Here is a 95,946-nt window from a genome sequence, read left to right on the forward strand (position 1 = left end):
TCTCGTTCTCAGCAGAGCCCATAGGGTCTGATGTCATCACTCACAGTGCCCATCCCGCCGGACGCTGAGGTCCGGCGTGTCGGGCCGGAACCACCGTTCGTTGCACAGGCCCGGGTCCGTGGGCACTGGCCGAGTACCGGCGGGTGGGCGGGCTCCCGCTCGCGACGGTCGGCACCTCGCTGCTGTCCGGGGTGTTCCTGGGTGCGGACTTCCTGCTCTGGACCCACGCGGTGCTCGACGCGGGCGCCGGGATCGCGAACGTCGTGCTCAACATCCAGGTGCTGGCGCTGCCGCTGATCGCCTGGATCGTCGCGGGCGAGCGGGTCCCGCGCAGGCTGGTGTACGCCGCGCCGCTACTGCTGGGCGGCATCGCCCTGGCCGGTGGGGTGCTCGGCGCCGGTGTCGGGGGGCCGGAACCGGTGCGTGGCGCGGTGCTCGGCACCCTCGCCGGCATCGCCTACGCCTGCTTCCTGCACCTGAACCGCTCGGTGTCGCGGCGCCGTCCGCGCCACCTGGTGACCCCGGTCGCGCTGGCGACCGTCGGGGCCGGGCTGACCTGCGGGCTCGTCGGCGTCGCCGGGGGCGGGATCGCGGTCGCACTGCCCGCGACGACATGGGCCTGGCTGATCGTGCTGGCCCTGACCGGGCAGGTCGTCTCCTGGGTGCTGATCGGCCGCGGCTCGGCCGGGCTGGCGCCGGGCACCGCGGGCGCGCTGCTGCTGGTGCACCCGGTGTTGTCGGTGGTGCTCGGCATGCTGGTGCTCGGGGAGACCCTCACCGGCTGGCAGGCCGCGGGCTGCGCGCTGGTCGTCGCCACCGTCGCCGCACTGGTCGGCCCGGCCGGGACCGCGGGGCGGCTGCGCCGGGTGGTGGACCGGCACGAGCGGGCCTGGGCCACGCTCACCCTACGCGTCTGACCACCGCCGGGCGCGGCGGCACTCACAGGTCGATGCGCTCGGCCCCGGTGTAGACGTTGCCGGTGTCGCCGCGCAGGAACCCGACCAGGGTCATCCCCGACTCCTCGGCCAGCTCCACCGCCAGCGACGACGGCGCCGACACGGCCGCGAGCATCGGCACCCCGGCCATCACGGCCTTCTGCACGAGCTCGAACGACGCCCGCCCGGACACCATCAGCACGGTGCCCGCGGCGGGCACCCGGCCGTCCATCACCATCCGGCCCAGCACCTTGTCCACCGCGTTGTGCCGGCCCACGTCCTCGCGGGCGGCGAGCAGGCCGCCGTCGGCGTCGAACAGGGCGGCGGCGTGCAGCCCACCGGTGGAGCCGAACACCTTCTGGTGCTCGCGCAACCGGTCGGGCAGCTCCAGCAGCAGCTCCCGGCCGATCCGCAGCGGGTCCGCGGCCGGGGAGTGCCGAGTCTTGAGCTTCACCGCGTCCAGCGACGCCTTCCCGCACACCCCGCACGACGAGGTCGTGTAGAAGTTGCGCTCCACCGACACGTCCGGCGGGGCGACGCCCTCGGCCAGGTCGACGTCGAGCACGTTGTAGGTGTTGCGGCCCTGCTCGTCGACGGAGTTGCAGTAGCGGGCCCCGGCCAGGTCCAGCCCGGAGCCGATCACACCCTCGGTCAGCAGGAACCCGTGCGCGAGCTCCACGTCGTGACCGGGGGTGCGCATCGTGACCGTCAGCGCCTTCCCCCCGACGCGCAGCTCCAGCGGCTCCTCGGCGACGAGGGTGTCCGGCCGCGAGCGGGTGCTGCCGTCCGCGTTCAGGTGCAGCACCGGGCGCCGCACGGTGAGCCGTCCCATTCCGATCCCCTCCCGCTGTCGACCCCCAGGGTAGGAGGAGGATCGGCGGCGTGCGCGGGTACGGGGGTCGGCGGCCGGGGGCGGGGATCGTGCCGGCGGGCGGTGCCTCGTCGCGGATGGGGACGGCGAAGGCGTCGCTGGACTGGCACGGGGCGGCGCTGCTGACCCGCACCGTCGCCGTCCTGGGCCGGGCGGTGGACGGGCCGCTGGTCGTGGTCCGCGCCGCCGGGCAGGACCTGCCGGAGCTCCCTCGGGGCACCGAGGTCGTCGACGACCCGGTGCCGGGCCTCGGCCCGCTGCCCGCGATCGGGGCCGGGCTCGCCGCCGTCTCGGGCCGGGCGCAGGTGGCGTTCGTCGCGTCGGTCGACCTGCCGCTGCTGCATCCCGCGTTCGTCGCACGGGTGCTGGACCTGCGCGGGGACCACGACGTCGCGCTGCCCGAGGCGTTCGGACACCACCAGCCGCTCGCCGCCGCCTACGCCACCACGCTCGCCCCGGTGATCGACGGGCTGACCGCGGCCGGGCAGGGACGCCCGCCGTCGCTGTTCGAGCGGGTCCCGGTCCGCCGGATCGGCGAGCAGACCCTGCGCAGCGACCCGGTGCTGGCCCGCCTCGACCCGGACCTGGCGTCGCTGACCAACGTCAACACCCCCGGCGAGCTCGCCGCGGCCCGGGCCCGGCCGCTGCCGGCGGTGCGGCTGCACGAGGGGGGCCGGGTCCGCACCGTCCGCGCCCGCACGGCGGGGGAGCTGGGACGCCCGGTGGCGATGACCGGCGGGACCGAGCCACTGCCGTCGTGGTTCCCACTGGTGACCGGCGACGAGCTCGACGGTGTCTGACGCGCCCTGGCCTCCGCAGGGTGCGGGGAGCCGGTGACACGCCCGCCGGTCAGGCCGGGCGCAGCACGGTCGTGACGAACGCCGTCAGCTCGCGCCGCACGTACTCGGTCACCGGGAGGACCGGGTCGAAGCTCCACCACAGCAACGTGCCCTGCCAGTAGGTCGCCAGCACCGCGCCCGCGCCCGGCGGGCCCTCCAGACTGGTGTCCAGGATCCGGGCCAGCGCCTCCTTCCACTCGCGGCCGCGTCGCCGCGACTCGGGGTCCAGCAGGTCCTCGCGCAGCACGAGCAGCGCGTCGGCGTAGCTGTCGATGCCCCCGTACTGGGCGGAGAGCCCGACCAGGAAGGCCACGGCCCCCTCCGGCCCGGGCGCGGCGGCCTCGCCGAGCTCGGCGGTCCGGCGCTCCAGCTGGTCCCAGGCGTGCATCAGCACCCGGTGCAGGAGCTCGGCCTTCCCGCCGAAGCGCTGCACCAGGGTGGCCGGGGCCAGGCCGCTGACCTCGGCGAGCGCCGCGAACGTCAGAGCCTGGGCGCCGCCGGTCTGCAGGACGCCGAGGGCGAGGTCGAGGACGTCCGCGTCGGGGACCTGCTTGCGCCGGGGCATGGCACCAGCTTATATGAACGAACACTCGTTTATATAAGGAGGACCATGGACCTCACCGGACGCATCGCCCTGGTGGCCGGCGCGACCCGCGGCGCGGGCCGCGGCATCGCCGTCGAGCTGGGCGCCGCGGGCGCGGTCGTCTACTGCACCGGGCGCACCACCCGCGACCGTCGGTCCGAGTACGACCGCCCGGAGACGATCGAGGACACCGCCGACCTGGTCACCGCCGCGGGCGGGACCGGCATCGCGGTGCCGACCGACCACCTCGACCCCGCGGCGGTCGACACGCTGGTGGCGCGCGTCGAGCGCGACCACGGCCGGCTCGACGTGCTGGTCAACGACATCTGGGGCGGCGAGACGATGGTCGAGTGGGACACCCCGGTCTGGGAGCACGACCTGGACAACGGGCTGCGTACCCTGCGCCTGGCGATCGACACCCACCTCGTCACCGCCCACCACGCCCTGCGGCTGCTCTCCCGGACCCCGGGTGGGCTCGTCGTGGAGGTCACCGACGGCACCGACGCCTACAACGCCGAGAACTACCGGCTCAACGTCTTCTACGACCTGGCCAAGATCGCACCGATCCGGCTGGCCCGGTCCTGGGCGCACGAGCTGCGCGGGCACGGCGGAACGGCCGTCGCGGTCACCCCGGGCTGGCTGCGCTCGGAGATCATGCTGGAGCACTTCGGGGTCACCGCCGACACCTGGCGCGACGCGTGCGCGGCCGAGCCGCACTTCGCGATCTCGGAGAGCCCGCGGTTTGTCGGCCGTGGGATCGCTGCCCTGGCCGCCGACCCCGACCGGCACCGCTGGAACGGCCGCTCCACCTCCTCGGGGGAGCTCGGCCGGGTCTACGGCGTCGACGACGTCGACGGGTCCCGCCCCGACGCCTGGCGCTACGTCACCGAGGTGCAGGACGCGGGTCTGCCCGCCGACACGACGGGCTACCGGTGACGGCTCACCCCGGGGTCCGGGCGTCACGACGGCCGAGCACCAGCAGCGCCGCCAGCGCCAGCAGCGCGAGCACCGCGACCGCCACGCAGAACACGATGCCCGCGGTCCGCAGCCCCCACGCCTGGCTCGCCGCCCCCAGCCCGACGACCGGCAGCGAGATCGCGACGTAGAGCACCACGAAGTACGACGACGTCGTCCCCGCCCGCTGGTGGGCCTCCACCCGCGCGTTCACCGCGGCCAGGCCCTTGGAGAACGTCATGCCCTGACCGACGCCCGCGACCACCGCGCCGGCGACCAGCTCCACCATCGATCCCCGCGCCACCGACACCGCGACGAGCGCCGCGCCCGCGGCCAGCAGCACACAGCCCAGGTCGAGGATCCGCCCGGTCGGCGCGGTGCGGACCGCGAGCTGGGCGAGCACCGAGGCGCCCAGCAACAGCAGCGACATCGCCCCGGCGACGGCGTGGCTCGGGTTCCCGATCAGCTCGGACACGATCCGCGGGGACAGCGCGGTGAACAGGCCCAGCACCGCGAACCCGGCGAACCCGGCCGTCGCGGCGACCCCGAACACCGCGCGCACCGCGGGCGGCACCTCGGGGCGCTGGGGCCGCAGCGTCGGGCGCGCAGGCCGGTCGGTCACGGTCTCCGGTGCGCCCAGCACGAGCAGCCCGCACAGCGCGACGGCGACGGCGTGCACCGCGAAGGACAGGTGCAGCGGCGCGGGCAGGTACTCCACGGCCACCCCGGCGAGCGCCGCGCCCAGCCCGAGCCCGCCGATGTTCGCGACGGTCGCGACCGCGGCCCCGCGTTCCCGCCAGGACTCCGGCGCGGCCTCGATGACCGCGGCGGTCGCCGCCCCGGCGAAGATGCCGGCGGAGAAGCCGGACAGCAGCCGTCCGACCAGCAGCACCCACACCGGGCCCGCCACCAGGAACACCAGGCTCGACGCCAGCGACAGCGCCACCCCCGCCAGCAGCATCGGCCGCCGCCCCAGCTGGTCCGACCACCGTCCGGTGACCAGCAGCGCGGCGAGCACCCCGACCGCGTAGACGGCGAAGATCACCGTCTGGACGGTGGCGGAGAACCCGAGCTCGCGCTGGTAGAGCGCATACATCGGGGTCGGCATCGTCGCCCCGAGCATGACCACGGCGAACGTCACGGCCAGGCCGGCGAAGGCGGCGGCCCGAGGCAGTCGGAGGATGGCGGAACCCCTTCCGGAGGTCGTTGCGCGGCGCACCGCTCATGATCGCAGCCGGTCGGTGCGCCGGCATCCGCAGCGCCCGGCGCACCCCGCCGCACGGTCAGGGCCGGCGCAGGACGTGCAGGGCCACCCCGCCCGGCAGCGGCCGGGTCGTGACCGTCCAGACCTCCCGGGCCGCGGCGAGCCAGCGCGGTGTCTCGGGCCGACCCGGGTCGGCCAGCCACACCTGCCCGCCCGGGGCGGTCACCCGCGGCAGCAGCGTACCGAGCGCGTCGGCGGCGGCCACGCCGTAGAGCACGTCGGCGGCCAGCACCAGGTCCCAGCGCGCGCCGCCGTCGCCCGCCCGGTCGAACGGGACCGCCGCGGTGCCCACCGTCAGCCCGCACCGGCGGGCCGACGCCGCGACCCAGGCGACGGCGGCGGCCGAACGGTCGGTGGCGAGCACCGTCCCGGCCCCGGTGCGGGCCGCGGCCAGCGACGGCAGCCCCAGCCCGCACCCCAGCTCCAGCACCCGACGCCCGGCGAGCCACCCCGGACCGGCCTCGTCGACCGCGTGCGCCAGCGCCCGGCCCGAGGGCCACGGCCGCGCCCAGTGGGGCGGGTGCAGCTCCTCGCTGCCACCGGGCCCCGGCACCGGCTCGAACGCGACGACGTCCGGGTCGGCCGGGCGCAGCACCGTCAACGGTCCGGACGGCAGCGCGACCTCTTCCAGCAGTCCCGGCCCGGTCGGCCCGGCGACCCGGCGGTGCACCCTCAGACCCCCGGAGCGGTGCGTCCAGCGCCCGCCGACCAGCGTCCCGGCCACCGGCATGGCGCGCAGCACCGCCGGGGCGCAGGTGGTGGGGTCGGCCTCGGTGAGCACGAGGTCGGCCCGGGCGCCGACGGTGACCGCCGCGGTCGCTCCGTCGACCACCCCGAACGACGCGCCGAGCGCGGTCGCCCGGTCGATCTCCTGCTCGGGGTGCCAGCGGTCCCGGTCGTCGGCGGTGCGGTGCACGGCCGCGGCGAGCGCGATCCACGGATCCAGCGGCGCGACCGGGGCGTCGGAGCCGAGCGCGAGGCGGGCTCCGGCGCGGTGCAGCGACGCGAACGCGAACGCCCGGTCGGTGCGGCCCGCCCAGAGCCGGTCGGCGACGTCGCGGTCGTCGAGGGCGTGCTCGGGCTGCACGCTCGCGACCAGGCCGAGACCGGCGAAGCGGGGGACGTCGTCGCCGGTCAGCAGCTGGGCGTGCTCGACCCGCCCGCGGGCCCCGGTCGCGGCGAACGCGTCGAGGACCAGGGTGTTGGCGTGGTCACCGATGGCGTGCAGGGCCGCGGTGAGCCCACCCGCGTGCGCCCGGGCCAGCAGTGGCGCCAGCCGGTCGGGCGGGACCAGCAGCAGCCCGCACGGGTGCTCCAGGGGGTTCTCCGGCGGCGCGGGGTAGGGGTCGTAGCAGTAGGCGGTGCGGGTGTTGAGCGACCCGTCGGTGATCACCTTCAGCGGCCCCGCGGTGAGCAGCCCGCCGGTGCCCTCGACGACGTCGCCGGTGCGCAGCCCCGTGGCCAGGGCGTCGTCGAGGTGGTCGGGCCACACCGACGCCTCGACCCGCAGCCCGGTCGTGCCGCCGGCGATCCGGCGTCGCCAGTCCGGCAGCGACCACGGCGCCTCGAAGTCGACGACGCCGACCACCCCGCGTGCCGAGGCCGCGGTCACGGCGTCGGCGACGAACCCGTCGATGGCCTCGGTCGGCGCGTCCTGCAGCGCGGGGGAGACGACGGCGAAGAACTCCGACTCCCGGATCCGGCCGGTCGGGTGCCCGTCGTGCCCGAAGCGGGCCAGCGCGGCGCCGTTGAGCCACCCCTGGTGGAGGTCCCCGGACACGAGCACGACGGGGGTGTCACCAGTGACCGGGTCGAGCAGCGAGCGGTGCGCCTCGTCGGGCCACAGCGCGTCGCGGAACCCGAACCCGACCAGCACCTCACCGGCGGCAGGTGGCGCGGTCGCCATCCGCCGCGCGACGAGCGCCACCGCGTCGGCCGCCGAGCGGGCGCCGGACACGTCCAGCCTGCGGCGGGCTAGCGCCCACTGGGCCATGTGCACGTGGTGGTCCCACAGCCCCGGCAGCAGCGCCCGCCCGTCGCACTCGACGACCTCGGCGCCGCCCGGGTCGAGCCCGGCGCCCACGGCGCGCACCCGGCCCCCGTCCAGGAGCACGTCGACCGGACCGCCCAGGCCGTCGCAGCCGGGCCGCAGCGGGCGGACCGTGCGCAGCAGCACGGGGCTCAGCCCTGGAACGGGCGGTCCCGCCCGGTCCAGCGCTCCTCGTCGCGGCGGTAGACCGGGATCGGCTTCTCGGCGACCCGGAAGGTGTAGCGACCGGCCTCCTCGACGACCTCGCCGTCGGTGGCCAGCATGCTCGGCTCCAGCAGCTCGACGTCGAGGCTGGGCACCTCCCGCTGGTGGTAGACCCGGCTGTGCCCCAGCGCACCCAGGATCAGCGCGATCACGACCCGCAGCCGGGAGAACCGGACGTCGGCGCGCAGCCAGCGCACGTCGAGCAGGCCCGAGTCCAGCGTCGGCCGCCACGCCGGGACCGCGCCGCGCGGGAAGTACGGGCCGTTCCCGACGAACAGGAACCACACCTTGTACCAGCGGTCCTCGATCTTCACGCTGATCTTCTCCGAGCGCTGCAGCACGGTGATCAGCGCCGCGGCGAACGCCGGCCACTTGCCGTAGCGCGGCTGCCACTGCTCGCGCAGCCGCACCAGCTCCGGGTAGGAGCCGATCGAGGCGGTGTTGATGAAGTAGCGGGTGCGGGTGACCGAGATGTCCTCGGGGTCGTCGAGCCGGCCCGGGTGGGCCTCGACCAGCGCCAGGTCGACCGCGACGGCCTCCCCGGCCTGGGTGGCGTCGACGGCCTCCTGGGTGTCGTAGACGCCGACGTCGCGTGCGAAGTGGTTCAGCGTCCCGCCCGGCACGACGACCAGCGGCAGCCCGTGCCGGTCGGCGACCGCGGCGGCGGTGGCGACGGTGCCGTCCCCGCCCGCGACACCCACGGCGCGCACCCACTGCCCGCGCTCGGCCAGCGCGTCCTCCAGCATGTCCTCGACCTTCACCCCGTCCCCGACCACCAGGTGGTGCGCCGCGGGCAGCCGCTCCCGGACCTCCTCGGACACGTCGGTGTCGGGCGGCCCGGAGAACGGGTTCGACACGATGACCAGGCCCTCGCCCTGCGGCAGCGCCGGCACGGTGTCGATCGGGCGGGCGCGGGCCTCGTCGCTGGGGCGCACCGGCCACCAGCGGTTCGTCAGCTTCGCCACGCCGGTGCCGATCGCCGCACCGACCAGCACGTCGGAGGTCCAGTGCACCCCCACGTGCACCCGTGACCAGCCCACCAGCGCCGCCAGCGGCACCGCGACCGGTGCGGCCCGGCGGTTCTCCATCACCACCGCCGTCGCGAACGCCGCGGCCGAGGCGGCGTGCCCCGACGGGAACGACGACGACGACGGCGGATCGGCCACCGTCCGGTAGGCCGGCAGCTCGGCCGCGGCCGGGCGCCGGCGCGGCAGCAACGGCTTGAGCAGCGCGTTCGCGGTGAAGCTGGTCAGCGCGATGGACGCGATCCCGCGCATCGCCGCCTTGCGCCCGGCTCCCCGCCGCACCGACAGCACCGCGGCGATCGCGAACCACAGCACGCTGTGGTCGGCGGTGCGGGTCAGCCGCCGCAGCGAGGTGTCCACCCGGCTCGGTGGGCGGCTCGAGATGAACTCGGTGACCGCCCGGTCGGCCCGGGACACCGAGTCCGCCCCGCGGTCCAGTCGACGGGACCTGCGGGCGACGCGTTCGAACCATCCACTCACAGTCGTGACAGTAGAGGGGGTCGGGCGCCTACCCTGAACGGCATGCAGCGTCGGATCTTCGGGGTCGAGACGGAGTTCGGTGTCACGTGCACCTTCCACGGGCAGCGCCGGCTGTCCCCGGACGAGGTGGCGCGCTACCTCTTCCGTCGGGTGGTGTCGTGGGGCCGGTCCTCCAACGTCTTCCTCCGCAACGGTGCCCGTCTCTACCTCGACGTCGGGTCGCACCCCGAGTACGCCACGGCGGAGTGCGACTCGCTGACCCAGCTGGTGTCCCACGACAAGGCCGGTGAACGGATCCTCGAGGACCTCCTCGTCGACGCGGAACGACGGCTGGTCGACGAGGGCATCGGCGGTGACATCTACCTGTTCAAGAACAACACCGACTCCGCGGGCAACTCCTACGGCTGCCACGAGAACTACCTCGTCGCGCGGCAGGGCGAGTTCTCCCGGATCGCCGACGTGCTCCTGCCGTTCCTGGTCACCCGCCAGCTCATCTGCGGTGCCGGGAAGGTCCTGCAGACCCCGCGCGGCGCGGTCTACTGCCTGTCCCAGCGCGCCGAGCACATCTGGGAGGGCGTCTCCTCCGCGACGACCCGGTCCCGGCCGATCATCAACACCCGCGACGAGCCGCACGCCGACGCCGAGCGCTACCGGCGGCTGCACGTGATCGTCGGGGACTCGAACATGTCCGAGGTGACGACCCTGCTCAAGGTCGGGTCGGCCACCCTGGTGCTGGAGATGATCGAGGCCGGCGTCCAGTTCCGGGACTTCACCCTGGACAACCCGATCCGCGCGATCCGCGAGATCAGCCACGACCTCACCGGGCGCCGTCCGGTGCGGATGGCCGGTGGCCGGGAGGCCTCGGCGCTGGACATCCAGCGCGAGTACCACGCCCGCGCCGTCGAGTACCTGGAGGCGACCGGGCACCCGGACCCGGCGATGGCGCGCGTCGTCGAGCTGTGGGGGCGCACGCTGGACGCCATCGAGTCCCAGGACCTGTCGAAGATCGACCGCGAGATCGACTGGGCGATCAAGCACCGGCTGGTGGAGCGGTACCGGGCCAAGCACGACCTGGACCTGTCCAGCGCCCGGGTCGCCCAGCTCGACCTGGCCTACCACGACGTCCGCCGGGGCCGCGGCCTGTTCGACATGCTGCAGCGCAAGGCGCTGGTCGACCGGGTCACCGACGACGGCGAGATCGAGGCCGCCAAGGACACCCCGCCGCAGTCGACCCGGGCGAAGCTGCGCGGTGACTTCATCGCCGCGGCCCAGGCCGCCGGGCGTGACTTCACCGTCGACTGGGTGCACCTGAAGCTGAACGACCAGGCCCAGCGCACCGTGCTGTGCAAGGACCCGTTCCGCGCCGTCGACGAGCGGGTGGACCGCCTGATCGCCTCGCTCTGACCGCTGCCCCCGGGGTGGGAATGCCCCCACCCCGGGGCCACGGCTCAGTCCGGCTGGGCGATCCGGCCGAAGCGCGACTCCTGCGGGTCGGCGAACACGTGCAGCCCGAACCGCGACGACAGCTCCCGGCAGACCGCGACCCCGCGCACCGAGTTGCCGTGCCGGTCCAGGCCGGGGGAGTACACCCCGAGCCCGAACCAGCGCGGCAGCACACCCATGATCCCGCCGGACACCCCGCTCTTGGCCGGGATGCCGACGTCGTGCGCCCACTCTCCCGCGGCGTCGTACATGCCGCACATGCTCATCACGCTGATCACCGTGCGCAGGTGCTCGCGGGACAGCGCCCGCTCACCGGTCAACGGGTTGACCCCGCCGTGTGCGAGCGTCGCGCCCATCACCGACAGCTCCGGCGCGGTGACCGTGATCGAGCAGGCGGCGAGGTAGACGTAGAGGGTGTCGTCGATGTCGCCGTGCAGCATCCCCAGGCTTCGCATGAGGTAGCTGAGCCCGAGGTTGCGGTCGTTGGAGACCAGCTGCTCGTCGAGGACGTCCTGGTCGATCTCCAGCGACGGGTTGCCGGTGTAGAGCCGGTTGCGCTCCAGGAGCCGCCCGGCCCGCTCCTCCTTCGTCGCCCCCCGCACCATGTTCGCCGCGACCAGCGCCCCGGCGTTGATCATCGGGTTGAACGGGCGGTGGTGCACCTGGTCGAAGGTGATGGAGTTGAACGGGTCCCCGGAGGGCTCCACGCCGATCCGGCGCAGCGTCTCGGCCAGGCCGTTGTCCTCCAGCGCGAGCCCGTAGGTGAAGACCTTCGAGATCGAGTGCAGCGGGAAGCGGACCTCGCAGTCCCCGACCTGCCACTGCGTGCCGTCGACGTTCGTGCCGGCCAGGCCGAACTCCTCGGCCCGGGCCTCCATCTCCGGCGGGTAGTAGCTGACGACCTCCTCGCCGGGCAGCAGGATGCCGCTCCCCTCGGTGCAGGTGCTGCGGAGCTCCTCGAACTGCTGCTGGACCAGTTCACGTTCGGCCTGCGCGACCATCGGTGTCCCTTTCGTCGGGGTGTCCGGGCGCACCGTACCGACGGCGACGGGCCGGGCCGCGGGCTCAGCCGTCGCGCCGGGTGGGCCAGGGGGCCCACCGACGGTCGTCCGGGCCTGCCGCGCCGATGTCCTCCTCGTCCTCCGTCGCGGCCCACGACTCGCCGGAGGACGACCCGCCCGCGTCCGGGCCGAGGGCGTGGCCGTGCCATGTGCCGTCGGCACGGCGGACCCGCCACTCGCGGAAGGCGCCCGCCGTGATCGACCCCACGATCCGCTCCAGTTCGTCGGCGAGCCGCTCGACGTCGTCGTCGCAGGCGTCGCAGCCGCACACGGGCAGCGACGACTGCGACCAGGCCCCGGCGGCGACGACGAGCCCGGGAAGCGCCGTCCACGTGACGTTCAGCGTGGCGGCCGCCGGATCGCGCGGACGCAGCGACGTCCTCCGCAGGACGGTGTCGGGCGGAAGCTCCGCGGCGTCCCCGGTGGTCGCCGGGTCCTCGGACACCTCGGACACCTCGACGTCGAACCGTGCCACCAGGTCCGCGACCAGCGCGTCGGCGACGGCGTGCAGCGGCCGGAACCGCTCCGGGTAGGTCACCACCGAGTAGCTGTCCTCGGGCGGGCTGTCGGAGTCCCACCGGTGGCCGTAGGGGATCACCGCGCCGTCGGCGTCGCGGAACGGCCCGGTCACGACGACCGGACGGCGGTAGCTGGACACCCCCGCAGGATGACCGCGCCGCGGACCCGTGGCATCCGGTTTCCGTCCGCCGGGGCGACGGCCCGGGCCCCGGTCACGGCGCCTCGCCGATCCCGTCGGGCAGCCAGCCGTCGCCGGAGGGGTACATCTCGGTGGTCTCCTCGCGCCGGCCCGGGCGCACGATCCGGCCCAGCCGCGACTCCGACGGGTCGGCGAACACGTGCAGCCCGAACCGGTCGGACAGCTCCCGGCACACCGCCACCCCGCGGACCGAGTTGCCGTGCCGGTCCAGCCCGGGGGAGTAGACGCCGACCCCGATCGCGTCCGGGATCGCCGCCAGGATCGCCCCGGACACGCTGGACTTGGCCGGGATGCCGACCTCGTAGGCCCACTGTCCGGCGGCGTCGTACATGCCGCACATGCTCATCACGCTCAGCACGTCCCGGGTGTAGGTGCGGGGCAGCGCAGGCACCCCGGTGAACGGGTTCGCCCCGCCCCGGGCCAGGGTCGCCGCCATCGTCGACAGCTCGCTCGCGGTGACCGTTACCGAGCAGGCCGCCAGGTAGACGTAGAGGTTGTCCTCGATGTTGCCGTGCAGCATCCCGAGGCTGCGCATCAGGTAGGACAGCGCGACGTTGCGGTCGTTGGAGACCAGCTGCTCGGCGAGGACGTCCCCGTCGACGGCCAGGTCGGGGTTGCCCGCGTAGATCCGCAGCCGGGTCAGCAGCCGCTCGACCTTCTCCTCTCGGGTCGCGCCGTGCACCAGGTTCACCGCGACCAGCGCCCCCGCGTTGATCATCGGGTTGAACGGGCGGTGGTTGACCTCGTCGAAGCTGATCGAGTTGAACGGGTCCCCGGACGGCTCGACCCCGACCCGCAGCAGGACCTCCTCGCGACCGTTGTCCTCCAGCGCCAGGCCGTAGGTGAACACCTTCGAGATGGAGTGCAGCGGGAAGCGGACCCCGGCGTCACCGACCTCCCACTGGGTGCCCTCGATGTCGGTGGCGGCCAGCCCGAACAGGTGCGCCCGCTCGGCCATCGCCGGCGGGTAGTAGGCGACGACCCGCCCGTCGGGCACCCCACCGGGGCTCCCGATCGCCGCGTGCAGCTCCTCGAGCTGCCGCTGCACGATCGCGCGCTCGGTCTGCTGCTCCATCGGCGCCCCTCCCCGCGGACCGGTCCGTCCGGTGCGGAGCGCAAACTAGATCACCGGTGTGCGGTCACTCGATCCCGGGCATGATCCGGCGCCGCAGCTCGGCCAGCTCGTCCTGGACCTCCGGGTCGGCCGGACCCGCCTTCTCCGGTGCCGGGGCGATCCCCATCGACCGCAGCAGCCCGGTCGCGGCCGCGGCCGGGTCCCCGGTTTCCCCGAGCACCGGGCGCAGGCCCTGGTCGGCCAGGTGGTGGAACACCAGGTTCACCACGGTCCACGGGTTGTACGTCTCCTGCTCGCCGGACATGCGCCACCTCCACGTGCCGGTGCGGCCGCGGCGCCGCACCCGGGGTCGAGCCTTTGCCGTGCGCGGGCCGTCGTCAACGACCCTGTCGCAGGATGAGACACCGATCAGCGGTGACCGGTACCCGGCGCGGTCCCGGGTGCCCGCGGCCCGGGGCGCCCGATCCGCCCCGTCCGGCCTGGCTACGATGCCCGTCGTGTCCTCCGCCCGCGCCGAGCGACTGGTCAACCTGGTGCTCTGCCTGATGTCGACGCGCCAGTACCTGTCCGCGGAACGGATCCGGTCCATCGTCCCCGGCTACGCCGACGGCGCCGGCGACGAGGCGTTCTTCCGGATGTTCGAGCGGGACAAGGCCGAGCTGCGCGAGCTGGGCGTGCCGCTGGAGACCGGCCACAACTCGGTGTTCGACACGGTCGAGGGCTACCGGATCGCCCGGGCCGACTACGAGCTCGGCGAGATCCACCTCGACCCGGACGAGGCGACCGTCGTCGCGCTGGCCGGGAACCTCTGGGACTCCCCGGAGCTGGCCGGGGCCGCGCACGGCGCGCTGGTGAAGCTGCGCGCCGCCGGGGTCGAGGTCGCCGAGACCCCGGCGGCGGCGATCCGCCCCGGTGCCGCCGCGGGCGAGCCGGCGCTCGCGCCGCTGCTGGGCGCGGTGCGCACCGGCCGCGTCGTCACCTTCGACCACCGCCGCGGGGGCCCCGCCGGGGAGCTGGTGCGGCGCACCGTCGAGCCCTGGGGCGTGATGTCGTTCCGGGGCCGCTGGTACCTGGTGGGCCACGACCGGGACCGCGACGACGTGCGCTGCTTCCGGCTCTCCCGCGTCGAGGGCCCGGTCCGCGCGGTCGGGCCGGAGGGCGCGGTCACCGTGCCCGACGGCGTCGACCTGCGGGCGCTGGTGCGCGCCTCGGCGGGCCCGCAGCCGGTGTCGGGCACCGCGCGGGTCTGGGTCGCGGCGGGACGCGCGGCCGGGCTGCGCCGCACCGGCCGCGAGCGCGGGCCGCTCGAGCACGCGGGCCGGCCGGGCGTGGAGATCGAGCTGGACCTGCGTGACCGGGGCACCGTCGCACGCTGGCTGGCCGGGCACGGCCCGGACGTCGCGGTCCTGGACCCGCCGGAGCTGGCCCATGCGGTCCGCGAGCTGTGGGAGGCCGCGCTCGGCGCCGGAGTCCGAGAGGCCCGCACGTGAGCCGTCAGGGCGTCGCCCAGCGCCTGCCCCGGCTGTTGTCGCTGGTGCCCTACCTGCGGGCGCACCCCGGGGTGCCGGTCGCCGAGGCCGCCGCGGACTTCGGCGTCGACGAGCGGCAGCTGCGCAAGGACCTGGAGCTGCTGTGGATGTGCGGCCTGCCCGGCTACGGGCCGGGTGACCTGGTCGACCTGTCCTTCGCCGGGGACACTGTCGACGTCGTCTTCGACGCCGGCCTGACCCGGCCGCTGCGCCTGACCACGACCGAGGCGACCGCGTTGCTCGTGGCGTTGCGCATGCTGCACCAGACCGCCGGGGTGGTCGACTCCGACGCCGTCGGGCGGGCCATCGCCAAGGTCGAGGCCGCGGTGGGCGAGGCTGCCGGTCCGGGCGGTCTGGTCACCGTCGAGTCCGGGATCGGTGAGCGCGACACCACCGCCGTCGTGCGCCGGGCCCTGGACCGCGGGCGCGCGCTGCGCATCGTCTACTTCACCGCGGGTCGCGACGCGGTGTCCCGCCGCGACGTCGACCCGATGCGGCTGGTCGTCAGCGGCGGGCGCGGCTACCTGGAGGCGTGGTGCCGCCGGGCCGAGGACGTGCGGATGTTCCGCCTGGACCGGGTCGAGCAGGCCGAGGAGCTCGACGAACCGGCCCGCGTGCACCCCGAGGCACGGCCCGTCGACGTCTCGCACGGGCTGTTCAGCCCGCGTGCCGAGCACCGGTACGCCATCCTGGAGCTCGATCCGGACGCCCACTGGGTCGCCGAGTACTACCCGGTCGACGAGGTGCGCACCGCCGCCGGCGAGCTGGTCGAGGGCGACCCGCCGCCCGGCGCGCCGGACCCGGTGCCCGCACCGGCGGGTGGCGACGACCGGCTGCGGGTGCTGCTCCGCTTCGCCGACGACGACTGGCTGGTCCGTCTCGTGCTCGGCCTCGGCGGCGCGGCCCGCATCCTCGAACCGCCCGAGCTGGCCGCGGCGGTGCGCGACCGGGCCCGCGAGGCCCTCCGGACCGCCGACGCGTCACCCGGGGTCGCCCCGCCCGTCACCGACGCGTGAATGCGACAGGATGACGACGACGGGATGAACACCGGGTGACCGTGGCCACGTCCGACGACGGGGGGACCGGGCGACCGATTCGCCCGTGTCTACACTCGGTCCTGACCCGGCCCGATCGACGCGAGGTGGACCCATGCCCGGTGGCTACGAGTGGCTGATCATCATCGCCGTTCTGCTCCTGCTGTTCGGTGCGAAGAAGCTGCCCGAGATGGCGCGTTCGGTCGGCCAGTCCGCCCGCGTGTTCAAGGGCGAGATGAAGGGCCTCAAGGACGACGACGCCCGCACCCGCCAGGGCGAGGAGCCCAAGCCCGCCCAGGAGCTGCCCGCGGCCGCCCCGGCGCCGCAGCAGGCCGCCCCGGCCCCGCAGCAGCAGGCGTCGCAGCAGGCACCGGCGCAGGCCACCGACCGGCCCGCCGGCCCGGCCGCCTGAGGCACCTCCTCCCGTGAAGGCACCGTTCCGTCGGAAGCGCAGGCTCAACCCCGACGGGACCATGACCCTGATCGAGCACCTCTACGAGCTGCGCAACCGGCTCGGCATCTCGCTCGCCGCGATCGTGGTGACGACGGTGTTCGGCTACATCTGGTTCGAGGTCTCGTTCTTCGGCTTCCCCAGCCTGGGGGAGCTGCTCAAGGAGCCCTACTGCTCCCTGCCGCCCTCGGCGCGCGCGTCGCTGACGGCGGACCCGAACGTCTGCACGCTGCTCGGCACCACCCCGTTCGACCAGTTCATGCTGCGCCTGAAGGTCGGGGCGACGGCCGGGGTGATCCTGGCCTGCCCGATCTGGCTCTACCAGCTGTGGGGGTTCATCACCCCGGGTCTGCTGCGCAAGGAGCGCCGCTACGCGCTGAGCTTCGTCTCGGTCGCTGCGGTGCTGTTCGTCGCCGGCGCGGTGCTGGCCTACCTGATCATCCCGCAGGCGCTCGGCTTCCTGCTCACCATCGGTAGCGAGATCCAGACGACGGCGCTGACCGGCACGTCGTACTTCTCCCTGGTCGTCAACCTGATCGTCATCTTCGGGGTCAGCTTCCTGATCCCGCTGCTGGTCGTCGCGCTCAATGCGGCCGGGGTCGTGTCCTACGACCTGCTGCGCCGCTCCCGGCGCGGGCTGATCTTCGGACTGTTCTGCTTCGCCGCGATCGCGACACCCGGCCAGGACCCCATCTCGATGCTGGCGCTGGCGTTCGCGCTGACCCTGCTGTTCGAGGCGGCCATCCAGGTCTGCCGGATCACCGACCGCCGCCGGGCCCGCCGGCGCGCCGCCGAGGGCTGGGACTCCCTGGACCCGGACGAGCCGTCGCCGCTGGACACCACGCCGTCGCCGATCGAGGGTCCGTCCGGACCGGTCGAGCCCTCCCGGATCGAGCCGCCCGCCCCGGTGTCCGCCCCGGTGTCCGCCACCTCGACGCACGTCGTTCCCCCGACCGGTGGCGCCACGGGCGCGGCGACCGGCCGCCCCGGTGCCGGAGCGAACGGGACCGCACCCGACCCGCCCCGCTACGACGACATCACCTGACCGGGCGGCGCCGCAGATCCCCCCGCGGCCCGGTCCAGCACGGCTCCGTAGGCTGGCTCCCCGGATCGGGTCGGGCGGCACTGAGGAGCGGGTCGGGACAGATGAAGTACAACCGGGTGGTCATCAAGCTCAGCGGACAGGCGATGGCCGGTGCCGACGGCTTCGGGTTCTCCGCGCAGGCCCTCGCCCACCTCGCCGACCAGATCCGGCAGATGCGCGCGCTCGGGGTGCAGGTCGCGGTCGTCGTCGGTGGCGGGAACGTGTTCCGCGGCAACCGATCCGAGACCTGGGGGATCGACCGCGTCGAGGCCGACAACATCGGCATGCTCGGCACCGTGATCAACGGCCTCCTGCTGCGCGGCAAGCTGTCCGCCGGCGGCGAGGAGAACGTCCGCGTCATGACCGCGATCCCGATCAACGCCGTCGCCGAGCCGTTCCTGCGGCTGCGCGCCAAGCGGCACCTGGAGAAGGACGCGATCCTGATCTTCTCCGGCGGCAACGGGCAGCCGTTCATCACCACCGACTACCCGAGCGTGCAGCGCGCCCTGGAGATCGGCGCGGACGCCCTGCTGGTGGCCAAGCACGGCACCGACGGCGTCTACGACACCGACCCGCGCACCAACCCCGACGCCCGCCGCTACGAGCGCCTGCCCTACGACGAGGTGCTGTCGCGCCGGCTGGCCGTGATGGACCAGACCGCGTTCATCCTGGCCCGCGACCACGGCCTGCCGCTGCACGTGTTCGACATCGAGAAGGACGGCCTGATGGCCGCCATCTGCCGTGGCGAGCACCACGGCACCGAGATCAACCCCGACATCGTCGAGGCGGAGTTCGCCCGGCCGGAGTAGGCCGGCGGTCACACGTGGCCCGGCTCACCCTGTGACGGAGCAGGGTGTCGGTGCCGTGTGACAGCCTGGGGCGGTGAATGGTTCCGCCGACCCGGCCGCCGCGTACGCGGCGGCGAAGGCCCGCGCCGCCTACCCGCGGCTGGCCGAGTTCACCGGTCTGATGCCCTTCGACCTGGACCTGTTCCAGCGCGAGGCGTGCGAGGCACTGGAGGACGGCCACGGTGTCCTGCTGTGTGCGCCCACCGGCGCCGGGAAGACCGTCGCGGGCGAGTTCGCCGTGCACCTGGCCCTGTCCGAGGGTCGCAAGTGCTTCTACACCACGCCGATCAAGGCGCTGTCGAACCAGAAGTACGCCGACCTGGTCGCCCGCTACGGCGCGGACGCGGTCGGCCTGCTCACCGGCGACACCGCGGTGAACGGCGACGCCCAGGTGGTCGTGATGACCACCGAGGTGCTCCGCAACATGATCTACGCCGACTCGGACAAGGCGGCGAACCGGCGGCTGGACCACCTCGGCTACGTGGTGATGGACGAGATCCACTACCTGGCCGACCGGTTCCGCGGCGCGGTCTGGGAGGAGGTCATCCTCCAGCTGCCCGAGCACGTCGCGGTGGTGGGGCTCTCGGCCACGGTCAGCAACGCCGAGGAGTTCGGCGACTGGCTGGTCGAGGTCCGTGGCGACACCCGCGTCGTGGTCGACGAGCACCGCCCGGTGCCGCTGTGGCAGCACATGATGGTCGGCAACCGGCTGTTCGACATGTTCGGCGAGCGGAGCACCCCCGGCGGGCCCGGGGAGGTCGTCGTCGACCCCGAGCTGGTCCGCTACACCCGCGAGATGGCGCGGCGGGACTTCACCACCTCGCGCGCCGCGGACCGCGATCGCCCGCCCGGTCCGCGCGGGCGGGGCGGCCCGCAGCGCGGGCCGTCGCGTGGGGGGTTCCGGCCGCCGTCGCGGGTGCAGGTGATCGACCGGCTCGACCGCGAGGGGCTCCTGCCCGCGATCACGTTCGTCTTCTCCCGGGCCGGCTGCGACGCCGCCGTCGGGCAGTGCGTGCGGGCCGGGGTGCGCCTGACCGTGCCCGAGGAGGTCGACGAGATCCGCCGGATCGTCGAGAAGCACACCGGTGACCTGCCGCAGGCGGACCTGGGGGTGCTCGGGTACTGGGAGTGGCGCGAGGCGCTGGAACGCGGTGTCGCCGCGCACCACGCCGGGCTGCTGCCGGCGTTCAAGGAGACCGTCGAGGAGCTGTTCGTCGCGGGCCTGGTGCGCTGTGTGTTCGCCACCGAGACCCTGGCGCTGGGGATCAACATGCCCGCCCGCACCGTCGTGCTGGAGCGGCTGGTCAAGTACAACGGCGAGGCCCACGTCGACCTCACCCCCGGCGAGTACACCCAGCTCACCGGGCGTGCCGGGCGGCGCGGGATCGACGTCGAGGGCCACGCCGTCGTGCTCTGGACCCCCGGCATGGACCCGGAGCAGGTCGGCGGGCTGGCCTCGACCCGCACCTACCCGCTGCGCAGCTCGTTCCGGCCCGTCTACAACATGTCGGTCAACCTGGTCGGGCGCCTCGGCACCGACGCCGCCCGCGAGCTGCTGGAACGCTCTTTCGGGCAGTTCCAGGCCGACCGGTCGGTGGTCGGGCTGGCCCGGCGGATCGACCGCAACAACGAGGCCCTGGAGGGCTACCTGGAGGCGATGACCTGCCACCTCGGCGACTTCGCCGAGTACGCCGACCTGCGCCGGCGCATCTCCGACCGGGAGAAGTCGCTGCGCCGCCAGAACACCGTCGCCGCCCGGGACGAGGCCACGGAGTCGCTGCGCGAGCTGCGCCCCGGCGACGTGATCGCGGTGCCCTCGGGCCGGCGAGCCGGGATCGCCGTGGTGCTCGACCCGGGGATCGGGGCGGTGTCGGCCGCGGGCCGTGACCCCGAGGTCCGGCCGCTGGTGTGCACCGAGGACCGGTGGGCGGGGCGGCTGTCGGCCGCGGACTTCCCGGACGCGGTGGAGGTGCTGGGGCGGATCAAGCTGCCCAAGCGGGTGGAGCACCGTTCCCCGCAGGTCCGCCGGGACCTGGCCGCCTCGTTGCGCGCCTCCCGGCTGGGGGAGGGTCGCGCCGTCGGGCGTCGTCGCCGGCCCGGGGTGCAGGACGACCCGGAGCTGTCCACGCTGCGCCGGGCCCTGCGGGCGCACCCCTGCCACGGCTGCGACGACCGGGAGGCGCACGCCCGCTGGGCCGAGCGGCACGCCCGCCTGGAGCGGGAGACCGAGTCGCTGCGGCAGAAGGTGCGGGCCACGACGCACTCGCTGGCCCGGGCGTTCGACCGGATCCGGGCGCTGCTCGCCGAGCGCGGCTATCTCGTCCCGGCCGGGGAGACCGAGCCCGGCGAGGAGGAGATCACCCCGCACGGCCGGATCCTGGCCCGGCTGTGGGGCGAGTCGGACCTGCTGGCCGCCGAGTGCCTGCGGCACGGCGCGTGGGACGGCCTGCAACCCGAGGAGCTGGCGGCGGTCGTCTCGGCGCTGGTCTACGAGTCCCGCCGCGACGACGCCCCGATGCCGCGGCTGCCCCCCGGACCGGTGTCCGAGGCGCTGGAGCGCACGGTGCGACTGTGGGAGGAGCTCGACGCCGACCAGCGCCGGCACAAGGCCGAACGCACCCGGGCACCCGACCTGGCCTTCGCCTGGCCGATGCACCGGTGGGCCCGCGGGGAGTCGCTGGCGCAGGTCCTGGAGGCCGCCGAGCGGAACGGGCACGAGCTGTCCGCGGGCGACTTCGTACGCTGGACCCGGCAGGTCCTCGACCTGCTCGACCAGATCGCCGGGGTCGCCGGGCGGTCGAGCCCGGTCGGGAAGGCGGCCCACCGGGCCTCCGGTGCCGTCCGGCGCGGTGTGGTCGCGGCCGGTATGCAGTAGCGGTCACCGGCACACGGCACGAACAGACGGTCACGAACAGACGGCCACGAACACGGCCACAGGCAGCAGGAACGACGAGAGAGACGGGCGGACGAGTAGGCGATGAGCAACCCGCAGGGACCGGACCGGCATCCCGAGGATGCCGCGGAGCGGACCGGGGAGATCCCCGCCTGGGGCACGCCACCGCCCGGCGGGTGGGGCGCGGACCCCGAGACCACCGGAGCCTGGTCCCCCGAGCGGGACGACCGTGACGGCTGGGCCACCCACGGCAGCACCGACGCGGGCTGGGACCCGGCCACGGCCCGCCGGGACGCCACCCACGACGCCGGCGGCGCGCCCGCGCAGGGCACCGGCGGCTGGGACGCCGTCCCGCCCGCCGGTGGACGTCACAGCGGCGACACCGGCGGCTGGGCCGCCCACGACGGATCGGCCCCCGGCGGCGACACCGGGGACCGGACCCGCGCCGAGCCGCTGTGGGGCGACGAGGCGGGCGCCGGCACCGACACCGACGGCGGGTGGGCCGTGCCGACCGGCCGCCGCGCCCGTCGCCGGGCCGCCGCGGCCCCCACGGACGCCGTGCCGACGTCCTCGCCGGGGTCGCCCTGGGCCGACGCGCAGTCCACCGCGGCGGTCCCCGCCGACGGCGGGTCCGGTGCGGGTGGGTGGCAGAACCCCGGCCCCGGCGAGGACGAGCCCTGGGTGTCGCGGGACGCGGTGCGTTCCCCGTCGAGGACCCGGTTGTGGATCCTGGCCGGGGTCGGCGCCGTGGTGGTGGCCGCGCTCGTCGTCGGGGCGCTGTTCTGGGCGGGCGTGCTCGGCAGCGACCGGCTCGACCGCACCGCGCTGCAGGCCGGGGTCACCCAGGTCCTCACCCGGGACTACGGCCTGCAGGTCGGTGCGATCGCCTGCCCGGAGGACGTCGAGGTGTCGGCCGGCACACGGTTCACCTGCCAGGCCGTCGTCGACGGCGAGCAGGTCGAGGTCCCCGTGGTCGTGACCAGCGACCAGGGCGACTACCAGGTCGGGCGGGTCTGACCGGGGCTGCGGTGACGGCCGGGTAATCGGCTGGCGCGGGGGGCGTGCGGGCGCGAGGCTCGTCGGATGTGAGCACCGATGCCCCGTTCGCCCCGTACCCCGCCCCGCCGACGGTCGCCCCGCACACGGTGCGCACCCTGACCGATCCCGCTGACCGGCGGTGTGCGTTCGACCTGTTCCTGGGAACCCTGCACCACGGCCCGATCACCGACGATGCGTGGGAGGCCCACGGCCAGGCCGCCGAGGAGCACTGGCTCGGGGTCACCGACCCCTCCGGCGCGATCGTCGGCTCCGCGTACTCCTTCCCGACCCGGCTGACCCTGCCCGGCGGGGCCCGGATCCCTGCGGCCGCGGTCAGCGGCGTGGGGGTGCGACCCGACCGGACCCGCGCCGGGCGGCTGACCGCGCTCATGCGCGCCCAGCTGAGGGCGGCCCGCGACCGCGGCGACGTCGCCGCCGTGCTCCGCGCGTCGGAGGCCACCATCTACGGCCGCTACGGCTACGGCGTCGCCTCCCGCGGCGACCACGTCCGCGTCACGACGGGCGCCACGTGGCGCCCGGAGGCCCCGGCCGGGGGCACGGTGCGGATGCTCGACCCCGACGAGGCGACCGCGCTGCTGGCCGACCTGCAGGACCGCCTCGCCGCGCACCGCCCGGGCGGGATGACCCGCTTCGCGCGCTGGTGGCGGCGGGCGCTGCGCCCCGCGGGCCCGTCCGCCGGGGAGTACAAGGGCGTGGCGGTGCACACCGGCACCGACGGCGTCGACGACGGGTTCGTGGTGTGGGGTGTCTCCGAGGGCGACCTGGCCACCGGCGCCACGGACGAGGTCCGGCTGCAGCAGCTCTGGGCCGCCGGGCCCGCCGCGACGGCCGGGCTGTGGCGGTTCCTGACCGGTCTCGACCTGGCCGGTGCGGTGATCGGCTGGGTACGCCCCCTCGACGAGGACCTCGACCTGGTGCTGACCGACTCCCGGGCCCACCGGGTCACCGGGCGCGGCGACGACCTGTGGCTGCGCCTGCTCGACCCGGGCGCAGCGCTGAGGGCCCGCGCCTGGGGGCCGGGCGACCCGGTCGTGCTGCGGGTGCACGACGCGTTCCTCGGCGACACCGGCACCTGGCGCCTCGCGGGCGGCGCCGCCGAGCCCGCCGCGGACGCCGATCCGGACCTGGAGTGCACCGTCGACGCGCTGTCGGCGGCGTTCCTCGGTGACCGGTCGCCGTCGTCGCTGGTGGCGGCGGGTCGCTGGAGCGAGCACACCCCTGGAACGGCGGTCCGCGCGGACGCGCTGTTCGCGGTGCCCGGCCCGGCCCCGTGGTGCGGCACGTTCTTCTGAGCGCGGCGGGCCACCCGGATCCGGCGCCTCCTGCCGCCGCCGGCGTCCCGACCCGTCCCGACCCGGCGGCCGAGGCGGGACGGACGGGGCGGGACGGACGGGGCGCTCAGGCCCGGCGGCGGGCGCGCACGACCGCGTCGTGCCCGGTCACCGTGCTCCCGTCGGGCAGCGTCACCGGCCGCGGACGGGCGTCGGCGACCAGCACCTCCCACCGGGCCGGGTCGAGCGCCTCGGCGAGCTCCTGCTCGTCGGGGAACAGCTCCGGCTCGGGCGGGCGCGGGATCCCCGCGGCCAGGTCGCGCGGGTGGTGGAGCACCAGCAGCAGCGTCCCGCCGGGCGCGACGGCGTCGGCGAGCGCGGCGTACAGCGGGCGGCGCACGTCCGGGGGCAGGTGCAGGAACTGGGCGGTCACCAGGTCGTAGACGCCCGCGGCGGGCGGGTCGGCGCGCAGGTCGGTCGCGATGAGGGTGACCGCGTCGGCGACCCCGGCCCGCGCCACGGCGGCCCGGGCCCGCTCCAGCGCGACGGGGGAGACGTCCACGGCGTCCACCCGCCACCCCCGCGCGGCGAGCCAGACCGTGTCGCCGCCCTCCCCGCAGCCGACGTCGAGGGCCCGCCCGGGCGGCAGGTCCGCGGCCTCGGCGACGAGGGCGGCGTTGGCGTCGCCGCTCCACAGCTGCGGGCGGGTGGCGTAGTGGGCGTCCCAGAACGCCGCGGACCAGCGGTCCTCGGTCACGGTGGCTCCTCGGGTGGGTGCAGAAGATGGAGTGGGTGTGCGGGGTGCAGCGGTGCCGGTGGTGAGCCCGTGCGGATCGCCGCCGACGAGCGCGGCGACCCGGCGCTCGGAGGCGGCGCCGAACGGGTCCGTGGGGGAGGGCGTCATGGCACCAGCGTGCGCGCCGCGACGCGGAACTGGCAAAGCTCGTTGCCGAAGTGGCAAGCTGCCGGGGTGGACGAGGCGATCGCGGACACCCTGGCAGGCGTCGGCCCCCGGCTGGCCGGGCTGCGCACCGCGCACGGCATGACCCTGGCCGACCTGTCGGAGGCCACCGGCATCTCGGTGAGCACGCTGTCACGGCTCGAGTCCGGCGGGCGCCGCCCGACCCTGGAGCTGCTGCTGCCGATCGCGGCCGCCCACCAGGTGCCGCTCGACGAGCTCGTCGCGGCCCCACCGGTCGGCGACCCGAGGGTGCGGCTGCGGCCGCGCCGCAGCCACGGGATGACGGTCGTGCCGCTGACCGAGCGGCCCGGTGGGCTGCAGGCGTTCAAGATGGTCATCCCGTTCCGCGGCGACGAGCCCGACCCGCGGGTGCACGAGGGCTACGAGTGGCTCTACGTCCTCGACGGCAGGCTGCGCCTGGTCCTCGGCGGGCACGACGTCGTGCTCGGCCCGGGGGAGGCCGCCGAGTTCGACACCCACGTCCCACACTGGTTCGGCTCCGCCGACCGCGACCGCGCCGTCGAGCTGCTCAGCCTGTTCGGCCCGCAGGGCGAGAAGATCCACACCCGCGCGGCGCCCCGCGACCGCCGCCCCGGCACCACCGGCGACTGAGCCCCGCCCGCGGACAACGGCCTCACTCGAAGAACGCGGGCACGTCCACCGGGCCGCCCGCCTCGGCGAACTCCGCCGCGACCGCCTCGCGCAGTGCCGCGTCGTGCAGCAGGTCGGCCACCACCGTCGCCAGCCCGGCGGCTCCGTCGAGGACCGCGCGGTCCCCGGCCGCGCCCGCCGCGGCCTCGGCGAACCCGGTGGTGTGCAGCGCGGTGCCCGGCTCGGCGATCGCGATCATCGGATGGATCGAGGGCACCCGCAGCGAGACGTTGCCCAGGTCGGTCGACCCGGTCTCGGACTCCGGCACCACCCCGCGCGGGTACACCGTGCGCCCCCGCCCGGCCTGGGCCACCGCCCAGCGCGCGGCGAGGGTCCGGTTGTGCCGGATCGGCAGGTACGGCGGACGCGGGTCCCAGTCCAGGGTGTGACCGCAGCCGGTCATCGCCGCCGCCGCGACCACGATCGCCTCCACCCGGGCGGTCAGGTCCCGCAGCGTCTCCGGGTGCTGCGAGCGCAGGTAGTAGCGCGCCGCCGCCCGCTCCGGGACGACGTTGGGTGCCTGCCCGCCGTCGACGACGACACCGTGCACCCGGTCCCCGTCGGGGATGTGCTGGCGCAGCATCGCGATCCCCTGGTACCCCATCACGACGGCGTCCAGGGCGTTGCGGCCGCGGTGCGGCTGGGCCGAGGCGTGCGCGGCCACCCCGTGGTAGGTCACCTCCAGCTGACGGCGCCCCAGGAACGGGTGGTCGGCGATGTCGTGGGCGAACGGGTGCAGCATCACCGCGGCGTCGACGCCGTCGAAGGCGCCGTCGCGGGCCATCGTCTCCTTCCCGCCGCCGCCCTCCTCGGCGGGCGTGCCGAGCAGCACCACGGTGCCGCCCACCGGGTGCACCGCGAGCACCCGCGCGAGCGTCAGGAACGCCCCCACCGCCGCCGCGCAGATCACGTTGTGCCCGCAGGCGTGCCCGATGCCGGGCAGCGCGTCGTACTCGGCGAGCACCGCGACCGTCGGACCCTCCCCGGAGCCGAGGGTCGCCCGCAGTGCCGTGTCCAGCCCGTGCACGCCGACGGCCGCGTCGATCCCGTGCCCGGCCAGCAGCGTGGCCACCGCGGCGACGGAGCGGTGCTCGGAGAACGCGGTCTCGGGGTGGGCGTGCAGGTCGTGCGACAGCGCCAGCAGCTCGTCCCGCAGCCCGTCGACCGCGGACGCCACCGCGTCGCGCACCGCGGCGGGGGCGCCGTCGTACGGGGAGGTGATCGGCTCGGCCGCCGCCGCGCGCACCGCGGTCTCCCGGGCCACCGCCTCGTCGTACGCCGACGACGGCGGGACCGGCAGGCAGTGGTCGTCGTCCTGACCGTGGCGGGTCACGACGACGCCACCGCGTCGAGGGCCTTCCGCAGCCGCCCCACCGAGGACTCCAGACCCCACCGCGCCGCCAGCTCGTCGAGCCGGTCCGGGTCGGCGAACGCCACCGGGAGCACGTCATCGCGGCTGAGGTCCACCTCGGCGTCGGTCCGCACCCGCACCACCGGCTCGACGACGTCGAGGTAGTCCCGCGCCGCGGCCAGCTTCGCCCGCGGCCCGGCGCCGATCCGGGGGTCGCCGTCGCCGACGGCGGCCAGCAGCTCCGACCACGAGCCGAACCGGCCCACCAGCGTCGCCGCGGTCTTCGCGCCGACCCCGGGCACGCCGGGCAGCCCGTCGGAGGGGTCCCCGCGCAGCATCGCCATCTCCGCGTAGGCGGCACCGGCCCGCTCCCGGGGCACCCCGAACTTCGCCGCGACGTCGTCCGGGCCCAGGTTCTCGGCCTTGTTCAGCCCGCGGCCGATGTAGAGCAGCCGGACCGGCGGGGCATCGCGCACGATCTGCATGAGGTCCCGGTCCCCGGACACCCCCAGCACCGGGTCGACGGCCTCGCGGTGGGCCAGGGTCCCGATCACGTCGTCGGCCTCGCAGCCCGCGGCCCCGCCGGTCGCGATTCCGGCGGCCGCCAGGACCTCCATGATCAGCGGCACCTGCGGGGCGAGCGTGTCCGGCACCTCCTCGGGCACCCCGGCCGGGACCTCGTCCCCGGCCCGGCCCGCCTCCACCCGGTGCGCCTTGTACGACGGCAGCGCCGACACCCGGAACGCCGGCCGCCAGTCCAGGTCCAGGCAGGCCACCAGCCGCGCCGGGCGGTGCTCGGTGACCAGCCGCGCGATCATGTCGGTGAACCCGCGCACCGCGTTCACCGGCGTCCCGTCCGGGGCGGTGACGCTCTCCGGGACGCCGAAGTAGGCACGGAAGTACATGCTCGCGGAGTCCAGCAGCATCAGCGGGCGCTCACTCATGCCGAGAGTCTGGCACCGTCGCCGTACCCGGGTGGGCGCCGGACCCGCGCGGACCGTGCAGAATGTGGTCGTGGAGAACAGCGGAACCACTACGAGCGGCGGACCTGCGGCGGCCGCCGCAGGAGACGAGGACTGGAGTGCCGAGCGCGCCCTCTTCGTGGCCGCCGAGCAGCGCGGCGGGCCCGCCGAGGCCGCCCTCGCCGAGACCGGTCCGCTCGCCCGCGAGTTCACCGCCCTCACCACCGCCCTGCTCGCCTCCGGCTCGGTCGCCGACGTCCTCGCCCGGATCGTCGCGGCGGTCCGCCGGGTCGTGCCCGGCGCGGACATGGTCAGCGTCACCCTCCGCGACGAGGGCGGTCGCTTCCACACCCCCGTCGAGACCGACCCCGCCGCCTCGTCGATCGACGAGGCCCAGTACGCCAGTGGCCGCGGACCCTGTGTCGAGGCCGCCCGCGCGGACGGCCCCGCGCTGGCCTTCTCCGACGACCTCACCGCCGAGACCCGCTGGACCGACTTCGCCCGTGCCGCCGTCGGGCACGGCTACCACTCGGTGCTGGCGGTCTCGCTCATCCCCAACGCCGAGCCGCCGCGGCTGCCCGGCGCGCTCAACGTCTACGCCACCGAGCGTGACGCGTTCACCGCCGAGGACCGCGACCGCCTCATGCTGCTCGCCACGCACGCGTCGCTGGCCCTGGCCACCTGCGTCGCCGTGTCCAGCTCCGCGCTCCAGGAGACCCAGCTGCGCCAGGCCATCGTCTCGCGCGACGTGATCGGCCAGGCCAAGGGCATCCTCATGGCGCGTCGCGGACTCACCGCCGACGAGGCCTTCGACGTGCTCCGCCGCACCTCCCAGGACCTCAACGTCAAGCTCGTCGAGCTCGCCGGGACCGTCACCGCGCACCCCACCGCGCTCGACACCGACTGACCTGCCGACCGGCTCCGCAGGCGTCCGGTCACGCAGCGCGTCCGGCCGCCCGCCGGCCGCCGCCCGGCCCACGCCGCGGTGCTCCGGGTGGCGGTCGTGCACCCCCCGTGCCCGCCTACGCTCACGGTCATGACCGATGCCGTCCCCACCGAGCTGTTCGCCGACCGGCTGCGCCGTGCCGGTGAGCACGCCGCCGAGCAGGGCACCGACGTGCTGTTCCTGACCCCGGGAAGCGACCTGCGCTACCTGACCGGGTTCGACGGGTCCTCGCACGAGCGCCTCACCTGTCTGATCGTCCCGGCCGCCGGGCACCGGGCGCCGCCCGCGCTCGTCGTCCCGTCGCTGGAGGCGCCCGGGTTCGCCGGTGTGCCGCTGGAGGCCCTCGGCATCGACCTGGTGACCTGGACCGACGGGGAGGACCCGTACCTGCTGGTCAGCGACCTCGCCGGCGGCCCCACCCGGATGTCGGTCGACGACGACATGCCAGCCCGCCACGTCCTCGGCCTGCGTCACGCCTTCCCCGACGTCCCGCAGTACCTCGGCGGCACCGTGCTGCGCGAGCTGCGCATGCGCAAGGACCCGGCCGAGATCGACCGCCTGCGCGAGGCCGGCGCCGCCATCGACCGGGTGCACCGGAGGATGGGCGAGTTCCTGCGCCCCGGCCGCACCGAGGCCGAGGTCGGCGCGGACATCTCCGCCGCGATCGTCGCCGAGGGCCACACCGAGGCCGCGTTCGTCATCGTCGGCTCCGGACCCAACGGCGCCAGCCCGCACCACGACGTGTCCGACCGCGTGATCGAGGCCGGCGACGTCGTCGTCATCGACATCGGTGGTCCGCTCCCCGGCGGCTACAACTCCGACTGCACCCGCACCTACGCCGTCGGCGGCGAGCCCGGCGCGGAGGTCAAGGAGACCTACGCGGTGCTGCAGGAGGCCCAGAAGCGCGCCGTCGCCGCCGTCCGGCCCGGCGCCACCGCCGCCGACATCGACCGCGCCGCCCGCGAGCACATCGCCGCCGCCGGGCACGGTGAGCACTTCATCCACCGCACCGGGCACGGCATCGGGCTCGACGTGCACGAGGAGCCCTACATCGTCGACGGGAACGACCTCGTCCTCGCCGAGGGCATGACCTTCTCCGTCGAGCCCGGCATCTACCAGGCCGGCAGGTGGGGCGCACGGATCGAGGACATCGTCGTCGTCACCGCCGACGGCGTGGAGCGGCTCAACACCACCGCCCGCGACCTCGTCGTCCTGTAGGGCCGTCCTGCAGGGTCTCCGGGTGCGTTCGGGGTCACCGTCGGGGTGTTCCCCGAGCGCGCCGGGGCCCGGTGGTGCCAAGGTGGGGGAAGTCCGATCCGCACCACCTAGGAGCACCTGTGAACATGCCCGTGTCCCAGCGCCTCGTCCGTCCCCGCAACGGGAAGGTGATCGCCGGGGTCTGCGCCGGGCTGGCCGACCGCTTCGGGATGGGCCGCAACACCGTGCGGTTCCTGTTCGTGTTGTCCTGCCTGCTGCCCGGCCCGCAGTTCGTCATCTACCTGGCGCTCTGGCTGATCATGCCGAAGAGCACGGTCTGACCGAGCGCCGATCGAGCGCTGTGAGCGCCGTCGCGGGGACCCGGTGTGGACCCGCGACGGCGGCCCTGCCATCATCTCCCGCGTGATCGACCCGACGACCGCCACCGCCGCCGCGCGCCCCGTGCGCGCCGCCGCGTGTCGCTGTCGTCGGGGTCCGTCCCCGCGCGGCTGACACCGCCGTCCCGGCTCACCGTCCGTGGACCGCACGCGCCGCCCGGGTACCGACCCGCTCCGGACCGACGTCCGTACCGGCCGCCCCGGCCCCGCACGCGAAGCGATCACCAGGTGCACACCCTCTCCGGCCAGACCGTCCTGGCCCTCCACGCCCACCCCGACGACGAGTCGATCTTCACCGGCCTGACCCTGCGCCGTCTCGCTGACGCCGGCGCCCGCGTCGTGCTCGTCATGGCCACCGGCGGTGACCTCGGTGGCTCCCGGCTGCCGCTGGAGCCCGGCGAGACCGTCCCCGACCGCCGTCGCCGTGAGCTCGCCGACGCCGCAGCCCTGCTCGGCGTGCACCGGCTGGTGCTGCTCGGGCACCGCGACTCCGGGCTGCCCGGCGGCGAGGGCCTGCGCCACCCGCAGGCCCTCGCCGGTGCCGACCCGGTCGCGCTCGGCCGCGCCGTCGCCGAGATCGTCGACGCCGAGGGCGCCGGAACCGTCCTGCACGACGACGACGCCGGCATCTACGGCCACCCCGACCACCGCGCCGCACACGCCGCGGGCGCCATCGCCTGCTCGCTCACCGGCGCCCACGGCTACCGGATGACCGTCGACCGCGAGCACCTGGCGCTGGCCGCGCGCGACCGGCACCTCGTCCACGGTGCCGCGCACGCCGCGGGCGTCGGCTACGGCCGGGTCACCGCCGAGATCGCCGTCGCCGTCGGGGGCGGACCGGCCGAGCTGGCCGTCAAGCGGGCCGCGATGCTCGCCCACGCGAGCCAGATCGCCCCCGACTCGGTCGACGAGGAGGGCTTCGCCGCCACCTACGGCTACGAGTGGTTCCTCCCCGGGGAGAACACCGGCGGCCGGGTCGGCGGCGGCGTCCTGGAGGCGCTGGGCAACGCCCACCTGCTCGCCGGGACCCGTTGACCGCCGCCCCCGTCCCGGGCCCGGCACCGACCGGGTCCGGGCCCGGGTGCGATCCCCTGTCCGGTTCCGTGTCAGAAGCCACCGCGTCGGGCGATCGCACCGCTCCACTACGCTGTCCGCACGACCGCGCTCGGCCACAGTACGACGAGCGGTGACCGAACAGGTGCGGTCCGTACGGGTAGGGTCGTCCGGTCGACACGGATCGGGCGGGGGAGAGGACGAGCATGGTCGAACCGCCGGGCCCGGTCCTGGTCGTGGTTCCCACCTACGACGAGCGGGAGAACCTCGGTCCCGCCGTCGCGCGGCTGCACGCCACGCTGCCCGACGCCGACGTCCTCGTCGTCGACGACGCTAGCCCCGACGGCACCGGCGAGCTCGCCGACTCCCTCGCCGCCGCCGACGAGCGGATCAGCGTCCTGCACCGCTCCGGCAAGGACGGCCTCGGCGCCGCCTACCTCGACGGCTTCCGGCACGCGCTGACCGGCGAGCACCAGGTCGTCGTCGAGATGGACGCCGACGGCTCGCACGCCCCCGAGGACCTCCCCGCGCTGCTCGCGGCCCTGGCCGACGCCGACGTCGTCCTCGGCTCCCGCTACGTGCCCGGCGGGCGCGTCGTGAACTGGCCCTGGCACCGCGAGGTCCTCTCCCGCGGCGGCAACCTCTACTCCCGCCTCGCGCTCGGCGTCCCGCTGCGCGACATCACCGGCGGCTACCGGGTCTACCGGCGCACGGTGCTCGAGCAGCTGCAGCTGGACTCGGTCGCCTCGCAGGGCTACTGCTTCCAGGTCGACATGGCCTGGCGGGCGCTGCAGGCCGGGTTCCGGGTCCGCGAGGTCCCGATCACCTTCACCGAGCGCGAGCGCGGCGCCTCCAAGATGAGCGGCGGCATCGTCGCCGAGGCGCTGTGGCGGGTCACCTGCTGGGGGCTGTCGCACCGGCTCGGCCGCGACATCCCCCAGCACCCCGCGGGCCCGGTCACCGAGGGCGCCACACACGGCTGAGCCGCGCGCGGCGCACCCCGGTGCGCCGTCAGGCCCGCGCTGCCGGCAGGGCAGCCAGCTCCGGCACCAGGTCGTCGAGACCCAGGGTGCCCTGCGCGAGCGCGGCGGCGTGCCACGCGGCCAGGTCGAACTCCTCGCCGCGCGCGGCGTGCGCGGCCCGCGCCCGCTCCCGCCCGGTCAGCCAGGCTCGCTCACCGAGCTTGTAGCCGATCGCCTGGGCCGGGCCGCCGAGGTAGCGCAGCAGCTCCGAGTCGGCCATCGCGTCCCCGCCGCCGACGTGCCGGCCGAAGAACTCCCGTCTCAGTTCCGGGGTCCAGCGCAGGCCGGGCCCGACCGGGGAGTCGTCGGGGATCGGCAACGACAGGTGCATCCCCAGGTCGATCACCACGCGCACCGCGCGCAGCATCTGCGCGTTGAGGTAGCCCAGCCGCGAGCCCGGGTCGGCGTGGTGGCCCAGCTCGTCCATCAGCAGCTCGGCGTAGAGCGCCCAGCCCTCCACGTCGGCGCTCACAGCGCCCACCAGCGACGTCTGGAACGTCGAGAGCTCCCGGCTGCGCACCGCCCAGGACGCCAGCTGCAGGTGGTGACCCGGGACGCCCTCGTGGTACCAGGTGCTGATCAGGTCCCACAGCGGGTAGCGGTCGTCCTCGTTCTCGGGCAGCCAGGTGCGGCCCGGACGGGAGAAGTCCAGCGCCGGCGGTGTGTAGTACGGCGCCGTCGCACTCCCCGCGGGCGCCAGCCGGGACTCGACCTCCCGCAGCCGGCCGGACAGGTCGAAGTGGACGCCGTCGAGCTCCGCGATCGTCTCGTCCATGATCTTCTGCAGGTGCGCCCGGGCAGCCTCCCCACCGACGACGACCCCGGTCGTGCCCCCGTCGGTCTCCAGGAGCTCCATCGCCTCGCGCACGCTGCCGCCGGGCACGATCCGCTCGGCCTCGACGGCCATCTCCGCGCGGATCCGGTGGAACTCCGACCAGCCCCACTCGTAGGCCTCGGTGGTGTCGATGTCGGCGCCGTTCCAGAACCGGTTCGCGATCCGGTACCGGTCGGGGCCCACGCCGTCCGGGGTCCCCGCCGCGGCGGGCAGGTACTCCGTGGCCAGCCAGTCCCGCAGCTCGCCCAGCGCGGTCGTCGCCTCCTGGGCACCCCGGTCCAGGTCGGCGCGCACGGCGTCACCGACGGAGGCGTCCGCGGCGAACGCGGCGAACCAGCCGCGGCCGCCCGCGTCGCGGTTCCAGGCGTCGATCTGCTCGGTCACCCGCACGACCTGGCGCGGCGCGGCGAACAGCCCGCGACGGCATCCCTCCGCCAGCGAGGCCCGGTACCCGGCGAGCGCCTCGGGGACCCGGGGCATCCGCGCGGCGACGGTGGCCCAGTCCTCGTCGCCGTCGACGGGCATGAGGGTGAACGCGGTCCGCAGGGTCGCCAGCGGGCCGAAGAGCTCTTGCACCGCGCGCAGTGGCTCCCCGGAGGTCAGGTGGTCGAGCTGGGCGCCGAGACGCTCGCCCAGCAGCCGCGCGCAGCGACGCTCGTCCGGGTCGGCCGGCTCCCGTGCGCCCGTGGTGGTGTCCAGCCGGTCCAGGGTCTCCCGGCAGACGGCGACGAGCGCGGCGGTGCCGTCGGGGGAGAGGTCGGGCAGCTCGTCCTGCCGCGCGGTACAGCCGAGCTCACCGGCGAGGATCGGGTCGAGCTCGGTGAGGCGCCGGACGTGGTCGTCGGCGAGGTCCCGGACCGCCCGGCTGGGGCGTGCGGTGCGGTCGGTCCCGGTCTGCGTGTCGTTCATCGACGGTCATCATGCCCGGACGCCATGGAGCCCGGACCCCCTGAGGGGCCCGGGCTCCATGGTCACCGTGGTCACCGGGCGACGGTCCGGTGTGTGCCTGTGGTGCGGCCGGGATCAGGCGATCTCGGCGCGCCGCTCGCGCAGCAGCTCCAGGCGCTCGTCGAGCAGCTCCTCGAGCTCGGCGATCGACCGGCGCTCGAGCAGCATGTCCCAGTGCGTACGCGGCGGCTTCTGCTTCTTCTGCTCCGGCTCGGTCCCGTCCACCCGACGACCGATGCCGCCCTGCGGGGACTCCCACGTCGCGGGAGCCTCGGCGTCGTTCGCGAACGGCACCTGGAACTCGTAGCCGGACTCGGACACATAACGGACCATCTGCCGCGGCGCCAGGTCGTGGTTGCGGTCCGTCTCGTAGCTGACAGCCCCGAGCCGGCTGCCACGCAGAACGCGGTCGGCCATGCGTCACCCTCCTGTAGCGCGATGTCGAGGGAGCACCTCGACGGTTACGTCTCCGCCACCGGGTGTAACGTGCGTAGAGCTAGGATATTCCGGCGGCAGGGCAGAACGGACCGCTCGAGTTACCTCGCGGTAACCCGCTCTGCGCCCGATTGACCAGTGTTCCCTATCGCCGCCATCTACACACTCTGATGTGACGTGTCAGCCATGTGTGATGGTGCTCACGTCCACGTCGACGAGTGTTCACACGGCGGACCGGACCGGTGCACGGTCGGGGGAGCGCACCGGCAGCAGCGCGACCAGTCCCGCCGCCAGGACCAGCACGATCCCGACCGTCCCGGCCCGGTCGGAGCCGAACGCGTAGGTGAACACCCCGATCAGCGCCGGCGCCAGGAACGACACCGCGCGCCCGGTCGTCGCGTACAGGCCGAACAGCTGACCCTCCTGCTGCGCCGGGCTGACCCGCAGCAGGTACGACCGCGAGGACGCCTGCGCCGGCCCCAGCACCAGCCCGAAGATCCAGAACATGGTCGGACCGGACACGAACAGCAGGACCACGCCCACCGCGACGCTGCCGGTCAGCGACCCCACGACGACGGCCTTGGGCCCCAGCCGGTCGTCCAGCCGGCCGCCCACCACGCAGCCCAGCGCCGCGACCACGTTGATCGCCACCCCGAAGATCAGCACCTGTCCCGGCTCCAGGCCGTACACGGTGACGGCGAGGACCCCGCCGAAGGCGAACACCGCGTTGAGGCCGTCCCGGTAGAGCGCGCTCGCCCCGAGGAAGTACACGGTGTGCGGGCTCGTCCGGTACAGCTCGCGCAGGTCGGCCACGAGCCTGCGGTACGAGCCGACGACGCCCAGCTTCGGCTCGTCCGGCGTCGCCGGCGGTGTCTCGGGGAGCAGGAGGAACATCGGTGCGGCGAACACCGCGAACCACACCGCCGCCACCAGCACCGCGATCCGCACGTCGAGGCCGTCGGTGGTGGGGACGCCGAGCAGCCCGCCGTCGCCGGACAGCAGGAACACGTACACCACGAGCAGCAGTACGATCCCGCCGATGTAGCCCAGCGACCAGCCGAATCCCGACACCCGCCCGACCGTCACCGGCGTCGACACCTGCGCCATCAGCGCGTAGTAGGACACGTACGCCAGCTCGACGAAGATCGACGCCAGGGCCAGCAGCAGCAGACCCAGCCACAGGTAGGACCAGTCGTCGCGGACGGCGAACATTCCGGCCATGCAGAGCACGACCAGTGCCGTCCACAGCCCGGTCGCGCGCACCCGCCGGCCCGTCCGGTCCGCGCTCTGCCCGATCACCGGCGCCATCAGCGCGATCAGCACCCCGGCCGCGGCCGTCGACCACGCCAGCCAGCTGTTCGCGCTGACCGGGCCGGGCAGGTCCGCCCCGACCGCGTCGGTCAGGTACACCGAGAACACGAAGGTCAGCGCGATGTGCTGGAACCCCGACGAACCCCAGTCCCACAGCCCCCAGGCCCACACCCGGGATCGGCGGGGCGGGGCCGGCTCAGCGGTCGGGACGGTCGAGGCGGTCACGGCGCGAGCGTATCGACGCCCGCGGGACCCGGCCTCCGATCATCTACGCAGACGCCCACCCGGTCAGCTCCCGACGACGTCGAGCAGCCGGTCCGGCCGGTCGGACAGCAGCCCGTCCACCCCGAGGGCCAGCAGCCGTCGCATCTCATCGGGCTCGTCCACCGTCCACACGTGCACCTCGTGCCCGGCCCGGTGCGCCGCCTCGACGAACCGGCGGTCCGAGGCCACCGGGATCGGCCCGAACACCGGCGGCACCTGCGCGAACACCCCTGCCGGCGACGGCAGCAGCCGGCCGGGGACACCCCACGCGCGGGCCCGCAGCGCGACCACCTCGGCCTGCCCCATCGACGTGCACAGCCTCGCCCCGGCCAGCGTCCGGGCGACGTTCAGCCACCGGGCGGAGAACGAGCCCAGGCACACCCGGTCCCAGGCGTCGGCGGCGTCGAGCACCGCCAGGGTCGGCGCGACGACCTCGGCCGACTTCAGCTCGATCGTCACCCGCACCCCCGGCAGCGCGGCGAGCACCTCGGCCAGCCGCGGCAGCGGCTCGGTGCGCTGTGCCCCGGTGACCCGCACGGTGTCGAGCTCCGCGGCGGGGCGCGCGTCGATCCGGCCGGTGCCGTCGGTGGTGCGGTCCAGCGTCGGGTCGTGGTGCACGAACGGCACGCCGTCGGCACTGGCGTGCACGTCCATCTCGACGTAGCGCAGACCGTGGTCGGCGGCGGCGGTGAACGCGGCGAGGGTGTTCTCGCGACCCGCGAGCTCCCCGACGTGCCAGCCGCGGTGGGCGTAGGCGCGCGGGTGCGGACCGTCGAGGTACGGGTGGTGCACGGCGGTCAGCCTGGCACCTGCCCGATCACCCCACCACGGGGGAGCACGAAACCCTGGGTGTCGATCAGGGGACGCATCAGGTCCCCGTGGGTGTCCAGCCGTGCCGGGAGGTCGTCGAGGGTGAACACCAGGTCGGCGGGCTCGCGGCAGCCCTCGACCTCGGCCCAGGTGAGCGGGGTCGCCACCGTGGGGCGCTCGCGCCCGCGCAGCGAGTACGAGGCGATCGTGGTCTTCGCGGTGGCGTTCTGGCTCCAGTCGACGAAGATCTTCCCGTGGCGACGCGCGCGGGTCATCACCGCGATCACCTCGCGTCGGTGCTCCTGCGCCAGCCGCTCGGCCACCTCACGGGCGAACCCGCTGGTCCGTTCCGGGTCGGTGACCCGCACCGGCAGGTAGAGCTGCATCCCCTTCCCGCCCGACGTCGACGGGTACACCGGCAGACCGTGATCGTCGAGCAGGTCCCGCAGCCACAGCGCCACCCGGGCGCAGTCCACGATCGTCGTGCCCTCGCCCGGGTCCAGGTCGAACACCACGCGATCCGGCGGCCGACGCCCGTCGCGCGGGCCGAGCCGCCACTGCGGCACGTGCAGCTCCAGTGCCGCCAGGTTCGCCGCCCAGGCCAGCCCCTCGGCGTCGGAGAGCACCGCGAAGTCGGCGGACTCCGACCGGCCGCCGGGCGTCCCCACGCGGGCGGTGCGCAGCCAGTCCGGGGGGTGCCGCGCCACGTTCTTCTCGAAGAACGACTGCCCCTCCACCCCGTCCGGCCAGCGCTTCAGTGTCGCCGGCCGGGCCTCGATGTGCGGCACCATCACCTCGGCGACGGCCAGGTAGTGCCCCAGCACGTCGGCCTTGGTCGTGCCGGTGGCGGGGTAGAGCACCTTGTCCGGGTTGGACAGCGCCGCCCGCCCGTACCCCGCGCGTCCGGCCGATCCCGTCCGGGTCGGTCCCTGCCGAGTCGATCCCCGCTGAGCCGATCCCCGTCCTGCCGTGCCGGGTCGTGTCGTCGTCCCACCCACCAGGACCTCCCGCCAGTCGTCGCCCGCGCCCTCGGGGTACCCGGAACCGGCCCGGACGGCGACCACCCCGGGCAGTCCCTGGTCCCGCACCGCGTCGAGCAGCCGGGCACCCGCGTTCGGGTACGACGGCACCGCGCGCCGGTGCGGCCCGTCCAGCGGCAGCTCCTCCAGCAGCGCCCGCCGCTGCTCGACCGGCAGCGCCCGGACGTCGCGGCCGCCGGTGTGCAGCACGTCGGCGACCCACAGCTCGCCCCGGTCGGTCAGCTCGGCGTCGAGCAGGTGCCCACCGGCGCCCAGCGCGGGCCCCAGGCCCCGCAGCGCGCCCGGCGGGTCGAACGGCTCCCCGGGGCGGCCCTCGTCGTCCACCGGGCGCAGGGTGAGCCAGCCGCCGTCGGACCGCACCAGCACCCGCCGGCCACCGAAGACCGGGCGGACCGTCCAGCCGTCCCCGGTGGGCAGGCGGTCGGCGGGCCGGGGCACGGCCAGGACGACGTCGTGGGGGAGCGGGTCGCCCCCGGCGCCCATGCCGTCGGGCTGGTCCCGGGTGCGGCGCAGCAGCCAGCCGTCCTTCCGGCCACCGGAACTCCGGTGCAGCAGCACGAACCGGCCGCGGACCCGCTCGCCGTGCAGGACGAACGCGATCTCGCGGTCGTCCCACTTCTCGGTGTCGTAGCGACCGTGGTCCCAGATCGCCATCCTGCCGCCGCCGTACTCGCCGCGCGGGATCTCCCCGGAGAACTCCAGGTACTCCAGGGGGTGGTCCTCGGTGCGCACCGCCATCCGGACGGTCTCGGAGTCCTCGGGCAGCCCCTTGGGCACCGCCCACGACGCCAGGACACCGTCACGTTCCAGTCGCAGGTCCCAGTGCAGCGCCGTCGCGTGGTGCTCCTGGACGACGAACCGGTCGCCGACGGCGCCCGGCGGGCCGGCGTCGTGCTCGGGCACCGGCTCCGGCGTGCGCCGCGGGTCGCGCCGGCGGCGGTACTCGTCCAGGGGCACGACGGCAGCGTAGTGACCGGCACCGACACCGGCGGGGCTGCCGTTATGACAGTTCCGGTGACGGCGGGACCGCTCGACGTGCGGGGAGTAGCGGTCGAAGATATGTTCGACCCATGACCAACGACCACAGCACCGACGCCGTCGACCCCGGTACGGCCGAGAAGGACCCCGCCGACTGGACGACCGGCGACGAGCCGATGACCGGCCCGCAGCGGTCGTACCTGGAGACGCTGCTGCAGCAGGCCGGGCAGGATGCCCCGGACGACCTCGACGGGCTCACCAAGGCCGAGGCCTCGAAGCGGATCGACGAGCTGCAGGACGCCACCGGCCGCGGGAACTGAACCCGTCGGCTCAGGGCGCGACGAGCTCCACCTCGAAGTCCTCGGCGTTCTCCAGGAACAGCGCGGTGTGGTCCGGGCCGCCGGCGTGCGGGTAGATCTCGCCGAACAGCTCGGACCACCCGTGCGCGGCGCAGTCCGCCCGCAGCGCGTCGAGCCGGGAGCGACCGGGCACGGTCAGGGCCAGATGGCGAGGTCCCGGGTCCAGAGTTCGAGATGATGGATGGCGGCAGTCACCGGTCCACCGTAGTACTGAGCCGATAATGCACGTTATGACAGTTCGAGCGTCAGAGAGGTGTCTCCCAGGCCTCCGGCCACCCCCGACATCACTCCGGAACTCCCCGCTCACCCGGCCCCGGTGCCCCCGCGCCCACCCGGCGTCCTAGGTTGGACACGTGAAGGTCCTGCTGCTGGAAAACATCCACCCCGGCGCCGCCGAGGCGTTCCGACGCGACGGCTTCGAGGTCGAGACCCGACCCGGGTCGCTCAGCGGCGACGAGCTGCGCGAGGCGCTCGACGGTGTGCAGCTGCTCGGCATCCGCTCCAACACCACGATCACCGCCGAGGTGCTCGACGCCGCGAAGGATCTGCTCGCCGTCGGCTGCTTCTGCATCGGCACCAACCAGGTCGACCTCACCGCGGCCGCCGAGCGCGGCATCGCGGTGTTCAACGCGCCCTACTCCAACACGCGCAGCGTCGTCGAGCTGGTCATCGGCGAGATCGTCGTCCTGGCGCGGCGGCTGACCGAGAAGACCCAGCGGATGCACGAGGGCGTCTGGGACAAGTCGGCCAAGGGTGCCCACGAGATCCGCGGCCGCACCCTGGGCATCGTCGGTTACGGCAACATCGGCACCCAGCTGTCCAACATGGCCGAGGCCATCGGGCTGCAGGTCGTGTTCTACGACACCGCCGACCGGCTCGCCCACGGCAACGCCCGGCGGATGCCGAGCCTGGACGCCCTGCTGGCCGAGTCCGACGTCGTGTCCATCCACGTCGACGGCCGCCCCGGCAACGCCGGCCTGTTCGGCGCCGAGCAGTTCGCCCGGATGAAGCCCCGCTCGATGTTCATCAACGCCTCGCGCGGCATGGTCATCGACGAGCTGGCGCTGCGGGAGAACGTCCTGTCCGGGCACATCGCCGGTGCCGCCGTCGACGTGTTCCCGGTCGAGCCCAAGGCCCAGGGTGACCAGTTCGACTCGCCGCTGCGCGGCCTGGACAACGTGATCCTGACCCCGCACATCGGCGGATCCACCCAGGAGGCGCAGGAGGGCATCGGGACGTTCGTCTCGCGCAAGCTGCTCGACTTCGTGCAGCTGGGCGCCACTCCCCTGTCGGTCAACCTGCCCAATGTCAGCGCCCCGAACCCGCCCGGGGTGTTCCGGACCGCCTACCTGCACACGAGCACCCCGGGCGTGCTCGCCGACATCAACCGGCTGCTGGCCGACGCCGGCGTCAACATCGTCGGGCAGGCGCTGTCCACGGGCGGCGACCTCGGCTACGTGCTGACCGACACCGACCAGGTCCTGCCCGAGGACGTGCTGTCGGCGCTCCGCCGGGCCGCGCAGACCGTCTGGCTGCGCTCCTTCCGGCTCTGAGACTCACGCACAGGCGTTCGCGCCGTACTCCTCGACGTCGGAGGGGTGCATCGGCCCGTGCACCCCGTGGAAGACGACGAACTCGACGCCGGTCGGGCGGTGGAACAACCCGCCCGACCGGCGTCGGTACACCAGCGGAGCGCAGCGGTACCCGAAGACGGCCCGTGCCCAGCCCTCGGCCTCACCGCGCGCCAGCGGCTCCGACCCGGTGACGGCGAGCTCCCAGATCCCCACACCGGTCGCCGGTGAGCTCGTGTCCGGCGCGGTCGAGGCCACGAGCGTCAGCTCGCCGGTTCCCCGCATCGCCGGGACGACGGTCCGCACGCGGTGCCAGCCGAGCACCGGCTGCGGGTAGGGGTAGGCCAGCAGTCCCGCGCGCAGCGCGGTGACCGGTCCCCCGTGTTGTTCGTGGATCAGCTGTGCCAGATCCACCGAACGCTTGCGGCGCAGGTCGGCGTTGACCAGACGCGCTTCGACCGTCATTCGCGTGGCCCTCATTCCCGTCCCCGCGCCCCGGGACGGACCTCCGGCGCTGAGGCGGCGCGGTGGGGCCCGACGCCCGGGTGGGAGGACCCTCGAACGGTCCGGCGTCGGCACCGTGTTCTACGGCTCGTAGAGCATTCTAGATCACATCTCGCAGCCGGGCGAGAGCGGGATCACATGACGGCCCGATCACACCTCGCGCCGGTAGTGCGCGCTCAACGGATCGACCGGGTAGTCGGCGAACGGCGGGCAGCGGACGAAGCCGAAACGCTCGTAGAGCCGCCGGGCCGGGGCCCAGTACTCTCCCGAGCCCGTCTCCAGGTACACCGCCCGGTGACCGCGTTCACGCGCCGCGTCGAGCAGCCGGGTCAGCACCGCGGCGCCCACACCGCGACCGCGGGCGTGCTCGGCCGTCCGCATGGACTTGATCTCCGCGGCCGGGTGCTCGGGCACTGCCCCGGCCGCCAACGTGCTCAGCGCGCCGCAGCCGAGCAGGGTGCCGTCGTCGTCACGCGCGACCCACAGGGTCACACGCGGCCCGCGGAGCCCGTCGAGGTCCAGGGCGTGCGTGCTCTCCGGCGATCCCTGGGCGTGCATGTCGGCGACGTGCGCGGCGAGGAACCCCTGGACCTCAGCCCCGGACAGGTCGTCGGTGTCGATCTCCATGTGTACCGTCCCCGTCCTCCCCCGGCCGACCCTGCTCAAGAATTGCTCAAATACCGCGCCGACCCATTCGGCACGCTCCTATCGTCGGTGCATCGCACTTTCACCGGCGGCGGGTGGCCGCGTACCGACCGGCGAGGAGAACATCGTGAGCGCAGTCGTCGCAGTAGTGCTGGTCATTGTCCTGATCGCCCTCGCCGTCCTGATCGGGATGCTCCGCGACGTGCGCCCGACCAGGCCGAGCGTGGTCCGGTCACGCGAGGTCCGCCGTTCCGCCCGACCGGGTGCCCACGGTTCCTGAAGCCTCGTCGTTATGCTTCCGGCGACCCCGGGTGAATCCGGGACGGCGAACCGGGAGGAACTGCAGTGGCGAAGGTCGAGACGATCCGGCTGGTCGACGACATCACCGGCGGCGACGCCGCCGAGACCGTCGATTTCGGGCTCGACGGTCGCCGGTTCGAGATCGACCTGACCGCGGACAACGCTGCGGCGCTGCGGGAGGCGCTCGCGCCGTTCCTCGGGGTCGCGCGCGCCGCGGGGTCCCCGCGCACCGGACGCAATGCGGGAGTGCCCGCGCCGACCGCCCGACGCAGCGGTGCGAGCGGCTCGGACACCGCGACCCGCGAGCACAACCGCGCGGTGCGCGCCTGGGCCCGGGAGAACGGCTGGACGCTGTCCGAGCGGGGCCGCATCCCGTCCGAGGTCGTCGAGGCCCACCGCCGGGCCCAGGACGGCGGCGCGGCGAGCACCGCCACGCCGGTACCCGCTGCCGAGGCCGTCCCGGAGGCGGCCCCCGAGGCCACGGCCGAGAACCGGGCCGAGGCGCCCGCGAAGCGCAGGAAGCCCTCCGCGGCGCCCGCGGTCGAGTTCAGCGGCTGATCCCGCTCCCCCGGGCCCCGTCACCGGCTCGGCGACGGGATGCCCGGCGGCGGCGCCGGCAGCGGACCGGAGCTGTAGAGCCCGGAGCGGTCCACATCGCGACGCTCCAGGGTCGGCGCGACCGCGTTCGGCCGGTACGGCTGGATCGCCTGCACCTTCCCCCAGTCCCGGCCGGGGTCGCCCTCGAGGTAGGTGGGCAGCTCGGTCTGCTTGCCGATCACGGTGATCCAGCCCAGCGGGCCGCCGGCCTGCGGGGACGACCAGCCCTCGCCGTCGCCGCGCATCTGGCTGCCGTCGGCCTGCAACCGGTAGGCCGGGACCTCGGCGATCCCGCCGGAGGTCCGGAACGGGCGCAGGCAGGGGCTGGCCAGCGACACCGGGTACTCCAGGAACATCGGCTGGTTGCCCACGACCTGCGGCAGCGGCGCCAGCTGCGGCGCGCGCAGCGGTGCGACCGCCAGCCACCCGTCCGCCCCGAGCGAGTTGTCCTGCACGACCATCCGGACCTCGGTCGCCGCGCGGGCGGTCTCGGGCAGGTCGAACCGCAGCTCGCGCCACGGCATCTCCTCCACCCGCCCGTCGTCGAGGGTGGTCTGCTCGACCACGCGGACCCGCCCGTCGGACAGCCGCGTCGCGTACTGGATGGTAAGCCGGTTCCCGTTGCCCAGGCGCCCGGCCGCGGTCACGACCAACGGCGTGCTGCCGGCGCGCTGTTCGGCGGTGAGCAGCACCCACGGGGTGCGCAGGGTGCCGGTGTTGCGGTCGCCGCGGGGCAGGTAGCTGCCGAACGCCGGCGCCGCGTCGCTGCCCAGGCCGCCGGACAGCACGTACTCGAACCCGGACGCCCCGGTCCCGCCGCCGGTCGGCGGGATGCCGTTGCGGACGAAGCCGCTGCCCCCGCTGTTCGGGTCGAGCAGCTGGGCGTCGGGGCTGTTCGCGGGGACGACACCCGGCGGCAGCGGCGCCGGGGTCGCGGTCGGCTCCCCCGGCGGGGGCGGCGGGGCGACGGTCGGCAGCAGCCCGGAGCGGGCCGGTGCGGCCATCCCGGTCGGTTCCGGGGCGGGGGGCAGCACGCCGTCGACGGGCCGGCGCTCGGCGAACACCTGGCTGGCGAGCCCGCAGGACCCGCCGAACGGGTGCGACAGCGCGTCGGCGCCCATCGTCCAGGTGCCGGAGCGGTCCTGGATCGCCGAGACCATCGACCACACGTTGAACGTGACGAGCAGCCCGCACAGCACCGCCAGCGGCGCGGAGGTGAGCCGCAGCCGCCGGGTCGCCCGCAGCGCCGAGGACGCGTCGCGGCGCCAGTCCCGGGCCCGGACCCAGCGGCCCACCAGCGGGATCCGGCCCAGCGTCCGTTCGACGCCGGCGAGCTGGTCAGGGTGGCGCTGCTCGCGGATGCCGCGCAGGTGCTCGACCCCGGCGCCCGCGGCCAGCAGCAGCGCGACGAGCAGCAGGATCGTGGAGAGCTCGTAGCCGGCGACCGTGACCTGCTCACCGGCCCACGGCACGCCCCAGTTGTTGGTGTACCACCACAGGTTCGGCCCGGCCGCGGACAGGGCCGCCACCAGGAACACCGCGGACAGGAACGCGAGCCGGTTGCGCAGCGAGCGCAGGACGTCCGAGCCGGTGGCGATCGCGGCCAGCGCCACCATGCCGGAGCCCAGGCCGACGAGGTCGCCGAAGTGGTGGGTCCACTTCGTCGGGGTCAACGCGAAGATCAGCAGCGCGATCACCGTGCTGCCGATCAGGCGCTGGGCGGGCCCGAGCGCGGCACCAGGGATGCGGTTGCGCCGGATCAGCACGACCACGCAGGCCAGCAGACACAGGATGACCAGCAGGATCGGGAACCGGCGGGCGATGGAACCGTCCGCGAGCCCCTCGAACAACGGCGCGTAGCGCTGGGCGATCTCGGTGTACCAGGGCCAGTCCGGCCCGATGTCGGACCGCAGCCGGGTGGAGTCGATCACCGCTGCCCAGCTCTGGTCGGCCCAGGCGATCATCAGGATGGCGGTGCCCGAGGCCAGCAGCGGCGCCAGCACCGGTACCGCGCCGACGGTCCGGATCCGGGCCGCGAGCAGGTGCCACAGCGGGCGCACACCGGCGATGAACGGCGCGATCGCGATCAGCCCTGCCGGGTTCGCCCCGACCGCCATCGAGGCCGCGAACAGGCCGAGCGCGATCGGGAGCAGCCGCTGCAGGGCCAGCGCTCGCTCCACGCAGACCAGCGCCAGCAGCGAGCACACGACGACGACCGGCTCGGGACGCAGCCCGGAGTTGTAGGCCATCCAGAACGCCAGGAACACCATCCCCGCGGCCCAGGTGGCGGCGCGGGAGCGGCGGGCCTGACGGCCGAGGCGCGGCAGCAGGCCGCGGGAGACCAGCCACCAGGCCATGATCCCCATCAGCACCGAGGGCAGCCGCAGCCAGAGCAGCGAGTCCGAGACCCGCACCCACAGCGCGTAGAGGTCGTAGAACCAGCCGAACGGCGCCTCCGCGGCGTCGTACCAGCGGTAGTAGTTGCCGACGTAGCCCGAGGTAGGGACGTCGCGCACGATGCCGAGGGTGAACCCGTCGTCGGAGGTCTGGCCCCCGATCGCGGCCCACCCGACCAGCACGACGGTGACGATCAGGTCGATCGGTCGCGGCCGGGCGCGGGACCACCAGCGACGCAGCCGCGGCGGCCACCGACCGGCGAGACCGCCGATGGCGTCGCGGCCCGCCCGGTGGGGGCTGCGCCCCAGGTGCCGGTCGACCCCGGCCAGCGCCAGCAGCGAGCCCAGCAACGCCACCGCGGCGACCGCGGTGGCGGCGGTCTTCCACACCGAGGGGCTGGTGTCGAAGCGGGTGTCCGGGGTGATCCGGACCACGGTGCCCGCGGTCGGGTCGAGCTCGGTGTCCAGGTCCGAGTAGATCCCCACGACCTGCGGACGCAGGTCTCCCTCGAACGTCTGCGCCCCGGCACCCAGATCGATCGTCGTCGACGTGCCCTCGGAGGTGATCCGGACCTCCGACGGGCCGGCCCGCAGCGGCGCCGTGGCGAGCTGCTGGCCGCGGTCGACCAGCGCGAGCTGGCCGTCGGCGACGGTCAGGACCATCCCGGAGCGGGCGCCCTCCGGCGACTCCGGCGGGACGGTGGACAGCACCGTGGCGGTGCCGTCGGTGCGGTCGTCGAGACTGCGGATCGTGTCGGCGGGGACGACCACCGACATCGTCTCCGGGCGCAGCGCGACCAGCGGCGAGTTGACGTCGGCGGTGCCGGTGGCGGCCGACGGCCAGACGATCGTGGTCGTGTGCTGCACCACGGGCAGGAAGGGCACCGCGACGGCGAGCACGAACGCCAGGAGGCCGAGCCGGCCCGCCCAGCGCAGGCGTCGACGGTCGCGGAGCGTGTCGACCGGAGCCGGCGCGGCGACCGTCGCTTCGGAGGTGAGCACCGAACGACGGTAGCGGCCTCGCTCCGCGTGATCCGGGGAGCCCCCAGGGGTGATCAGCCCACCGGGACGTGGTGCCGGTCGCGGAACCGACGGCCCTGCAGCCACCACCCCAGCACCGGGTGATCCAGGGCAGCATCACGTACACCATGATCGGGGTCAGGACGATCGTCGTCACCGCCAGCCGCGGTACGACGGGCCAGTCCGCGATCAGCGCGCCGAGGGTCACCGTGGCGAGCAGGTTCATCGGGAAGAAGACGAGCCAGATCGTCGTCGCCTGCTTCCAGCGCGGCGGGGTGATCTGGGGCGGGCCCGCGGTCTCCACCGCGGCGGGCTGGTCGAACCAGCCCTCGATGCCGGTGCGACGCTCGGCCCGGGTCATCTCGGCCAGGCCCTGGGCGGAGCCGAGCCACCAGCGACGCTCCGGGCTGGCCTCCCAGCGCCCGAGCGACTCCGGGGAGTCGAAGCGGGCCAGCATGTGCCACTCGTCGGAGCCGTCGCGGCTGCGGACCCAGCCGCCGCCGAGGAAGCCGGGGAACCCTTCGGCCATGAGCAGGCCGGCGCGGATCCAGGCCGTCATCTCCGCGGCGTGACCGGGGTCGGCGCGACGGGTGAACGAGACCGTGACGGGGTCGCCGCCGGTCGGTGCGGGAGCGGACGCGTCGGCGGGGGTGGTGCCGTCGGCCCGGTCGTGGGTGTCGGTGGACATGCCGGCCATGGTGACCGCTCCCCCGGCGGACGCCCAGTCCGGCCGCACGACATCACTCCGGGACACTCTCCGGGCAGGCTGCTCCCCGCAGCCCCGCTCTCCCGTCGTTCCGTGCCGTTCCGTGTCTTTCAGTGTCGTTCCGTGTCGAGAGGTCCCACCGTGCCCACACCCGTCTTTCGCCGGGCCACGGCCCGTGACGTCCCCGCCGTCGTCGCGCTGCTGGCCGACGACCCGCTCGGCGCCACCAGGGAGACCCCGGACGACCTGGCTCCCTACCTCGCCGCGTTCGCCGAGGTCGACGGCGACCCCCGGCACCTGCTCCTGGTCGCCGACGACGAGGGCACGGTGGTCGGGACCCTGCAGCTCACGCTGCTCCCGGGGCTGGCCCGCCGGGGTGCGCTGCGGGCCCGGATCGAGGCCGTCCGGGTGGCCGCGTCCCGGCGCGGCGACGGTCTCGGGGCGACCATGGTCCGGTACGCCGTCGACGAGGCCCGCCGTCGTGGCGCGGTGCTCGTCCAGCTCACCTCCGACCGGTCCCGGACCGACGCCCACCGGTTCTACGAGCGGCTCGGCTTCACCCGGACCCACGACGGGTTCAGCCTCTCCCTGATCTGACCGCTCCTCCCCCGTCGTGCGGGCCTCCTGGTCGTCGAGGCTGGTTCTGTGTCGTTGTTTCGCTGACGACAGGAACGCGTCAACGAACCATTGACTACAGAGGAGGAGGCCTGGTCCGGTGGAGCGAGCCGGGGCCGACAGCCGGGACTCGGTCACGTCACAGGACGACAACCGAAGTCTGGATGGGCTGGCTCCCCCTCGCGCCCGGCGGACGTTGTGGCGTACCGGTCTGTCCCACGGCGCATCCCGCCGGCAGCGAGGGATGAGGGAGCGCCGTGGGGGCTGCGGCAACGACAGTGCTCCTACGGCCCGGGGCCCGTACAGCGCCGTTCAGGGCGCCCTGAACGGCTCCTGGACCGTCCGGCACCACACGGCGGCACTCGGGCCACCGGGCGCGCCGAGCGCACCGCTACGGGCCTCCGGTGCCGGCGGGCCGGCCCCCGCTCCCCCGCCGACCGGCTCGGGTCCACCCGGCCCCATCACGGGCTCGGTCTCTCCTGGCCTGAGTACCGCCTCCCTGCCCTGGGCGTCGTCCTGGCAGGTCTGTGGTCGTTGTTTGGATGACCATCAGAAGGTGTCAACGCTACATTGACATAGAGAGGCAGAAGCTGCTCGGGCACCGTCCGGACACCCCACAGGAACGACGCCGGGACTGTGCCGGGGGCCAGCGCCGAGCGGGCGGCAACCGGCTCCGGCGGTGGTCCAGGATCGCGCCGGCTCCTCCGCGGCGGAGGTGCTACGACGGTCCGGGACCGCCGTCCTCGGCCGGCCCGGGGGACGTCCGCGGCGGTGCCGCCATCGCCGCACGCAGCTCGGCGGTGGCCTCGGCCATGAGCTCGGCGAGTGTGGCGTCTTCCTCGGCCAGCCAGCGGGAAACGGCTCGCCGGTGGATCGCCAGGACCACATCGACGAGGAAGCGCGCCGTGCCGGGGTCGACACCCCGGCGTTCGAGAGCCGGGGCCAGTGCCTCGGCGATGTCGGCGAGCTTGATCAGATCGCGCTCGGCCAGCGCCGGGTTGGCCGCGATCACCCTCCCGCGGCGCCGGAGGTACCCGCGCGGGCGGAGGAGGCCCTCGGCGCTCCCCAGCGCGGACAGGAGCACGTCGATCGGCGCCAGACCGGGGTCGGCCGCCTCCACCTGCTCGACGAGGTGCGCCTCGATCTCACCGCCGGCGAAGAGGACCTCCCGCTTGTCGGGGAAGTAGCGGTAGAACGAGCGCTCCTTGAGGCCTGCGGCGTCCGCGATCTGCGCGACCGAGGTGCGGTCGAACCCGTGGGTCTCGAACAGGTCCAGGGCCGCGCGTTCGAGCCGGCCCTGTGCGTCGGATTCCCAGCGCGGCATACCCATCAGGCTACGACGACAGGCCCTGTCGTCGCCTGCTAGCGTCGGTGACCACAGATGCTGTCATCAATGAGAGGCCGTCATGAGAGCTCTGCAGTTCCACAAGTTCGGCTCCCCGGACGTGATCGTGCTCGCGGAGGTCGCCCGGCCCGAGCCGGGCCCCGGCCGGATCCGGATCTCCGTGCAGGCCTGCGGGCTGACACCGGCCGACTGGCACCTGGCGGACGGTCTGCTCGCCGACGTCCTCCCGGTTCTGCCCCGTGGCCTCGGCCTGGAGGTGGCGGGCACCGTCGACGCGCTCGGCCCGGGAGTCCACGACGTCCGCATCGGAGACCGTGTGTTCGGCCCGGCCTGCTTCGACGGTCCGACGGCCGGCGCCGCCCAGTACGCGCTCATGCCGGCCTGGGCACCCGTTCCCGAGGGGGTCACCGCCGAGCAGGCCGCCGCGCTGCCGGTGGCTGCCGAGACCGCGTGGCGTGCGCTCGACGACCTCGGTGTCCGGACGGGCGAGCTGCTGCTCGTCCACGGCGCGGGCACCACCGTGGGTGAGACGGCCGTGCGCCTCGCACGGCACCGGGGTCTGCGAGTGGTCGCCACGGCCGGGCCGACCCGGACTGCAGCCCTGGAACAGGTCGGTGCCCGGGTCACGCCCTACGGGGAGGGAATGGTCGCGCGCGTCCGCCGGCTGGCCGGGGGGCCGGTGGACCGCGCGCTGGACGCCACTCCGACCGGGGGGCGGATAGACCGCGCCGACCGGCCCAGCCCGGCAGGCGGCTCGCTGCCGGCCCTGATCGAGCTGACCGGGGTCGCCGACCGCGTCCTCACCGTGTCGGACTTCGCCGCCGCATCCGAGCTGGGCGTCCGGACCAGTACCGCGATGCGCTACGACCGGATGGACGGGATCGCCCGGCTCGCGGGCGAGGGCGTCCTGGCCGTTCCGGTCGCCGGCACCTACACCTTCGACCGCGTCCAGGAGGCGGCCTCGCTCAGCCTGTCCCGCCGTACCGGCGGCAAGCTCGTGCTCGTCCCGTGAGCCCCGTCCACGCGCTAGGTCGCGACCACCCCGGCCGGCTCGGGCCCTCCGCCCGTGTCCTTCCGTGGGGCGGCTCCCCCGCCCCACGCCGTGCACGGAGCCGTACGGGGCGCCCTCAGGGCGATACAGAACGTCCCCGGCGGCGCCCGCCGGGTCTGGTGACCCCGGGTGTGGCCTCGCCGTGCCGGCGCCGGTCGTCCCCGCCCCCTCCCCTGTCGTCCGGCCCGGACCGTGTCCCGGCAACCCGCCGACCGTACGGCCGGGCGTGGCCGCGGTTCCCTCCACTGCCACGCCGGCCGGCCCCGAGGCGCTGGGGCGGCCGTGTCGCCGTGGCCGTCGGTTCCCCGGCGACACGCCGGGGTCGCCCAACGGTTGACCTCAGGTTGGCGTCAATGAAGCATTGACTTAATGAGGTACGAGGAAGCGCAGCGCTGGCTGGAACGGGCCGATCCGTCGATCGCGAAGAAGCGGGAGTCCATCACCCAGCAGCTGGACGGGATGAAGGAGCGCGCCGCCGACGGCGTCCTCACCCACGACGGGGCCGCCGCCTGGTACGCCCTGGTGCAGGAGATGCGCCGGCTGGCCGACTACTACGAGCGCGACCTGATCCGCACCCTGCGGGCCGGGGGGATGACGTGGAAGGAGGTCGCCGACGCCGTGCAGGCCCAGCTGTCGAGCCGCCAGGCGGCCCAGGCGAAGTGGAAACGCCTGGTGGATCCGACCCGGCGGACCACCAACGGCAACATGCGCCGCGGCGGACGCCCGCGCCAGGACCAGGTCCCCCGGCAGGACGCGACCGCGGAGCCGAACGGGCGTGGCGACCAGGATCGGACGGAGTAGCCGCCCCTCCCCCGGACGGCCCTGTCGGGTGACGGACAGCAACCTCCCCCCGGCGCCGTCGTTGTTCCGGTGACGGCGGCACCCGAGGAGGCGGCTCGTGGCTGGACAGCGCATCGACCGGCGCAGGTGGGCGGCGGTCGTCTCGATCGCGGCCGCGGTGTGCACGGTCGGCCTCGCGCTGGTGCCCCCGGCCCAGGCGGCGCCGGAACCCGCACCGGTCGCCTCGGTGGCGGACCTGCTCGACCCGCCTCCGCCCGGGTCGAACGACTGGGGCTGCCGGCCGTCGGCGGCGCACCCGAACCCGGTCGTGCTCGTGCACGGCCTACTGGCCAACCAGGTCGACAACTGGAGCTACATGGCCCCCCGGTTGGCGGAGCGCGGCTACTGCGTGTTCTCGCTGACCTATGGCCGCACTCCCCTCGCACCGCCGCCGCTGACCCAGGTCGGGGGCCTGGCACCGATGGAGGACAGCGCCGCCGAGCTCGCCGCGTTCGTCGACCGGGTCCGCGGCGCCACCGGAGCGGCGAAGGTCGACATCGTCGGGCACTCCGAGGGCTCGCTGATGCCGAACTACTACGTCCGCTTCCTCGGCGGTGCCGACAAGGTCGAGCGCTACATCGGCCTCACCCCGCTGTGGGACGGCACGACCGTCGCAGGCCTGGACTTCCTCAACCGCACCGGGCAGCAGCTGGGCCTCGGCCCGGCCGTCGGCCTCGTCCTGGACCCGCTGTGTGTGTCCTGCCGGCAGTTCCTGCGCGGCTCGGACTTCCTGGAGCAGATGAACGCCGACGGCGGGCCGCGCGCCGACGGCGTCGACTACACCATGGTCCTCACCCGCCACGACGAGCTGGTCGTGCCCTACACCTCGGGCCTGATGGACGGGGCACACAACATCGTCCTGCAGGACGGCTGCCCGGCCGACCTCGCCGAGCACGGCGCCGTCGCGTTCGACCCGGTCGCTCTCCAGCACGTGTTCAACGCCCTGGATCCGGAGCACCCGCGCCCGGTGCAGTGCCTTCCGGTGGGCCCGGACGCCCCCACCGCACGCTGACCTGCCAGGCTGTCGCCGTGGTGGCGGTGACGACGGAGGCCGAGCTCGTCGCGGCGGCTCGTGGCGGTGGCGAGGTGGACGCGCCGCGCCTGGACGAGGCAGACCTGCGCGAGACCGACCTCGCCGGGCTGGTCCTGCGGGGCGGCTCGCTCGCCGGCGCCGACCTGCGCGGTGTGCGGCTGGACCGGGCACGGATCTCCGGCACCTCGCTGGCGGGCGCCGACCTGCGCGAGGCGGACCTGACCGACGCCGTGCTGAGCGGGGTGGACCTGTCCGGGGCCCGGCTGGCCGGTGCCACCCTCGGCGACACCCGGTTCACCGGCTGCCGGATGATCGGCACGGTCCTGCGCGGTCTGCGGGGGCTGACGGCCTCGTTCGTGCTGGACGACTGCTCGCTGCAGCTGGCCGACGTGCGCGACGTCGCGATGCGCGGGCTGCGGATCGCCGACTGCGACCTCTCCGAGGCCGACCTGTCGGGTGCCGACCTGCGCGACGTCCGGTTCGAGCGGTGCCGACTGCGGGGCACGGTGCTGCGTTCGACCCGCCTCGACGGTGCCGACCTACGAGGCTGCGACCTCGGCGAGGTCACCCCGGACACCCCCCGCGAGCTGCGCGGGGCGATCGTCTCCCCCACCCAGGCCAGCGCGATCTGCACGGCGCTGGGGCTGACGGTCCTCGAGCCGTAGAACGGGTCAGCCGACGGAACGGTCGACGCCGCCGCGGCGCATCGCGTCGTCGATCTGCCCGGCGATCCACGGGTCGTCGTCGCACTCCGGCCCGGCGGCGGTGAGCGGGCCGAGCCGGACGACGTCCGCCGCGCGGCAGAGCGGTGAGCTGTCGACGCCGGCGGAGATCTGGTCGTCGGGGAGCACCGGGCGCGACGAGTCCGCGAGCCGGTCCTGGCGGGCCGCCTCCTCACGGTGGTAGGCGGCGAGTTCGGCGTCCCCTGCGGCGCGGGCCGCCTCGGCCCGGGCCCGTGCCTGGTCGCGGAGCTCCGCGGCCACGGTGCTGATCCGGGCCGAGGTCTGTGCATCGGCTGCGCGGGTGGCGGCGTCGCGGGCACCGCCGACGGCGTCCAGCACGATCTCGCCGCGTCCGGGGACCGCGACCGGCTCGGCCGCATCGGTGGCTCTGCCGTTCGCGCCGTTCGCGCCGTTCGTGACGGCGGCCGTGGCGGCGGTGGGTGTGGGGGTGACGTCCCGGGCCGGGCCCGTGCCGTCGGCGCCGACGAGGGCGGCAGCCAGACCGGCGCCGCCGACCAGCGGGACCGTGCCGAACAGGGCCAGGCGGCCGGGCGTGGTGCGTGGACGTCGATGCCGTCCGCTCATCGTGATCGCCTCCTGCCCTGTCGTTAGCCGGAGCCGGCGGGGCTCAAACCTCCCTCGCCCCGCCGGGTGTCAGCGGGGCCGGGTGTCAGCGAAGCACGGTCACGAACCGGACGACACGGCAGACGACGCCTCGGTGCGCGGGACGGCCCCGGTCGGTGCCGGGGTACCGGTCGGCGCGGGGGTACCGGTCGGCGCGGGGGTACCGGTCGGCGCGGGGGTCGCGCTCCCGGACTCGTCGGGCCCGGAGCTGCTGGGCGGGGCCGGCTCGGTGCTCGGGGCGGGCGGGATCGTGGGGGCCTCGGTCGGGGGCACGGCGGCGCGGCGGCGCACGTCGGCCTGTTCCCGGGCCCGCTGCTCCTCCGCACGCCGCTCCGCGGCCCGGCGCTGCTGCGCGGCGACCTCGGCAGCGTGGCGCTCCTGCGCGGCGATCTCCGCGGCCCGGCGCTCGTCGGCGAGCCTCCGCTCCTCCGCGATGCGGGCCGTCGCCGCCCGTACCGCCCCGTCGGCCACGGCGGCCACGCGCGTCTCGCGGGCCGCGACCGGCACCGTGGTGGACGTCCCGGTGGGCGCCGCGGTGGGCACCGTGGTGGACGTGAGCCCGGTGCCGGAGCCGTACCAGCGCGACGGCATCGGCAGCGACGAGGCGTCGTCGGCGGTCGGGCCGGCGGCGAAGGTCGGCACCGGGACGTGGTCGTCGACCCGCTGGTCCGCGGGGGCGACCCCGCCGAGCACCCCGGTAGCGAGGAGTCCGGCGACGGTGACCGCGGCGACCAGCACCGCCGGCACGACACCCGCCAGGGTGACGCGGAGCCGACGACGGCCCCGCGTCGGCCGGGCACGGTCCTCGACCGCTCGTGGCGCGTCGCGCGGGTGGGTGGGGGCCGTCGCGCCCCGGGAGCGGGCCGCTGCGTGCGGCCACGCCGCGGGCCCGACCGCGGCCGGGCCCGTCGGGCCGGCCGAGCCGGGGTGCCGGTGCCGGCCGGTCACGGGGTGGAGCCGCTCGCCGTGCGCATGGGGTGATGGTGACCGGCGGACGGAGGAACGGCCATGCACCGAACGGGTGCGTCGCGGGTTCGTGGCGTCCCGGTGGGGTGGTCTTTGCGCCACCTGCACGGAGCGGTCGGACTCAGCCGCCGAGCAGCGACAGCGCGGGGCCGGGCACCCGGACGTCGACGGGCGGGGTCTCGGCGATCCGCAGGCGCAGCCGGAGCAGTGCTCCGTCCGCGGCGCCGGTGCCCGGGTCGGCCGTGACCGCGCCCGGGGAGACGCCGGAGGAACCGCCGCCGGCCGGGTCGTCGCCGTTGGGATCGTCGCCCTCCGGATCGTCGCCGCGCGGGGTCGGCGTGACGGTCTGCGCCTGCGGGGGCGTCGGCCGGGTCGGGGCGGAGAACCCGGTGTCGCGGTCCCGCCCGGAGAGGTCGCCGGGTGCGGTGTCGTCGACCGGTGCGGTGTCGTCGACCGGAGCCGGGTCACCGGGTGTGGTGTCGCCGGGACGTGTGGTGTGGTCGGACGGGGAGGTGACGTCGGAGGGCGTGGTGCCGGCCGGAGGGACGTCCCGGCCGGGGCCCGGCGTGGTCCCCGCGCCGGGCTCGGCGAGCGGATCGGGCGCGGTGCGGTCACCGGCCGTGCCGCGGGTCGCGCCGCCGGTGGCCGCCGGGCCGGGACCGGCTGTGCCACCGGTCGTGGAGCGCGGCTCGACGGCCCGCTGTGCCCCGCCCCCGCCGGACCGGGTCGGACCGACCCCACCTGTGGACGTGGTCGGCGATCCGGGCCCCCCGGACCGTCCCTGCTCCCGGGACCACCCCGGCGGCGGGGACACCCCGGGCACGGTGGCGGGGGGTGCGGCGGCTGCGGCGTCGGCGGCCGCCCGTGCCGGTGCCTGCGCGAGCGGAGCCGGGTCGGCCATCCGTGCCGGTGCGCCCCCGCCTGCCGCCGTGGGACCGGCGGCGAGCGGCGTGGCCGGGCCGGGGTCGGTCTGCTCCGCCTGCCCCGCGACCGGCTGCTCGGTCGGCGTCACGGTGACGACGACCGCCGCGGCGAGTGCGACCGCGCCGACCGCGGAGACCGTCACGGCCAGGACCCGCCTGACCAGCCCGGTGCCCGCCGTCCTCCGGTGCCTGCCGCTCATCGCTCGGTCCTCTCCCGCGTCCGGTACCGCCCCGCGTCACCGAGCGTCGAGTCTGGACCAGACGGGGCCGCGGGGCCAGCCCGAACGGGTGAGCGGTCGCGGTGTCACCGCTCCAGCGCGCTGTGCATCCGCCCGAGCCGGTCCTTCCGCTCGGCCCGCAGCGACAGCGCGGTCTCCAGATCGACCGCCACGAACCGGGTGCGGGTGCGCGGTGCCGACTGGGCGACGACGTCGAGGTCCCCGGAGATCACCGTCGCCACCATCATGTAGCCGCCGCCGGACACCGCGTCACGGTGCAGCACGATCGGCTCGACGCCGCCCGGGACCTGGATGGAGCCGATCGGGTAGGGCGAGTCGACGATGTTCGACGGGTCCTGGCCCGCCCCGAACGGCGGCTCCCGGTCGACGGTCTCCAGCTCGCCGCCGGTGTAGCGGAACCCGATCCGGTCCGCGACCGGGGTCAGCGTCCACGTGGTGTCGAGGAAGGTGGCGCGGCCGCGGTCGGTCAGCCGGTGGTCGTAGAGACCCATCACGACCCGGACCTCGACGTCCTTGGCGAGAGTGGGGCGCAGGTCCTCGGGCACCACGAGCCCCGCGCGGCCGGTACCGGTCCCGAGGGGCAGGACGTCGCCCTCGGCCAGCGGCCGGCCGTCGAGCCCACCCAGGGCACCGAGGGCGTAGGTGGCGCGGCTGCCGAGCTTCTCCGGCACGTCGATCCCGCCGGCGACGGCGAGGTAGGCCCGTGCGCCCGCCGTCAGGTAGTCGAAGGCCAGCACGTCCCCCTCGGCGACGTCGAAGGACTCCCACACCGGACGGGCCTCGCCGTTGACCTTCGGGGCGATCGTCGCGCCGGCCACCGCGACCGTCGCCGGGCCGGTGAACGCCAGCTCCGGGCCCATGTAGACGATCTCCAGGGCGGCGGCGCCGTCCGGGTTCCCGACCAGGGCGTTGGCGCAGGTCAGCGAGTACTGGTCGAGCGCGCCCGACGGCGGGATGCCCAGGTGGTAGTAGCCGGAGCGGCCACCGTCCTGCACGGTCGTGGACAGACCCGGCTTGCGGACCTCGATGCGTGTCACGCGAGCACCTCCAGCAGGCGGGTGTTGTAGCCGTCGGGGTCGTCGAGGAAGGGCTGCAGGTCGAACGCGACCGGGCGGGCGGTGATCCGGTACTCCCCCGCCTGGGCCTGCGCCTCCAGCTGGTCGTACTCGTCGCGGTCGATCCCGCGGAACTTGACCATGTCCCCGGGCCGCATGAAGACCATGTGCTCGGCGAAGTCCGGCTTGGTCTGGGCCGGGTCGTAGATCGGGGCCGGGGTGATCCCGAACATCTGGTAGCCCCCGGCACCCCGCACCGAGTAGATGCAGGAGAAGCAGCCGCCGTAGCCGACCGTCTGCTTCGGGGTGTCGGTCCGCGGGCGCAGGTACTTCGGCACGATGATCTGCCGCTCCCGGGGCACCATCTGGTACTTGAACGGCAGCCCGGCCACGAACCCGACCATCGAGGTGAACCACGGCGAGCCCGAGTGCGCGGCGATGAACTCCTCCACACCCGAGTAGCCGTTGATCCGGGCCGCGTACTCGATGTCGGTGGCCTCCGGGTCCTGGTGCCGGTCCCGGAACCGCAGCAGCGTCTCGGTCGTCCACGGGTCCTGGTAGAGCACCGGGATCTCCACGACCCGGCAGTCCAGGGTGACCCCGAGCGCGTCGCCGACCCGGGCCTCCAGCTCCCTCAGCTGCTCCAGCAGCACGTGCGGGTCGAGCACGTCGGGGTCGTAGCGCACCTGGTAGGACGCGTTCGCCGGGCAGATCTCCAGGATCCCGTCCGGTCGCTCCTCGCGGAGCAGGTTCGTGATCGCGACGGCCTTGAAGTTGGCCTGCAGGCTCATGTCCTCGGCCAGCTCGACGAACACGAACTCGTCGCCGCCCCAGCTGTAGCGGGCACTCATGAGGTCCCCTTCCCTTCGGCCAGCCACTGTTCGAGGGTCCCGGTGTGGAAGTCCGCGGCGGCGACCCACGGCTCACCCGCCAGGGTGCGGAGCAGCCCGGCGGTGGTCGGGATCCCGGCGACGGAGAACTCGTCGAGCGCGCGCCGGGACCGGGCCAGCGCCTCGGTCCGATCGGCGCCCCACACCACGACCTTCGCCAGCAGCGAGTCGTAGAACGGCGGGACGGTCCCGTCGGGCTCCAGCCAGGTGTCGCAGCGCACCCACGGCCCGGACGGCAGCGTGACCCGCCCGACGCCGCCGGGCTGGGGTAGGAAGTCCCGCTCCGGGTCCTCCGCGCAGACCCGGAACTCGATCGCGTGCCCGCGCCGCTCGACGGCGTCCTGGGTGAACCGCAGCGGCTCCCCCGCGGCGACGCGCAGCTGCTCGGCGACCAGGTCGATGCCGGTGACGAGCTCGGTGGTGGGGTGCTCGACCTGGATGCGGGTGTTCATCTCGATGAAGAAGAACTCGCCCGTGCGGTCGTCGACGAGGAACTCCACGGTGCCGGCCGAGGTGTAGCCGACCTCGCGGCACAGGGCGACCGCCGCGGCGGTCATGGCGTCCCGGGTCGCCTCGGTGATGCCCGGCGACACGGCCTCCTCGACGACCTTCTGCCTGCGCCGCTGCAGCGAGCACTCCCGCTCGAACAGGTGGACGGCGTCCCGGCCGTCGCCGAGGACCTGCACCTCGACGTGCCGGGCGCGCTCGACGAACCGCTCCAGGTACATGGTGCCGTCGCCGAACGCCTTCTCCGCCTCGGTCGAGGCCTGCCCGAAGGCGGTGCGCAGCGCGTCGGCGTCGGCGACGACCCGGATGCCCCGGCCCCCGCCGCCGGCGGCGGCCTTGAGCATCACCGGGTAGCCGACCTCCTCGGCGGCGGCGACCGCGGCGTCGGCGTCGGCGACCCCGCCGGGGGTGCCGGGCACGGTCGGGACCCCCGCGGCGCGGGCGACCTCCCGGGCGGCGACCTTGTCGCCCATCCGCTCGATCGTCGCCGCGTCCGGGCCGACGAAGGTCAGCCCCGCACCGGCGACGGCGGCGGCGAACGACGCCCGCTCGGACAGGAACCCGTAGCCGGGGTGGACCGCGTCCGCGCCGGTCTCCTTCGCCGCGGCGAGGATCGCGTCGGCCACCAGGTAGGACTTCGACGCGGGCGAGGGCCCGATCGCGACGGCGGTGTCGGCCAGGCGCACGTGCAGGGCGTCGGCGTCGGCCTTCGAGTGCACGGCGACGGTGCCGATGCCCAGGTCCCGGGCTGCCCGGATGATCCGGACGGCGATCTCGCCGCGGTTCGCGACGAGCAGCCTCATGCCGTCTCCACCACCGCCACGGGCTGGCCGGCGTCCACCTCGTCCTCGTCGCCGACCAGGAACTCGACGACGGTGCCGGTGGCGCCCGCCGGGATCTGGTGGAAGGACTTCATGACCTCGACCAGGCCGATCGCCTGGTCGTCGGTGACGGCGGCGCCGTCCTCGGCGAACGGCGGGCTGCCGGGGTCGGGGCGGCGGTAGAACACGCCGGGGATCGGGGAGACGACCTCGTGTCGGGGCACTGCGGGTACTCCTTCTCAGCTGCTCAGGTGGGGCTTCAACGCGTCGTGCACGGCCTTGGCGAGCTCGACGGCGTTCGGGGTGTCGGAGTGCACGCAGACCGAGTCCGCGCGCACGGTGAGCTCCTTGCCGTTCTCCGAGGTGGCCTTCCCCTCGGTGACCGCAGGCAGGGCGCGTTCCGCGGAACGCACCGGGTCGAACGCCTCGTGCTCCCGGGTGATGATCAGCGAGCCGTCGTCGCGGTAGTCGAGGTCGGCGTAGTACTCGGCGACGAATCTGGCCGGCCGGTCGCCCCACACGTGCTCGTGCGCGGTGCCGACCATGCCGACCAGCGGGGCGCCGAAGACGTCGGCGGCGTCGGCGATCGCGGCGGCCACCTCCGGGTCGCGGGCCGACATGCCGTAGAGCGAGCCGTGCACCTTGACGTGGTTGAGCTCCATGTCGTGGGCACGCAGGAACCCCGCCAGCGCACCGATCTGGTAGACGACGCCCGCGGTCAGCTCCTCCCGGTCGAGCCTCATCTCACGGCGGCCGAAGCCCTCCCGGTCGGGCAGCGACGGGTGCGCCCCGACCTTCACCCCGTGCCGCTTGGCCAGCGCGACGGTGCGGGTCATGACCCGCGGGTCGGAGGCGTGGAAGCCGCAGGCCACGTTGGCGACGGTCACCCAGGGCATCAGGCCCTCGTCGTCGCCGCAGTGGTAGATCGAGTACGACTCGCCCATGTCGCAGTTGATGTCCACCATGTGCCGGTCTCCCTCCCCTGGTCTCAGGCAGTGTGGTCGGACGCCTGCGTGATCGCCCGCCAGACGGCCTGTGGCGTCGCGGGCATGTCCACGTGGGTCACCCCGAGGTGGGCGACGGCGTCGATCACCGCGTTCACCACGGCGGGCGAGGACCCGATCGCGCCGGACTCGCCGATCCCCTTGACCCCCATCGGGTTCGTCGGCGACGGGGTGACCAGCTGCTCCAGCTCGACGTGCGGCAGGTCGGTCGCGGCGGGCACGGCGTAGGACGCCAGGTTGGCCGCCGTCGGGTTGCCGGCGTCGTCGAAGGTGGCGTGCTCGTAGAGGGCCTGCCCGATGCCCTGGGCGATGCCGCCGTGCAGCTGACCCTCGACGATCGTCGGGTTGACCACTACCCCGCAGTCGTCGACGGCCACGTAGCGGCGGATCCGGGTGAACCCGGTCTCGGTGTCGACCTCGGTGACGCACACGTGGGTGCCGAACGGCCAGGTGAAGTTCGGCGGGTCGAAGGCCGAGTCCGCGGTCAGGTTCGGCTCCATGCCCTCGGGCAGGTCGTTGGCCAGCGACGCCGCACCCGCCACCTCCTGGATGGTCACCGACGGCCCGGCCGTGCCCGCCACCGAGAACCGGCCCCCGGTGAACTCCAGGTCGGACTCGTCGGCCTCCAGCAGGTGCGCGGCGATCTGCATCGCCTTGTCCAGGACCTTGCCGGCGGCCAGGTGCACCGCAGTGCCGCCGACGGCGAGGCTGCGCGAGCCGTAGGTGTCGCGGCCGAACGGGGCGACCAGGGTGTCGCCGTGCAGGACCTCGACGTCGTCGGGGTGCACGCCGAGGCGGTCGGCGACGATCTGGGACCAGGCCGTCTCGTGGCCCTGCCCGTGCGGGGAGGTGCCGGTGACGACCTCGACCTTGCCGCTGGTCGTCATCCGGACCGTCGCCTGCTCCCAGCCGCCGGACTGCAGCCGGACCCCGGCCGCGACCTTCGACGGCGACAGCCCGCCGGACTCGGTGAAGTTGCCGAACCCGATCCCGAGCTGCACCGGGTCGCCGGACTCGCGGCGGCGGGCCTGCTCGGCGCGCAGGGCGTCGTAGCCGACCAGCTCCATCGCCCGGCGCATGCAGGTCTCGTAGTCCCCGGAGTCGTACTGCACGCCCGAGGGGACGGTGCGCGGCTCGAGGAACTTCGGGTGCAGGTTGCGCAGCCGCACCTCGGCGGCGTCCATGCCGAGCTCGCGGGCGAGGTCGTCCATGATCCGCTCGTGGCCGTAGGCGGCCTCGGAGCGGCCGGCACCGCGGTAGGCGTCGGTCGGGGTGAGGTTGGTGAACACGCCCTTCGCGGTGAAGGAGTAGTGCCCGAAGTCGTAGAGCCCGCAGAAGGTGAAGGCGCCGAACACGGCGATGCCCGGGGTGAGCAGCTGCAGGTAGGCACCCATGTCGGCGAGCAGCTCGACCTTCATCCCGAGGATCTTGCCGTCGCGGGTGGCGGCGACCGAGACGTCCTGGATCTGGCCGCGGCCGTGCGTGGTGGCCAGGTGGTGCTCCGAGCGGGTCTCGGTCCACTTCACCGGGGCGCGCAGCCGGCGGGCGAGCACGAGGGCGAGGAACTCCTCGGCGTAGACGTTGAGCTTCGCGCCGAAGCCGCCGCCGACGTCCGGGGCGACGACCCGGATGCGGGTGTCGGGGATGCCGGTGACCGCGGCGAGGATGTCACGCACGAAGTGCGGCACCTGGGTGGCGGTGTAGACGGTGAACCCGGCGCCGACCTGGTCCGGCACGCACACCACCGCGCGCGGCTCCATCGGCGAGGGGATCACGCGCTGCTGCAGGTAGCGCCCGGACACGACGACCTCGGCGGCGGCGAACGCGGCGTCGACGTCGCCGGTGGCCAGCGGCCAGGTGTAGCAGTGGTTGGTGCCCATCTCCTCGTGGACGACGGGGGCCCCGTCGGCGAGGGCGTCGGCCATGTCGACCACGGCGGGCAGCTCGGCGTACTCGACGTCGACGAGGTCGGCTCCGTCGCGTGCGGCCGCGGCGCTGGTGGCGAGCACGACCGCGACGCCGTCGCCGACGTGGTTGACCTCGTCGCGGGCGAGTGGGCGGTGGTCCGGGACGCGGATGTCCTCGGTGACCGGCCAGCCGCACGGGATGCCGGCGAGGAACTCGTCGTCGACGTCGGCGGCGGTGAGGACCGCGCGGACCCCGGGGACGGCGGCCGCGGCGTTGGTGTCGATCGCGACGATCCGGGCGTGCGGCAGCGGGCTGCGCACGACGACCATGTGCAGGGTCCCGGGTGGCGCGATGTCGTCGGTCCAGGTGGCCCGGCCGGTGAGCAGCGCCCGGTCCTCCTTGCGCTGCATGCGGGCCCCCACCCACGGTGCCGCAGCGGTACCCGTCTCCTGCGTGGCGGTCACGGCGCTCCTTCCGACGACGACTGCGGTCCGTGCGGGACATCGTGATCGGGAACACCCGCACGCGGTAGTGTCCGAACCGTCCAGTTCCAGGTCCGTGACACACCGTTCCGGCAGGGGTTTCGATGGCGCTGACGCTGCGCACGCTGTGCGCGAGCCGCACTCTCGGACTGCGGCTCGCGTGTCCGTCCGCGGATCAGGATCGACCGCTCACGTGGGTGCATTCGAGCGAACTGTCCGATCCGACGCCCTACCTCGACGGCGACGAACTGCTGCTGACCACCGGCCTCGGACCGGCCCCCGACCCGGCCGGCTACGTGGCCCGGCTCGTCGCGCACGGGCTCGCCGGGCTCGGGTTCGGCTGCGGGCTGGGGCACGACGACCTGCTCCCCGCGCTGCGCGAGGCCTGCGAGCGGGCCGGGCTGGCGCTGCTGGAGGTCCCCGAGCGAACCCCGTTCCTGGCGCTGACCAAGGCCGTCGCGGAGGCGCGCGCCGCCGACCGGTACGCCGAGGTGGTCCGCACCGACGAGGCGCAGCGGGCGCTCACCTCGGCCGCCCTGGGTGAGGACGACCCGGACACCGGCACCGCCCGGGTGCTGGACCGGCTCACCGAACGCCTCGACGCCTGGGCGCTGATCTCCGGGGCCGACGGCCGGGTCCGCCGGTCCGCGCCCGCCGGCGCGGACCGGCGGGCGGTGCTGCTGCGGTCGGAGATCGACCGGGTGCGCGAGCACCCCGGGCCGTCCAGCGTGACCGTCGCCGCCGGGGACGGGCAGGTCGTGCTCCAGCCGGTACGGCTGATCGGGCCCGCGGTGCTCGTCGTCGGGCGGGACCGGCGCTTCACCCCGGTCGACCGGCAGCTCATCGGGTCCGCGGTGTCGGTGCTGACCCTGGCCCACGCCCGGAGCGCCGCGGCGGGGCGGGCCGAGCGCCGGGTGCGGACCGCGGTGCTCCGCGCGCTGGCCACGCTGCCCGGCTGCGGCGCCGAGGACGTGCTCGCCGAGACGTGGGGTCCGCTGCCCGCGGGGGACCTGGTCGCGGTCGCGCTGGGCGGGCGGGCCACCGGTGCGCCGCCGGACGTGCTGCTCGACGCCCTGGAACGCGATCCCGGGGTCGCCTTCCACGCCGAGCTCGACGGACAGGTGGCGGCGGTCGTCGGCGCGGGGTCGGTGCCCGCGGTGCTCGATGTCGCCGGTCGGGTGCGCGGGGTCCGGGCCGGGGTGTCCACCCCGGCGCCGGTCGGTGACCTGGGCCGTGCGCTGCGCGAGGCGGGCCGGGCGCTCGACGCCGCCGAACGCCGCGACCGGACGGTGCTGCGCTTCGCCGACCTCGCCGGCAGCGGGCTCGCCGCGCTGGTGCGCCCCGAGGACGCGGGCGCCTTCGCCGACGCGGTGCTGGCCCCGCTGGTCCGCCACGACGCCGAGCGGCGCGGCGACCTGGTCGCCTCGCTGCGGGAGTGGCTGGCCCAGCACGGGCAGTGGGACCCGGCCGCGTCCCGGCTCGGGGTGCACCGCCACACCCTGCGGGCCCGCATCACCCGGGCCGCGGCACTGCTGGGGCGCGATCTCGACTCCCCCGGCGTCCGGGCCGAGCTGTGGTTCGCCCTGCACGTCGCCGAGACCGCCTGAGCCGCCGAGCTGCCGGGACACGCCCCGGGGACAGCGCTCCCACCGACCGGGCCGCGGCCTACCGGGCCTCGACCGACCCCACCGTGGCCTGCGGCGGCGTCGGGTCGGCGGAGCACACCGGGCCGGGGCGCGGCACGAACCTCCCACCGCTGCCGCCGGGCGGGGTGACCCGCAGCCCGCGCGCCTGCTCCGGGACGCAGTCGGCCTCCGGGTACGAGGCGGTGGCCCGCACCCGCAGCGGCGCCGTCGCGGCGGCGCCCGGAGCCAGCCGTACCCGCGCCCGGGGGCCGTCGATCGTGGCCCGCGGCCCGACCCGGGTCCCTTCGTTGCCCGCCACGAACGCCACCCCCGGGTAGCCGTCGAGCACGCACGCGCCGTCGCCGGTGTTGCGGAACACCAGGTACGAGACCTCGGCCGGGCCGTCGGTGCGGGGCGCGGTGGCGGACACGTCGAGGGTGTCACCGGTGCACGGCCCGGCCGGGCCTTCGTCGGCCGGGTCGGGCAGGGTGCGCGGCGGGACCGGGCTGGCCGGGGCGGGAGTTGCCGGGGCCGGGATGGCCGGGGCGGCGGGTGACGAGGTGGCCGGGTCGAGGACGGGGCCGGCGGTGCCGCAGCCCACGAGCAGGAGCAGCAGGGCGCCACCCAACCCGGCCTCGCGCGGACCCACGACCATCCCCCGTTCCGACGCAGGTCGCTGCGCCGATCGGCGCCATTGTGGCGTGTTCGTGCCCCTCACGGGGCGGCGGGTAGGGTCCTGTGCATCCACAACGAGATGCTCCGCCGGTGACCCCATGACCCCGTGGCAGCTGGTCACGCTCCTCGGTGCCGGCGTCGCGGCCGGCCTCATCGGCTCGGTCGCCGGGCTCGCCTCGCTGTTCTCCTACCCCGCGCTGCTCGCCGTCGGGCTGCCCCCGACGACGGCGAACGTCACCAACACCGTCTGCATGCTGTTCCAGGGGGCCGGAGCGGTCGCCGGGTCCCGTCCGGAGCTGCGCGGCGCCGGGCCACAGCTGCGGCGCTGGCTCGGCCCGGCGGTGCTCGGCGGCGCGGCCAGGGCCGGGCTGCTGCTGCTCACCCCTGCCGGGGGGTTCGAGCGGATCGTGCCGTTCCTCGTCGCGGCCGCGGCCCTGCTGCTCCTGCGCCCGCCCGCGGCGGGCGCGCCCCGTCCGCCCGGGCCGGGTGTCGCGCTGGCGGTGTTCGGGGTCGCCGTCTACGCCGGGTACTTCGGCGCGGCGGCCGGGGTGATGATGCTGGCGCTCACGCTGTCGCTGCCGGGCGCGACCCTGCTGCGGGCCAACGCGCTGAAGAACGTGCTGACCTGGGCCGCGAACACGGTCGCCGCGGTCGGCTTCGCGGTGTTCGGCGACGTCGCGTGGGCGGCGGTGCCCCCGCTGGCACTGGGCCTGCTCGTCGGCGGGCGGCTCGGCCCGGTCGTCGCGCGCAGGCTGCCCGCCCGGTTCGTACGGATCGCGATCGCGGTCGCCGGACTCGGCCTGGCGGTGCGGCTGTTCGTCCAGGCCTGGCTCTGAGCGGCCCGGCGCGGCGTGGGCGGACGGCGGTCAGCCGCGGCGGTACTCCAGCATCGCGGTGACCGGGCCGTCGGTGCGGTGCCCGTGGCGACGCAGCCAGCCGTCGAGCTTGGCCTGCACCGTGGGCAGGTCCGGGCGCCGGTGCGGCTCGGTGCGCATCGCCTGCTTGAGCAGCGTCAGGTGCGCCGTGCGGCTCGGCAGGTGGGTGAGCTTGGCCCCGGCGGCGGCCGCCCGCAGCCCGGCGACGGCGTCGGCGGACTCCCCGCGCGGCGGGTGCCCGCTCAGCGCGAACGACACCGCCGCGGCGAGCTGCCAGGCGTCGGAGGCGGGCGACGCGGGCTTGCCGGCCGCGGCCTCCGGCGCCAGGTAGTCGGGGGTGCCCAGGACGTAGCCGGTCTGGGTCAGCGTGGAGTCACCCTGCTTGCGCGCGATCCCGAAGTCGATCAGGTGCGGGTGCCCCTGCGGGTCGACGACGATGTTGCCCGGCTTGATGTCGCGGTGCAGCACCCCGGCGCGGTGCGCGGTGTGCAACGCCCCCGCGATGCCGGTCCAGATGCGGGCCGCGGAGATGTCGTCGACCGGGCCCTGCTCGCCGACGAGCTGCCCCAGGGACATGCCCTCGACGTACTGCATGACGATGACCAGGCCGTCCATGCCCTGCAGGCCCGGGTCGGAGGAGGCGTGCAGCAGGTCGTGGATCTGCACGCAGCAGGGGTGGCGCAGCGCCCCGAGCGCGGCGGCCTCGCGGCGGATGCGCTCCTCGGTCTCGGGGTCCGCGGCATGCGCGGACTTGACCGCGACGGTGTGGCCGAGCTTCGCGTCGTGGGCCAGCCAGACCCCGCCGAAGCCACCGGCGCCGAGGCGGCGCAGCAGCCGGAACCGGGGGGCACGGGGCGGCCCGCCCGGCACCGGCGCGACGAGCGTGGGCCGGCGCGGCGGACCCGCCGGGGGCCGTCCCGCGCCGGAGACGGGGCCACGGGCCGCTCCCGACACCGGGCCGCGCAGCGGTCCCGCCGCCGGGTGGGCGGCCGGGCCGGTGAACGGCGGCGGTCCGGCGGGCGGGCGCCCGGCCGGGCCGGGCGCGTAGGCCACGGGGGGCGGTGCGCCGTACCCGGCCGGCGGGCGGGGGGCGGCGGCGAACCCGACGTAGGGGGCGGACTGCTCGACCGACGACGGCCCGCGGGCGCCGCCGGTCCCGGGGCTGCCCGGGTTCTCACGAGCGGAGAAGCGCTGCGCGAGGCGCTCGGCGACGCTGGGCGTCGCGGCGGCGCCGGACTGCAGGGCGAGCCCGTCGCCCCCGCCGCGGCCGGCCCGGGACGACCCGGTTCCGATGCGGCCCGCCGCGGACGGCTCGGCACGTCGGGCCGGCACGTCGCGCCCGGCGCGGATCCGCTCGATCCTCGCCCGGGACGGCACCGGGAACAGCGGGACGACCAGCACCCCGACCAGGCTGGCGGCGAGGACGCCGACCCACAGGTGCTCGGCGGTGCCCGCCGGGACCCCGCCGGTCAGCACGATCAGCGAGAACAGCGGGAGCCAGAAGAACTTGGCGGGCCAGCGGGGCCCGCGACGCAGTGCGGTGCGCGCCTGGACCGCGACCAGCACCGTCGCGAGCAGCGGCACGACACCGAGCAGGGCGACCGAGGTGACCGAGGTGACGACGTCACCGCCGATGGACCCGGCCACGGTGCCCCGGCCCAGGTAGCTGCTCTGCGTCCCGACGACGCTGCAGGTCTCGACCCGGATCGACGACGTCGCCGACTGGCTCAGGCCGGGCACGGCCGGCACGCCCGCGGTCGCGCGGCTGAACACCCCGCCCGCTCCGACGAACACGGCCAGCGGGAGCAGACCCGCCGCCAGCACCCCGATCCCGGCCAGCAGCACGGACTCGGCCGAGCCGTAGCCCGAGGAGGATCCGGAGCCGATCCCGCGGCGCAGCAGCGCGACCAGCGCCGCGCCCGCGGTGGGCAGCAGCCCGGTGAGCACGCCGAGCGCGGTGACCGACCAGGCCCAGTCCCCCGGACACACGTCCGGAACGCCGAGCCCGCGGATGCCGTCCAGCACTCCGGCGACGAGCGCCACCAGTGCGTCCACGCCCGTCCTCACCCCCGAACTCGCTCCGGGTGCGGCCACCCGGACTGCCCACTATCGCATCACCCGGCCAGGGCCCGGCGGAGCAGCGGGTGCCCGGGTGGGTCCGGGGCGGGTGGAGCGGGGTCAGCGCACGAAGAGGTCCAGGTCGGTGTTGAACCGGTCGAGCAGCTCGGCGAGGGAGTCGCGGTCGTGGGTCGGCCAGTGCGCGATGACCTCGCGCAGCGGGGCCAGGCGGGCCTCGCGGACCTGCTCGCGGGCCGCCAACCCGGCCGGGGTGAGGGTGACGCTGACCGAGCGGGGGTCGCGCTCGTGCGGGGAGACGTCGACCAGGCCGGCCCGCGACAGCCGGGACACCTGACGGCTGGCGGTGGGCTTGGAGACCCCCAGCTTGCCGGTCAGCGCGGTCAGCGAGAGGGGGCCCTCGTCGTCGAGGAGCATGAGCACCGGGTAGGTGTAGCGGTCCACGGCGTCGTTCGTGCCGTACCCGTGGGACCACACCGACTCCATGGTGCGGCGGACCAGCAGGGTGATCTGCTTCTCCAGCGAGTGCAGCGGGTCCTGCGTCGCCGTGGCGACGCCGCCGGTCGCCACCGCGGCGTCGTCGTCAATCGGGCCAATCGGACGTTCGGTCATGTTTCGCATGCTACACACGTTGCGGGCCGCAACATTGACGATCGCAATCACGTAAGCCGATCGAAAGGTTCGTGCGCCTTCACGCAACGGTACTGCTCCGAACGGGTGTGATCGGCGACGCGCGTCGCCGAAACCGCGGGACGAACCGCCCAGCACCGGACAGAATCCGCACCGCGCGTTTCCTCCATGTTGCGTTACGCAATCATTAGCGTTGCAATCGATCCACCGGACGACGTGGTCCGGGCACGAGATCGAGGAGGCGCTCAACCGTGTGCGGAATCTGCGGCTGGATCGACTACCGACACGACCTGGGGGCGGACGAGCACGCCCGCACCCTCGCGGCGATGAACGACACGATGTCCTGCCGCGGACCGGACCAGCAGGGTGTGTGGGCCCAGGGCCCCGCGGCGCTGTGCCACCGCAGGCTCGCGGTCATCGACATCGAGGGCGGCCGCCAGCCGATGACCCTCGACGAGGGCGGGCTGCCCGCCCTGCACATGGTCTACTCCGGGGAGACCTACAACTTCCGTGAGCTGCGCGAGCAGCTCGCCGCGGCGGGGCACCGGTTCCGCACCTCCAGCGACACCGAGGTCGTGCTGCGGGCGCACCGCGAGTGGGGCGCGAAGGACCCGCGTGAGGTCGCCCGGCGGCTCAACGGCATGTTCGCCTACGCCCTGTGGGACTCCGGCACGAGCGAGCTGGTGCTGGTGCGCGACCGGCTGGGCATCAAGCCGCTCTACTACTACCCCACCCCGCACGGGGTGCTGTTCGGCTCCGAGCCCAAGGCGATCCTGGCCAACCCCGAGGCCGAGCGGGTGGTCGACGCCGAGGGGCTGCGCCGGGCGCTGGCGTTCGTCTCCGACATGTCCAACGCGGTGTTCCGCGGCATGCGCGAGGTCCCGCCCGGCTGCGTCGTCCGGGTCTCCCGCGACGGCGGGGTCCGCGAGGAGCGCTACTGGCAGCTCACCGACACCGGGCACACCGACGACGTCGACACCACCGTGCACCACGTCCGCGAGCTGCTGGAGGACACCGCGCAGCGCCAGCTCTACGCCGACGTGCCGCTCTGCACCCTGCTGTCGGGCGGTCTGGACTCCTCGGCGCTCACCGCGCTGGCCGCGAAGCACGTCGACGGCACCGTCCGGTCGTTCGCGGTGGACTTCGTGGGCTACGCCGACAACTTCGTCGCCGACGACGCCCGCAGCACCCCGGACACCCCCTACGTGCACGAGGTCGCCGAGTACGTCGGCACCTCCCACCGCGACATCGTGCTGCGCACCGAGGACATGATGGACCCCGCCGTGCGCCGGGCCACGGTGCACGCCCGCGACCTGCCGGCCGGCATCGGCGACATGGACTCCTCGCTGTACCTGCTCTTCTCCGCGATCCGCAAGGAGTCGACGGTCGCACTGTCCGGGGAGTCCGCCGACGAGGTCTTCGGCGGCTACCGCGACTTCCACGACCCGGAGACCGTCGCGGCGGACACCTTCCCGTGGCTCGCCGGGCGGATGATGAACCACGACCCAGCCGACCCCGGCCTGTTCGACCGCGCGCTGTGGGCCAAGCTCGACGTGGCCGGCTACGTCGAGGACCAGTACCGGACGGCGCTGTCCGAGGTGCCCGAGCTGACCGGCCCGGCCGCCGACGACCCGCACGAGCGGCGGATGCGCGAGATCTGCTACCTCTACCTGACCCGCTGGCTGCCGGTGCTGCTCGACCGCAAGGACCGGATGAGCATGGCCGTCGGGCTCGAGGTGCGGGTGCCGTTCTGCGACCACCGCCTCGTCGAGTACGTCTTCGGCACCCCGTGGGCGCACAAGAACTTCGACGGCCGCGAGAAGTCGCTGCTGCGGCACGCCACCTCCGACCTGCTGCCGGAGTCGGTGGTGCAGCGGGTCAAGAGCCCGTACCCCTCCACCCAGGACGACGGCTACGAGAAGTCGCTGCGCGAGCAGGTCGCCGAGATCCTCTCCCACGGCGACGACGCCCCCGTCGCGCCGCTGGTGGACCGCGCGGCCGTGCGACGACGGCTCGACGCGGGCGGCGGGCACGAGGCCAACTCGATGGGCCGCCGGATGCAGCTGGAGCGGATCATCGACCTCAACACCTGGATCGGCGACTACGACGTGCAGCTCTCGCTGTAGCCCGTGGCGGGTTCGCCCCGTGGGTGGTTGTGTGGGTACCGACCCGCACGACCACCCACGAGGTGAGGCCACATGGGACTGACCCGCACCGACGGCCCGCTGTCGTCCTCCGCGCCGACGACGGTGAACTACGCGATCGAGGGCCCGCCGCACAAGCTGCTGATGCACCCGTTCCCCAGGCGGGTGCGGGCGGAGTTCGCCGGGCGCACCGTGCTCGACACCCGCGGCGGGTTCCTGCTGCACGAGTCGAACCTGCTGCCCGTGCTCTACGTCCCCGAGGCCGACCTCGACCAGGACGTGCTGGTCGCGACCGACCACACCACGCACTGCCCGTTCAAGGGCGACGCGTCCTACCGCTCTCTGGTCGTCGGCGACCGCACCGCGGAGAACGCGGTCTGGCACTACCCGGAGCCGGCCGCGGCCGCGCCCTGGCTGCGCGGGCTCGCCGCGCTGTACTGGAACGCCGCCGACGCCTGGTACGACGAGGACGAGCAGGTCTTCGCCCACCTCACCGATCCCTACACCCGGGTCGACGTCCGTCCGACCCACCGCGAGGTCGTCGTCACCCACGTCGCGACCGACGGGGTGGAGACGGTCCTGGCCCGCTCGCAGCGCCCGTGGGTGCTGTCGGAGACCGGGCTGCCGAACCGCTGGTACCTCCCCGCCGCCGACGTCGCCGTCCCGACCTCGCCGAGCGACCTCCGGACGCGCTGCCCCTACAAGGGCGAGGCGCACTACGAGCACGCCGACCTGCCCGGCGGGACCCGGCTGGCCGACGTGTTCTGGCACTACCCCGACCCGCTGCCCGAGTCCTCCCGGGTCGCGGGGCTGCGCGCCGTCGCGGGCGGCAGCCGCGACGACGGGTCCCGGGTCGTGGTCACCGTCGACGGCGCCGAGACCTGAGCCCGGCCGGGGCGGCCGGCACCGCCGGGCGGCCCACCGGGGCGGTTCCGGTCGGCCGCCCCACCGGGCAGTGCCGGTCGGTCGCTGCCCCAGGGGGCGCGCCGGTCAGTCGTCGGCGACGAGCAGGGCCTCCAGCGCGGGCAGCGCGGCCTCCAGCGCCGCGCGTTGAGCGGCGTCGAGCCGGTCGAGCCGGCGCGCGACCAGGGCGGTGCGCTGGCTGCGGATCTCGCGCAGCCGGGCCAGTCCGTCGGCGGAGACCGAGACGAGCACGCCGCGGGCGTCGCCCGGGTCCGCGGCACGCTCGACCATGCCCTGCTCGTCCAGCGCGGACAGCACCCGCGACATCGTCGGTGCGGTCACACCCTCACGGCGGGCCAGCTCCGACAGGCGCAGCGGGCCGTGCTGCTCGACGGTGACCAGGGTCGACAGCTGCAACGGCGGCAGCGACTCGGAGCCGTCGATGCGGATCCGGCGGTTCAGCCGTCCCACCGCCAGCCGCAGCCGGGAGGCCACCTCGTCGTCGCTCGTCTCGAAACGGCCGGTCACCACGGTGCCACCGGACTCGCCGCCCGATCCCTCACTCATCGCCCCATTCTGCCAAAGAAGTGCTGAGCAATGGCATCGGCCCTCGGAGGCGGCAGGGTCCGGCAGGGTCGTGGCAGGGTCGCGGAGATGGAGATCCCCGACCCCGTCGCGCTCGCCGGCTCGCTGATCGCCCTCGACCCCCGCAGCGGCGGTGAGCGCGCGGCCGCCGACGCCCTCGCCGGCCTGCTCGACGACGGCGGATTCACCGTGCGGACCGAGCCCGACCCGGCCGACCCGGCGCGGGCGAACCTGGTGGCCCGCCGCGGCGACGGCCGCCCACCCGTCACCCTCACCGGGCATCTCGACACCGTCCCGGCCGACCCGGCCGACTGGTCGTTCGACCCGCATGCCGGTGACGTCGTCGACGGGCGGCTGCGCGGGCGCGGCAGCACCGACATGAAGGCCGGGGTGGCCGCGCTCGTCGTCGCGGCACTGCGCAGCACCCCGGCGACCCCGCTGCAGCTGGTGTTCACCTTCGGCGAGGAGACCGGCGGCGACGGCGCCCGGCTGCTCACCGGCCTGGAGCCGTCGCCGCTGCTGGTGGTGGCCGAGCCGACCGCGAACCGGGTGCTGCACGGCCACAAGGGCGTGCTGTGGCTGCGGCTGGTGCAGCACGGGGTGAGCGCCCACGGGTCGCGCCCGGAGCTGGGCGACAACGCACTCGTCGCACTCGGGCGGGTGGCCGCGGCGCTGCACGACCACACCTGGCCCGTCAGCGCGACGCACGGCGCTGCCACCGCCAACCCCGGGACCCTGCACGCCGGACTGCAGCCCAACCTGGTGCCCGACCGCGCCGAGCTGGAGGTCGACCTGCGTCTGGTGCCCGGCCTCGACGCCGCCGCGGCCCGCGACGAGGTGGCCGCGATCGCCCGCGCCACGCTCGCCGGGACGCCCCACGGCGGCGTCCCGCAGGTCGAGGTGCGCCTGGACCTGCCCGCCGTCGGCACCGATCCGGCCGACCCGCGGGCCAGGGCCGCCGCCACCGCGCTCGGCCACGACGGACCGGCGGCGTTCGCGTCCTACTTCACCGACGCGTCGGTGCTGGTCCCCGCGCTCGGGGACCCGGCGGTGCTGGTGTACGGCCCCGGTGACCCCGAGCTGGCCCACGTCACCGACGAGACCTGCTCCGCGGCCCGGGTCGGCGAGGCGGCCGAGGCCCTGACCACGGCCCTGGTCAGAGCTTGCGCAGCCGCACCCGCGTGACGTCGTGGTTCGGGCCCTTGGTCAGTACCGCGCTGGCCCGCGAGCGGGTGGGCAGCACGTTCTGTTCCAGGTTCGGCTGGTTGATCGTCGCCCAGATGTGCTCGGCCCGGGCGACGGCCGCGTCGTGGTCGAGCTCGGCGTAGCGGCGGAAGAACGACTGCGGGTCCCGGAACGCGGTCTGGCGCAGCCGCAGGAACCGCTCCACGTACCAGCGGCGCACGTCGGCGGTGGCGGCGTCGACGTAGACCGAGAAGTCGATGAAGTCCGACACGGTCAGCGCGCCCGCGACCGCGGGCTGGAGCACGTTGAGCCCCTCGACGATGAGGATGTCGGGGCTGCGGACCACGAGCTGCTCGTCGGGGACGATGTCGTAGACCAGGTGCGAGTAGACCGGGGCGGTGACCTCGGGGCGGCCGCCCTTGATCTCGGAGACGAACCGCAGCAGCTTGCGGCGGTCGTAGGACTCCGGGAAGCCCTTGCGCTCCATCAGCCCGCGGGCCTGGAGCTCGGCGTTGGGGTAGAGGAACCCGTCGGTGGTGACCAGCTGCACGTCGGGGTGCTCCGGGGAGCGGGCGAGCAGCAGGCGCAGCAGCCGCGCGGTGGTCGACTTCCCGACCGCGACCGAGCCCGCGATCCCGATCACGAACGGGGTCCGGGCCCCGCCCGAGCCGAGGAAGCGCCGGTAGGCCCGGTAGAGCCGCCCGCCCTCCTCGACGTGCAGGTTCAGCAGCCGCGACAGCGGCAGGTAGACCTCGCGGACCTCGTCGAGGTCGACGAAGTCGCCGTAGCTGCGCAGCTGGTCGAGCTCCTGGGCCGACAGCGGCACCGTGGTCGACGACGCGAGCTGCGACCAGGAGCGGCGGTCGAAGTCGACGAACGGTGAGGCGCTCCCCCGGGCCAGGCCCGAGCTGCGCCGGCCGCCGTACTGCGGGTGCGTCGCGGCCGCGGGGGACGCGCGCTCCGACGGGGGCGTCGGCTGCGGTGCGCTCACCGGTGCGCTGCGGTCGGGGCCCCGCTCACCGGCACCCGACCGCCGTCCGGGGAGCCCGGTGGCGCGGGGGACGGTGCGGAGGGCGACGTCGCCGTGGTCATGGCTGACCAACCTAGACCCCGGTCACGGCCGGGATCACCGGCGGGACGCCGTGACATCACTCGCAGCTTCCCGACTCGCAGCTCCCGTCGCGCGGTCCCGGCGCGGCCGCCGTATCGTCGTGCACCGTTTCTCCCCGATGGAGGCCATGAGCTCCGTGTCCGTCCTGCTCTCCGTCCTCGGGCTGCTCGCGGTCGCCGCGCTCACCCTGGGAACCGCCGTGTCCGTCGCCTCGGAGTTCTCCCTCACCGCACTCGAACGCAGCCGCATCGACGCCGCCGTCGCCCGCCGGGACGACCGCCGCACCCGCGCGGTGCAGCGGGCGCACGCCGGGCTGTCGTTCCAGCTGTCGGGCTGCCAGCTCGGGATCACCGCCACCACCCTGGCCACCGGCTACATCGCCGAACCCGCCGTCGCCGAGCTGATCCGGCCGGTCCTGGAGGCCGTCGGTCTGCCCGCCGGGATCGCCTCGGGCACCGCGACCGTGCTGTCGCTGGTCCTCGCGACGGTGCTGTCGATGGTCTTCGGCGAGCTGGTCCCGAAGAACCTCGCGATCGCCCACCCGATGGAGGTGGCGCGCTCGGTGGTGTGGCTGCAGGCCGGGTTCGCCTCGGCGTTCCGCTGGCTCATCACCGGCCTGAACAGCGCGGCCAACGCCATCGTGCGCCGGCTCGGCATCGAACCGGCCGAGGAGCTGCGCTCGGCCCGCTCCCCCGGTGAGCTGAGCTCGCTGGTGCGGGCCAGCGCCGAGAGCGGCAGCATCGACCCGGGCACCGCGGTGCTGCTGGAGCGCTCGCTGCGCTTCACCGACCGCGTCGCCGAGGACCTGATGACCCCGCGGGTGCGGGTGGAGACCATCGACGCCACCGACACCGTCACCGACCTGGTCGCGCTGGCCCGCCGCTCCGGGTTCTCCCGGTTCCCGGTCGTGGACGGCGACCCGGACGTCCCGCTGGGCCTGGTGCACGTCAAGCAGGCGTTCTCGGTGCCGCCGGCCCGCCGCGCCGACACCGCCGTGCGGGACCTGGCCCGGCCGGTCGAGACCGTGCCGTCGTCGCTGGACGGCGACGAGCTGATGACCCGGCTGCGGGCAGCGGGGCTGCAGACCGCCGTCGTCGTCGACGAGTACGGCGGCACCGCCGGTCTGGTGACCATGGAGGACCTGGTGGAGGAGATCCTCGGCGACGTCCGCGACGAGCACGACCGCGGCGAGCAGAACCGGGTACGCCGCCTCGGCGACGGGGTCTGGGCGCTGTCCGGGCTGATGCGCGACGACGAGGTGGACGAGGTGACCGGGTTCCGGATGCCGCACGGGGACTACGAGACCCTCGCCAGGCTGGTCGTCGCCCGGCTGGGCCGCATCCCCGACGTCGGCGACACCGTCGAGGTCGACGGGTGGACGCTGGAGGTCCTGCGCCGCGACCGCAACCGCGTCGCCGAGATCCGTGTGCAGCGCAGCACCGCCCACACCACCGACCACGACCCCGGCCACGACACGGGGCGCAGCGCCGACCGCACCGCCGGGCACGGGACGGTGCCGGCGTGAACGACCTGCTCGCACTGCTCGCCGCCGTCGCCCTGCTCGGGGTGAACGCCTTCTTCGTCGCCGCGGAGTTCGCGCTGATCTCCGGCCGCAAGGACCGCCTGGAGGCCATGGCCGACGCCGGGTCCGCCGGGGCGCAGCGGGTCCTCGACGCCTCGCACGACCTGTCCCGGATGCTCGCGGCCTCCCAGCTGGGCATCACCATCGCGTCGCTGCTGCTCGGCCGGCTCGGCGAGCCGGCCGTCGCGCACCTCATCGACGGGCCGCTCGAGGCGGTCGGTGTGCCGGACGCGTTCGCCTACCCGGTCGAGTTCGCGGTGTCGCTGATGATCGTCGTCGTCGCGCACATGATGCTCGGCGAGATGGTGCCGAAGAACATCTCGATCGCGGGCCCGGAGCGCGCGGCGATCCTGCTGGTCCCCCCGTTCCTGGTGTGGACCCGGGTCACCCGCCCGTTCATCGACCTGTTCAACGCGATGGCCAACGCCACCCTCCGACTGCTCGGGGTGACCCCGCGCGACGAGCTGGAGACCGCGTTCACCACCGGCGAGCTCGCCGAGATGCTGGGCGACTCGCGCCGCGAGGGCCTGCTCGACGACTCGGAGAGCTCGCGGATCGAGCGGACCCTGTCCTCGGCGGAGGCGACCGTCTCCGACGTCGTCGTCGCGCTGGAGGACCTGGTGTGCCTCGACGCCGGCCCCGGCGGGACGACGACGGTCTCCGCGCTCACCGAGGCCGTCGAGCGGACCGGGTACTCCCGGTTCCCGATCCGCGGCGCACAGGGCAGGCTGACCGGGTACCTGCACGTCAAGGACGTGCTGGATCTCGCCGACTCCGAGTCCGCGACGATCCCGCCGCAGCGGGTCCGCAGCCTGCCGTCGGTCCCGGCCTCGGCCCGCCTCGACGAGGCCCTCGCCACGCTGCGGACCGCCCGGGCACACCTGGCCCGCGCCGTCGACGAGCACGACACCACCGTCGGCGTGGTCACCATGGAGGACCTCACCGAGGCGTTCGTGGGCAGCGCCCGCGACGCCACCCACGCCCCCGGCACCCCGGCCTGAGCCGCGCGCGTCGTACCGTCGGACACCGTGCCGACCCCGCCCGGGCCGACCCCGCCCGTCGCCGCCCCGGGCGCCACCGTGCCCGTCCTCGACGGCGCGACCTGGCGGGCACGGGCGGCGGCCCACCGCGAGCGGGTCGCGGCCTGGACCGGGCCGCACCGCGAGCGGCGACGGCGCGGCGAGCCGCACCCGGTGTGGGACTTCCTGTTCACCTACTACTCCCACCGCCCCGCCCAGCTGGAGCGCTGGGACCCGGGCCCCGGCGTCGCGCTCGCCGACGCCGCGGAACTCGCCGACCGCCCCGGCCACCTCACCCGCCCCGACGGCACGGTGCTGTTCGACCCCGCGGCGGCGCCGCAGCGGCTGCGGACGACCGCGGCGTTCGTGTACCGGCTGCTGGTCGCGACCCGGTCCAGGGCGCCCCGGCTGGGCTGCTTCGGCCTGCACGAGTGGGCGATGGTCTACCGCACCGACGACGCCCGGCACCGGGACACGGTGCCGCTGCGTCTCGGGCGGGCGGGCACCGACGCCGTCGTCGAGTCGGCGCGGATCAGCTGCACCCACTACGACGCCTACCGGTTCTTCACCGACGCCGCGGCCCCGCGCAACGAGCTCGTCCCCACCCGCGAGCGGCAGGTCGAGATGGAGCAGCCGGGCTGCCTGCACGCGACGATGGACCTCTACAAGTGGGCCTACAAGCTCGCCCCGGCGGTGCCGTCGGAGCTGGTCGCCGACTGCTTCGCCCTCGCCGCGGACGTCCGCGAGCTGGACATGCGTGCCTCCCCCTACGACCTGTCCGGCCACGGGTTCGACCCGGTGCGGATCGAGACACCCGCCGGACGCGCCGAGTACGCCCGCGCCCAGGCCGGGTTCAGCGAGCGCGCCGCGCCGCTGCGCGACGCGCTGGCCGACCTCGCGGGCCGGCTCGCCGGCGCCCCCGACCACCCGGCCGACCACCCCGCCGAGAGCCCCCTCGACGGTCCTCTCCACGACGACGGGGCCGCCGGGACGGTTCCCGGCGGCCCCGCGACCGCGTAGCGGCTCAGCCCGCGACGAGCTCGTCCAGCACGCCGTTGCGCGCCGAGGCGACGAGGTCGGCGAACTGGTCGACGCTCATCTGCACGCGCTGGCCGAAGTCGTCGGTGATCACGATCCGCTTCTCCGGGACGGCGGCGTCGTCGACGAACAGCTCGGGGCATCCGCAGTTGCAGCTGCCGCAGAAGGTGGCGATGTGTCGCACTCGGGTGCTCCTCGTCGTCGGTCCGGGTGTCGCGGGCGGGGTGCCCGCGCCGTCGGGAGAGGTCGCCCGCGGGTTCCCGGCGGTTCCCGATGTCACCCGATGGGGTCAACCGGTCACCGTGGGGAGCCGCACGGGACTCACACCCAGAACCGGGCGGTCAGCGGCGACGCGCCGTCGCCGGTGACGTTGGGCTGGTCGGTCGCGGCCCGCTTCGACCGGACCCGCGTCCGCAGGACGGGGGCGGGGACCCGGAGGCGCTCACTCGGTCGGCGTGACACCCCTCCATGATCCCCGACCTGTCCGGACACCCTCCCGACGGGTGGGCGGCACTCAGGCGAAGGCCTCCGGCGGCGGGCAGGAGCAGACCAGGTTGCGGTCGCCGTGGGCGCCGTCGATCCGGCGCACCGGCGGCCACACCTTCCGGTCGTGCACCCCCGGGGTGACCCCGGTCGGGTACGCGGCCAGCTCCCGCGGGTACGGGTGGTCCCACTTGTCGTCGGCCAGGCAGGCCGCGGTGTGCGGGGCGTTGCGCAGCGGGTTGTCCTCGGCGGGCCACTCCCCCGCGGCGACCCGGTCGATCTCGCCGCGGATCGACACCATCGCGGCGACGAACCGCTCGATCTCGGCCAGGTCCTCGGACTCGGTCGGCTCGACCATCAGCGTCCCGGCCACCGGGAAGGACATGGTCGGGGCGTGGATGCCGTGGTCGATCAGCCGCTTGGCGACGTCGTCGACGGTCACCCCGGTCTCCTTGGTCAGGGTCCGCAGGTCGAGGATGCACTCGTGGGCGACCGCGCCGTCGGCGCCCGAGTAGAGCACCGGGAAGTGCTCCCGCAGCCGGGTGGCGACGTAGTTGGCGGCGGCCACCGCGGTGAGCGTGGCGCGGCGCATCCCGTCGGTGCCCATCATCCGCAGGTAGGCCCAGGAGATCGGCAGGACGCCGGGCGAGCCGTACCGGGCGGCCGAGACCGCGCCGACCCCGCCGTCGGACACGGGGGTGCGACCGGGCAGGAACGGCACCAGGTGCTCGGCCACCGCGACCGGGCCGACGCCGGGCCCGCCGCCGCCGTGCGGGATGCAGAAGGTCTTGTGCAGGTTGAGGTGGCTGACGTCGCCGCCGAAGGCACCCGGGCGGGCCACCCCGACCAGGGCGTTCAGGTTTGCGCCGTCGACGTAGACCTGGCCGCCCGCGTCGTGGACCGCGGCGCAGACGTCGCGGACCCCGGCCTCGTAGACGCCGTGCGTCGACGGGTAGGTGATCATCAGCGCGGCGAGCCGGTCACCGTGCTCGGCGATCTTCGCGTGCAGGTCGTCGAGGTCGACGTCGCCGCCCGGCGCGGTCCCGACGACGACCACCCGCATCCCGGCCATGACCGCCGAGGCGGCGTTCGTGCCGTGCGCCGAGGCGGGGATCAGGCAGACGTCGCGGTCGGCCGCCCCGCGGCTGCGGTGGTAGGCGGCGATGGCGAGCAGCCCGGCGAGCTCGCCCTGGCTGCCCGCGTTGGGCTGCAGCGACACCGCGGCGTAGCCGGTGAGGTCGGCCAGCCAGGTCTCCAGCTGCTCGATCATCTCCCGGGTGCCGACGGTGTCGGACTCGGGCGCGAGCGGGTGCAGGTCGGCGAACTGGGGCCAGGTCACCGCCTCCATCTCGGCGGCGGCGTTGAGCTTCATGGTGCACGAGCCCAGCGGGATCATCGTGCGGTCCAGCGCGAGGTCGGCGTCGGCGAGGCGACGCAGCCAGCGCATCAGCGCGGTCTCGGACCGGTGGTCGTGGAACGTCGGGTGCGTGAGGTACTCGCCGGTGCGGCGCAGACCGGCGGGCAGCGCGTCGGCGGTCTCCCCGTCGAGGGCGTCGGCGTCCACCCCGGCGATGCCGAACGCCGACCACACCGCGTGCAGGTGCGCCACGGTGGTGATCTCCGAGGTGGCGACGCCGACCTCGTCGTCCGAGGCCCGGCGGAGCGCGATCCCGGCCTCGTGCGCGGCGGCGACCACGGCGTCGGCCCGGCCGGGGACACGAGCGAGCACCGAGTCGAAGAACGCGTCGTGCACGATCTCCACCCCGCCCGACCGCAGGCCGGCGGCGAGGACCGCGGCCATCCGGTGGGTGCGGGTGGCGATGTCGCGCAGCCCGTCCGGGCCGTGGTAGACGCCGTAGCAGGCGGCCATGACCGCGAGCAGGACCTGTGCCGTGCAGATGTTCGAGGTGGCCTTCTCCCGGCGGATGTGCTGCTCACGGGTCTGCAGCGCCAGACGCAGGGCGTAGTGGCCGTCGGCGTCGCGGGAGACCCCGACGAGCCGGCCGGGCAGCTGCCGGGCGTGGCGCTGCCCCACCGACAGGTAGCCGGCGTGCGGGCCGCCGAAGCCGAGCGGCACCCCGAAGCGCTGGGTGGAGCCGATCGCGGCGTCCGCGCCGAGCTCCCCGGGCGGGGTGAGCAGGGTCAGGGCCAGCAGGTCCGCCGCGACGGCGACGAGCGCCCCGCGGCCGTGCGCGGCCTCGATGAGCCCCGACGGGTCGGCGACCCGGCCCGAGGCGCCCGGGTAGGACAGCAGGACGCCGAAGAACTCGCCCTCGGGCAGCACGCCGTCGGCGAGGTCGGCGACGACCAGCTCGATGCCGAGCGGCTCCGCGCGGGTGCGCAGCACGTCCACGGTCTGCGGCAGCGTGTCGGCGTCGACGACGAACCGCGGGCTGGTCGAGCGGTTGGCCCGGCGCAGCAGGGTCATCGCCTCGGCGGCGGCGGTGGCCTCGTCGAGCAGCGACGCGCCGGCGACCGGCAGCCCGGTCAGGTCGGACACCATCGTCTGGAAGGCCAGCAGCGCCTCGAGCCTGCCCTGGCTGATCTCGGGCTGGTACGGCGTGTACGCGGTGTACCAGGCCGGGTTCTCCAGCACGTTCCGGCGGATCACCGACGGGGTGCGGGTCCCGTGGTAGCCGTAGCCGATCATCGGGACGGTCACGGTGTTGCGTCCGGCCATGGCGCGGAGCTCGGCCAGCATCTCGGCCTCGCCGACCGGCGCGGGCAGCGAGGCCCCGACCGGCTCGGCGTCGCGGATGGTGTCGGGCAGCGCACGGGCGGCGAGCGCGTCGAGCGAGTCGACGCCCAGCACCTCGAGCATCCGGGCCAGGTCAGCGGGGCGGGGCCCGATGTGGCGCTCGGCGAACGGGAGCCCCCGCTCCAGCTCGGCGAGGGTGGGACGGTGCTCGGACGTCGGGCTCACGGCGCCTCCGGAGGTCGTCGGGCGGATCGGGGCAGGGCAACTCGCCCTCCCCTCTGTCCGTACCCGGAGACCGGGCGCCTGAGAGATTCACCGGAGGTTTCCGGCTTTCCCCGTCGGCGGACGGCTCCCCGCGTGCGCGGGCGACCCGTCGCTTTCCAGAGGCGTCTCGACCGCGCGGTCCGTGTGCCTGAGAGATTCCGGGAAGGGGTTGCTCCTTCGGCGCCCGGGCTCGTTCCCCGGGGCTCTCCCGCGCGGCGTCGACGACTACCGGGTCAGCCTACCTGCGTAGTTCTGCGGCGTCGCCGCCTGCGCCGTCTCGTCACACTCGTGTCATGTCGAACACCAGCGCTCCGAACACCACCCCGGCCACCACCGCCGCGTTCCACACGCAGGCGATGCTGTCCTTCGGTGTGTCCCTCGCCGCCGTCGTCGTCGGGACCGTCTACCTGCCCGTCGACGGGTGGGTGAAGGCGTTCCTGGCGATCGCCGTGCTGTACGCGATCACCTCGGCCTTCACCCTGGCGAAGTGCGTGCGGGACCGGCAGGACTCCCTGACCGTGGTCAACCGGGTCGACCAGGCGCGGATGGAGAAGCTGCTCGCCGAGCACGACCCGTTCCGCTCGGTGGCGTGAGCGGACCCGCCTCAGGAGATGGCGCGGCGCGCACGCCGGCGCGCCAGCTCGTCCTCGGGTGCCTCGTCGACGGTGCCGCCGTCGGCCCGCTCGGCCGGGAAGTCCTTGATCACGCCGGAGATCTCGCGCATCGCGCCGGAGACGGCGATGCCGAACACGCCCTGCCCGCCCTGCAGCAGGTCGACCACCTCCTCCGGGGAGGTGCACTCGTAGACGGTGGTGCCGTCGGAGAACAGGGTGATGCCGGCGAGGTCACGGATCCCGCGCCGACGGAGGTGCTCGACGGCGATCCGGATGTTCTGCAGCGAGACACCGGCGTCGAGCAGCCGCTTCACGATCTTGAGGACGAGGACGTCCTTGAAGGAGTACAGCCGTTGGCTGCCCGACCCGGCGGCGCCGCGGATGGACGGCACGACGAGCCCGGTGCGGGCCCAGTAGTCCAGCTGTCGGTAGGTGATGCCGACGACCTGGCACGCGGTCGGGCCGCGGAAGCCGACCAGGCGGTCGGTCACCCCGTCGAGCCCCGCACCGACGAGCGGGTCCGGGAACAGCTCTCCCTGACCCGGCCCCTCGGGTGGTGGCGTCTGCACCGCGCGGTCTCCCTCGTTCGGGACCGTGGACCGTCCTCTACCATGTGACTCTGGGTAGTGGGTGAGTTCCACGGATGTCATCAGTCGAGATGACGGTAGGCCCAGCGGCCGAGGTGGTCAACGCGGCTCGCCGACCTGGGCGTACCGGACACCCGGCCGGGTCGCCGGGCACACAGGGCGCACGGCCGCCGAACGGTCGGTGACGTCGGTGAACGGTCGGACCGGGGTCCGTGCGTTCCCACTGCCGGGTGACGGCGGTGGTGACCCGCACGGATCAGCCCGGCTGGGCCCCGCGGAAGTCCTCCGGCGACACGGAGTCGAGGAACTCGCGGAACTTCTCGACCTCGTCCTCCTGCTCGTCGGGGATGACCAGTCCCGCCTCGGCGAGGACGCTCTCGTCGGCGTGCACCGGAACACCGATCCGGAGCGCCAGCGCGATCGAGTCGCTCGGCCGTGCGGACACCGTGACACCTCCGTCGAAGATCAGCTCCGCGTAGAAGGTGCCCTCCTGCAGGTCGGTCACCCGCACCTGCTCGAGCCGTCGCCCGAGTGCTCCGATCACGTCCTTGAGCAGATCGTGGGTCAACGGCCGCGCGGGCTTGACCCCCTGCTGCTCCAGGGCGATCGCCGTCGCCTCCACCGATCCGATCCAGATCGGGAGGTATCGGTCGCCGTTCGTCTCCCGCAGCAGCAGGATCGGCTGGTTCGCCGGAAGTTCGACCCGGACGCCCACGACGCGCATCTCGCTCATCAGCCCGCCTCCCCGGCCCTGTCGGGCCTGTCGGACCACCCGGGTGGACACGCCACCCCGGCCGCCCTGATCGCCTTGCTCGCCCTGACCCGCGCGGTGGACCCGACGGCTCCGTGTCGTCACCGTCGTCGTTGCCACCGCACTGCCACCGACACCTGATGACGCTACACGGCGGCCCGCCCGGACGCGCGCCTCCGGACGGGGAGTGACGGGGTCCGTTCGACGATCGTCACACGCCCGTCGCGCACGGCGTGTCGGCTCGACACCCGCCGGTCCCCGTCCACGCCGAAGGCCCGCCGCACCAGGGGGTACCGGAGCACCCCCGGCCGCGACGGGCCGGTCACACGCGGGGTGCCGTGAACGGCGCCCACGGCACCGCCGTCAGAGAGGGCGGCAGAGACGGCGGCAGGGACGGCGCGGACGGCGCCACCGCACGGACCCGGGTCAGCCCTGGGCGCCGGGCTCGCGGGGCCCGGTCAGGAACACCAGGCGGAACTTGCCGATCTGCACCTCGTCGCCGTTGGCGAGCACGGCCGTGTCGACCGGCTCGCGGTTGACGTAGGTGCCGTTGAGGCTGCCGACGTCGACCACGACGAACTCACCGGCGTCGCGGCGGAACTCCGCGTGCCGCCGGGAGACGGTGACGTCGTCGAGGAAGATGTCGCTGTCGGGGTGCCGGCCGGCGCTGGTGGTCGGCACGTCCAGCAGGAAGCGCGAGCCGGCGTTCGGACCGCGCCGGACGACGAGCAGCGCCGACCCGGCGGGAAGCCCGTCGACACCCGAGACGGCGGGCTCGGCGGCCGGCTGCTCGACGTCGGCGAGGAAGTCCGCCCGGAAGACCGACGTGGTCTCCGGTGCGCGCTCCGGTGGCACGTCGCGCGGGTCGTTCGTGGTCACCTCGGGGACTCCTCCTCGCGGATGCGGTACCCGGACGGCGTCCGGGCGGTCAGGTCTGTTCGGGGCCGGGTGTCCCGGCCCCTTCCGGACGACACGTCCAGGGGATGTGAACCTACCGGTCGGAGCGGCCGGGGCGATACGGAGGTCCGCGTGCCGTGCCGCGTGGTGCGGCGGGCGGCCGGCTCAGTCGCCGTCGGCCAGCTGGCGGTAGGCGTCGGCGTCGAGCAGGCCGTCGAGCGAGGTCCCGTCGGCCAGGCGGATCTCGACGATCCACCCGTCGCCGTAGGGGGCGGAGTTCACCAGCTCCGGGGCGGCGTCCAGCCCGTCGTTCACGGCGACGACCTCGCCGCCGACCGGGGCGTAGATGTCCGACACCGACTTGGTCGACTCGACCTCGCCCATGGCGTCGCCCGCGGCGAGGGTGTCACCGACGGTCGGCAGCTGCACGAACACGACGTCCCCGAGCTGCGACTGGGCGTGGTCGGTGATCCCGACCCGGACCACCCCGTCCCCGCTGCGGCGCACCCACTCGTGGGCCTCGGTGTAGGACAGGTCCGACGGAATCTCCGAGCTCACGCCGGGGAGCCTATCCCCCGGCGCGGTCGTGATCGAACCGGGTCGCCGGGGCCGGGACACCCGGCGCCGGGCGGCGCAGCGCCAGCCGGAACTGGGCCAGGTAGAGCAGCCCCGACCACAGGTAGAGGGCCACGCCCCAGATGGCGAAGGCGTTCGCGACGACACCGACCACGGCCTCGGCGGGCGTGGGGCCGTCGCCGAGCAGGAGCAGCGGGAAGGCGTAGAGCAGCACGAAGGTGGCGGCCTTGCCGAGGTAGACGACCTCGAAGGGGCCGTAGCCGCGGTGGCGCAGCACGAACACGCAGCCGGCGAGGACGACGTCGCGGGCGACCAGGGCGACCACCGCCCACCAGGGGACGATGTCGCGCGCGGCCAGCCCGACCAGCGCGGCCAGGATGTAGAGGCGGTCCACGGCCGGGTCGAGCATGGCGCCGAACCGGCTGAACTGGTCCAGGACACGGGCGAGCTTGCCGTCGAGCCAGTCGGTGAACCCGCCGATCGCCAGCACCGCGACGGCCCAGCCGTCGGCCTCCGGGCCGAGCATCAGCCACAGGAACAGCGGCACCCCGGCCAGGCGCAGCATGCTGAGCGCGTTCGGGACGGTCCAGAGCCGGTCGTCGTCGGTGGGCGGGCCCACGGTGTCGTGCACCGAGTCCCGGACCGTGTCGCGCACCGTGTCCCGGACGGTGTCGCGGGCCTCGCGGACCGAGTCGGCGGCCTCGCGGGCGCTGCGGCGCACCGCGGCCGCCCGTCCGGTGTCGCTCTCCCTGCCCACACCGGGCACCCTAGTCGTCGGGTCGGGGTGTGCGGGGCGCCCCGTCGGGGTGAGGATGGGGACATGACCGACACCAACGTCTCCCTCCGTGACATCCAGGCCCCGCTCAAGCAGCAGTACCGCGACGATCCGGAGTCGGCGGTCATCACCCTCAAGGCCGACGGCGAGCTCGGCTCCGGTGTGGCGTGCAAGGTCTCCACCGGCCAGGCGATGGCCGAGGCGGGCCTGCACCCGGCCACCGGCGGCGACGGCACCCAGCTGTGCTCGGGCGACATGCTGCTGGAGGCCCTGGTGGCCTGTGCCGGGGTGACCCTGCGCGCGGTGGCGACCGCGCTGGAGCTCGAGGTGCACGGCGCCGTGCGGGCCGAGGGCGACCTCGACTTCCGCGGCACCCTCGGCGTCGCGAAGGACGCCCCGGTCGGGTTCCGGGAGATCCGGCTGTCGTTCGACGTCGACATCCGCGACGGCGACGCACCGGCCGCGCAGGACAAGGTCGCGACCCTGGTGAAGCTGACCGAGCGGTACTGCGTCGTCCTGCAGACCATCCAGGGCAGCGCGACCACCTCGGTCGCGGTCAACCCGGCCGCCTGACCTCGCCACGCCACCACCACGCCGCCACGGACGGTGAACCCCCGGACGCCGGGAGCCACCGCCGTCCGGCGGACACCGGACAGCGCCGAACGGCCGTACGTCCTGGTCGGACCGGGTCTGCGCACCACCGTCGCCCGCCGGTGACGTTCCGTTCGTCGCGCGTCACCGTCGGTTCGGCGCCTCGCACGTTCCGAGGTCTCGGGCCTCCGCCGAGGGCCTCCGTACGGTTGATCCGTCCAGGAGTTCGTGACGGGGTGTGCCCGGCGCCGCGAGGAGCGGCGGCGGGGCGGGCGCGGCAGGTGAGACGTGATCAAGCTGGCGGACGCGCTGACGTCCGGGGATCACGTGTGCGCGGTCCCGGACAGCACCGAGCACCTCGGGGAGCTCGCCGCCGCCTACGTCGGGCACGGTCTCGACCGGGGCGAGCGCATCCTCTACTTCGACGACGACGGCGCCGCCGACGTCCTGCTCCGCCGTCTCGCCGAGGACGGCGTCGAGGTCGACGACCCGCTGCGCCGCGGCCAGCTGGAGATCCTGCCCGCCGAGCGGACCCGGCAGACCTTCCGCACCCCGCTCGCCGACGTCTACGCCGGGATGGCCGACGAGATCGTCCGCTCCCGCGAGCTCGGCTGGAACGGCACCCGGATGACCGGCCAGATGCACTCCGTGCTCGACGCGGGCGCCGCCGGCACCCTGCCCGAGTACGACGGCCTGCTGGCCCGGCTGGTCCGCGAGAGCGCGGGCGGGCTGACCGCGCTGTGCACCTACGACGACCACTTCCCCGCCGAGCAGGTCGACATCATGCGTGCGCTACACCGCGACCACGTCCCGTGCTCCACCGCCTACGACGACGGCCTGCTCCGGATCGTCCGGCTCGGCACCGGTCACGCACGGCTGGCCGGCGAGGTCGACCACAGCAACCGCTCGAAGATCACCTCGCTGCTGCACTCCGCGCTGGACTCCGCACTGCGCTCCGCCGACGCATCCCCCGACATCGGCCTGGACATGGCCTCGGTGCGGTTCATCGACGTCGCCACCGCGGTCGCGCTGGTGCACGCCGCGGAGGGGTTCCCGGCCACCCACCGCCTGGTGCTGCACCGGGTCCGGCCGCGGGTGCTGCGGGTGCTCGAACGCTGCGGTGCCGCGTTCTCCCCCAGCTCGTGTTCGACGACCGTCCGCCGGCCCCCGAGGTCGTGCACCCGGGAGGACGGGTCCGGTGAAGGTCAACGCCGCTCCCCGCCCGCCCGGCTTCCGGCACGCCCTGGTGCACGCCGACGACCCGGTGGAGCTGCTCGCCGCCGTCGTTCCGGCGGCCCGGGCAGCGGCGCGGGACACCGGTGCCCGGGTCGCGCTCGACCTGCCGACACCGCTGGAGGAGGCGCTGCACGACGAGCTCGGCGACGAGGTCGAGCTCGGCAGGCTGACGTCGTTGACCAGCTCGGCCCGGGAGTCCGGACAGACCGTCGCCGCCTGGCGGGCCCGGGAGCTGCGTGCGCTGACCTCGTCGGGCCGCCCGGTGCTGGTGGTGGGCGCGCACGACCCGGACCTCGACGGGGTCGACGGCGGGTTCTGGGTCGAGCTGGAGGCCGCGCTCAACATCTCCCTGGCAGGGCTGCCGGTGCTGCAGGTGTGCGCCTACCCACGGCTGCCGCTGCACGGCGCGGTCGGCGAGTCCGCCGAGGTCAACCACCCGCTGCGGCTGCACGCGTCCGGGCTCGCCGCGAACCCGCGGTACCGCCCGCCCGCCGAGGCGGTCGCGGCCCTGCCGATCGCGCCGCCGCACCTGCTCGGGCCACCAGACGTCACGCTGTCCTACAACACCTTCGAGCTGTCCCGGGTGCGCGACGCCGTGACCGAGGCCGCCCGGGCCTGCCGGTTCGACACCACCCGCGGCGAGGACATGGTGCAGGCGGTCAACGAGATCGCCACCAACGCCGTCGAGCACGGGTCCCCACAGGCAGAGCTGTCGGTCTGGGCACGCGACGGCGAGCTGGTCTGCAAGGTCCAGGACAGCGGGGTGATCGCGCTGCCGCTGATCGGGCTCGCGCCGCCGCACCCGTCGCAGGCGCGGGGGCGCGGGACCTGGATCGCCCGGCAGCTCTGCGACAGCCTGCACGTGTGGCGGGCACCGGACGGCACCCACGTCCGGCTGCTCTCCCGGGCCTGAGGCAGATCTCACGATCCGCCCCCACCCGGATCTCACACCGTGGGCACTGCTGGGCTATCCTCGCAAGCGACGACACCACACGGAGACGCCGCCCGCCGTCCGTGTCGGTGCGGTTCCGTCGTGCCCGCTCCGCGATCCGAGGCCTCCCGCCCGGCGCGCCCCGGCTCCGTGCGGAGCCGACCGCGGGCCGAACGCCACGACCGATCCGGGGAAACGGCCATGTCCGACGACGATCACTGTCGATCCAGTGAGCAGATCACTCCCACCTCCGCCCCGCACGTGCGAGTGCTGGGCTCGTTCGGGCTACGCGCGGATGACCGCGCCGTCCCGCTGCCGGTCGACTCCCGTCGCCTGGTCGCCTACCTCGCCGTGCACCGGCGCCCGCAGCCGACGGCGGCGCTCGCGGCGACGCTGTGGCCCGGGGTCGGCCCGGTCCCCGCGGCCCGGCTGCTGGACGAGGCCGTCGCCGGCGTCGACGTACCGGGGCTGCTCGACGCCGACCACCTCGGGCGGCTGCAGCTCGCCGACGACGTGGTCGTCGACCTCACCGAGGCCATGCTCCTGATCCGCGGGCTGTCCGCGCCCAGCATGCTGCGCACGGTGCGCGAGATCGGCGCCCCGGAGACCACGCTGCTGGAGTCCGACATCCTCCCGTCGTGGACCGCGCCGTGGATCGCCGTGGAGCGCGAGCGGTTCCGCCAGCTGCGCCTGTCCGCCCTCGAGGGGCTGGCCGGCACGCTCACCGCCGCCGACCGGCACGACGACGCCGTCGCCGTCGCGCGCCGGGCCGTCGCCACCGCCCCGAGCCGCGAGCGGTCGCGTCGCGCGCTGGTCGAGGCGCTGCTCGCCGGCGGGCACGTCGCCGACGCCCTCGCCGAGTACGAGGAGTTCCAGCGGCTGCTGCGCAACAGCGTCGGCGCCACTCCGGACTCCGAGCTCGACCGCCTGCTCGCCCCGCTCGACGCGGGCTGGCCGCTCGGCCCGGGTCTGCACCGCCCGACGCAGCGCCTCACCGTGGGCATGCCCGGCATCTCCCGCGGCCCGCAGCGGTCGCGCCGGGTCGTCGCGGGGAGCCCGGCCAGCGCGCGCTGAGCGACCGCACCGCGACACACGCCAGGACACACGTCGGACACACTCGGAGGGGGCGCGACCGGTCGGTCGCGCCCCCTCCGTCGTGTCCGGGTGCCGTGTCCGGGTGCGTTGTGGACGAGGTTGCCGGCAGGGTCGGCTCAGTGGAACTGCGGGCGACGCTTCTCGCCGAACGCCGCGAGCCCCTCGGCACCCTCCGGGCCCGCGGCGCAGGTCGCGATGGAGTCCGCCTCCGCCGCCAGCTGTTCGGTGAGCCCCCGGTCCCAGCCGTCGGTCAGCAGCCCACGGATGCGGCCCAGCGCGGCCGTCGGGCCCTGGGCGAGCCGGTGCGCGACCGCGGCGGCCTCGTCGGCGACCCGGTCGTCGTCGACGACCGAGGCGAGCAGCCCCACCTCGGCCAGCGTCTCCGCCTCCAGGACCTCGTCGGTGAGCAGGACCCGTCGCGCCCGCGCGGCGCCGATCAGCCGCGGCAGCGTCCAGGTCATCCCGCCGTCCGGGGAGAACCCGATGCCCGGGTAGGCCGGACGCATCCGGGTCGAGGTCCCGCCCACGGCGAGGTCGCACGCCAGCGCGATGCTCATGCCCGCACCGGCCGCCCAGCCGGCGACCGCGGCGACCGTCGGCACCGGGCTCGCCGCCAGCGGGCGCAGCATCGAGTGGAAGGTGTCGGCGAGGGAGTGCACGTAGGCGTAGCGGTCCTCGGCGCCGGCGAAGGCACGCACGTCACCCCCGGTGCAGAAGTTCTCGCCGTCGCCGTGCACCAGGACCGCACCGGTCTCGGCCGGGTCGAGCGCCAGCAGCGCCTCGGCGACCTCGGCCACCGCGGGGCCGTCGAGGGTGCCGTGCCGGCCGGTGGAGATGCGGCAGCGCAGCACCCGCCCCTCGCGGGTGAGCGCCGGGGCGCTCGTCGCGGCGCTCACGCGAGCGCCCGCAGCTTCGGCGCGACGTCGGTCGTGAACTGCTCCAGGAACCGGCGCTGGTCGTGGCCGGGGCCGTGCACGACCAGGTGGTTCAGGCCCGCGTCGAGGTAGGGCTTGATCTGCGCGACGGCCTCGTCCGGGTCGGAGGCGACGATCCAGCGCTTCACGACCTGCTCGATCGGCAGCTCGTCGGCGAGGCGCTCCATCTCCCGCGAGGAGTCCACCGAGTTCTTCTGCTCCGGGGTGAGCGACAGCGGCGCCCAGAACCGGGTGTTCTCCCGGGCGGCGTCGGGGTCGCGGTCGTAGCTGATCTTGATCTCGATCATCCGGTCGATGCCCGCGGCGTCGCGGTCGGCCTTCTCCGCGCCCTCCTCGACGGCCGGGATCAGCTTGTCGGTGTAGAGCTCCATGCCCTTGCCCGAGGTGCAGATGAACCCGTCGCCGAAGCGGCCGGCGAAGCGCGCCACCATCGGGCCGCCCGCGGCCACGTAGATCGGCACCGGCTGCTCGGGCCGGTCGTAGATCATGGCGTCGACGACGGTGTAGTACTCCCCCTCGGTGCTGACCGACTCCTCGGTCCACAGCGCGCGCATCATCTTCACGGCCTCGCGCAGCCGGGCGAAGCGCTCCTTGAACTCCGGCCACTCGCGCCCGGAGACGGCGATCTCGTTGAGCGCCTCACCGGTGCCGACGCCGAGCGCGACCCGGTTGCCGGTGAGCAGCGCCATCGTCGCGAACTCCTGGGCGAGCACCGCGGGGTTGTAGCGGAACGTGGGGGTCAGCACCGAGGTGCCGATCTGCACCCGCTTCGTGCGCTCTCCCACCGCCGCCATCCAGGGCAGCGCGGCCGGGGCGTGGCCGCCCTCGTGCCGCCAGGGCAGGAAGTGGTCCGACGCCCAGACGCTGTCGAGCCCCAGCTCCTCGGCGAGCACCGCGTACTCGACGAGGTCGCGGGGGCCGAACTGCTCGGCCGACGCCTTGTACCCGATCTTCAGATCCACGGGTCCGTCCTTCTCACGTGATCGCCCGGCGTCCGGTCTGCGGGGCGCCGTTGGTCCTGCAGGTCTTGCTACACCCCGGGAGCGTCCGGCGCAGCACCGCGGCGCCCACGACACACGGGCGGTGACCGGGACCACGCGTCGGACGCGGTGCTCGGTGCCGCGAGACGAGTGCCGGGCGGGGCGCGGCGGGCGGGGCTCGTACGATCGACGACGTGTTCGACGCCTCCGCCCCGGACGAGATCCCGCTCCCGCCCGAGCCCGAGGAGGAGTACGGGTACGAGCCCCCACCGGAGGACGCCTGGGCCGCCGCACCCGCACCGGACCGTGAGCTGCCCGTCCCCGAGCGGGTGCACAGCAGCGACCCGCACGAGATCCTGCGCCGGGTCTTCGGCTACGACGCGTTCCGCGGCGAGCAGCAGGCGATCGTGGAGCAGGTCGTCGGCGGCGGCGACGCGCTGGTGCTCATGCCGACCGGTGGCGGCAAGTCGCTGTGCTACCAGGTCCCGGCGCTGGCCCGGCCCGGGACCGGCGTCGTCGTCTCCCCGCTGATCGCGCTGATGCAGGACCAGGTCGACGCGCTGCGCGCGCTGGGGGTGCGGGCCGGGTTCCTGAACTCCACCCAGGACGCCGACGAGCGCCGCCTCACCGAGCAGGAGTTCCTCGCCGGGGAGCTGGACCTGCTCTACCTCGCCCCCGAGCGGCTGCGGGTCGAGTCCACCGTCCGGCTCCTGGAGCGGGGCCGCATCGCGCTGTTCGCGATCGACGAGGCGCACTGCGTCGCGCAGTGGGGGCACGACTTCCGGCCGGACTACCTGCTGCTCTCCGAGCTGCCGAAGCGCTGGCCGGACGTCCCGCGGATCGCGCTGACCGCGACCGCGACCGACGCGACGCGCACCGAGATCGCCCAGCGCCTGGAGCTGACCGATGCGCGCCACTTCGTGGCGAGCTTCGACCGGCCCAACATCCAGTACCGGATCGTCGCGAAGAACGAGCCACGCCGCCAGCTGCTGGAGCTGCTGCGCGCCGAGCACGCCGGGGACGCGGGCATCGTCTACTGCCTCTCGCGGCGCAAGGTCGAGGAGACCGCGGAGTTCCTCACCGCGCAGGGCATCCGGGCGCTGCCCTACCACGCGGGGCTCGACGCGTCGGTGCGCCGGGAGAACCAGTCCCGGTTCCTGCGCGAGGACGGCCTGGTCATGTGCGCGACGATCGCGTTCGGGATGGGCATCGACAAGCCCGACGTGCGGTTCGTCGCGCACCTGGACCTGCCCAAGTCCGTGGAGGGCTACTACCAGGAGACCGGCCGCGCCGGGCGCGACGGCGAGCCGTCCACGGCCTGGCTTGCCTACGGGCTCGCCGACGTCGTCCAGCAGCGGAAGATGATCGACGACGGCGAGGGCGACGCCGCGCACAAGCGGCGCCTCGCCCAGCATCTCGACGCGATGCTCGCGCTGTGCGAGACGACCGAGTGCCGCCGGGCCCAGCTGCTGCGCTACTTCGGGCAGAAGCCGGAGTCGGAGCGGTGCGGGAACTGCGACACCTGCCTGACACCGGTGTCCTCGTGGGACGGCACGGTCGCGGCGCAGAAGGTGCTGTCGACGGTGTGGCGGCTGAAGAAGGAGCGCAACCAGGAGTTCGGTGCCGGACAGGTCGTCGACATCCTGCTGGGCAAGCACACCCCGAAGGTCGACCAGCACCGCCACGACGAGCTGTCGGTGTTCGGGATCGGGACCGAGCTGAGCGACGTCGCCTGGCGCAACGTGCTGCGCCAGCTGGTCGCGCGGGGACTGCTGACCGTCGGTGGGAACTACTCCACCCTGCGGTTCACCGACGAGTCCCCGGCCGCGATGCGCGGTGAGCAGAAGGTCATGCTGCGCACCGAGCCGGAGCGCACCGCACGGCCGTCGCGGTCCCGGGGCGGCGGGTCGAAGCCGGCCGTGGAGATGCCGGCCGAGGTCGCGCCGGTGTTCGAGCGGCTGCGGGCCTGGCGGGCGGCGACGGCGAAGGAGCAGGGCGTCCCCGCCTACGTGATCTTCCACGACGCGACGCTGCGCGAGATCGCCACACGGTCCCCCGCCGACCGGGCCGCGCTCGGCACGATCTCCGGGATCGGCGAGGGCAAGCTCGCCCGCTACGGCGACCAGGTGATCGACGTGCTGCACGGGGCCGGCTCGTGACGCGCCCGCTGATCGGCATCAGCTGCTACAGCGAGCGGGCCGACTACTGGATCATGCGCGACGACGACGTCGTGCTGGTCCCCCGCACCTACGTCGACATGGTGCTGGCCGCGGGCGGGGTCCCGGTGCTGCTCGCCCCGGTGAACGGCGCCGAGGAGGCCGTGGACGCCCTCGACGGGCTGCTCCTCACCGGCGATCAGGACGTCGACCCGGCCCGCTACGGGCAGGTGGCCGGCGCGCACACCGACACACCGCGCACCGGGCGCGACGCCGCCGACGTGGCGGCGCTGCACCGGGCGCTCGGCCGCGGGATCCCGGTGCTGGGGGTGTGCCGCGGGCTGCAGCTGCTCAACGTGGCGCTCGGCGGGACGCTGCACCAGCACCTGCCCGACGTGGTCGGTGCACAGGTCGCCGGAGCGCACTCGGCCGGGCCCGGCGTGTACGCGCCGGTGCCGGTGCTGACCGAACCGGGGACCCGGGCCGCGGAGATCCTGGGTCCGGGCCCGGTGACGGTGCGCTGTCACCACCACCAGGGCGTGGACCGGGTCGCCCCCGGGCTGCGGGTGTCCGCCCGCGCCGGGGACGTCGTCGAGGCGCTGGAGTGGAGCGACCCGGCCGGCCCCGGCGGCACGGACGCGCCCTGGGTGGTCGGTGTCCAGTCCCATCCCGAGCGCGACGCCGAGGACCTGCGTCTTGCCCGCGCCCTGGTCGCCGTCGCCACCCGGGCCCGCAGCCGCGCCTTCCGCCCGGTCCGCCTCGCCGGCTGAGCCGGATCCACACCCCCTGCCGGGTGTCCACACCCGCCACGACGGGTGTGCCTACCGGACAGGGGGTGTGGACGCGGGCAGCGGGTGTCCGCGATCGAGGACAGGCTGTGGGGTCATGACGGAGATGGGGACGACGACGGGTGTCGACTGGAACTCCGAGCTGCTCGCTCAGCTGACGTTCCACTGGGAGACCGCACTGCGCCCGCGGCTGGCCGGGCTCACCGACGACGAGTACCACTGGGAGCCGGTACCCGGCTGCTGGGGCGTGCGCCGCCGCGGGGAGTCGGTGACCCCGCCGGGGGCCGGACCGGGCGACTGGGTGATCGACTTCGCCTTCCCGGCGCCGGAGCCGCCCCCGGTCACGACGATCGCCTGGCGGATCGCGCACGTCGTCGTGGGGGTGTTCGCGTTGCGGTCGCACTCCCACTTCGGCGGACCGGCGGTCGACTTCGACTCCTACGACTACCCCGGCACCGCGGCCGCGGCCCTGGACGCCCTGGACACCGAGTACGCGCGGTGGACCGCCGGGGTCGCCGCGCTCGGCTCCGACGGCCTGGCCCGGCCGTGCGGACCGGCCGAGGGGCCCTACGCCGACGCGCCGCTCGCGACGCTGGTGCTGCACATCCACCGCGAGGTCCTCCACCACGGGGCCGAGATCGCGCTGCTGCGGGACCTCTACCGCGCCCGCGCCTGAGCAGCCCGCCGAGCGGAGCGCCTACTCTGTTGCACAACGACATCCGACGGTGCGACGGACGACGGGGGCCCGCAGTGGGACAGGACACGGACACGGGGCGGACGGCGGCGGGGCCGGTCACACGATCGGGTCCTCGACGCGCGGGGGCGGTGCTGCTCGCCTCCCTGCTCGGCCTGCTGGCCGTCCTCGTGCTGGTCTGGACCGTCCTCGCCCAGGCGCTCGCGCTGGCCCCGGTCGGCTGGTGGGGGCCGCTGCTGCAGGACGTGACGTCGCAGGGGCTGGTGCTCGTGCTGGGGTCGCTGCGCGACGGCCTCGGCGTGTGGAACGTCGTCCTCGCCCTGGTCGGCGTGGCGGCCGCCGCCGGGATGCGGGCGCTGTCGCGGCGCCGCCGGGCCGGCTCGGTGCTGATCGGCCTCACCGTGGCCGCCACGCTGGTGGCCGCGGGCACCTACACGGCGCTCGTGGTGAGCGTCGCCCGCGACGGCGGCGGGCTGCACCTGTTCTCCCCGGTCTCCCCGGTGCCGGTCGCCGCGCCCGGGCCGGACCGCACCGTCGAGTTCGGTGCTCCGGGCGGGACCCCGCTGCTCGCGGACCTCTACCTGCCCCGGCCCGGCGGCGGTCCCGCGCCGGTGCTGGTGCGGGTGCACGGCGGCGGCTTCGTGCAGGGTTCGCGCGGGCCGTCGTCGTACAACCGGTTCCTCGCCGACAACGGGTACGCCGTCGTCGACGTCGACTACCGGCTCGCGACCGAGGAGCTGCACAACTGGGACACCCAGGTCGGCGACGTCGGCTGCGCGCTCACCTGGGTCGGCACCGCCGGCCCGGGGCTCGGGCTGGACACCTCGCGGGTCGGGATCTTCGGCGAGTCGGCGGGCGGCAACCTCGCGGTCAACGCCGCCTACCTCGACAGCGCCGGCACCCTGGCCCCGACCTGCGGTGACCGCGCCGCGCTGCCCCGGGTGCGGGCGGTCGCCGGGATGTACCCGGCGGTCGACCTGACCGCCACCGAGCCGTTCTCCGCGATCGGGCGCCAGGTCGGGGCGGCCTACATCGACGGGTCGCCGGAGCAGTTCCCGCAGCGCTACGCGTTCACCGACTCGATCACCCATGCCCGGTCCGACTCGCCGCCGACGCTGGTCGTGCAGGGCTCGGCGGACCACCTCGTCCCGGCGGCGCCGGTGGCGCGCTTCACCGCCGCGATCGCCGATCTCGGCATCCCGACCCGTTACCTGCAGCTGCCCGGCCTCGAGCACGGCGCCGGGGACGGGCTCGGCACCGTCACCCCGGGCACCGAGCTGCAGCGCGCGGCGCTGCTGTCCTGGTTCGACCGCTGGGTGCGCTAGGTGTGATGTCCAGGGAGGTTGGTCAGCCTGGTGACTGGTGGCTGGCCGCCGATGGCGGAGTGAGCGCGGTGGTGATTGTAGAAGTGCAGCCAGCCGGGTAGGGCGTCGTTGCGTTGGCGGGTCGACTCATAGAGTCGGGCGTAGGCCCAGCCGTCGGCCAGGGTCC

Annotated in this window: 91 protein-coding genes, 2 pseudogenes and 1 riboswitch; of the genes and pseudogenes, 45 read left to right on the plus strand and 48 right to left on the minus strand. The window is 74.8% G+C overall.

What is annotated here, in order from left to right; translation table 11 throughout:
* The first annotated feature begins 143 nt into the window (after positions 1-143).
* On the plus strand, positions 144-917 hold the full coding sequence (locus FVA95_RS02740; protein ID WP_161992170.1) for a DMT family transporter: 774 nt from the start codon (positions 144-146) through the stop codon (positions 915-917).
* A 22-nt stretch (positions 918-939) separates the two neighbouring features.
* Here the strand turns inward: FVA95_RS02740 and fdhD are convergent, their stop codons facing one another.
* On the minus strand, positions 940-1,767 hold the full coding sequence (gene fdhD / locus FVA95_RS02745; RefSeq protein WP_149662793.1) for a formate dehydrogenase accessory sulfurtransferase FdhD: 828 nt from the start codon (positions 1,765-1,767) through the stop codon (positions 940-942).
* 50 nt (positions 1,768-1,817) lie between these two features.
* Between fdhD and FVA95_RS02750 the strand changes: the two genes are divergently transcribed.
* The gene (locus FVA95_RS02750) at positions 1,818-2,606 is read left to right on the plus strand and encodes a molybdenum cofactor guanylyltransferase (protein WP_205015747.1); all 789 of its coding nucleotides are present in this window, start codon (positions 1,818-1,820) and stop codon (positions 2,604-2,606) included.
* Between the two features lie 49 nt (positions 2,607-2,655).
* Here FVA95_RS02750 and FVA95_RS02755 read toward each other — a convergent pair whose 3' ends face one another.
* On the minus strand, positions 2,656-3,210 hold the full coding sequence (locus FVA95_RS02755) for a helix-turn-helix domain-containing protein (RefSeq protein ID WP_149662794.1): 555 nt from the start codon (positions 3,208-3,210) through the stop codon (positions 2,656-2,658).
* A 45-nt stretch (positions 3,211-3,255) separates the two neighbouring features.
* On the opposite strand from FVA95_RS02755, the gene FVA95_RS02760 reads away from it, so the two are divergent.
* Positions 3,256-4,164: an SDR family oxidoreductase gene (locus FVA95_RS02760; RefSeq protein WP_149662795.1), complete on the plus strand. Its 909-nt coding sequence runs from the start codon at positions 3,256-3,258 to the stop codon at positions 4,162-4,164.
* Positions 4,165-4,168: 4 nt separating this feature from the next.
* On the opposite strand, the gene FVA95_RS02765 is transcribed toward FVA95_RS02760, so the two are convergent.
* The 3 genes from FVA95_RS02765 to FVA95_RS02775 form a co-directional block, all read right to left on the minus strand.
* Entirely contained in the window at positions 4,169-5,401 is a 1,233-nt protein-coding gene (locus FVA95_RS02765) for an MFS transporter (RefSeq protein ID WP_368667293.1), read from the minus strand.
* A 64-nt stretch (positions 5,402-5,465) separates the two neighbouring features.
* On the minus strand, positions 5,466-7,622 hold the full coding sequence (locus FVA95_RS33795; RefSeq protein ID WP_368667294.1) for an amidohydrolase family protein: 2,157 nt from the start codon (positions 7,620-7,622) through the stop codon (positions 5,466-5,468).
* 5 nt (positions 7,623-7,627) lie between these two features.
* Positions 7,628-9,205, minus strand: a complete 1,578-nt coding sequence (locus tag FVA95_RS02775; protein WP_240051225.1) for a phosphatase PAP2 family protein — start codon at positions 9,203-9,205, stop codon at positions 7,628-7,630.
* Positions 9,206-9,247: 42 nt separating this feature from the next.
* Between FVA95_RS02775 and pafA the strand changes: the two genes are divergently transcribed.
* Positions 9,248-10,609, plus strand: a complete 1,362-nt coding sequence (gene pafA / locus FVA95_RS02780) for a Pup--protein ligase (RefSeq protein WP_075306313.1) — start codon at positions 9,248-9,250, stop codon at positions 10,607-10,609.
* 44 nt (positions 10,610-10,653) lie between these two features.
* Here pafA and glsA (FVA95_RS02785) read toward each other — a convergent pair whose 3' ends face one another.
* The 4 genes from glsA (FVA95_RS02785) to FVA95_RS02800 all read right to left on the minus strand — a co-directional run bounded on the left by glsA (FVA95_RS02785) (position 10,654) and on the right by FVA95_RS02800 (position 13,806).
* Complete coding sequence (glsA, locus tag FVA95_RS02785; RefSeq protein ID WP_149662797.1) at positions 10,654-11,649, minus strand: glutaminase A; 996 nt, start codon at positions 11,647-11,649, stop codon at positions 10,654-10,656.
* A 64-nt stretch (positions 11,650-11,713) separates the two neighbouring features.
* Positions 11,714-12,367: a DUF6226 family protein gene (locus FVA95_RS02790; RefSeq protein WP_149662798.1), complete on the minus strand. Its 654-nt coding sequence runs from the start codon at positions 12,365-12,367 to the stop codon at positions 11,714-11,716.
* 73 nt (positions 12,368-12,440) lie between these two features.
* Entirely contained in the window at positions 12,441-13,502 is a 1,062-nt protein-coding gene (glsA, locus tag FVA95_RS02795; RefSeq protein ID WP_149662799.1) for a glutaminase A, read from the minus strand.
* 64 nt (positions 13,503-13,566) lie between these two features.
* A complete protein-coding gene (locus tag FVA95_RS02800; protein WP_060711863.1) occupies positions 13,567-13,806 on the minus strand; it encodes a hypothetical protein in 240 nt (79 codons plus the stop codon).
* Between the two features lie 193 nt (positions 13,807-13,999).
* On the opposite strand from FVA95_RS02800, the gene FVA95_RS02805 reads away from it, so the two are divergent.
* The 8 genes from FVA95_RS02805 (at position 14,000) to FVA95_RS02840 (ending at position 23,692) form a co-directional block, all read left to right on the plus strand.
* Positions 14,000-14,992 carry a YafY family protein gene (locus tag FVA95_RS02805; protein WP_149662800.1) on the plus strand — a complete coding sequence of 331 codons (993 nt, stop codon included), beginning with the start codon at positions 14,000-14,002 and terminating at the stop codon, positions 14,990-14,992.
* The gene (locus FVA95_RS02810) at positions 14,989-16,047 is read left to right on the plus strand and encodes a YafY family protein (protein ID WP_149662801.1); all 1,059 of its coding nucleotides are present in this window, start codon (positions 14,989-14,991) and stop codon (positions 16,045-16,047) included. Before FVA95_RS02805 ends, FVA95_RS02810 begins: the two co-directional genes overlap by 4 nt.
* A 133-nt stretch (positions 16,048-16,180) precedes the next feature.
* Complete coding sequence (gene tatA, locus FVA95_RS02815; protein ID WP_149662802.1) at positions 16,181-16,477, plus strand: Sec-independent protein translocase subunit TatA; 297 nt, start codon at positions 16,181-16,183, stop codon at positions 16,475-16,477.
* Between the two features lie 61 nt (positions 16,478-16,538).
* Positions 16,539-17,561 carry a twin-arginine translocase subunit TatC gene (gene tatC, locus FVA95_RS02820; RefSeq protein ID WP_149662850.1) on the plus strand — a complete coding sequence of 341 codons (1,023 nt, stop codon included), beginning with the start codon at positions 16,539-16,541 and terminating at the stop codon, positions 17,559-17,561.
* 101 nt (positions 17,562-17,662) lie between these two features.
* Positions 17,663-18,409: a UMP kinase gene (pyrH, locus tag FVA95_RS02825; protein ID WP_020625403.1), complete on the plus strand. Its 747-nt coding sequence runs from the start codon at positions 17,663-17,665 to the stop codon at positions 18,407-18,409.
* A 73-nt stretch (positions 18,410-18,482) separates the two neighbouring features.
* Positions 18,483-21,323 carry an RNA helicase gene (locus tag FVA95_RS02830; protein ID WP_240051227.1) on the plus strand — a complete coding sequence of 947 codons (2,841 nt, stop codon included), beginning with the start codon at positions 18,483-18,485 and terminating at the stop codon, positions 21,321-21,323.
* Positions 21,324-21,425: 102 nt separating this feature from the next.
* Positions 21,426-22,358 carry a DUF4333 domain-containing protein gene (locus FVA95_RS02835; RefSeq protein WP_149662803.1) on the plus strand — a complete coding sequence of 311 codons (933 nt, stop codon included), beginning with the start codon at positions 21,426-21,428 and terminating at the stop codon, positions 22,356-22,358.
* 68 nt (positions 22,359-22,426) lie between these two features.
* Positions 22,427-23,692 (plus strand): GNAT family N-acetyltransferase, encoded by a 1,266-nt coding sequence (locus FVA95_RS02840; protein ID WP_240051228.1) that lies wholly within the window; start codon positions 22,427-22,429, stop codon positions 23,690-23,692.
* A gap of 106 nt (positions 23,693-23,798) precedes the next feature.
* On the opposite strand, the gene FVA95_RS02845 is transcribed toward FVA95_RS02840, so the two are convergent.
* Positions 23,799-24,575 (minus strand): bifunctional 2-polyprenyl-6-hydroxyphenol methylase/3-demethylubiquinol 3-O-methyltransferase UbiG, encoded by a 777-nt coding sequence (locus tag FVA95_RS02845; protein ID WP_149662804.1) that lies wholly within the window; start codon positions 24,573-24,575, stop codon positions 23,799-23,801.
* Positions 24,576-24,641: 66 nt separating this feature from the next.
* On the opposite strand from FVA95_RS02845, the gene FVA95_RS02850 reads away from it, so the two are divergent.
* Positions 24,642-25,244 (plus strand): helix-turn-helix domain-containing protein, encoded by a 603-nt coding sequence (locus FVA95_RS02850; protein ID WP_240051229.1) that lies wholly within the window; start codon positions 24,642-24,644, stop codon positions 25,242-25,244.
* Between the two features lie 22 nt (positions 25,245-25,266).
* Here FVA95_RS02850 and FVA95_RS02855 read toward each other — a convergent pair whose 3' ends face one another.
* Together FVA95_RS02855 and FVA95_RS02860 are read right to left on the minus strand one after the other, a co-directional pair.
* Complete coding sequence (locus FVA95_RS02855) at positions 25,267-26,616, minus strand: M20 family metallopeptidase (protein ID WP_193564282.1); 1,350 nt, start codon at positions 26,614-26,616, stop codon at positions 25,267-25,269.
* Positions 26,613-27,578: a 5'-3' exonuclease gene (locus FVA95_RS02860; protein WP_240051230.1), complete on the minus strand. Its 966-nt coding sequence runs from the start codon at positions 27,576-27,578 to the stop codon at positions 26,613-26,615. The genes FVA95_RS02855 and FVA95_RS02860 overlap by 4 nt, the downstream gene beginning before the upstream one ends.
* 70 nt (positions 27,579-27,648) lie before the next feature.
* Here FVA95_RS02860 and FVA95_RS02865 point away from each other — a divergent pair, with 70 nt between their 5' ends.
* From FVA95_RS02865 to FVA95_RS02885, 5 genes are all read left to right on the plus strand, one after another.
* The gene (locus tag FVA95_RS02865) at positions 27,649-28,503 is read left to right on the plus strand and encodes a GAF and ANTAR domain-containing protein (RefSeq protein WP_255474606.1); all 855 of its coding nucleotides are present in this window, start codon (positions 27,649-27,651) and stop codon (positions 28,501-28,503) included.
* Positions 28,504-28,632: 129 nt separating this feature from the next.
* Positions 28,633-29,760, plus strand: a complete 1,128-nt coding sequence (locus FVA95_RS02870) for a Xaa-Pro peptidase family protein (RefSeq protein ID WP_149662806.1) — start codon at positions 28,633-28,635, stop codon at positions 29,758-29,760.
* Positions 29,761-29,885: 125 nt separating this feature from the next.
* Positions 29,886-30,080 (plus strand): PspC domain-containing protein, encoded by a 195-nt coding sequence (locus FVA95_RS02875; protein ID WP_149662807.1) that lies wholly within the window; start codon positions 29,886-29,888, stop codon positions 30,078-30,080.
* A gap of 285 nt (positions 30,081-30,365) precedes the next feature.
* Positions 30,366-31,172, plus strand: a complete 807-nt coding sequence (locus FVA95_RS02880) for a PIG-L deacetylase family protein (protein WP_161992171.1) — start codon at positions 30,366-30,368, stop codon at positions 31,170-31,172.
* A gap of 224 nt (positions 31,173-31,396) precedes the next feature.
* Positions 31,397-32,173 carry a polyprenol monophosphomannose synthase gene (locus tag FVA95_RS02885; protein ID WP_075333439.1) on the plus strand — a complete coding sequence of 259 codons (777 nt, stop codon included), beginning with the start codon at positions 31,397-31,399 and terminating at the stop codon, positions 32,171-32,173.
* 28 nt (positions 32,174-32,201) lie between these two features.
* On the opposite strand, the gene FVA95_RS02890 is transcribed toward FVA95_RS02885, so the two are convergent.
* From FVA95_RS02890 to ligD, 5 genes are all read right to left on the minus strand, one after another.
* Positions 32,202-33,956, minus strand: a complete 1,755-nt coding sequence (locus FVA95_RS02890) for a DUF885 domain-containing protein (protein WP_149662809.1) — start codon at positions 33,954-33,956, stop codon at positions 32,202-32,204.
* Between the two features lie 114 nt (positions 33,957-34,070).
* Positions 34,071-34,412: an RNA polymerase-binding protein RbpA gene (locus FVA95_RS02895; RefSeq protein WP_149662810.1), complete on the minus strand. Its 342-nt coding sequence runs from the start codon at positions 34,410-34,412 to the stop codon at positions 34,071-34,073.
* A gap of 240 nt (positions 34,413-34,652) precedes the next feature.
* Positions 34,653-35,966: an MFS transporter gene (locus tag FVA95_RS02900; protein ID WP_240051231.1), complete on the minus strand. Its 1,314-nt coding sequence runs from the start codon at positions 35,964-35,966 to the stop codon at positions 34,653-34,655.
* Between the two features lie 63 nt (positions 35,967-36,029).
* Complete coding sequence (locus tag FVA95_RS02905; protein ID WP_149662811.1) at positions 36,030-36,797, minus strand: glycerophosphodiester phosphodiesterase; 768 nt, start codon at positions 36,795-36,797, stop codon at positions 36,030-36,032.
* A 5-nt stretch (positions 36,798-36,802) separates the two neighbouring features.
* Complete coding sequence (ligD, locus tag FVA95_RS33800; protein ID WP_149662812.1) at positions 36,803-38,812, minus strand: non-homologous end-joining DNA ligase; 2,010 nt, start codon at positions 38,810-38,812, stop codon at positions 36,803-36,805.
* Positions 38,813-38,925: 113 nt separating this feature from the next.
* Here ligD and FVA95_RS02915 point away from each other — a divergent pair, with 113 nt between their 5' ends.
* The gene (locus FVA95_RS02915; protein WP_149662813.1) at positions 38,926-39,153 is read left to right on the plus strand and encodes a DUF3072 domain-containing protein; all 228 of its coding nucleotides are present in this window, start codon (positions 38,926-38,928) and stop codon (positions 39,151-39,153) included.
* A gap of 10 nt (positions 39,154-39,163) precedes the next feature.
* Here FVA95_RS02915 and FVA95_RS02920 read toward each other — a convergent pair whose 3' ends face one another.
* On the minus strand, positions 39,164-39,325 hold the full coding sequence (locus FVA95_RS02920) for a hypothetical protein (RefSeq protein WP_193564283.1): 162 nt from the start codon (positions 39,323-39,325) through the stop codon (positions 39,164-39,166).
* Positions 39,326-39,545: 220 nt separating this feature from the next.
* On the opposite strand from FVA95_RS02920, the gene serA reads away from it, so the two are divergent.
* Positions 39,546-40,745, plus strand: a complete 1,200-nt coding sequence (gene serA, locus FVA95_RS02925; protein ID WP_149662814.1) for a phosphoglycerate dehydrogenase — start codon at positions 39,546-39,548, stop codon at positions 40,743-40,745.
* A 3-nt stretch (positions 40,746-40,748) separates the two neighbouring features.
* Here serA and FVA95_RS02930 read toward each other — a convergent pair whose 3' ends face one another.
* Together FVA95_RS02930 and FVA95_RS02935 are read right to left on the minus strand one after the other, a co-directional pair.
* A complete protein-coding gene (locus FVA95_RS02930; protein ID WP_149662815.1) occupies positions 40,749-41,228 on the minus strand; it encodes a hypothetical protein in 480 nt (159 codons plus the stop codon).
* A 189-nt stretch (positions 41,229-41,417) separates the two neighbouring features.
* Positions 41,418-41,894 (minus strand): GNAT family N-acetyltransferase, encoded by a 477-nt coding sequence (locus FVA95_RS02935; RefSeq protein ID WP_149662816.1) that lies wholly within the window; start codon positions 41,892-41,894, stop codon positions 41,418-41,420.
* Positions 41,895-42,039: 145 nt separating this feature from the next.
* Here FVA95_RS02935 and FVA95_RS30685 point away from each other — a divergent pair, with 145 nt between their 5' ends.
* Together FVA95_RS30685 and FVA95_RS02940 are read left to right on the plus strand one after the other, a co-directional pair.
* A complete protein-coding gene (locus FVA95_RS30685) occupies positions 42,040-42,192 on the plus strand; it encodes a hypothetical protein (RefSeq protein ID WP_161992172.1) in 153 nt (50 codons plus the stop codon).
* A 65-nt stretch (positions 42,193-42,257) separates the two neighbouring features.
* Positions 42,258-42,770, plus strand: coding sequence for an Lsr2 family protein (locus FVA95_RS02940; protein ID WP_149662817.1), 513 nt, complete (start codon positions 42,258-42,260; stop codon positions 42,768-42,770).
* A 20-nt stretch (positions 42,771-42,790) separates the two neighbouring features.
* Here FVA95_RS02940 and FVA95_RS02945 read toward each other — a convergent pair whose 3' ends face one another.
* Positions 42,791-46,207 (minus strand): arabinosyltransferase domain-containing protein, encoded by a 3,417-nt coding sequence (locus FVA95_RS02945; protein WP_161992173.1) that lies wholly within the window; start codon positions 46,205-46,207, stop codon positions 42,791-42,793.
* Between the two features lie 71 nt (positions 46,208-46,278).
* On the opposite strand from FVA95_RS02945, the gene FVA95_RS32605 reads away from it, so the two are divergent.
* Entirely contained in the window at positions 46,279-46,797 is a 519-nt protein-coding gene (locus tag FVA95_RS32605; RefSeq protein WP_240051232.1) for a hypothetical protein, read from the plus strand.
* Here the strand turns inward: FVA95_RS32605 and FVA95_RS33805 are convergent.
* A pseudogene (locus tag FVA95_RS33805) lies at positions 46,683-46,922 on the minus strand (hypothetical protein); the annotation flags it as partial. The gene FVA95_RS32605 and the pseudogene FVA95_RS33805 overlap by 115 nt on opposite strands.
* 150 nt (positions 46,923-47,072) lie before the next feature.
* On the opposite strand from FVA95_RS33805, the gene FVA95_RS02955 reads away from it, so the two are divergent.
* A complete protein-coding gene (locus FVA95_RS02955; RefSeq protein WP_149662819.1) occupies positions 47,073-47,528 on the plus strand; it encodes a GNAT family N-acetyltransferase in 456 nt (151 codons plus the stop codon).
* 736 nt (positions 47,529-48,264) lie between these two features.
* Here FVA95_RS02955 and FVA95_RS02960 read toward each other — a convergent pair.
* A complete protein-coding gene (locus tag FVA95_RS02960) occupies positions 48,265-48,870 on the minus strand; it encodes a TetR family transcriptional regulator (protein ID WP_149662820.1) in 606 nt (201 codons plus the stop codon).
* An 82-nt stretch (positions 48,871-48,952) separates the two neighbouring features.
* Here FVA95_RS02960 and FVA95_RS02965 point away from each other — a divergent pair, with 82 nt between their 5' ends.
* The 4 genes from FVA95_RS02965 (at position 48,953) to FVA95_RS02980 (ending at position 52,480) form a co-directional block, all read left to right on the plus strand.
* A complete protein-coding gene (locus tag FVA95_RS02965; protein ID WP_149662821.1) occupies positions 48,953-49,903 on the plus strand; it encodes an NADP-dependent oxidoreductase in 951 nt (316 codons plus the stop codon).
* A 408-nt stretch (positions 49,904-50,311) separates the two neighbouring features.
* Positions 50,312-50,743 carry a hypothetical protein gene (locus FVA95_RS02970; protein ID WP_240051233.1) on the plus strand — a complete coding sequence of 144 codons (432 nt, stop codon included), beginning with the start codon at positions 50,312-50,314 and terminating at the stop codon, positions 50,741-50,743.
* A gap of 97 nt (positions 50,744-50,840) precedes the next feature.
* On the plus strand, positions 50,841-51,794 hold the full coding sequence (locus FVA95_RS02975) for a triacylglycerol lipase (protein ID WP_240051234.1): 954 nt from the start codon (positions 50,841-50,843) through the stop codon (positions 51,792-51,794).
* 26 nt (positions 51,795-51,820) lie between these two features.
* The gene (locus FVA95_RS02980; protein WP_161992174.1) at positions 51,821-52,480 is read left to right on the plus strand and encodes a pentapeptide repeat-containing protein; all 660 of its coding nucleotides are present in this window, start codon (positions 51,821-51,823) and stop codon (positions 52,478-52,480) included.
* A gap of 6 nt (positions 52,481-52,486) precedes the next feature.
* On the opposite strand, the gene FVA95_RS02985 is transcribed toward FVA95_RS02980, so the two are convergent.
* From FVA95_RS02985 to FVA95_RS03025, 9 genes are all read right to left on the minus strand, one after another.
* Positions 52,487-53,122, minus strand: a complete 636-nt coding sequence (locus FVA95_RS02985; protein WP_149662823.1) for a hypothetical protein — start codon at positions 53,120-53,122, stop codon at positions 52,487-52,489.
* A 99-nt stretch (positions 53,123-53,221) separates the two neighbouring features.
* On the minus strand, positions 53,222-54,109 hold the full coding sequence (locus tag FVA95_RS02990) for a hypothetical protein (protein WP_149662824.1): 888 nt from the start codon (positions 54,107-54,109) through the stop codon (positions 53,222-53,224).
* Positions 54,110-54,248: 139 nt separating this feature from the next.
* Positions 54,249-55,250: a hypothetical protein gene (locus FVA95_RS30690; protein WP_161992175.1), complete on the minus strand. Its 1,002-nt coding sequence runs from the start codon at positions 55,248-55,250 to the stop codon at positions 54,249-54,251.
* A 104-nt stretch (positions 55,251-55,354) separates the two neighbouring features.
* On the minus strand, positions 55,355-56,326 hold the full coding sequence (locus FVA95_RS03000; RefSeq protein WP_149662826.1) for a biotin-dependent carboxyltransferase family protein: 972 nt from the start codon (positions 56,324-56,326) through the stop codon (positions 55,355-55,357).
* A complete protein-coding gene (locus tag FVA95_RS03005; protein ID WP_149662827.1) occupies positions 56,323-57,195 on the minus strand; it encodes an allophanate hydrolase subunit 1 in 873 nt (290 codons plus the stop codon). The genes FVA95_RS03000 and FVA95_RS03005 overlap by 4 nt, the downstream gene beginning before the upstream one ends.
* Complete coding sequence (locus tag FVA95_RS03010) at positions 57,192-58,544, minus strand: acetyl/propionyl/methylcrotonyl-CoA carboxylase subunit alpha (RefSeq protein WP_149662828.1); 1,353 nt, start codon at positions 58,542-58,544, stop codon at positions 57,192-57,194. Before FVA95_RS03010 ends, FVA95_RS03005 begins: the two co-directional genes overlap by 4 nt.
* Positions 58,541-58,786: an acetyl-CoA carboxylase gene (locus FVA95_RS03015; protein WP_020625095.1), complete on the minus strand. Its 246-nt coding sequence runs from the start codon at positions 58,784-58,786 to the stop codon at positions 58,541-58,543. The genes FVA95_RS03010 and FVA95_RS03015 overlap by 4 nt, the downstream gene beginning before the upstream one ends.
* A 15-nt stretch (positions 58,787-58,801) precedes the next feature.
* Complete coding sequence (gene pxpA / locus FVA95_RS03020) at positions 58,802-59,527, minus strand: 5-oxoprolinase subunit PxpA (RefSeq protein ID WP_149662829.1); 726 nt, start codon at positions 59,525-59,527, stop codon at positions 58,802-58,804.
* A 23-nt stretch (positions 59,528-59,550) separates the two neighbouring features.
* Complete coding sequence (locus FVA95_RS03025) at positions 59,551-61,938, minus strand: xanthine dehydrogenase family protein molybdopterin-binding subunit (protein ID WP_240051235.1); 2,388 nt, start codon at positions 61,936-61,938, stop codon at positions 59,551-59,553.
* Between the two features lie 122 nt (positions 61,939-62,060).
* Between FVA95_RS03025 and FVA95_RS03030 the strand changes: the two genes are divergently transcribed.
* Positions 62,061-63,563, plus strand: a complete 1,503-nt coding sequence (locus FVA95_RS03030) for a PucR family transcriptional regulator (RefSeq protein WP_149662830.1) — start codon at positions 62,061-62,063, stop codon at positions 63,561-63,563.
* A 58-nt stretch (positions 63,564-63,621) separates the two neighbouring features.
* Here the strand turns inward: FVA95_RS03030 and FVA95_RS03035 are convergent, their stop codons facing one another.
* Complete coding sequence (locus FVA95_RS03035; RefSeq protein ID WP_161992176.1) at positions 63,622-64,230, minus strand: DUF4232 domain-containing protein; 609 nt, start codon at positions 64,228-64,230, stop codon at positions 63,622-63,624.
* A gap of 124 nt (positions 64,231-64,354) precedes the next feature.
* Between FVA95_RS03035 and FVA95_RS03040 the strand changes: the two genes are divergently transcribed.
* Positions 64,355-65,092 carry a sulfite exporter TauE/SafE family protein gene (locus FVA95_RS03040; protein WP_149662832.1) on the plus strand — a complete coding sequence of 246 codons (738 nt, stop codon included), beginning with the start codon at positions 64,355-64,357 and terminating at the stop codon, positions 65,090-65,092.
* Between the two features lie 30 nt (positions 65,093-65,122).
* On the opposite strand, the gene FVA95_RS03045 is transcribed toward FVA95_RS03040, so the two are convergent.
* Entirely contained in the window at positions 65,123-67,186 is a 2,064-nt protein-coding gene (locus FVA95_RS03045; RefSeq protein WP_149662833.1) for a serine/threonine-protein kinase, read from the minus strand.
* A gap of 123 nt (positions 67,187-67,309) precedes the next feature.
* Positions 67,310-67,819: a MarR family winged helix-turn-helix transcriptional regulator gene (locus FVA95_RS03050; protein WP_161992177.1), complete on the minus strand. Its 510-nt coding sequence runs from the start codon at positions 67,817-67,819 to the stop codon at positions 67,310-67,312.
* A gap of 269 nt (positions 67,820-68,088) precedes the next feature.
* Between FVA95_RS03050 and asnB the strand changes: the two genes are divergently transcribed.
* Positions 68,089-69,963 (plus strand): asparagine synthase (glutamine-hydrolyzing), encoded by a 1,875-nt coding sequence (gene asnB, locus FVA95_RS03055; RefSeq protein WP_149662835.1) that lies wholly within the window; start codon positions 68,089-68,091, stop codon positions 69,961-69,963.
* Positions 69,964-70,035: 72 nt separating this feature from the next.
* Positions 70,036-70,866 (plus strand): DUF427 domain-containing protein, encoded by an 831-nt coding sequence (locus FVA95_RS03060; protein ID WP_149662836.1) that lies wholly within the window; start codon positions 70,036-70,038, stop codon positions 70,864-70,866.
* 105 nt (positions 70,867-70,971) lie between these two features.
* On the opposite strand, the gene FVA95_RS03065 is transcribed toward FVA95_RS03060, so the two are convergent.
* The gene (locus FVA95_RS03065) at positions 70,972-71,451 is read right to left on the minus strand and encodes a MarR family winged helix-turn-helix transcriptional regulator (protein WP_063718673.1); all 480 of its coding nucleotides are present in this window, start codon (positions 71,449-71,451) and stop codon (positions 70,972-70,974) included.
* Positions 71,452-71,538: 87 nt separating this feature from the next.
* On the opposite strand from FVA95_RS03065, the gene FVA95_RS03070 reads away from it, so the two are divergent.
* A complete protein-coding gene (locus tag FVA95_RS03070) occupies positions 71,539-72,654 on the plus strand; it encodes a M20/M25/M40 family metallo-hydrolase (RefSeq protein ID WP_240051237.1) in 1,116 nt (371 codons plus the stop codon).
* Here the strand turns inward: FVA95_RS03070 and coaA are convergent.
* On the minus strand, positions 72,626-73,555 hold the full coding sequence (coaA, locus tag FVA95_RS03075) for a type I pantothenate kinase (RefSeq protein ID WP_075311794.1): 930 nt from the start codon (positions 73,553-73,555) through the stop codon (positions 72,626-72,628). The genes FVA95_RS03070 and coaA overlap by 29 nt on opposite strands.
* A 337-nt stretch (positions 73,556-73,892) precedes the next feature.
* Between coaA and FVA95_RS03080 the strand changes: the two genes are divergently transcribed.
* Genes FVA95_RS03080 through FVA95_RS03090 form a run of 3 tightly spaced genes read left to right on the plus strand, consistent with a single transcriptional unit; the run spans position 73,893 to position 77,386 of the window.
* A complete protein-coding gene (locus FVA95_RS03080) occupies positions 73,893-75,290 on the plus strand; it encodes a hemolysin family protein (protein WP_205015748.1) in 1,398 nt (465 codons plus the stop codon).
* Positions 75,287-76,348 carry a hemolysin family protein gene (locus FVA95_RS03085; RefSeq protein WP_149662837.1) on the plus strand — a complete coding sequence of 354 codons (1,062 nt, stop codon included), beginning with the start codon at positions 75,287-75,289 and terminating at the stop codon, positions 76,346-76,348. The genes FVA95_RS03080 and FVA95_RS03085 overlap by 4 nt, the downstream gene beginning before the upstream one ends.
* A 27-nt stretch (positions 76,349-76,375) precedes the next feature.
* On the plus strand, positions 76,376-77,386 hold the full coding sequence (locus FVA95_RS03090; protein ID WP_370460819.1) for a 3-methyladenine DNA glycosylase: 1,011 nt from the start codon (positions 76,376-76,378) through the stop codon (positions 77,384-77,386).
* 4 nt (positions 77,387-77,390) lie between these two features.
* On the opposite strand, the gene FVA95_RS03095 is transcribed toward FVA95_RS03090, so the two are convergent.
* From FVA95_RS03095 to gcvP, 3 genes are all read right to left on the minus strand, one after another.
* Positions 77,391-77,588: a hypothetical protein gene (locus tag FVA95_RS03095; RefSeq protein WP_075306392.1), complete on the minus strand. Its 198-nt coding sequence runs from the start codon at positions 77,586-77,588 to the stop codon at positions 77,391-77,393.
* 137 nt (positions 77,589-77,725) lie between these two features.
* Positions 77,726-77,866, minus strand: a complete 141-nt coding sequence (locus FVA95_RS30695) for a hypothetical protein (RefSeq protein WP_161992178.1) — start codon at positions 77,864-77,866, stop codon at positions 77,726-77,728.
* Between the two features lie 52 nt (positions 77,867-77,918).
* The gene (gene gcvP, locus FVA95_RS03100; protein ID WP_149662838.1) at positions 77,919-80,810 is read right to left on the minus strand and encodes an aminomethyl-transferring glycine dehydrogenase; all 2,892 of its coding nucleotides are present in this window, start codon (positions 80,808-80,810) and stop codon (positions 77,919-77,921) included.
* 165 nt (positions 80,811-80,975) lie between these two features.
* A riboswitch (glycine riboswitch) is annotated at positions 80,976-81,070 on the minus strand.
* Between the two features lie 72 nt (positions 81,071-81,142).
* Here gcvP and FVA95_RS03105 point away from each other — a divergent pair.
* Positions 81,143-81,442 carry a YiaA/YiaB family inner membrane protein gene (locus FVA95_RS03105; protein WP_149662839.1) on the plus strand — a complete coding sequence of 100 codons (300 nt, stop codon included), beginning with the start codon at positions 81,143-81,145 and terminating at the stop codon, positions 81,440-81,442.
* Between the two features lie 11 nt (positions 81,443-81,453).
* Here the strand turns inward: FVA95_RS03105 and FVA95_RS03110 are convergent, their stop codons facing one another.
* The 5 genes from FVA95_RS03110 to FVA95_RS03130 all read right to left on the minus strand — a co-directional run bounded on the left by FVA95_RS03110 (position 81,454) and on the right by FVA95_RS03130 (position 84,905).
* Positions 81,454-82,032 carry a MerR family transcriptional regulator gene (locus FVA95_RS03110; protein WP_060711889.1) on the minus strand — a complete coding sequence of 193 codons (579 nt, stop codon included), beginning with the start codon at positions 82,030-82,032 and terminating at the stop codon, positions 81,454-81,456.
* Positions 82,033-82,306: 274 nt separating this feature from the next.
* The gene (locus FVA95_RS03115; protein WP_020623535.1) at positions 82,307-82,783 is read right to left on the minus strand and encodes a bifunctional nuclease family protein; all 477 of its coding nucleotides are present in this window, start codon (positions 82,781-82,783) and stop codon (positions 82,307-82,309) included.
* A 444-nt stretch (positions 82,784-83,227) separates the two neighbouring features.
* Complete coding sequence (gene garA, locus FVA95_RS03120) at positions 83,228-83,680, minus strand: glycogen accumulation regulator GarA (RefSeq protein ID WP_062394962.1); 453 nt, start codon at positions 83,678-83,680, stop codon at positions 83,228-83,230.
* 183 nt (positions 83,681-83,863) lie between these two features.
* Positions 83,864-84,256 (minus strand): glycine cleavage system protein GcvH, encoded by a 393-nt coding sequence (gene gcvH / locus FVA95_RS03125; protein ID WP_149662840.1) that lies wholly within the window; start codon positions 84,254-84,256, stop codon positions 83,864-83,866.
* 10 nt (positions 84,257-84,266) lie between these two features.
* On the minus strand, positions 84,267-84,905 hold the full coding sequence (locus tag FVA95_RS03130) for a CDP-alcohol phosphatidyltransferase family protein (RefSeq protein WP_051050132.1): 639 nt from the start codon (positions 84,903-84,905) through the stop codon (positions 84,267-84,269).
* A 189-nt stretch (positions 84,906-85,094) separates the two neighbouring features.
* On the opposite strand from FVA95_RS03130, the gene FVA95_RS03135 reads away from it, so the two are divergent.
* From FVA95_RS03135 to FVA95_RS03155, 4 genes and pseudogenes are all read left to right on the plus strand, one after another.
* Entirely contained in the window at positions 85,095-85,622 is a 528-nt protein-coding gene (locus FVA95_RS03135; protein ID WP_149662841.1) for an OsmC family protein, read from the plus strand.
* A 345-nt stretch (positions 85,623-85,967) separates the two neighbouring features.
* Positions 85,968-86,717 (plus strand): annotated as a pseudogene (locus FVA95_RS33810) (MEDS domain-containing protein); the annotation flags it as partial.
* 121 nt (positions 86,718-86,838) lie between these two features.
* Entirely contained in the window at positions 86,839-87,789 is a 951-nt protein-coding gene (locus FVA95_RS03150; RefSeq protein ID WP_161992179.1) for an ATP-binding protein, read from the plus strand.
* 219 nt (positions 87,790-88,008) lie between these two features.
* The gene (locus FVA95_RS03155; protein ID WP_083695912.1) at positions 88,009-88,881 is read left to right on the plus strand and encodes a BTAD domain-containing putative transcriptional regulator; all 873 of its coding nucleotides are present in this window, start codon (positions 88,009-88,011) and stop codon (positions 88,879-88,881) included.
* A gap of 137 nt (positions 88,882-89,018) precedes the next feature.
* Here the strand turns inward: FVA95_RS03155 and FVA95_RS03160 are convergent, their stop codons facing one another.
* On the minus strand, positions 89,019-89,798 hold the full coding sequence (locus tag FVA95_RS03160) for an enoyl-CoA hydratase/isomerase family protein (RefSeq protein ID WP_149662844.1): 780 nt from the start codon (positions 89,796-89,798) through the stop codon (positions 89,019-89,021).
* A complete protein-coding gene (gene fgd / locus FVA95_RS03165; RefSeq protein ID WP_149662845.1) occupies positions 89,795-90,799 on the minus strand; it encodes a glucose-6-phosphate dehydrogenase (coenzyme-F420) in 1,005 nt (334 codons plus the stop codon). The genes FVA95_RS03160 and fgd overlap by 4 nt, the downstream gene beginning before the upstream one ends.
* 329 nt (positions 90,800-91,128) lie before the next feature.
* Here fgd and recQ point away from each other — a divergent pair, with 329 nt between their 5' ends.
* The 4 genes from recQ (at position 91,129) to FVA95_RS03185 (ending at position 95,780) form a co-directional block, all read left to right on the plus strand.
* On the plus strand, positions 91,129-92,976 hold the full coding sequence (gene recQ / locus FVA95_RS03170) for a DNA helicase RecQ (protein ID WP_149662861.1): 1,848 nt from the start codon (positions 91,129-91,131) through the stop codon (positions 92,974-92,976).
* The gene (locus tag FVA95_RS03175) at positions 92,973-93,743 is read left to right on the plus strand and encodes a gamma-glutamyl-gamma-aminobutyrate hydrolase family protein (RefSeq protein ID WP_205015749.1); all 771 of its coding nucleotides are present in this window, start codon (positions 92,973-92,975) and stop codon (positions 93,741-93,743) included. The genes recQ and FVA95_RS03175 overlap by 4 nt, the downstream gene beginning before the upstream one ends.
* A gap of 115 nt (positions 93,744-93,858) precedes the next feature.
* Positions 93,859-94,437, plus strand: coding sequence for a DinB family protein (locus FVA95_RS03180; RefSeq protein ID WP_226362419.1), 579 nt, complete (start codon positions 93,859-93,861; stop codon positions 94,435-94,437).
* A gap of 149 nt (positions 94,438-94,586) precedes the next feature.
* Positions 94,587-95,780, plus strand: coding sequence for an alpha/beta hydrolase (locus FVA95_RS03185; protein ID WP_149662846.1), 1,194 nt, complete (start codon positions 94,587-94,589; stop codon positions 95,778-95,780).
* Here the strand turns inward: FVA95_RS03185 and FVA95_RS03190 are convergent.
* Positions 95,777-95,946: integrase core domain-containing protein (locus tag FVA95_RS03190; RefSeq protein ID WP_149662779.1), on the minus strand; the 170-nt coding region annotated here is incomplete at its 5' end. The genes FVA95_RS03185 and FVA95_RS03190 overlap by 4 nt on opposite strands.

Source organism: Pseudonocardia sp. EV170527-09 (assembly GCF_008369905.1).
Classification (GTDB): Bacteria; Actinomycetota; Actinomycetes; order Mycobacteriales; family Pseudonocardiaceae; genus Pseudonocardia.

Bases quoted from the DNA above. Each gene is read 5' to 3' on its own strand.
- fdhD (WP_149662793.1), bottom strand. From the start codon at position 1,767: ATGGGACGGCTCACCGTGCGGCGCCCGGTGCTGCACCTGAACGCGGAC.
- FVA95_RS02755 (WP_149662794.1), bottom strand. From the start codon at position 3,210: ATGCCCCGGCGCAAGCAGGTCCCCGACGCGGACGTCCTCGACCTCGCC.
- FVA95_RS02760 (WP_149662795.1), top strand. From the start codon at position 3,256: ATGGACCTCACCGGACGCATCGCCCTGGTGGCCGGCGCGACCCGCGGC.
- pafA (WP_075306313.1), top strand. From the start codon at position 9,248: ATGCAGCGTCGGATCTTCGGGGTCGAGACGGAGTTCGGTGTCACGTGC.
- glsA (WP_149662797.1), bottom strand. From the start codon at position 11,649: ATGGTCGCGCAGGCCGAACGTGAACTGGTCCAGCAGCAGTTCGAGGAG.
- glsA (WP_149662799.1), bottom strand. From the start codon at position 13,502: ATGGAGCAGCAGACCGAGCGCGCGATCGTGCAGCGGCAGCTCGAGGAG.
- FVA95_RS02800 (WP_060711863.1), bottom strand. From the start codon at position 13,806: ATGTCCGGCGAGCAGGAGACGTACAACCCGTGGACCGTGGTGAACCTG.
- tatA (WP_149662802.1), top strand. From the start codon at position 16,181: ATGCCCGGTGGCTACGAGTGGCTGATCATCATCGCCGTTCTGCTCCTG.
- tatC (WP_149662850.1), top strand. From the start codon at position 16,539: ATGACCCTGATCGAGCACCTCTACGAGCTGCGCAACCGGCTCGGCATC.
- pyrH (WP_020625403.1), top strand. From the start codon at position 17,663: ATGAAGTACAACCGGGTGGTCATCAAGCTCAGCGGACAGGCGATGGCC.
- FVA95_RS02835 (WP_149662803.1), top strand. From the start codon at position 21,426: ATGAGCAACCCGCAGGGACCGGACCGGCATCCCGAGGATGCCGCGGAG.
- FVA95_RS02845 (WP_149662804.1), bottom strand. From the start codon at position 24,575: ATGACGCCCTCCCCCACGGACCCGTTCGGCGCCGCCTCCGAGCGCCGG.
- FVA95_RS02860 (WP_240051230.1), bottom strand. From the start codon at position 27,578: ATGAGTGAGCGCCCGCTGATGCTGCTGGACTCCGCGAGCATGTACTTC.
- FVA95_RS02870 (WP_149662806.1), top strand. From the start codon at position 28,633: ATGACCGATGCCGTCCCCACCGAGCTGTTCGCCGACCGGCTGCGCCGT.
- FVA95_RS02875 (WP_149662807.1), top strand. From the start codon at position 29,886: ATGCCCGTGTCCCAGCGCCTCGTCCGTCCCCGCAACGGGAAGGTGATC.
- FVA95_RS02885 (WP_075333439.1), top strand. From the start codon at position 31,397: ATGGTCGAACCGCCGGGCCCGGTCCTGGTCGTGGTTCCCACCTACGAC.
- FVA95_RS02890 (WP_149662809.1), bottom strand. From the start codon at position 33,956: ATGAACGACACGCAGACCGGGACCGACCGCACCGCACGCCCCAGCCGG.
- FVA95_RS02895 (WP_149662810.1), bottom strand. From the start codon at position 34,412: ATGGCCGACCGCGTTCTGCGTGGCAGCCGGCTCGGGGCTGTCAGCTAC.
- FVA95_RS02915 (WP_149662813.1), top strand. From the start codon at position 38,926: ATGACCAACGACCACAGCACCGACGCCGTCGACCCCGGTACGGCCGAG.
- FVA95_RS02930 (WP_149662815.1), bottom strand. From the start codon at position 41,228: ATGACGGTCGAAGCGCGTCTGGTCAACGCCGACCTGCGCCGCAAGCGT.
- FVA95_RS02935 (WP_149662816.1), bottom strand. From the start codon at position 41,894: ATGGAGATCGACACCGACGACCTGTCCGGGGCTGAGGTCCAGGGGTTC.
- FVA95_RS02960 (WP_149662820.1), bottom strand. From the start codon at position 48,870: ATGCCGCGCTGGGAATCCGACGCACAGGGCCGGCTCGAACGCGCGGCC.
- FVA95_RS02965 (WP_149662821.1), top strand. From the start codon at position 48,953: ATGAGAGCTCTGCAGTTCCACAAGTTCGGCTCCCCGGACGTGATCGTG.
- FVA95_RS02970 (WP_240051233.1), top strand. From the start codon at position 50,312: ATGAGGTACGAGGAAGCGCAGCGCTGGCTGGAACGGGCCGATCCGTCG.
- FVA95_RS02985 (WP_149662823.1), bottom strand. From the start codon at position 53,122: ATGAGCGGACGGCATCGACGTCCACGCACCACGCCCGGCCGCCTGGCC.
- FVA95_RS30690 (WP_161992175.1), bottom strand. From the start codon at position 55,250: ATGAGCGGCAGGCACCGGAGGACGGCGGGCACCGGGCTGGTCAGGCGG.
- FVA95_RS03005 (WP_149662827.1), bottom strand. From the start codon at position 57,195: ATGAGTGCCCGCTACAGCTGGGGCGGCGACGAGTTCGTGTTCGTCGAG.
- FVA95_RS03010 (WP_149662828.1), bottom strand. From the start codon at position 58,544: ATGAGGCTGCTCGTCGCGAACCGCGGCGAGATCGCCGTCCGGATCATC.
- pxpA (WP_149662829.1), bottom strand. From the start codon at position 59,527: ATGGTGGACATCAACTGCGACATGGGCGAGTCGTACTCGATCTACCAC.
- FVA95_RS03030 (WP_149662830.1), top strand. From the start codon at position 62,061: ATGGCGCTGACGCTGCGCACGCTGTGCGCGAGCCGCACTCTCGGACTG.
- FVA95_RS03040 (WP_149662832.1), top strand. From the start codon at position 64,355: ATGACCCCGTGGCAGCTGGTCACGCTCCTCGGTGCCGGCGTCGCGGCC.
- FVA95_RS03050 (WP_161992177.1), bottom strand. From the start codon at position 67,819: ATGACCGAACGTCCGATTGGCCCGATTGACGACGACGCCGCGGTGGCG.
- FVA95_RS03060 (WP_149662836.1), top strand. From the start codon at position 70,036: ATGGGACTGACCCGCACCGACGGCCCGCTGTCGTCCTCCGCGCCGACG.
- FVA95_RS03065 (WP_063718673.1), bottom strand. From the start codon at position 71,451: ATGAGTGAGGGATCGGGCGGCGAGTCCGGTGGCACCGTGGTGACCGGC.
- FVA95_RS03070 (WP_240051237.1), top strand. From the start codon at position 71,539: ATGGAGATCCCCGACCCCGTCGCGCTCGCCGGCTCGCTGATCGCCCTC.
- FVA95_RS03080 (WP_205015748.1), top strand. From the start codon at position 73,893: ATGAGCTCCGTGTCCGTCCTGCTCTCCGTCCTCGGGCTGCTCGCGGTC.
- FVA95_RS03105 (WP_149662839.1), top strand. From the start codon at position 81,143: ATGTCGAACACCAGCGCTCCGAACACCACCCCGGCCACCACCGCCGCG.
- FVA95_RS03115 (WP_020623535.1), bottom strand. From the start codon at position 82,783: ATGAGCGAGATGCGCGTCGTGGGCGTCCGGGTCGAACTTCCGGCGAAC.
- FVA95_RS03135 (WP_149662841.1), top strand. From the start codon at position 85,095: ATGACCGACACCAACGTCTCCCTCCGTGACATCCAGGCCCCGCTCAAG.
- FVA95_RS03155 (WP_083695912.1), top strand. From the start codon at position 88,009: ATGTCCGACGACGATCACTGTCGATCCAGTGAGCAGATCACTCCCACC.
- FVA95_RS03180 (WP_226362419.1), top strand. From the start codon at position 93,859: ATGACGGAGATGGGGACGACGACGGGTGTCGACTGGAACTCCGAGCTG.